This window comes from Sphingomonas sp. Leaf231 (genome assembly GCF_001421995.1).
Lineage (GTDB): Bacteria > Pseudomonadota > Alphaproteobacteria > Sphingomonadales > Sphingomonadaceae > Sphingomonas.
In genome coordinates, this window is sequence record NZ_LMLS01000003.1 from 1 (window position 1) to 115,343 (window position 115,343).

The window sequence follows — 115,343 nt, forward strand, 5'->3', positions numbered from 1 at the left end:
CCATCCATGGCAGGAATACCTCGGCGCGGGGTGGAGCAGCCCGGTAGCTCGTCAGGCTCATAACCTGAAGGTCACAGGTTCAAATCCTGTCCCCGCAACCAACAATATCACAAACGCCCCAGACCACACGCTCCGGGGCTTTCGTGCGTTCGGGGCGCATGCGAAGCTCCACCGACGATATCAGTTTGCTACACAGGTAAATCGAGAGCACTGCCCGCCGGCATCAGCACCACACGGCTTCATATGAGCACGAGAGTGTGCTCAAAGCCCTCAGCCCCTACTCTCGTGCTGCTTGCTCTGCCAACGGCGTGACGTGCTCCCCAGAGCTCTATCAGCCATAACTTTAATCCGGGGTTGCTATGAGGGTCCCACGGTTTCTCATCTAGGTCGGACGTGAGTTTCCGGCGTTCATTCGGCCGCGATCGCAGCATATTCGACCGGCGTCAGCCAACCTCCACCGCCATTTCAACGATGCTTCGCGTCGCTGGAACCTTGGGCGATTCCGCCAAGCGATATGTGAGCTCGCGCGTGAACGCATCGACTACGGTCCGCGTCCGCAACCGCCGTCCGTCGAACAGCGCGTCGGATACAAAGTCCATCGACCACATCTCGTTGGCCGCCGGAGCCGCAGGTTGCCAGTTGCGGTTGGCAGCGCTGACGTTGCGGCGGGGTTTCTCGAGCCGAAGGCCCAGTCCATCGTCCCGGTAGAGCCGGTACACGCGCCTGTGATTCACGAACGGTCCCTCTTTGCGCAGCAGGATGTAGATGCAAAAGAAGCCGTATCGCGTCCGCGTCGCCGCCAGATCACGGATCTGCAGCATCAGCGGCGCCTGGTCCGGTCGAAGCGACACGTAGCGCACCGACGACCGGCGCCGAGCAGCTGCGTCGGTCGCTGACACCGTGGGAAGCCTGAACGTGCGCGACGAGCTCGCGCCGTCTTCCAGGCGTTAAGGCTTTTTGGCCAGAACGTCCTGCAGGATGAGCCTGTACAGGCTCAGGTCCGCGACCAGCTGCTTGAGCTCGCAGTTCTCTTCCTCCAGCAACTTCACCCGCCGCAGTTCGCCTACGCCCACGCCACCGTACACCTTCGCCCAACGATGGAACGTCTGCTCCGATATCTTCATTCGTCGGATCACCTCCGCCGCCGATGTACCCGCTCCACCTGCTTCAGCGCGAACGCGATCTGCTCCTCGGTTTGCCTCGTCTTCTTCCTGTCCAAGCTCCTCGCCCGGAGACTTCAAAGGGCCAGGAAACCTTTACTTAGCTTGGGTGAAAAAACAGGGAGGGCGTCAGTGGGTCCCCACAGTCCCATGCTAGCATATCGTTAGTGAGCGCGTCATCGCGCCAGATTCGGGAAGTCGACGTTTTCGCCGGGATTCCTCCCTGTGCGATCGGGCCGCAGAGCGCCCGCGGCATACGGAACCCGACCCGCCAGTGGCGCCGTCGGTGAGACCTGCATCGGAAAGCGGATACCCCGTGATCGGTCTTTGAGCACTTGCCTCAACGCGATCGATGCTACAGGCGGAGCGCCATTCCAGCGCCCACCGTGACGGTGTCGAGGCTCATTCTTATAGTTACACCTTCATTTTCAATAGTTTGGGTCGGAGTAAAGAGCCTTTTCGCCTCGAAGGTCGCGAACCAGGTGTCATTGAGTTGATAGTCAAAGCCGGCCTTAATCTGTGGGGTCGGCGGGGTCGAAACCCTAAAATCATGAATATATCTATCGGCTGGTTTCTCGCCAAAATACCAACTGACGACGACTCCCGCGCCAACGAAAGGCTTGAACCGGCCTTTGGTCGGAAGATGGTACTGTGCGGCGAGCGATACAGGCAGGCTCCAGACGGAACCAACGTCGATATCGCCGTAGGCCGTGTCCCTTAGCGTGATGTCGGTCTTCACTAAGCCCGCCTGTCCGGTGACGGACCAGCGATCGGCTGCAAAAACGCTGATATCGACATCTGGAAGAACCATAGGCGGGACATCGATGCGACCACCGATCGCGTCGACGATCGACTTCTGATTGTAGGGCACGATCCTCGTCACCCGCGCCCGAATGGCCACGTCACCCGATGCAAAGCCGCGCCAGGAGCCGATATTGTGTGCGACGGCAGCGTGAGCGGCGAATGTGCCGAACAGGGTCAGGAGCGCACGAAGGACGAACGGAACATTCACCATCGCCGATCCGATACGGTGCGGCACCCATTTTCTGACAGCCAAAGCATCTCGCATCCCATAATGAAATCGTCTTAAACGATAATGGCATGATATTTATTAAGCGATGTAGTCCTATTTCCTACATATGGCTGCCATGGCAACAAAGTCGTTAACGTTTCACTTGCAGCTGCCGACGGACTTGAGATGTCAGTGATGGTAGATGTGACGACACTGCTCTTTGCAAGCAGCACCGCGAGAGCGGGATTTATCCTGATATTTCTGATCGCAAGCTTCAAAAGCGAGGCACGGGTAGCATTCGGATACTGGACCGTCAGCATCATCTCCTCGGCGGCCGCCTTACTCTTGATTTACAGTGATTCAAGTTATCCCTACTTCGCAGCCGGACGTGGCACGGTCATCTACGCGATTGTGGGCCTTAGCCTGTCCAGCATCTGGGCAGGCGGGCGCACCTTTTTCGGACTCGGGGTAGACAAGGTCCGCTTCGCGATCATGGGACTCTTTCCGGGGCTCGTTTATGGCGGCGTCCACCTTTTCGGGATGAAGCCGATCGCGGCGGTGCTGCTGACGATCGCGACGCTAAGTTTCTTGATGGCTGTCGCGGCGCGCCCGTTCCTTGCTCGAAACCGGCGGCGGTATCTGCCATCGCAATTGCTCGTGGGCACCGCGCTGGTAGCCTACTCGGTCGCGCTGGCGCTCTCCGTCGTCCTGATCATCGTCAGAGTTCGAGCTTTCGGTGCAATAACGCAACCGTCTATGACCGAAATTGCCTTGTCGTTGTTCATCGACCAGTTGATGGGCGTTCTGACCTATGTCGGCCTGATCGCGATGTCGCTGGAAGATGCGCAGGTGCGGCTAAAGGCGATCGCGTTGATGGACCCGCTGACCGGACTGGCGAATCGACGCGGGGTGCAGTCCCGGACAGCGGCCCTGATCATGGCATGTCGTTGTGCGAAAAGGCCAGTGGCCGTGTTGATCGTAGACCTCGATCATTTCAAATCGATAAACGACCGCTATGGCCACGTCAGCGGTGATATGGTGCTGAAGGAATTCGCCGATCGACTGTCCTCGCATTGCCGGCGCGAGCAGGATGTGACGGGCCGCTGGGGCGGCGAGGAGTTCTTGGCAGTCCTGCGCGACACGACGCTTGAGCAGGCCATCGATATCGCGGAGCAATTGTGCCGGCGTGTTTCGGAAACGCAGTTCGATATCGGGGGGCAGGCGATCGTGGTCACCGTCAGCATTGGGGTGGCCGCGATCGACGACCACATCTCCGCCTTGGAACACGCCGTGAAGAAGGCGGACGAGGCGCTGTACGACGCCAAACGCAACGGCCGTAACCGCGTCTGCAGTGCAATCCCGCAGCCGTTGCTTGCCATTGCCAGCTAGGCGAACACGTCGGCCTTCACGTGATGGCGCGTCCGACAGGTCTTTCGGCCGATCCGATCAAGAAGAAGCTCTGCATCGCGGTGTTGTCCGAGACGTTATGCGACCGGCTCATCGAGCGGGGAGCACCGTTGTGCGCCATCAGTCGCGGGAACTGCTCACTCTTATGCCGCGTACCCGGGCGGCGTCATCAGTCCCATCAAAGCGCTGAATGTTGCGGGGGCGATCGACGGAGGCGCAATGCTGATCAGCCAATCAGTCATCTGCCACAGCGTCTCGCCAGTCGATTCCAGCGCGCGGTAGCCGTGCGGCTCGTTCGGCAGGGCGACGTATCGGACGGTTGCGCCATTCTCCTTTAGCGCGGCGTACATGCGCTCGGACTGGATGATGCAAACTGGGGCACAGCGGCTTGGGAAGGCGCCGGCCAACGTCTATCAGACGTTGGGCACCCTGACGCAGAAGGGTGCGGTGCTGGTCAGCGACGATGCCAGCGAGAAGCGAACCTACAATCCGATCCCGCCGCGACAGCTGATGCATATCCTTCAGCAATCGTTCGAGCGCCGGACCCGCAACGCCATCCTGGCACTTGAGCAGGCGCACTGGGCTATCTCAGCCCCATGGACTTCGAGCGGCAAGCGCATGTAGCCTAACTAGGTGTCCATGGGACCGGCAGCAGCTCAACCGGCTGTTCACTGCCTCCAGGCGCGGTCGGTACTCGGCATCAGCCGGGAAGACGCGAACTCCATTGGCAGCGTTTCCCAGACATATCGGGGCACCACCGTGGCGGGGAGAATCCGTCAGAACGGCGCGGGTAGCGGACGATCAAGTCGCGCCCGGATCAGCAAGTCCGGCGAGAGCCACAAAGGTTAAGGAGTCGGCTGGCGGTGGTGTAGGCCGAGGCGATATGCGCCGATGTGGCCCTGCCCACCAACCCTAGAAGCGTGCCGCCATCCCCAGCGTCATGCGCCGCCCGGCACCACGATAATAAGCGAAGCTGCCCGATCCCGCCGCCTGATTGTTGGGACTTACATAACTCTCATTCAACAGGTTGTCCGCCGCGATGTAGAGTTCGACCGGGCCGATCGCGTAACGCGCGCTTGCGCTCGTCAGGGTTGTCGCGTCGGTGTCGACGAGGCCTGCGCCCGCCTGCGCCGGCGTGAAGAAAGACGATGCGCCATAGTGAGAGATCTGAACACCGAACCCCAATCGTTCGGTGGGGGTCCAGTCTGCGCGTGCCGTCACCCGCAGCGGCACGACGACATCGGTCGCGTAGTTGATGTAGCGACCTGTGCCTTCGTCGAACACCTTGCCGCGCTGTAAGGTGAACACCCCAGATAATTGCAGCCTTGGATCAAGCTTTACGGCGAGATCGGCCTCGATCCCGTGAAAACGTTGCGGCGAGCGCAGCGGGATGAGCGGGCAGATCGGCGTGATGCCCGCGCACACGGGATCAGCCTGCAACAGTGCGGCGCTATCAGACGTCGAGTAATATGCCGCCGCGTTGAAGCGCAGTGCGCCGTGCGTGGCGCGAATGCCGACTTCGTACTGATCGGATGTCGCGGGCTCCGGCGTCAGTGTCGCAGGATTCCGGATGCGCCGGGCCGCACGACCCAGCTGTGACAGTTCGGCACCCTGGCTGAACCCCGCATAGAGCTGGATCGCATCCGTCACCCGGTACACCGCCCCGACGTTGAGGAGCGTCAACTTCGATGTGCCGATCCTGCCCGGGACGCCCGCGTCGCCGAGAGTGGGGCTATAGGAACGATCGGTGATCTCGCCACGATACCATTCGTGACGCGCGCCCCCGGTCAGCGTCACGGAACCCAGCGTCAGTTCGCCCTGGGCGAAGGGAGCAAAGGTGCGCAGAACGATTTCGGGGGAAATCACACCGATCACCGCCTGGTTTGCGGCGGCATCGACGACGAAGCGGTAGAGAGCGTTGCGCGTGTAATCGAAACCATAGCTGATCTTCAACGACGCACCGTCGCCGAGCCGATAGTCGCGCACTGCTGCCGAGCGGAACCCGAACCGGTCGTTGCGGCGGTTCGAAGCGAAGAAGTCGTCCCCGCTGGCGGCGGCGAAGAAATTGTCTCGCTGGCGGATCACCTGGTTCTGGTAGAACGCGCTGACGCTCACCGCATGACCGAGCATGTCGGGATTCGTATAGCTCAGGGTTGCCGTGAGATTACGATCGAGCCCTTGATCAACTTGTGGATGCGCTGCCACCTCGACCACCCGTGCTATACGGGTTGCCGGGATGAGCGCGCCGGACGGATAGAACTGGCGCCCGACATTCTCGTTGTGAAAAGTGGTAACAAGCCGCAATTCAGATGCATCGGGCAACGTAAGGCCGAATGACCCGAGCACGTCGACGGCCTCGTACCCGCTCGACAGCAGCGGATCGCCGACTGCATCGCGCGCGCGACCACCATCGGTATGGCTTGCCGCAACATAGTAATCGGCGATGCCGCTTCTCTGGCCGGCACCGGCATAAAGGTCCGTCGTGCCAGTCGCGGTCTTGTGCTTGGTATTGAAACTGGTTTGCGCGGTGACATCGACGGAGAGCGCCTCGGTTCGCCCACGCCGGGTGATGACGTTGATGATCCCGCCGGGGGAACCGGCACCGTAAAGCGCGGTGCCGCCTCGCACGACCTCGATTTTCTCGAGTGCGAACGGATTGATCGTGAACGGTCCCGTGCACGAGCCCTGGCGCAAGTCTTCATTGACCGGAACGCCGTTCAATTGAAACGACACGCCGCGACCCCGAATTCGCGTAAGACATGCACCGCGATCCTCGCTATCCTGGATGTTAAGGCCGGGGACGACCGCTTCGAGTGCCGAAAGAATATTACGGTTCTGGCGGAGTTGCTGCCCGATCTGCTCTTCGCTCGCCGTCGACACAGACAACGGCAGTTCTTCCAGTGCGGAACCCGATCGACTAGCGGTCACCACGATGTCGGTACCCGCGGTCGCAACATCTGGAAACGATTGGGCGCCAGCTGACCCCGCGTATGAGATAATGGCGGCGAAAGCCAGTTTATACAAATACTTGCGCAACTACGCCCCCTAAGCTGAGCAAATCCCGTAGCATTTACATGCGTTCTTGCAAGTCATTATCATAATTTGGGGTGCCGGCGGCCGATGTGTGACCTGTCACTGGCAAGCTTGTTCAACAATTAGCGGATGATGATTGAAGCCGCCGACGCACTTCCGCGATGATCATTGGCGAAGCCGGACGGACACAATCGATCGCCGCAGGGTCGCGAGAGTCCGACCGTGCAGTCGGCCGATCGGCAAGGCATGACGATCAGCTGCAAGCCGGCGCGGGTTGTGGCCCCGAGGGCGTGAGGAACCGCGCCCATGACCACCTGAAAATGAAACCTTTGCCTCGACGGAAGAAACGGCGGCGCGTTTCACTTTGAAATCAAACGCCTATGTCGATCCGGTCAATAGTATCGCAGATGTTCCATCGGCTTTGCGTCTTTCAGGCGTGCGATAATTCCGATTATACTTCAGCCGTTTGACAGCCGAACAAACCCGCCACTTGACGATACAACATATCATTTGTACTTCGCCGTCAAAGCGGGGTATTCAACATGCATGCAATGACGTCACGCCGGGTTCGCTGGGCGCTTCTCCTGGGCACCTGCTCCATTCCGGTTCTGCCACTTCAGGCGCAGGGACCCGCGGCCGACCCGCCGGCGGAGGCGCGGACCGCAGGACCGAATGACGTCGTCGTCACCGGACGTAGTAGCGTGAAGCCTGACGCCGAATTGGTGGGGCTTCCGATCACCGTGCTGACGGGGGACGAACTCGCGCACCGCCGTCAGGGGGGATTGGGCGAAACCCTTGCTGGGTTGCCAGGCATCCACCTCGACAACTTCGGCGGTGGTGCGTCGCGACCGGTGATCCGTGGCCAGACGTTGCCACGGATCGAGATCCTGAGCGACGGCGCGAACGTGTTCGATGCATCATCGGTGTCGCCCGATCACGCGATCGGCACCGATCCGTTGCTGCTCGACACGATTGAAATCCAGCGTGGGCCGGCGGCGGTGCGTTACGGCGGCAGCGCGGTGAACGGCGCAATCAACCTGATCGACAGCAAGGTGCCCAAGTCGATCCCGGCGGGGGGTGTGACCGGCGGCACCGAGGTCCGCTTCGGCACCGGCGACCGGGAGAAGACCGTGGTCGGCAAGGTGACGGCTGGGCTCGGCGCCTTCGCGATCCATGCCGAAGGTTCGAGCCGGGCGAGCGACGACTATGCCGTTCCCCGCACCTATGGCAGCGACAGCTTGCGCCATTCCTTCGCGGCAAGCTCAAGCTACAGCGCAGGGGCGTCCTGGGTCACGTCCAAGGGATATCTCGGCGCGGCCTATACCCGCCAGACCGCCACCTACGGTCTGCCGGGCCACAGCCACGCCAACGCCGCATGTCACACGCACCGGGTGCGTCTGCACTGCGCGCTCCACGGCGGGATCGAAAATCCGTTCGCCGATATAGACGACAGTCTGCCCGCGACCATCGTTCTGCATAGCAGGCGGGTCGATATCCGCGGTGACTACGATCGGCTATTACCGGGAATGGATCATCTTCGATTGCGCATGTCCTATACAGACTATACGCAAAAGGAGTTTGACGGCGGGGTCAGTTTCAACAATTTCGGGAACAAGGTTTACGACGGGCGGGTGGAGGTAACTCATCAACCGTTATTAGGCTTCGTCGGCACGTTTGGGGCGCAACATACCGACGGTTTGTTCACCGGCCTCGACGAGATCTCTCCGGGTCCCAAGCCCTTTTATCGGCCCAATCCTTACAAGACCGAAGACACCGGCATCTTTTTGACGGAAAAGCGATCTTTTGGCAGAGCCACTATCGAGGTCGCAGCTCGCAAGGACTGGCGGCATCTTGGGATCGTAAAAGATTATTACGATCCATTCGGCTTTGCGAATAAAGAAGGAATGAAAGAACATATAAGATTGTGGGACATTTCCTACGCAAAATATTACCCTCCGTCGACTGTAAACCCCTTCTCCATATCGCTTGGCGCAAATCTGGATCTGGACGACGGCTATTCGATGGCCATGTCGCTGGCACGGTCGGAGCGAGCGCCCGGCGTGCGCGAGCTGTTTGCCAGAGGCAACAATCTGGCGACCAACACCTTTGAAGTCGGCTTGGCCAAGACAAACTATTATCCCGATGCGAAGCAGCCGCCACTTACGAATATTCTCGAGACGGCCAAGTCCCTTGATCTCACCCTGGTGAAGAAAGGCGGTAAGCTGGAGTTCGACATCGGATTCTTCTACAAGATCATCGACGACTACATCTTCGCTCGCAGGATCGGCGCGGAGCCCGGCCACCTGTTTTTGTTCTACACGCCGGCTGACGTGCGCTTCATGGGTCTCGACGGGCAGGTCAGCTATCGACTGGATGCCCGCTCGAAGATCACGCTGTTCGGCGATTATGTCGATACCAGGCTGAGGAACGAATTACCCAGGATTTCGCCGGGGCCGCGCGCCTCCCTTTCCAACGAACCGCCGCGGAAGGACAATCTGCCCCGGCTTCCACCGGGACGGCTGGGCGTACGCTATGCCTTCGCCGACGGACCGATGACGGCGGATGTCGAATACAGCCGCACCATGGCGCAGAACCGCCTCGCCTTGTACGAAACCCGCACCGCCGGCTACGGCAACCTGAACGCCACCGTCGCATATCGCCTCGGCATCGCGCCGGGGAAAAGCGTGGAGTTCTACGCCCGCGGCAGCAATCTGGGCGATGAGTTCGCGCTTGCGCATACATCGTTCGTCAAGAAACAGTCGCCGCTGCGCGGCCGCAACATCGTCTTCGGCATGCGCCACAGTTTCTGATCGCGGGCGGGGAAGGATCGGACGAGGCCGTGGCGGCAAGGGCGCCCTTGCCGCCACAATGAAGCGCCGACGACATGCGCAGCTACGTCGGCCGGACGCCGTAAGATGTCATGGCGCGTTACGGTCCGGCGGAGCGCTTCTCGCCGGCCTGAGCGCGTGACGACCACCCGATTCACCCCGCCGACCCGGTCGGCCAACCGATGCTTCTCGCGATGTACGCGCGGCGTCAGGGTCGACCGTGGATGTTCGACGCTTTCGAACGATCCAGGGCGGGGTGTTGATCGTGAGTGATCCGTTTCGCCCGTCGTCAGCCCGCGTCGCAGGCGGCAGCGCCGCGGACGCGATCCCTCAAGCCACCTGCCCGCTTTATCGCAGCCCGTTCGAGCGGCAGGCCGGACGCATCGCATGCAGCGGTACCGTAGTCCGAAACTCCTTGCCAAAAAACGCCGGCTCCGCCAATAAGATGATATAGTGTATCAATGAGGGCCCTATGGTCAGTCAATCCACGATCCCCGTCACGGTCCTCACCGGCTATCTCGGTGCGGGGAAGACCACGCTTCTCAACCGGATCCTCAGCGAAAACCACGGTCGCAAATACGCGGTGATCGTCAATGAATTCGGTGAGACAGGCATCGACAACGACCTGATCGTCGATGCAGATGAAGAAGTGTTCGAAATGAACAACGGCTGCATCTGCTGCACCGTACGTGGCGACCTTATCCGCATCATCGAAGGATTGATGAAACGAAAAGGCGCGTTCGACGCGATCATCATCGAAACGACAGGACTCGCCGATCCTGCACCGGTCGCGCAAACGTTCTTCGTCGACGACGATGTCCGCTCCCGCGCCAGCCTGGACGCGATCGTGACCGTGGTGGATGCGCGGCACGTCTCTGCACGACTGGACGACAGTCACGAAGCAGAGGAGCAGATCGCCTTCGCGGACGTGATCCTGCTGAACAAGACCGATCTCGTCACCGAGCAGGCGCTCGAAGAGGTCCGGCAGCGGGTACGGGCAATAAACGGCCACGCCCGGTTGCACGAAACGCAGAATTGCGTCGTCCCGCTTGAGGAGGTGCTGGAGCGCGGTGCCTTCGATCTCGAGCGCATCCTGGAGATCGAGCCGAACTTCCTTTCGGAAGACGATCACGAGCATGACGACGCGATCACCTCCGTATCGCTATTCTCCGACGCGCCGATCCGGCCCGAGTTGTTCATGCCCTGGTTGCGGAAGCTGACCGCCGAACAGGGGCAGGACATTCTAAGGCTGAAGGGTGTGCTGGCCTTTGCCGGCGAAGACCAGCGCTACGTTGTGCAGGGCGTCCACATGCTGCTCGACGGCGACCACCAGCGCGACTGGAAAGCCGGCGAGGAACGGGTCAGCCGCATGGTCTTCATCGGCCGGAATCTGGACAAGATGGCGCTGCGCGAAGGCTTCGACGCTTGTGCAGCGCGCCGCGCCGCCTGATGACGGTCATGGCACGAGACGAGCCGCTGGTCCTGCGTTTCGGCCGGCACATCCCGCTCGACGCCGAACCGACCGCCTTGCTGTGGGTCGGCGAGACAGCGGCTGTCGCGCTTGGCGACGGCAGCCTGCGCTGGATCGACGATGCCGGGCACGCGCGCGCGTGCCCGGTCCATGGCGGTGCGATCCTGGCGGCGTGCCGCCACCCCGATGGTGCGGCGATCGTCACCGGCGGGGACGACGGACGTGTCTGCCGCGTATCGTACGACGGCGAGGTCGACGAGATCGGTCGGTTCGAGCGGAAGTGGGTGGGGCATCTGGTGGCAAGTCCCGCCTCGCGACTGATCGTGGCGGGTGTCGGCAAGGAGGCGATCGTCTGGTCGGCCGGCTCCACCGCGCCGTCGCATCGCTACACCGTCGACGCGACGATCGGCGGTCTTGCGCTCGACGGCAAAGGCAAACGGCTGGGCATCGCCCATTATAATGGTGCGACGCTGGTGTACGGCACCAACCCGGACAGCGGGCGTGTCGCCCTGAACTGGATCGGATCGCATCTGGCCTGCACGATCAGCGCGGACGGACGCTACATGCTCACCGCCTTGCAGGAAACCGGCCTGCATGGCTGGCAACTGCCGGAACTGCCGGAACTGCCGGAACTGCCGGAACTGCCGGAACTGCCGGACATGCGGATGTCCGGCTACGCCGCCAAGACGCGCAGCTTTTCATGGGATCGACGCGGCAAATGGCTGGCCACGAGCGGCGACGCCCAGGCGATCCTGTGGCCCTTCGAGGGCAAGACCGGGCCGATGGGCAAGGCGCCGCTGATGCTTGCCCAACGCGAGGGCGCGCTGGTCACGCAGGTGGCATTTCACCCGAAGGATGATCTGCTCGCGGTCGGATATAGCGACGGGGTGGTCGCGCTGGCTCGCCTCGCGGACGATCACATGCTGTTGCTCGATGGCGCGTCGGACGACGGCCACGGCAGCTACATCACGGTGTTGGGCTGGAACGATGCCGGCACCCGCCTCGGCTGGGGCGGCGAGGCCGGGCGGATCGGCATCCTCCATATGGACGCGCGCGCATGAAGAGCCCGTGCGTCGACGTGTGTCGCTTCGACGGCCGTACCGGCTGGTGCGTCGCATGCGGGCGCACGCTGCCGGAATGCCGCGAGTGGAAGAAAGCGCCGCGTCCACGACTGCTGGCGATCAGCAAGGCGTTGCCGGGCCGGCTGACCAAGCTGGAAGCACGTGGGCCTAGAGTGGTCGAGGACGCATGATGGTCGAGATGTCCGCTCTTTGGCTCATGTTCGTGCTCGGCCTGCGCCACGCGCTCGATCCCGATCATGTCGCCGTCATCGACAATATCGTCTTTCGAACGGTGGATGCACAGCCACGTATGGCCGCATGGACGGGGACCTTCTTCGCACTGGGCCATAGCCTGTCGGTTGCGATCGTGGCGATCGGCGTGTCCCTTGCTGCCGATGCCGTCGCGGTGCCGACCTGGACCCGGGCGGTGGTGGACGTCGCCGTCATCGGCCTGCTGGTGATCGTCGGTACGCTGAACCTGCGCGCACTGCTCGGCGACGACGATTATACGCCGGTCGGCTGGCGTACGGGACTGGTGCCGCGACGGCTGCGGCGCAGCAATCATCCGATTGCCGTGGTGGCGATCGGTGCGATCTTCGGCCTGGTGTTCGACACCGCAACGCAGGCAGCCGCCTGGGGCGCAGCGGCGACCGCCAAGGGCGGCACGCTTGCCGCGGTCGCGATCGCCGCCACCTTTGCCGCCGGCATGCTGCTGGCAGACACGATCGACAGCCAGGTGGTCGCCCGCCTGTTGCGGGCGAAGACCCGACGGGCTGGTACCATCCGCCGCTATCGCCGCGCCGTCGGCTGGGTGGTGGTGACGCTGAGCTTCGGCACGGCCGGCTATGCACTGGCGGAGATGGCGGGGCTGGATGCCGTCGTATCCGATGCCGGCTTTACCGCCATCGGCGTCGGTACGGCCGCCGCGATCGTCTGCCTGCTGGCAACCGGGCGCTGGCGCGCGCGCCTGGCAGCGCGCGCCTGACGGACACCGCACGGGCTCACCTGCCGTCGTATGCGAATAGTATTCATGCCCGCCTGGATTCTTGAAGTCGATGTCGGCGGGCGGGCGTGATCGCTTACCAGATCAGATCTCGTTCGATACGCACCGTTTCCGGCAGCGGCGAGGTGGTCGACGCACTCGGTAGGCGTGAAGGTGTCGATGGCGGCACCGATGACGCGGAAGATGTCAGCAACGCTGGACGCAGCGGCCTTGCGCAGGAGCGCCTTCAGCTTGGCGAAGGCATTCTCGATCGGATCGAAGTCTGGCGAAGGGGAAGGAAGAGCAGCCGGCCAGCCCTTGCCTCGACCGAAACCCCGAGGATCACGACGTCATCGGGTTCGAGCGTCAAGGCGCCCGCCCGGGCGACCCAAGCCTCGAACCATGCCCTGGTCATCGGTCCGTCAATGCCGAGCGTTACGGTTATGGTCGTCACCAGCCTAGAGACAGCAGGGTCGCGCACCGCTTCCAACATCAGGTACCGGTTCGCCGTTTGCCGCGCGGGGCAATTCCAGACATTCCTGATCAGGGATATCGCGGTGTCTGCCCGGAACGCTGCCGATCTAATGAGCGGTTTCGTCGCAATCGTTGTCGATAACACGGGATTGGCGATCAGGGGCGATACTGGCAGCCGACTGTTCAGCAGATCTCCCTCATGCCTGCGTCTATTGACGGGCCGGCATGGTGCCCCTCATCGCCGGAACAGCGCAAGGAAGGGTGTGACAATCTCCCATTCCTCCGATGGTTTTGACCCTGGCCATGACGAACGACCCACATGACCCGCTTACTGTCGGGGCTGCGGAATATCGGAGTGCAGTCGCGCCTCCTGGCCATCGTGGAGCAGTTTTCGCCGTGCACGGGAACGAGAAGGGGGCATCAAGGCTGCATCGGGCCAGCGTTCCGGAATCTGGGTTGCGGCGCGCAGGTCGGCAGAGGCTTTCACCGCAATGACGGCACACCGATGTTGAACTCCGATACCCGCCTCATCCGAGGTCCAGTGGGTAGAAGGGTGATCGCACGGAAGTCGCGTGGTCGAGCCGGTGCGCCGCTCATGACGCAGCCCGACCTAATCGATTGACCATTCCCACAGGCCGGCATTCGCGGTTTCGACCGTCAGGCGCACGTAACGAGCGGTCGCCGGGTGGGGGAGCGTCACGGGCGACCCGGTGTGAGAAGCCGGTGCGACCAGAGACGACCAACGCTGGCCATCGCGCGACGCTTCGATCGTGTAACGATAGTTGCGGGTGGCGAATTCCGGCCGAAGCCGGCTGCCCTTGATCCGGCGAACGCTGCCCAGGTCGGCGGTGAGGGCTGCCTTGCCGGTCGCAGGTGCGCGCCAGAGCGTCGCGTAATTGTCGTCGCCGGCGCGACCCGCCGTGCTGTCGCCACCGACCGGCTTCCATCGCAGCCCCTTGTCGCGCGCGGGGGAGAAGCCCGCGACGGAACCACCATGTGTCGGGCGCACCTGCGCCAGCGTGCCGTCCCCGCGGATCACCAGCCGGTCGATGGCCACCTGGCGAAGTACCGCATCACCGCCCTGCGGCCATGGCAGCGCCTGACGATGATAGAGGATGTAGCTCCGTCCCCCCGATCGGAACACCGTGTGGTGCCCGGGGCTGACGATGTCGTTGCGCGAGTCGGTCTGCAGTATCGGGCTGTTTGCCGCCTCCCGGAAGGGTCCGAACGGCGTCGCGGCGATCGCATAGCGGACCTTGTAGCTGTCCTTGGTGGTGTTGCCGTCGCTATAGGTCAGCAGGTAACGCCCGTTCGCCTTCATCATGAATGGCGCTTCGAAGTAATTTGCCGGCGTCACGTCGCGCGGTTCGCCGTCGAAGGTCACCATGTCGGGCTTCAGTCTGACGACGAAGCAATGGCCGTTGACCCAGTGCAGCCCCGATCCCCAGTAAAGATAGGCCTGTCCGTCATCGTCGATGAACGCCTCGGCGTCGATCATGTGGTAGGCAGGAGCGAAATCCCTCGCGATCAACGGCTTGCCGTGATTCGCGTCGCGCCACGGGCCGGCAGGGGAGGGCGCCGTGCCGACCCACACTTCGCTGCCGACCGAGACGTACATGTACCAGCGGCCGTTCGCGGCCTTGACCACCGATGGTGCCCACACCTTGGCATCGCCGGAGGTCGGGCTGCTCGCGGCGGCCTTGGTCGGCCATTCCGGAGTCGCGAAGCGCCAGTCGCGTCCGTTTTCCGACGTCCACATCCCCAGCCGGTCGTCGCCCCACGGGTCGATCGTGGCGAAGATGTACCAGCGCCCGCGATCATTGACGATCGACGGGTCGGCAAAATAACCGGGGAGCAGCGGGTTCGCCGCGCCGGTCGCATCCCAGCGTGCGGGCTGATCGGCGGCGAGCACCCACGGTGCGGCGAGGAGCAGCAGCGCTCGCGCCCCGATGCGGGGAGACGGCCGTCGGGTCGGGCGGGGCATGTCAGGTCCTTTTCGGCGGATGGCGTGCGATAGCCTAACGAGCGTCTGACGCGCTGCAAAGCGGCCGCGCATTACCCCGCGGCGACGATGCTACCGCGGGGAGATCGACCGACAATCTCTCGGCCTAGAACCGGTAGTAGCGACCCTCGTCGTTTGGATCTTCCTCTTCGGGGGGCGGTCCGCGATCGTCGGGCAGGCGGCCCGGCGCGACGCGCTCCGGGTACCGCTGGCGCGGCTCCGGCGGCTGTGGCAATTCGATCCCCAGTTCGCGCAGGCGATCGACCGCCTCCTCGATGGTCGGTTGCGCGCCGTCGATCACGCGCCCGAACTGGTCGATCGCCTCACCTTCCATATTGTCGAGTGGCGCACCCATCTCGTCCTCGGCGGGCGCGACCACGACGGGGATGTTGAGCGCCGACATCATGAATTGCCGCCAGATTTGCGCAGGCATGCCGCCGCCATGCAGCCCGGGGTTCGGCGAACTGTCGTCCTTACCCACCCATACGCCGACGACCATGTTCCCCGCAAAACCGATGAACCAGCCATCACGCCCACCCTGGCTGGTGCCCGTCTTGCCGAATGCGTCGACGGGCAGATTGGCGTCGCGCCCGGTGCCGCGGATCGATGAGCCGAGCAAGGAGCGCATCTCGTCGCGGATCTTGCCCGGCATCTCCGTGTCCCGTCCGGCAATCGCCTCGTACCAGCTGGCGTTGCGGTTGCCGGTGACGCCGCGCGGGGTCACCGGGTAGCGGCCGTTCGCAACCGCGGCATAGGCGCCGGTCAATTGCAGCAGCGACACTTCCGCCGTGCCCAGCCCGATCGTCGCCTCGTTGGGAATGGGCGTGGTGATGCCGAGGTCGCGCGCCGCCTTGATGACGTTGCGCACGCCGACTTCCTGCGTCAGCCGTGCCGCCACGACGTTCGAGGACCGCGCAAAGGCGCGACGCAGCGTGATCGGGCCGAGGTAACGGCCGTCGTCGTTGCGCGGTTTCCATCCTGCGATCTCGACCGGCGAATCGTCGCGCACGTCATCCGGGGTCAGCCCCGCGCGCAACGCGGCGAGATAGACGAACAGCTTGAAGGTCGAACCCGGCTGCCGCCTGGCCTGCACCGCGCGGTTGAACGCGCTGGTACGATAGTCGCGCCCGCCGACCATCGCGACGACTTCGCCATCGGGACGCATCGCGACCACCGCAGCCTGCAAGCCGCGCAAGCTCGCCTGCCGCACGACCCGTTCGGCGGTCGCCTGCAGCCCGCGATCGAGCGTTGTCTTTACCCGGGCGTCGGTGCCGGCGTCCCCGGCCACCTCACGCGCGGTGGGCAGGACCCAGTCCGCGAAATAAGTGCCGGTCGGCAATGTGTTGGCGCGTGCGGGCAGCACGCGCTGCGGTTGAACGGCCGCCGACTCGCGAGGGGTGAGGAAGCCGGCGGCGACCATCGCGCGGACGACCACCGCCTGGCGGGCGCGCGCGCCCTTCAGGTTGCCGGTCGGGGCCAGCCGGGACGGTGCCTTGACGAGGCCAGCGAGCATCGCAGCTTGTCCGACATTCAGCTTCTGCGGCGTGCGGCCGAAATAGTGCTTCGCCGCCGCGGTCACGCCGTACACGTTGTCGCCGAAATACACGTTCGACAGGTACCGCGACAGGATCTCGTCCTTGCTGAGCCACGCTTCGAGCCAGAACGCGATCATCATTTCGCGGATCTTGCGCGCGGCGGTCCGGTCCGAGTCGAGGAAGGCATTCTTCGCCAGCTGCTGCGTGATCGTCGACCCGCCCTGCCGCACGCCGCCCGATCCGACGTTCGCCCAGGCGGCGCGCGCGATGCCGCGAGGGTCGATACCCCAATGCGAATAAAAGCGCCGGTCCTCAATCGCGAGGAACGCCTCACGCACATGCGGAGGGAGCGTTTTGGCGTCCACGGGCGCGCCGATGATCGCGCCGCGGCGCGCGATCGGCGTCCCGTCGGCTGCGGTCAACGTGATCGACGGCGGGGTCGGCGGCTTGAGCGACTGCGACAATGGCGCGGTGAACGCCAGCCAGATCACCGCGAGCACGAACAGCACGATCGAGGCGGCCAGCCCGCGCACGATCCATTTGCCCCATGCGATGCGACGTCGCGGCGGGCGTGGCGGCTCCCCGCCGTCATCGTAGCGCGGCGGATCGCGATCGTCGTCGTGCCATGCACCGAACGAAGGCAGGGGATCGGGCGTCGCGCCACCGGGCAGATCGCCGCGTGCGTGGTTGTAGCGGACACGGCCGGTATCGTAGGGATCGGGGCGCATGGCTGATGGTGTCCTACGCTGATAGAACAGTTGTCGCAAGCCTCGCCCGCGTACCGTAAAGGATAGCCAAATGCAGGATGTTGCGAAAGGCGCTGTTGCGCCGCTGGTGGTGGGGATCGGGGGCACGATCGGGGGCATATCCTCGACCGAACGCGCGTTGCGTATCGCGCTCGGCGAAGCGCAGGCGCAGGGATTTCGCACGCGGATGTTCGGTGGCGCGGATATGGCGCGGTTGCCGCTCTACGATCCACGCGCCGCGACACGCACTCCGGAGGAGCGCGCGTTCGTCGACGCGGTGCGACAGGCGTCGGCGGTTATCATTTCCAGCCCCGGCTATCACGGCAGCATTTCGGGGGTCGTGAAGAACGCGCTCGACCTGCTGGAGGAAACCGCGCGCGACCCGCGGCCTTATCTGGCGGACATGCCGGTCGGGCTGATCGCGACCGCTTACGGTTGGCAGGCGACCGGTTCGACCATCGCGGCGCTGCGATCGATCGTCCATGCGCTGCGCGGATGGCCGACGCCGTTCGCGGCCGCGATCAACACGCAGGCGACCCGCTTCGACGACGAGGGCGGGGCGAGCGATCCGGCGGTGGTCGAACAGTTGCGGCTGGTCGGGCGACAGGTGGCGCGCTTTGCGCCATTGAGCGCGTGATCGGCGTCCGCCCACGGCGCAGCGCGCTGTTCCTTCCTGCATCGAATGCACGTGCGATCGAGAAGGCGCGGACGCTGCCGTGCGATGTCGTGATCCTCGACCTGGAGGATGCGGTGGCGCCGGCGCAGAAGGCGGCGGCGCGCGACGCGGCAGTGGCGGCGGTGCAGGCGGGCGGGTTCGGCGCGCGTGAGCTGGTGGTGCGGGTGAATGCGCCCGACACGCCGTGGGGAGTGGACGATCTCGCCGCGCTTGCGGGAACGACGGCCGACGCGGTGCTGCTGCCGAAGGTCGATGTGCCAGCGAGGCTGGTGACGGCGCGGGCCACGCTCGGGCAGGGGCTGGCGCTGTGGGCGATGATCGAGACGTGCCGCGGCGTGCTGGCGCTGTCCGCGATCGTCGCGAGCGCAGCGGAGACGGGGCTGGCCGCCTTGGTGGCAGGCACCAACGATCTGGGGCGAGAACTGCGCTGCCGTGTAGGCCCGGACCGCGCGCCGTTGCTTCCGGCGCTGTCGCAGATCGTGCTGGCGGCGCGGGCGACGGGATTGATCGCGCTGGACGGCGTCATCAACACGCTGGACGATCAGGCGGCGATCGCGGCGGAGTGCCGGCAGGGCCGCGACTGGGGGTTCGACGGCAAGACATTGATCCATCCGGCGCAGATTGCGGCGGCCCATGCGGCGTTCGGGCCATCGCGGGAAGAGGTGGCCGCGGCACGGGCGGTATTGGCGGCGTTCGACGGGCGCGAGGATGAGGGCGCGATCCGCGTGGAGGGACGAATGGTCGAGCGACTGCATCTTGAAGAGGCGCAGCGCACGCTGGCGCTGGCGGGGATGATCGCGGGATCGGCCTGATCGGCGAGAGGCCTGCGCGGCGACGGCGGGCGGGTAGCATCATCCCGGATTAGGTCCGGCGTCCGGATGGAGTGCGCGATATCATCGAAGGGGCGATCCGGTCAGGCCTAGGTCCGGCAATATCCCTCACCGGGCTTGACGATCAGGCAGTCCTTCTTGCCCGCCAGCCATTTGAGTCCGGTCTGGTCACCGTTGCCGGGCACCGCGACCTCCGCGACGCCGTTCCGCATGAAACGCAGTCCTTCGGTGGTGATCGATCCGGTGAAGGTACCGCGATGATCGAGATCCCATTGCATCTCCAGCGCCGTCCCGCCGCCGGCCCGGCGGGCGACGTTCAGGAACATGCCTTCCACGCCGACCCAGCGGCCGAGGTAACGATCTTCGATCGCAGCCGTGGTCGCGGGATCGTCGCGCGGGGCGGCGGCCGCGCCGACGCGCTCGGTCGGGCTGGCGGTGGGCGAGGGATCGGGTGCGGGTTGCGCACAGGCGGCGAGCGCCAGTGGCGCCGCGATCAGGCACGAGGACACGGCGTCGAGCTTCCGGACGAGCTTCATCATGGCACATCAACCGGCAGCGGCGACAAAGCGTTCCGGGTAGCGTTCGCGCGCGGGGGTCGCTAGAGCGCCCCTGTCCTCAGAACACGGGAATCGATCCTTGCGTATCGCCATCGCCTGCGACCATGCCGCCGTCTCGCTGAAGGATGAACTGCGCGACTGGCTGACGAACGAGGGGTACGACGTGCTTGACCTCGGCACGCACGGCAGCGGCAGCGTCGATTATCCCGATTACGGTCGCCGGCTGGCCGATGCCCTGGCGTCGGGGGATGCCGATCGTGGCATCGCCTTGTGCGGGTCGGGGATCGGCATCATGATCGCGGCGAACCGCAACCCGGCGGTGCGCTGCGCGCTCGTCCACGAACCGTTGTCCGCCGGGCTGGCGCGCAGCCACAACGACGCGAACGCCATCGCGCTGGGTGCGCGGCTGATCGGCCCCGAGATGGCGCGTGCCTGCGTCGCCGCATTCCTTTCCACCGATTTCCTGGGTGGCCGCCACGCCGCCCGTGTCGACATGCTCAAGGAGCTTGCATGAGCACCAATCCGACTTCGCTTTCCGGTATCCAGCCGGACGGTTTCTTCACCCGCGGCCTGGCCGACGCCGATGCGGCGGTGTTCGCAGGCATCGAACATGAGCTGACCCGCGAGCAGACGCAGATCGAACTGATCGCGTCGGAGAATATCGTCAGCCGCGCGGTGCTGGAGGCGCAAGGGAGTGTCTTCACCAACAAATATGCGGAGGGTTATCCCGGCAAGCGCTATTATCAGGGCTGCCATCCGTCGGACGAGGTCGAGCAGCTGGCGATCGATCGTGCCAAACAGCTGTTCGGCTGCGGCTTCGTCAACGTGCAGCCGCATTCGGGCGCGCAGGCCAATGGCGCGGTGATGCTGGCGCTGGTCAAGCCGGGCGAGACGATCATGGGCCTGAGCCTCGACGCGGGCGGGCACCTGACACATGGTGCGCGCGCGGCGATGAGCGGCAAATGGTTCAACGCGGTGCAATATGGCGTCGCCGCCGACACGCACCTGATCGATTACGACGCGGTCGAACGGCAGGCGGTGGAGACGCAGCCCAAGCTGATCATCGCGGGCGGGTCCGCCTATCCGCGGCACATCGATTTCGCGCGCTTCCGGTCGATCGCGGACAAGGTCGGCGCGATCTTCATGGTCGACATGGCGCATTTCGCCGGGCTGGTCGCGGGTGGCGTGCATCCCACCCCGTTCGGCCATGCCCATGTCGTGACCACCACCACCCACAAGACGCTGCGCGGCCCACGCGGCGGCATGGTCATGACCGATGACGAGGCGATCGCCAAGAAAATCAACTCGGCGGTATTCCCCGGTCTGCAGGGCGGGCCGCTGATGCATGTCATCGCCGCCAAGGCGGTGGCGTTCGGCGAGGCGCTGCGTCCCGACTTCAAAAGCTACGCCGCCGCGGTGGTCGAAAATGCCAAGGTGCTGGCGGCGACGCTGAAGGAGCGCGGCGCGGACCTGGTGTCGGGCGGCACCGACACGCATCTGGCGCTGGTAGACCTGACCCCGCTGGGGATTACCGGGCGCGATGCGGACGAGGCGCTGGAGCGTGCCGGCATCACATGCAACAAGAACGGTATTCCCAACGATCCGCTGCCGCCGGTGAAGACCAGCGGCATCCGGGTCGGCTCGCCCGCCGGCACCACGCGCGGGTTCGGCACCGCCGAGTTCCGCGAGATCGGCAATATGGTCGCCGACGTGCTCGACGGACTGCGCGAAAAGGGCGAGGGCGGCGATGCCACGGTCGAGGCGCAGGTGCGGGAACGTGTTCGCGCGTTGTGCGCTCGGTTTCCGATCTATCAGTAAGGAGAACGATCGGTGGCCGAATTCGACAGGAAGATCGACGAAGTGCGCGGCACGGTGAAGAGCACGCCGGGGCTTGGCAAGAGCATGGCGAAGTGGAGCGCGCTGGGCGCGGTGGCGGCGATCCCGTTGCCGGTGGTCGGGCCGATCTTCGGTGCAATCGCCGGCGCGGCCTGGGCCTATCGCAAGGGCACCAAGAACAAGTGACCGCCTGAATGCGCTGCCCGTTTTGCGGCCATGACGCCAGCCAGGTGAAGGATAGCCGCCCCACCGACGATGGGGCGGCTATCCGGCGGCGGCGGCAATGCGAGGGGTGCGCGGCACGATTCACCACGTTCGAGCGCATCCAGTTGCGCGAATTGACGGTGGTGAAAAGCGAGCATCGGCGCGAGCCGTTCGATCGGGAAAAGCTGCTTCGTTCCATTTCGATCGCCGCGCGCAAGCGGCCGGTTGAATCGGTGCGACTGGAGAAGCTGGTCAGCGGTATCCAGCGGCAACTGGAAACCGGCGGCGAGCCGGAAGTCACCGCCAAACGCATCGGCGAGATGGTCATGGACGGGTTGAAGGGGCTGGATTCGGTCGCCTACATCCGCTTCGCCAGCGTCTATCGCGACTTCAGCGAAGCGCGCGATTTCGAGGAGTTCGCCGGCACCGTGGAGGAAGTCGGGCGGGGGTGATCGTCATCCTGCCGCCGCTGCCTTGGCCGGTATCCACCAGGCGAGGATGCATCCTGCAGGAACATCGCGAGCTTCGGCCCCGGTGCCCGGGCAACGTCGATCGTCGCGCGATGGGTCCTGGCGCTCTCGTCGATCCAGCGCCCATCGTCGGGATCGCCGACCCGTCAGGCACGACAGGCGCACGATCGACGTGGCAAAGCGCATTCGACCGCTTGGCTCGCCATCGCCGCATGCAGGTTAGAACCGAACGGAAGCTATGATCGAACCCACTTCTCCTCCCCCCGTGATCGTCCTCGTACGGCCTCAGCTTGGCGAGAACATCGGCAAGGCGGCGCGTGCGATGCTCAACTTCGGGCTTACCGAATTGCGGCTGGTTGCGCCGCGCGATGGCTGGCCGAATCCGCAGGCTGGCCCCGCCGCATCGGGCGCGGATCTGGTGCTGGAGGGTGCCGAGGTGTTCGAAAGCGTGGCCGACGCTGTGGCGGATTGCGCGCATGTCTATGCCACCACCGTGCGCAAGCGCGGGGTGACCAAGCCGGTCGTCACGCCCGAGCAGGCCGCGCAGGTGATCCATCGTGCTGCAGCCCGTTCGGCGATCCTGTTCGGGCCGGAGCGGTCGGGGCTGGAAACGGATGACGTCGCGGTCGCGCGCACGATCATCACAGTGCCGATCAATCCCGAGTTCGGCAGCCTGAATCTGGCGCAGGCGGTGATACTGGTCGCGTACGAATGGTCGAAGGGCCTGGCGCTGGCCAGTCCGCCCACCGTCGATATCGAGCCGCCGGCCGCGCAGATCGAGCTGGACGGGATGATCGCGCAACTCGACGCCCTGCTGGACGAGGGCGGATATTATTTTCCGCCGGATCGTACCCCGGCGACACGGCGGATGCTGCGGACGTTGCTGACCAAGCCGGGTTGGTCGGGGCCGGAGGTGCGCACCGTACGCGGCATTCTGTCTTCGCTGGTGCCCAAAAGGCCGCGCAGCGGCTAAGCCTTACTCGATCGTCGGTGTGGCCGGACGTCCGTCGCAGTACGAACGCTCGGACCGTGCAAGCGAGAGGCCTCTGGCGACGGCGCGCTTGATGATGAGGCGGATCGACCCGTGCCGCGCGCTTGAGGAACTGTCACATTCACGGAGCGAGCGGAGCCGGTCGGTTGCGACCAGCAAGCCGGTGGGCGTACGGACGTATAGACCGCCACGGCGCGTAAACGGCGCGATCCGGCGGCGTACGGTCGTATCGGGGAGCGCTAGCGCACGCGCTACCTGCGCGACGCGGACGGCGTGGTGCGGGCGTAGCGTGTCCGTCCGCGCCAGGGCGGTCGTCGGATCGCTGGCGTACAAGCGATGATTGCCGTGCAGCACCGCGGAGAAAATGGCCAGATCGATCGATTCTTCGCACAGAAAACGATTTGTATCCACGAGCGCAAGGATCAGGTCGGCGGCCGCGCACGCGCCATCGTCCAGCGACAGGCAGGGTTGGTCTCCACCAGCCTTTGCGGGGATGGCTCCGCAAGCGACGCCATCTGCGATCAGTCGCACGAAACAGTCGTGCGAGAACCGCAATCTCTGCCAGCTCTCCGGCTGCTCCCAATGGTGATAGGATAACATTACGCCTGCGGGCGTGCGTTCGCATATGCCTTGATTGACAAGTGTGCAGATATGTCGGCGAATAGTTTCGAAAGGCCGACCCAGCGACATGGCGGCCGAATGCACCGATATCGTACCCCGACGCTCACCATGCGAAAGGCTGGTTCGTAACAGCAGGCAAAAAACCATAAAGCGGTCCATGTTGCCTGCAAAGCAGCGAAGTCCGACCATGTTCATGCTGGTATGGAATTCCGCAAGAAGTCGTGCGAGCGGTGCTACCGGTTCTCTGAGTGAGCGTGTGCGCGCAGATCCGTCCTCGAAGATCGACCGTTGCAATGTCGCCGCATAATTCGGCACGTTACCGCTCCCATCCACCTAGATCTCGATCATGTTCCTGCGCCGAAAAGGCGAAGAACCGTCTTGCGATCACAATGGTGTGCCATGCGCCGGCTGTAACATTCAATGAATATCGAGCTTAACCCCGCGCTTCCTAGTGTCATCAATGGACAATCATCAGCCAGGTCACTGGAAAGGTGCAAAAAAGCCCATTAGTTTTGTTTTGTTGCCGGAAAAGTTGGTTTACCATGTTGGCAGTCAATATCAACCGGCAGAAGTATTTGAAAACGTTAGATCTTGCCGCAAGATACAATCTTGGTCACCAATAGCGGGTGCCACGAGCACCCGCCGCTTTCGACCACACTAGTCCTCAATCATCCACTTCGGGCAGTGTGGGCACGCGTTGCGAATGGCCGGATAATGCGGCGTCAAGGGCATGGCGGTCGAGCTTGCCCTCCCAGCGCGCGACGACGATCGCCGCAACCGCGTTGCCGACGAAATTGGTCAGGCTGCGACATTCGCTCATGAAGCGATCGACGCCCAGGATCAACGCCATGCCCGCCACCGGCACGGTCGGCACGATGGACAGCGTCGCGGCCAGCGTGATGAAGCCTGCTCCGGTCACGCCCGCAGCCCCCTTCGACGACAGCATTGCCACCCCGAGCAACAGCAATTGCTGTCCGATCGACAGATCGACGTTGCACGCCTGCGCGATGAACAGCGCCGCGAGGGTCATGTAGATGTTGGTGCCGTCGAGGTTGAAGGAATAGCCGGTGGGCACGACAAGCCCGACAACGCCGCGATCGCAACCTGCCGCTTCCAGCTTCGTCAGCAGTCCCGGCAACGCCGGTTCGGACGAGGAGGTGCCGAGCACCAGCAGCAGTTCCCCCTTGAGATAGCCGATCAGGCGCAGGATCGAGAAGCCGTGCAGCCGCGCGACGATCCCGAGGATACCGAACACGAATACCGCGGAGGTCAGATAGAAGGTGGCGACCAACCCACCGAGATTGACGAGGCTGCCGACGCCGTATTTGCCGACCGTGAAGGCGATCGCGCCGAACGCGCCGAGCGGGGCGACGCGCATCAGGATCGCGACGATGCGGAAGACGACGATGTTCAGCCGCTCAATCAGGTCGAGGACCGGGCGCGCCGGCTCGCCCACGAGGCTGAGCGCGACACCGAACAGGATCGCGACGAGCAGCACCTGCAGGATGTTGCCCTGTGTCAGCGCAGAGATCAGCGTGTCGGGGATGATATTGAGCAGGAAGCCGGTCAGCGTGGTGTCATGCGCCTTTTCGGCGTAATCGGCTATCGCGCCGCTATCGAGCGTGGCGGGATTGATGTTCATCCCCGCGCCGGGTTGCACGACATTGGCCACGATCATGCCGACGATCAGCGCCAGCGTTGAGAAGAAAAGGAAATAACCGAACGCCTTGCCGGCGACGCGTCCGACGGCGCTCAATTCGCGCAGCCCCGCGATGCCGCTGACCAGCGTGAGGAAGATGACCGGTGCGATCACCATCTTCACCAGCTTGATGAAGCCGTCGCCCAGCGGCTTCAAGGCCGCGCCCAGTTGTGGGTAGAAGTGTCCGAGGATCGCACCCGCGACGATCGCGATCAGGACCTGGACGTACAAATGATGGTGAAGCCGGCGTGGCCCCTCGGCCGCGGGCGGAATCGTGGTGGCGTGCATGACCTCTCCTGGCGTCCCCTGTTTGCGGACGTCTTCGTAGAGGCTAACCCGAATCGCGCCGAGCATCAAAAGTGTACGGCTCTTTACGCTAAGCTATTGTTTCCCCAAGAAAAGCTTTCAAGATCGATCGGCGGGGTCCGCGATGTCGTGCAGGAATCCGCCTGCACGGTTACTCGGCCGTGCTAGAATCCGCACGTCAGGGCCGGCCGGCGCGGTCCCAGGCGGCGATGTCCGCCACCGCCTGCGCCACCGTGATCCGCGGCCGGTATCCGGTCGCCACCATCCGGTCGATCGTATAGCGCACGGAGGTCCGGAAGCGCTCGACCTCGTCATGCGATGGCGTGCGCACGACAAAATGTTCGAGCGCAGCGGACGTTAGCCCGGCGCGCGCGCCGGCAGCATTCAAGGCCTTGGCCAGTTTGCGCGCGCCCAGCGTCAGCCGCCCCGGCAACGCGCCCGTCGCACGCGGTGCCTGAATCGCATCGCGCAGCGCCTCCAGATAGGCATCCCAGGTCGGGATATCCGGACCGTTGACGTTGAAGGTGCCGGCCAGCGGCGCGTCGTTGACGGCGAGATGCGTGATGAAACCGGCCAGATCGTCGACATGGACCAGATTGGCGTCGCCACGCCCCGCCGCGCCAAGCACGGGCCAATTACCATCTTGAAGCCGATCGAGATAAAGTGTCGTCCACGCCGCACTTCCGGGGCCGTAGATCAACGTCGGACGCAGGATCGCCACCGCCATGTCGTCGGCTGCCGCGCGGCACGTCGTTTCTGCCACGATCTTTGCCGCGCCATAGGCACCGTGCGGATGATCGGTGGCGGCATCCTCGTCGACGCGGCCGCGCGCTGCGCCATATACGGCGACCGAGCTGAGGTGAACGAAGCGCCGCACGCCGGCGGCGCGCGCGGCGGCGAGCGTTTCACGCGTGCCATCGACGATCACGCGCGTGTCGCGTGGGCCACCGACCGCGGTGTGGACGACAGTGTCCACGCCCGGCATCGCGGCGGCCAGTGCGGCGGGATCGAGTACGTCCAGCGCCAGGCCACCGGGCGGCGGGCGGCGGTGCCCGGCGGCGACGGGAACCCCCGCCGCCTGCAACGCGGCCACCACGCGACGCCCGACGAAGCCACCCGCGCCGGTCACCAGCACCTTGCCCGTCATGCGCAACGCTCCTTGAGATGGTCGGCCAGCCGCAACGCCAGCGCGATTGCGGTCAGCGTCGGGTTCGCCTGGCTCGACGTCGGCGTGACCGAGGCGCTCGCGATGTACAGCCCGGCGACCCCGTGTACGCGGCAGTCGCGATCGACCACGCCGTTGCGTGGATCGGCCGACATGCGGGTCGTTCCGCTGTGATGGCCGCCATAGGCGGCGGCGTCGAGCATGGCGGGTTCCAGCGCGTCCTCTTCATAGGCGAGCGTGCCTGTACCGGTGCGCGCCAGTTCGTCGCGGAACAAGCGGTACGTGGCTCGTGCCGAGTCGAAATCCGCCGCGGCGACGCGCCAGTCGACGTGGAGCCGCCGCATGCCCAGCGCATCGCGTTCGGTCGCCAGCTGGACCCGACTGTCCCAATTGGGTGATTGCTCGCTGACGAACTCCAACGGGTAGCGATTGTCGCGCGACGGCAGCGCGATCGAAGGAATCCTTCGCGATGCAAGGTACCGCTTCACGCCCCAGGTGCGGACGAAATGGGCAAGTTGCAGCGGGTGACGGGCGATGTTGCCGATGTGGCGGAGATACGGGCCGATCGATCGATCAGCCTCACGCGCGGCACGACTGTATTCGTATTTGACCGCGAACGCGGCCAGGAACATCAGCGACAGGACCGGGTCGCCGTGCGAAGGATCGTTGGCATCGCGGATGTGCAGGCGTGCGGTGCCATTCAGCAGGCGGTGGGCGCGTTGCGCGGCCGGCGTCGGGGCGAGGCGCCGACGGATATAGATACCCTCGGCATCGCGCTCGTAATCGAAGCCGATGCTGCGCGGCGCGCCGGTGAAATGCGCCATCCCGAACGTCGCCGCGAGGTGACACATATAGCCCCGGCCCAGCCATCCCCCGGCGTTGCCCGGTCCATCGGGCAGCACATCGTCCGAGGCCAGCAACAGCCGCGCCGTTTCCAGTCCACCTGCAGCCAGCACATAGTGGCGGGCGTGCACGGGCCACGTCGTGCCATCGGGCGCGCGGACATCGAGATGGTCGACGCTGTTTCCGTCGGCCGCAAGGCGCACGCCGGTGACCGGCGCGTTGGTGACCACCCGGACATTTCGCGCGGCGGTAAGCTGCTTCCCGTAACGCGTCCAGAAATTGGTCGGGCGGCTGAACCGCTCGATCGTGGTGTGCAGCCATTCGCCGTCGAGACCTGGGACGATCGGTGCGGAAGGCACGTGGTCGAACGCCCCGGCCTCCGCCGCTTCCATCGCCGCGGGATAGTAACGCGCCACCTCGTCATAGCCGATCGGCCAGCCGGAATGGGCGACCCAGGGACGTGGTTCGAAGTCGATCGGGTCGAACGGGATCGAGCGCCCGCCCCACAAGGCGGTCGTCCCACCCAGCGCGCGGATGCGGTAGGTGTCGAGCGGCCAGTGGACGCGCGGGTCGGCGACCGTGCCGGCATAGGCGTCCTGCACTGCCGGATTGGCATGTGCAGCTCCGGCCTCAAGCACCAGTACGTCGAGCCCGAGCGCGCCGCAGCGCGCCGCCAGCGTCAGTCCCGCGGCACCCGATCCGACGATGCAGACGTCTGCCGGGCCGGGTGGGGCGCTCAATTCGGTGGCATCAGCTCGCACGTCGTCTCCTGCGCAATGGTTGCCGAGGGGTAGCACGACGGCGCGTCGGAGCAAGCACGACGGCTCCGCCGCATCGGCGACGGAGCCGGATTATTCTTCGAAGGTCAGCCGATTACAGGATCGCGCGTGCGATTGCCGCCGCCTGCACGTCATAGGCCCAAGGCGATTCGTGCAGGCTGTCGGTGAAGGCACCGCTGGCCTGCGCGACGGCGCGTCCGCCCAGTAACGCTTCCTCGTCCACGAACAGGGCGTCGATCTCGAACGCCAGCGCGCGCAGCGCCGTGCGCCATTGCGCGCGCTCCGAATCGCCGCCGCCCGTAGGGCTGGTGCCGCCGACCGCCGGCCATGCCAGGATCACGCTGCCCGTTAGCCGCGCCTGCCGTGCGATGGTGCGGATGTTCGTCAGCCAGTTTGCCATCGGCTGTTTCTGCGCCAGATCATTGGTGCCGAGATTCACGATCGTCAAATGCGGCGCATAGGTGGCCAGCGCGGCGGCCGGCGACCACGGACCCGTCGTGTCGGCCTGAAAGGTCGAGGTGACGCCGAACACCCCGAAATTGACGATCTCGATCCCCGGACGCGCGCTGTCCCATGCGACCAGACCCACCAGTTGCAGATTGCCGGTGGTGCCGGTGCGTACCACCATGATCGGATTGGCGTCGCGGGCCTGGAAGGTGACCTCCAGCCGCGCGAACCCGCCGACCGGGCCGGACGGCGTCAGCGGGACGCTCTCGCCGCCCTTGCGCACGCTGAAAGCAGGGCGGTCGCTGCCGTTGCGGATGAACACCGAGCAGCGATCGACGGGGCCGGCGGGCTGGAATTGCGCCGGGTTGGAGTTGTTCGTGCTCATCGCCGCCCCACCCAGCGAGTTGCCGCCGCCGCCCCAACCGGAAAAGCCGCTTCGTCGCGGGTCGTAAATCAGCACGTCGGCGATGCTGGCCAGTCCAGCGCAACCGAAGAAGGCGTCGGCGCGGATCGGCAGCCCCCCCGCCGCGAGCAGTGCCGAGACACGTGCGGGCCGCGCACGCGCGAATGCGCCGGCCGTGCCGGGGCCGGGGCCGGTGCCGGCACCCGCGCCCATCGTCTTGCTGTCGCCGACGAAAGCGATCCGCGCTGCATCGGCCATGCCGCTGCGTAGGCGCCCGCGCGCCGCCGACCACGCCAACAAGGCGGCGGGCGATGCAGCCTCGACGGATGGCAGCGCCACGCCGATGCGCGCCAGCGCAGCAACGCTCACCGCGCCGCCGATCGATCCCGAAGTCCGCGTCATCTCAGGCCTCCGCGATCAGGTGGGTAGCGGTGGTGCCGGTCGCGCGGACGTACAGCGCGCGGACCGCGACGTAACTGGCGTCGGGCAGGTTGCGGTACGTGACGTCCTCCGATCCGCCCACGCCACGCAGCGTGATCGTGCCTCCGCCGCCGACGTAGATCCCCTTGGGAACGTTGGGCAGCGGCGTGACGTCATCGGGAACGATCGCGAATGGCGCGGTGGCGGGGGCCACCGGGCTGTCGTTGTTGTTCTGGAACCGGTCGGGCATCGTTCACGTCCTCCAATATCGGGAACGTTCCATTTATGTTCATAGGTTACTTGTAGGACAGCCCCTCGTACAGCGGTGGGCACCCAGGTGTTTTCGATTGGCGGCGAAGCGCTTAGGCTTTAGCGTCCTTGTGCCATCCCGCCATCAGGCGCGGTCGGCAAGCCGCCATGACCAGGAAGTGCGTTACACGATGGCCCGATCGCTGACCCTCGATGCCGGTGACCTTGCCCCGGCAGAGCCTGTCCGGCCACCGGCCCGGCCAGGTACGATCGGCGCGGATGTCTCGGCCACACCGCCGTCCTCCGACGACAAGGTCGTGCTGGCGTTGTTTGCGATCGGCGTGATCGGCAATGTCGTGCTGCAGAAATTCGCATGGCCGTTGAAGGCGGGCGGGTTCGTGCCGCTGGTGTTGCCGCTGTTCGTCGGCGCGATCGTCGCCGCGCCGATCCTGCTGCGGCCGCGTTTCGATCCGGTCCGGATCGGCGGGTTCTTCCTCGCCTTCCTCGTGGCGTCTTTCTCGACCTTCTTCCTGGCACCGCGTTACAGCGCGTCCAGCCTTATGCTGTTCGCTGCGCTCTATGCGCCGTTCATGATCCAGTATGAGACCAGCGCGGCCAATTACCGGCGCTGCATGAACCTGTTCGTCGCGGTGATGTTGGGCTTCGTCGGCGTCACGCTGGCCCAACATCTGATCCAGCTGGCCGCATCGTTCCGTGCCTGGCCGAACCTGAACCTGCTGGTCCCGGCTCCGTGGCTGGTGCCCGATTACAATTATATCCAGCCGATCATCTACGGCTCGCGTTTCATGAAGCCCAATGCGGTCGTCTTCCTCGAAGTGTCGCTGCTGTCGCAGTTCATCGCGCTGGCGCTCGCGGTCGAGCTGACGCTGTTCCGGCGACCGATCCGGCTGATCGTGCTGGCCAGCGGGCTGTTGATGACGATGGCGGGTACGGGCGCGTTGTTGATGGCGCTGACGCTGCCGGTGCTGCTGGGCCGGATGCGGTTGCGCAATGCCGTCGTGATGATCGCGATCCTGGTGCTGGTGTGCCTGGTCGCGTTCCGGCTCGGCTGGTTCGACATCGTCAGCTCGCGCATGGACGAATACAAGCAGAACGGCTCCAGCGCGAACATGCGCTTCATCCTGCCGCTGGAGCGGATGGTGGAGTTCCTCCACGATCCGCGCGGGCTGATCGCCGGGATCGGCGCGGGCCAGATCGAGAAGGGGCGCAACTTCATCTGGTGGCCCTTCACCAAGGTGGCGATCGAATATGGGTTGCTGAGCGCGATCCTGTTTTACGCGTGGGTGATCTACTGCCTGTTCCGGCGCGCGCCGGACCGTGCGCTCGCGTTCGTGCTGGTGGTGTGGTTCTCGTTCGAGGGTACGCTGCTGACCGCGCACAACGTGCTGTCGCTGGTGTTGTTCGGAACCCTGCTGCGCGTCGCGCCCGAACAGGGCCGGCGTCGGCGTTCGAAGGAGCCTGTGCCCGAGACAGCGGAGGCGGCACCGGTCCGTCGCCGACGGGTCGAGCCGATGCCGCCGGCGGCACCGGCCGGCGACGTCACAGGAGAGGCGTTGATCGCATTGCTTGGTACGCCCGATACCGGTGGGCGGCTGATCTACGCGATCGGCGACCTGCATGGCCGGGTCGACCTGTTCGACCGGTTGATCGGTCGCATTCGTGCCGACATCGCCGCGCATCCCGGCGGGTACAGTGACCGCCCGATGATCGTGCTGCTGGGCGATTACATCGATCGCGGTCCGGCCTCCGCACAGCTTATCGAGCGGATCCTAGCCCTGTCCACGGACGAGGCGATCGAATGGCGTTACGTACTCGGCAATCACGAGGACGCGATGGTCGCGTTCATCGACGAACGGAGCAGCGGGCAAAGCTGGGGCCGGCACGGCGGCGCGACGACGCTCGCCTCCTATGGGGTGAAGGCACCGGACGATGCGAGCGGCTGGATGACGGCGCGCGAGCAATTGCGCGCGGCGGTGCCCGCGTCGCATGATGCGTGGCTACGCGGGCTGGAGCATCATATCGTGCAGGGCGAACTGATCTTCGTCCATGCCGGGCTACGCGCAGGGGTGCCTTTGGCCAAGCAGCGGTTGAAGGACATCCTCTACATTCGCGAGGAGTTCCTCAGCACCCCTGTGGATGGCGGGATGCTGATCGTGCACGGCCATACGCCGCAAGACGAAGCTTATGGTGCGGCGGGGCGGATCTGCCTGGACAGCGGCGCCTATGCCACCGGCGTGCTGACTGCCGCGCGCTTCGATGGCGGGCCGGTCCGATTCTTGACGACGCGGTGACGGTGCAGGTGCGATAGCGCCGTCGCGCGGCGCTACGTCTCCGATGACGATCCTCAGCGTCGCCGCAACGGACGCATCGGCCGCAGCCGGACCGCGAGGCAGATCACCGTCGGCCAAAAGAGCGTGTTGATGATGTCGGGGATCGTGTCCCACCAACGCCAGCTGTGATAATGGAGGCGGTCGAGCACTTCGTTCGCCATTTCGGCCGCCACGACCACCGACAACGGGATGAGGGTGCCGAGCGAGCGCCGCGTCACGATGCGCGCGATCATCAGCACCGCCATCCCGGCGTGGATATGCAGGACGGTATCGGTCGTACCGGTACCGTCCCCGATCCACGTGATGAAGCGGGCGTACAGTCCCGGAAGGTCGATCACGCGCCTACTTCTGGCAGGCGACGATCGCGGTCACGACACTGATGGTTTCCTGCGGATCGCGCACGCGCACGCAATCGACCCCGGCTTCGTGCGCCGGATAATCGTTGCCGCCGGGGAAAATCGCGTCGCCGATGAACAGCATGTCGTCGAGATCAAAGCCACTTTCCGCGGCCAGCTTGCGCAGGCCGTAGCCCTTGTCAACGCCTTCGCGCGTGATGTCGATCGAGGTCGCGCCGCCCATGTTGATCGCAAGGCCGGGCAGCCGCTTGCGCAAGTCGGCCTGGATGACCTTGCGCTTCGCAAAGTCGGGATCCCAATGTTCCTTGGCTTCGAGCGGGGCTTCCTGGCCAAGTGCGGAGAAGGTGATCTGGCTGCCGCGATCCTCGATCCGCTCGCCCCAGGTCTGCTCGGGGACGAAGCCAGTCGCCTCCAGCGAGTCACCGAACGCGGTGATGATCTTCTGCTTTTCGGCGTTGTCGAACAGTTCGGCATAAACCGTCTGCCACGTGCCGTTCTCATAGGTGAACAGCTTGGTGCCCGTCGTCGGCATCAGCCACAGCCGCGAGCGATCGGCACGGGCAGGCAGGCGGCTGGCGACCTGCTTGTCGAATTGCGGCCAGTCTCCGCCGGAGATGACCGCTACGTCCGCAACCGTCAGCAATTCCGCCAGCGTCTCGCCCATATCGTCCTTCAACGGTTGCTTGCTGAGTGCCAGCGTTCCGTCCAGATCGAAGGCGACGAGCTTCTTCATTCGGTATCTCCGCGCGGCAGGATGATCGTGTCGATGGCGTGCGCTACGCCATCCGCGTCGTTCGCGCGAGTGGTCTCGTGCGCGGCGGCCTTCACCGCGTCGGGGGCATTGCCCATCGCGATCGACAGCCCGGCGCGCGCCAGCATCGGCAGATCGTTCGCCTGATCGCCGATTGCAACCGTATCGGCCAGATCGATGTCCAGCGCGTTCGCGAGCGCCGCGATCCCATCCCCCTTGTTGGCAGTGATTGCCGTCACGTCTAGGTAATAGGTTTGCGATTGCGCGACGGTCGCCCGCTCGCCGAATGCGGCATGGACGCGTTCGTAAAGCGCATGCAGCCTTTTTTCATCATCGCTGACGAACGTGACCTTGTCGGCGTGATCGAGCAGATTGTCGAACGATTCGACCACCACGGGCTCCTGCGCGCTGCTGTGCCGCTCGCTTTGCGTGTGCGCGCCGTCGCCGTCGCTGGCGTACCACCGGTCGTCGGCGAAGACCCAGATGTCGACACCATCGGCCATGTCGACGACGCCGCGCGCGACCGCAGGGGAGAGCGTGACATGGCTGACGATCGTGCCGTCGCGGCGGAACACAATCCCGCCGTTGAACGCGGCGACATCACCATCGAGGCCGAGTGGCTCCAGCAAGGGGCGAATGCCCGACATCGGCCGCGCGCTGATCACGGTGAAGCCGATTCCGGCCGCACGCAACCGGTCGACTGCGGCGATCGTGGCCGGGGTGAGGTGCTTGTCCCGGTCGACCAATGTGCCGTCCAGATCCGACACCAGCAGGCGGATCGGCATTATTGCGGCATCTCGACATGCCCGCCGAAGCCGAAGCGCATTGCCGACAACACCTTTTCACCGAACGTGTGCTCGACGCGGCTGCGGTAGCGCGCGAAGAGCGCGGTGGTCAGCACATGGGCGGGTACTGCTTCCTCCATCGCGGCCTCGATCGTCCAGCGACCTTCGCCCGAATCGGCGACGTTGCCGGAGAAGCGCTCCAGCATGCCGTCCTCGGACAAGGCGTCGGCAGTCAGGTCGAGCAACCACGAGGAGATAACGCTGCCGCGCCGCCAGACCTCGGCAATGTCGGCCAAGTTCAGGTCGTAGCGCTGATCCTCCGGCAGCTTGTCGGAAGCCTTGCCCTTCAGCACGTCGAATCCTTCGGCATAGGCCTGCATCAAACCATATTCGATGCCGTTGTGGATCATCTTGACGAAATGCCCGGCACCCGCGGGACCGGCGTGGATGTAGCCGTGTTCGGCACGTGTGTCGGCCGCATCGTCCGTGCGACCGCGCGTGCGCGGGATCGTGCCGGTGCCGGGCGCCAGCGCCGCGAAGATCGGGTCGAGATCGCGCACCACCTGGTCGGGTCCGCCGATCATCATGCAATAACCGCGCTCTAGCCCCCACACGCCGCCAGACGTGCCGACGTCGACATAGTGAACACCTTTTTCCGCCAAAGCCTTCGCCCGGCGAATGTCGTCCTTGTAGAAGCTGTTGCCGCCGTCGATGACGATGTCGCCCGCCGCGCTGCCCGCTGCGATCCGGTCGACCATCCCGTCGGTGATCTCGCCATGCGGCAGCATCACCCACCAGATCGCGGGGCTGCCGGCCTTCGCCCGCGCATCGTCGACCGACGTGGCCGCGATCGCCCCTTCGGCCGTGAGTTTCGCAACAGCGTCCGCGTCACGATCGTAGGCGACGATCTCATGCCCGGCCTTCATCAGGCGGCGTGCCATGTTGCCACCCATCCGGCCGAGGCCGATCATTACCACTCGCATTGCGTAACTCCTCGCTTGCCGCATAATCGTCCTGGCCGGCGCTTGGTTCCGACCGCGCAACAACCGTCTGGAGCTGCCGGCCCGTGCCACACCCCCGCTTGCTCGTGATCTTCGGCACCCGTCCCGAGGCGGTGAAGATGGCCCCCGTCGTCGCCGCCTTGCGCACGTATCCGGAGGTCACGACGCGGGTGCTGGTGACGGGGCAGCACCGCGAACTCCTTGATTCTGCACTCGCGGCGTTCGGGATCGTTCCGGATGTGGACCTGAACCTGATGCGCGACGGCCAGGCGCTCGATCAATCGCTGGCGGCGATGCTGGTCGCGATCGGCACGGCGATCGACCGCGAGCGCCCCGACCGGGTGGTGGTGCATGGCGACACACTTACCACGCTGGCGGCGACGCTGGCCGCGCACTTGCGGCGTGTGCCGGTCGCGCATGTCGAGGCGGGCCTGCGCAGCGGCGACCTGTCGGCACCTTGGCCGGAGGAGGGCAGCCGTCGCGTGACGGGGGTGATCGCGGACCTGCATTTCGCACCGACGACCGCAGCGGCGGCGGCGTTGCGTGGCGAGAACGTGCGTGCGGAAACCGTTCATATGACCGGCAATACCGTCGCCGACGCACTGCGAATGATGCAGGCGCGGATCGCCGGCGATCCCGCAATGGCGGCGGGGGCCGATGCGGTCCTGGCGCGCTTCGGGGGCAAGCGGATCGTCACCGTCACCGCGCACCGGCGAGAGAATCAGGGAGCGGCGCTGGGCCAGATCGCCGACGCATTACTCAGACTGGCTGGTCGCGGCGACCTGGGGATCGTCGTGCCGCTGCATCCCAACCCGGCCGTAGCGGCGATCTTGTCGGACAAGGCAGGTGCATGCGGCGCTATCGCGCTGGTGCCGGCGCTCGACTATCCTGCGTTCGTGCGGCTGATGGCGGCGAGCACGCTGGTCCTGACCGATTCCGGCGGGGTGCAGGAGGAAGCGCCGGCGCTCGGCGTGCCGGTGCTGGTGCTGCGCGACGTTACCGAGCGCCCCGAAGCGGTGGCGGCGGGCGGCGCGCGACTGGTCGGAACCGCGACGGCACGGATCGTGGCGGAGGCGTCGAAGCTACTCGACGATCCGGCAGCTTATGCAGCGATGGCGGTGGCGCGGCATTGCTATGGCGACGGTCATGCGGCGGAGCGGATCGCCGCGATCCTGGTGCGCGAGACCGCAAGGTGACCACGACCGCGCCTTCGCGACCCCAAGCTTTTCTGCGCTTGCCGGGCCGGCATCCGTCGACGCAGGACGGATCTATGAAGAGGGGCAGGCAATTGTGGACGCGCTGAGTACGCTGGCGGGGTTTCTGGTCGGCGCGATCGTCGGGCTGACCGGGGTGGGCGGCGGATCGCTGATGTCGCCGCTGCTGATCCTGATGTTCGGCGTCGCGCCCGCCACCGCCGTCGGCACCGACCTGTGGTTCGCGGCGATCACCAAGATGGTCGGCGGTACGATGCACCACCGCCAGAACAATGCCGATTGGGCGATCGTGCGGCGGCTGTGCTGGGGCAGCCTGCCCGCGGTGGCGATCACGCTATGGTGGCTGTGGGACCATGACCAGAAGGCCGAGAGCGGCGGGTTGATCGTGCGCGTGCTGGGCGCCACGCTGGTGATCTCCGCATTGCTGACGCCGTTCCGCACGATGCTGGCACGGCGCTTCGCCCGGGCGGAAGGCCCGCGCGCGACCGCATTCCTGCGTTGGCAACCGGCGCTGACCGTGGCGGCCGGGGCGTTGCTGGGGACGCTCATCACGCTGACGTCGGTGGGCGCGGGTGCGCTGGGCGCGACGTTGCTGCTGATGCTCTACCCGTTTCGGCTGAACGCCAAGCGGCTGGTGGGCACCGACATCCTGCACGCGGTGCCGGTCGCGCTGATCGGCGGGATCGGTCATGCGGTGATCGGCAACATCGACTTGCCGTTGCTGGGCAGCCTGTTGCTGGGATCGGTGCCGGGGGTGATCGTGGGCGCGAAGCTGACCGATCGCCTTCCCGAACGGGTGGTGAAGCCCGCGCTGGCGCTGGTGCTGCTGATCGTCGGGATACGGTTGTTGCTGTGATGGCTCAGCCGAGCGCGGCGCGCACGCGGCCCGACAGCCGGGCGACCGCCGCATCGTGGATACCTGGGGTGCTGACGAGCACGCCGTAAGCGCGCGGATCGGCCTTGTTGAACGCAAGCGGCGCGCCCAGCGCATCGCTGACCGATGCGCCCGCGGCGCTGGCGACCAGCACGGCGGCGGCAATGTCCCATTCGTTGCCCCAGCGCAGCGTGGCGACCAGATCGGCACGGTCGGCCGCGACCATCGCGACCCGCAACGCGATTGAATTGGGCTTTTCGACCGCAGTCAGATCCCGATCGGCCTTGGGCAAAGCGTCGACGGGCACGCGTGCGCCCGGCAGCACGTCGCGTCCGCCCACCGTCACCACCGCGCCGTTGCACGTCGCGTCGCCATCGGCGGTCGCGCGCCACACCTCGTCACGGGCCGGCGCATCGAGCACGCCGATCACCGGCCGACCATCCTCGATCAAGGCCACCGACACGCACCAGCCGGCACGGCCGCGGATATAGTCGCGCGTGCCGTCGATCGGATCGACCACCCACACCCGCCGCCGCGACAGGCGATCGGGATTGTCGGCGGTTTCTTCCGAAAGCCAGCCCGCGTCGGGAAGCAGCGCGCACAGTCGCGCGTGGAGCATGTGGTCGACATCCAGATCGACCTCGCACACCGGGCTGCCCGGTTCCTTTTCCCAGCGCGCGAAATCCGTGCGCCACCGCGACATCGCCATCTGCGCCGCCTCGCGCGCGATCGCGGCGACCGCGTCCGAGAGAGCCGCGAGATTAGCCACCGGCGATCGTCATGCCGTCGATCCGCAGCGTGGGGACGTTGACGCCCTGACGAAAGACCAGATCGTTGGCGGGGGTCAGCGCAAGGTACATGCCGAGCAGGTTGCCCGCGATCGTGAACCCGGCGACCGGCCCGGCGATCTGGCCGTCGCGGATCGCGAAGCCCGCCGCGCCGCGGCTGTAATCGCCGGTCACCGGATTGACGCCCTGACCGATCAGTTCGGTGACGTACACCCCCTCCGCGATATCGGCGATCAGCGTCGCGACCGGCACCTTGCCCGCCTCCATATACAGGTTGCTGGTCGAGACGCCCGGTGCGCCCGCGATACCGCGCGCGGCATGGCCGGTCGGTTCCAGCCCGAGCTGCCGCGCCGACGCGCTGTCGAGCAGCCACGTTTCCAGCATGCCCGCCTCGACGATCGCGACCGGCGACACCGGCAACCCCTCGCCATCGAAGGGGCGCGAACGCAGGCCGTGCGGGCGATGCGGATCGTCGCGGATCGTGACGCCGGGCGCGAAGACGGCGGTGCCCAGCGCGTCGAGCAGGAAGCTGGTGCGGCGGGTGATCGCCGTGCCCGAGATCGCGCCGCTCAGATGGCCGACCAGGCTGGCGCCGACGCGCGGGTCGAACACGACGGGCATCGTGCCGCTGCCCAGGTTGCCCGCGCCGAGCCGCGCCACCGCCCGCTCCCCCGCCAGGCGGCCGATCGCCTCCGGGGCGTCCAGATGCGCGCGGTGCCGGGCGGAATGGAAGGCGTAATCGCGCTGCATCGCGCCGCCTTCTCCGGCAATCACGCTGGCCGACACGCTGAAGCCGGTCGTGGCATAGCTGCCCGCAAAGCCGTGACTGGTGGCGAGCGCCCAGACGCTGGTCGACGCGCCCGCGCCCGCGCCCTCGCTGTTGCTGACGCCCTCCACGCTGCGCGCGGCATCCTCGGCGGCAAGCGCGGCGGCGCGCAGATCCTCGGGCGTGCAGGGGTGCGCGTCGGCAAGGTCGAGCAGCGGCGGCGCGCCGTGCAACAGCCGCTCCCGCGGGGCAAGCCCGGCCCAGCGATCCTCCGGTGCCTCGCGCGCCATCGCCACCGCACGCTCGACCAGCGCATCGAGCGCGGCGGTCGACAGGTCGGAGGTCGAGACGCTGGCCGAGCGTTGCCCGACGAAGACGCGCAGTCCGAGGTCCTCGCCTTCCGAGCGACCAACGTCCTCCAGCTTGCCGAGGCGCACCGACACCTCGGTCGATCCGTGGGCGGAAAACACCGCATCTGCGGTGTCGGCACCGGCGGTGGCGGCGCGGCGGACGAGGTCGTGCGCGCGTTCCTGCGCCTGATCGGGGGTCAACATCGTAGCGACTTTATAGGCGGAAGGAGGTGGTGGCCATATCCACGCTTCAACGCGCCGCGCCGCGGATTAGATGCGCGTGCCGACCGCGACGCACGCCAGGAACATCAGCAGCCCGGCCGTCCGGTTGCTGCGGAAGCGATCCAGCGCGCCCGTGCCGTCGCCATCCCGCAGCGTCGCGACCTGCCAGCCGAGATGGGCGGCGATCGGCACGAGCGCGGCGAGCACCAGCGGATCGGTGCGCATCTGCCAGAACGCCGCCGCCCACAGCGCCAGCGCCAGCGCGTAGCAGATCGTCACCCCGGCGCGAACGTGGCGGCCGAGCGCCAGCGCGGAGGAGCGGATGCCGACCAGCGCATCGTCCTCCCGGTCCTGCAAGGCGTAGATCGTGTCATAGCCGACCACCCAGAAGATCGTGCCGGCATAGAGCAGCAGGCCGGGCAGCGTCAGCGTGCCCCATGTCTCCGTCCAGCCGACCAGCGCCGCCCAGGAAAAGACCAGCCCCAGCCACGCCTGCGGCCACCAGGTGATGCGCTTCATGAAGGGATAGGCGGCGACCGGCGCGATCGCGGCGAGCGAGACGATCGCAGCCGAAAGGTGAAGCTGGAGCAGCACCAATAGTCCGACAAGGCACAATGCCAGCAGCCATATCCATGCCGATTTCGTCGATACCGCGCCGCTGGCGAGCGGGCGGTCGCGGGTGCGCGCGACGCTGGCGTCGAGGTCGCGATCGACGATGTCGTTGTAGACGCACCCTGCGCCGCGCATCGCGATGCTGCCCAGCAGCAGCCATATGATCAGTACCCAGCGTTCGACCGCGCCGCCGGCCAGCGCGACGCCCCATGCGCCCGGCCAGAACAGCAGCCACCAGCCGATCGGACGGTCGAACCGTGCGAGCGAGGCGAACATCCGCGGGCGCGGGGGCAGGAGCGAGAGCAGCCCGCGATGCTGGCTGTCGGGAACGATGTCGGTCACGTCGACCCGGATAGCGCCTGCGGCCACGATCGTCAGTGCCTTATCTTGGCCCTTTACGGTCCCTAGATGACGAAGATGATCGCGATCCTCGCCCTGCTCGCCGCCGCTGCCAGCGATCCGCTGGCCGGCACCTGGCGCAACGCCGCCGACAGCGTGCGCATCCGCGTCGCACCGTGCCGTGGCGAGCCGGGGATGTGCGGGACGGTGGTGTCGGCAAACGCGAAGGCGAAGGCGGATGCCGCCGCGGCGGGGACCGACCGGCTGGTCGGCACGCCGTTGTTCCGCGGCTTCGAGCGCGACGAGGACGGGACGTGGACGGGCAGCGTGTTCGTTCCCGATATCGGGAGCGAGGTCGACGGATCGCTGCGGCTGGAGGGACGCGGCACGCTGGTGGCCGAGGGGTGCCTGTTCGCGGGGTTCGGCTGCAAGGAGCAGCGCTGGACGCGCATCGCCGCGAAGTGATCCACCTGTCGGTCGCGATCGGCCGGTTTTTCGAGGCGCTGTTCTATGCCATCCTGCGCGTCGCCGGGGTGGTGACGGGCGCGGTGCTGGGCATCGCGCTGGCCGGTGCGCTGCTGTTCCTGCTGGCGCGGGTATTGATCGGATGGGGAAGGAAGAAATGATGGGGGCGGTGCCCGCCTGGCCGCCGCGCTCGACGCCGCGGCTGTTCGTCGAGACGCCGCTGGCCGCCGGGCCGTTGACGCTGTCGGGAGCGCAGGCACATTATCTGGTCGCAGTGATGCGCACGAAGCCGGGCGATCCGGTGAAGCTGTTCGACGATGCAAGCGGCGAATGGCTGGCGACCGCCGGCGTGGTGGGCAAGCGCGACCTGACGCTGGACGTGACCGAACGCCTGCGCGAGCGGGAGGCGGTGCCGGACCTGTGGCTGGTCGCCGCGCCGCTGAAGAAGGGGCGGGTCGACTGGATGGCGGAAAAGGCGTGCGAACTGGGCGTCGCGCGGCTGGTGCCGGTCGTCACGCGCCGCACCGTGGTGGACAAGCCGAACACCGACCGGCTGCGCGCCCATATGATCGAGGCGGCGGAGCAATGCGGGCGGACGGCGGTGCCCGAGGTTGCGGAAATGGTGAAGTTGCCGGCGCTGCTGCGCGACTGGCCCGGGGGCCGCGCGCTGTTCTTCGCCGACGAAACCGGGGGCGCGCCGGCAGCGGAGGCGATGCGCGCACGGCGTGGGCCGGCGGCGATCCTGATCGGGCCGGAAGGCGGGTTCGACGACGACGAACGCGCGGCGATCCGGGCGCATCCCGACGCGGTCGGCATCGGGCTGGGGCCGCGTATCCTGCGCGCGGATACCGCGGCGGCGGCGGCGGTTGCGGTGTGGATGACCGTGGCCGGGGACTGGTAGGCCGCGCGCGATCGGACGCCGATACTCGGGTGCAATGCGCGCTTTATCCACCGCAAGCCGATCCACCCTAGCGCGGCCGTTCGTCGCGGCGTAATGCGCGGCCCATGACGACCAAGACCGTTACGGACAGCCACGCAGCGGTCATCGAATCGCGCCACCAATTGATCGACCGGTTCGCCGGGGGCGAGAAGCCGGCCGAGCGCTGGCGGATCGGCACCGAGCACGAGAAGTTCGTCTATGCGACCAGCGATCATCATGCGCCGGCGTGGGACGAGCCGGGCGGCATCCGCGACCTGCTCCACGCGCTGGAGCCGCATGGCTGGCGCCCGGTCGAGGAGGGCGGCAAGATCATCGCGCTGACCGGTGCCGACGGTTCGGTCAGCCTGGAGCCGGCCGGGCAGTTCGAGCTGTCGGGCGCGCCGCTGGAGAATCTGCATCAGACGTGCGCCGAGACCGGTCGCCATCTGGCGCAGGTGAAGGAAGCGGGCGAGAAGCTGGGCATCGGGTTCCTCGGGCTGGGCATGTGGCCCGACAAGACGCGCGCCGAGCTGCCGATCATGCCCAAGGGCCGCTATGCGATCATGCTGCGCCACATGCCGCGCGTCGGCACGATGGGGCTGGACATGATGCTGCGCACCTGCACGATCCAGGTGAACCTGGATTATGCCAGCGAAGCCGATATGGTGAAGAAGTTTCGCGTCGGGCTGGCGCTGCAGCCGCTGGCGACCGCGCTGTTCGCCAATTCACCGTTCACCGAAGGCAAGCCGAGCGGCTTCCTCAGCTATCGCAGCCACATCTGGTCGGATACCGACCCGGCGCGTACCGGGATGCTGCCGTTCGTGTTCGAGGACGGCTTCGGGTACGAACGCTACGCCGACTACATGCTCGATGTGCCGATGTACTTCGCCTATCGCGAAGGACGCTATATCGATGCCGCCGGGCTGAGCTTCCGCGATTTCCTGCGCGGCGAATTGTCGGTGCTGCCAGGCGAGAAACCGACGATCGTCGATTGGGACGACCATCTGTCGACCGCCTTCCCCGAGGTGCGGCTGAAGACCTTCCTGGAAATGCGCGGCGCGGACGGCGGGCCGTGGAACCGGATCTGCGCGCTGCCGGCGTTCTGGGTCGGGTTGCTCTACGATCCGGTCGCGCTGGATGCGGCATGGGACGTCGTGAAGCACTGGACGCTGGAAGAGCGGCAGGCGCTGCGCGATGCGGTGCCGAAGCTGGGGCTGTCCGCGCCGATCGCGGGCGGCGGGCAGTTGCGCGACATCGCGGGCACGGTGCTGGACATCGCGCATGGCGGATTGAAGGCGCGCGCGCGGTTGAGCGGTGCGGGCGAGGACGAAACGGGCTTCCTGGAACCGCTGCGCGAGATCGTGCGTGCGGGCAAGGTTCCCGCCGAGCAGTTGCTCGACCGGTATCACGGCGTGTGGGGCGGGGACGTGTCGCGCGTCTACGGCGAGGCGAGCTTCTGATCCCCGGACCGCGCGGTGCCCGGTGCGGGCAGCGCGCGGTCATGTTTCACCGTGCCGCGGGCCAGCCGCCGGCATCCCAGACGAGCGGCTGGATCTGCAACGTCGGCGCGCCGTTCCGCTGCGTGTCATAGGCATGATAGACGATATGGTCGCCGCCGGGCTGTTGCAGGATCGCGACATGCCCGCGCCCGACATAGCGGCTGGTGGTCCCTTGCCCCGACGCGAGCACCGGCGTCCCGCCGCCGTCGAGCATCGCCTTGCCATCGCGGTCTACATACGGGCCGGTCGGCGCAGCGGCGCGTCCGACGACGGTGTTGTAGGTGCTGGCCGCGCCCCGACAGCAGCTGTCGAACGAGACGAACAGGTAATAGAAGCCGCCGTGGCGGATGACGAACGGCGCCTCGATCGCGCCGGGTGACGGGCGGGTGGCGATCGCCCGGAGCGTGTCGCCGCTGCGCCGCAGCCCGGTGGCAGGGTCCAGCTCGATCAGTTTGATGCCGCTCCAGAAACTGCCGAACGCCATCCATTGCCGGCCGTCGGCATCGGTGAAGACCGCCGGATCGATCGCGTTGTAATTGTCGCTGGTCGACGATTGCACCACCGGTCCCCGGTCGACCCAATTGGCGGCAGGGGCGGCGGGATCGATGCGGGTGGCGGTGGCGAGCCCGATCGCCGAGCGATTGGTTCCGAAGGTCGAAAGCGAGTAATACAGGCGGTATTCGTTGCCGACCTTGACGATATCGGGTGCCCACATGCCCGTCGCACCGGGGACCGCAGCCGCCGCCCAGGCGGGCAAGGCGGCGTAGGAACCGCCGCGCAGCGTCCAGTCGGTCAGGTCGGTCGACGTGCGCAGGCCCAGAAAGCCCTCCGCATCGCCGGCGTTGCCGGTGGTGAACAGATGATAGGTGCCGTTATCCAGAAGGATCGCGGGATCGTGGACCGGGCTGGTGTTGCCGGTCAGCGCGATCGAGCCGGTGTCGGCAGGAGTCGGCGTGGGCGTGAGTGTCGGGCTGGGCGTCGGCGTGGGAGTAGGGGTCGGCGCGACGACCACCGGAGCGACGCCGCTGCTGCTGGTACCGCCGCAACCGGCCAGTAAGGCAAGCGCCATCGTGGCGCCGAAACGCTTGTTCATCATCCTCTCCCGTCCCTTTTATGGGGCGGCCGTCGCCGGCCGCCCCGTCGTGCATCAGTCGAAGGTGTAGCGGACGCCGATCGCGAAGGTGCGCGGGATCAGCAACGTGCCCAGATTATATTGGGTCTGGTTGCCGGCATCGTCGAAGCGGTAATATTCCTGCTGCTTGGCCTTGGTCAGGTTGGTCGCATCGAAGGTGAGGCCGAGATCCTCGGTCAGCTTCGCGGTGAGTTGCAGGTCGAGGCTCTTGTCCGGGCGACGCCACACGCCGATCGGGTTGGCGAACAGCGCCGCTTCGTTGCGCTGGAAGAACTCCTTGCGCCAGACATAGGACAGGCGCGCGCCGACCGGGCCACGATCATAGGCGAGCGTCGCGTTGTACGAGAAATCCGACACGCCCGCGAAGGCGGAGCGAAGCTGACCGGTGACGGCACCCGCCTCGTTGAATTCCGGCACGTTCTGCGACGAATCGAGGAAGGTCGCGCTGCCCTGCACGCCCAGCCCGTCGAGGAACGACGGCAGGTAATGCGGGAAGTAGACCAGCCCGATCTCCGCGCCCTTCAGCACGCCGGCCGAGGCGTTTTCCGGCCGGTTCACGACAAAGCTGTTCGTGTTCAGGCCGGTGTTGAGCACGGTAACGCGCGAGCGGGCGCCGATCACCAGCCCATCGATCTCGCGCCGGAACAGCGTGGCGTACAGCGCGCTGTCGCGGTCGAAATACCATTCCAGGCCAAGGTCGTAACTGGTCGCCTCGGTCGGGCGCAGCGCGATGTTGCCGCTGCTGCCGGTGCCGTAGCCGACGTTGGTGAGATCGCCGGTCAGGTTGAAATTGGGGTTCAAATCCCCGAATTGCGGACGCCGCAACGTCTTGCCGAAGTTGAAGCGTGCACGCAGCGTCTCGGTCAGGTCGTAGCGGACCGTCGCCGACGGCAGCAGGCGGCTGGTCGCCTGCGATCCGCGCAGCCGCGCACCGGCGGCATACCGGTCGGTGAAGGTGAAATTGGTGTCGACGTCGACGTAGCGGACACCGGCCTGGATGTTGAGCGGACGGCCGAAGATCGTCAGCTGCGCGTCACCCTGGATATAGGCCGACATCGTCTTTTCATTGATGTCGAACACACGCGTCAGCGCCAGCCGGTCCGAGGTCAGGATGTTCGGGAACTTCGTCTGGTACAGGCCACGGATCTCGTCGGTATTGTCCAGCAGGTAATAGCCGTTGGTGTTGACCCACGAGGTCGGCACATCGGCCTGGCCGTCGAAGAACCCCTTGTTGGTGTATTGCAGCCCCTGTGGCAGCGTCGCGAAATTGGCGCCGAGCCCGCCGTTCGCGTCGGCGGCCTGCGAACGCACGTCGCTGGCGGCGTTGCGTGCGTCGTAGCGCAGCCCGGCCTTGATCTTGCGGAAGAAGCCGTAATCCCACGACTGGTCGGCATCGAGGGTGGCGGTGAACGCCGAGCCCTTGTCGCGATTGTCGTTGTCGTAGAATTCCGCGGCGGTCCAGCGCGCGGGATCGAGCAACTGGCTGTTGTCGGAGAAATTGTACGACGGGATGCCGTCGCCGGCGTTGAAATCGACATCGATCCGGCTGGCGACACGGTTGACGCGCATCGCGATGAACTCGGTGCGGTTCTTGCTGGTCTGATACGCGGCATCGGCGACGATCTTGCCATTGCCGACGTCCCACTTGCCGTTCAGCGCATAGACGAAGCTGTCGGTGCGCGCGCGCGTCGCATCGCCGCTGTTGAAGCCGAAGACGTCGCCGACCTGACGCGATTTGATGATGTTGCTGTCGGGATAGAGCGTGATCGTCGAGGCGGGATTGGGGCCGAGCTTGCCCCAGAAATCGACGAACGAGAACATCAGGCTGTTGTTGGTCGTCTGGCGAAAGCCGCTCCAGAAGAACTCGGCGGTGTAGGTCGAGGACGAATTGGGCGACCATTGCAGCGCGGCGTTGACCGACGGACGCTCGCGTTCACCCAGCAGGTCGCTGCTGAACACCGCGTCGCGCGAAAGGTAATATGGCGTGGCGATGCCGTTGACGAGCATGGTCGAACCGGGCGTATCGGCCAGCCCCTCACGCGTGCCGGGCAGCCATGCGCCGAGCCCCGGCGCGGGCGCGGCGAAACCGCTGGAGCTGGAGGCGAGCGGAAAGATGCGCTGAAGCGGCGACAGCCCGGTGCCCGCGGCGGGGTTCTCGGTCGCGAACGGCACCTGCGCGCCAGCGGCCACCGACATGGTGCGGAACTTGGTGCGCGACCAGCTGCCGTTGACCAGTACGCCGACGTCCCCGAGGCCGGTTTCCCAGCGATTGCTGATGAGGCCGGACACGTTCGGATTGAAGGTGTCGGCCTGCTCGTTGTAGATGCCGCGCGCGACGCCGGAAATCGCGAAACCGTCGAAATCGAACGGGCGGCGGGTGAAGACGTCGATCTGACCGGCCAGCCCGGTTTCGATCTGGTCGGCGGCCCGCGTCTTGTAGACGTCGACGCGTTTGACCAGATTGGCGGGAATGTCCTGCAATGCGAACGACTGGCCGGTGGTCGTGAAGATGATGCGGCCGTTCATCGTCGTCAGCGGATCGGTGAGGCCGCGGATCGACAATGCGCCCGCCTCTGCATTGCCGCGATCGGTGACCTGGACGCCGGTGACGCGCTGAAGCGCCTCCACCACGTTGTTGTCAGGCAATTTGCCGACGTCCTCGGCGACGATCGAGTCGACGATCTGGGTGGCGTTGCGCTTCACGTTCAGCGCCCCGACGATCGAGGCGCGCACGCCGGTGATGACGATGTCCTCGGCGCCGTCGGACGGCGTTCCGTCGGTAACGGGCTGTGACTGCTGGGCAGCGGTGCCGGGTGCCAGGCCGTCGGTCTGCGCCTGGGCGGCGTTCGCGATCAGCAGCGATGCGGCGGAAACGGAAAACAGGAATGTAGCGCGGTGTGCCATGTCACCCTCCCCTTGATTGCACTTTTTTGCTTATTACTCGGACATATATAATTTGTCCGTGCGTGCAATAGGAAAAATATAGCGAACGTTTTGGTGATGAAGCGGCGTTGGGAAGCGCGACGTTAGTCGTACACCAAGCTCCATTGCGCGGTCACAAAAAAGCGACCCGAAGCGTCATGCTCCGGGTCGCGTAACCAGCTACGAAAGCGGCAGTTCAGGTCAGGCGCGGGGCAGCGGCCCGTTGGCGAGCGGCGGATCGAATTGCGGCACGCCCGCAGCGTCGTAGCGGATCGGCTGCACGCGGGTATGGCGATTGGGATCGAACAGCGGATCGCCGACGATCTTCTCGTAATCGCGCGCGTGATAGACCAGCATGTCGCGCCCGCGTTCGTCGACGGTGAAGCTGTTGTGACCGGGGCCGAAGATCTTGCGTTCGCGCGACGTCTTCATCACCGGTTCCGGCGACTTCGCCCACACCGCCGGGTCCATGATGTCCGCGTCGTCACGCGCGGTGAGCATGCCCAGGCAGTAGCGCGCATCGGTGGCGCTGGCCGAATAGGTCATGAACAGCCGCCCATTGCGTGCCAGCAGCGCCGGTGCCTCGGCGACCTTGAACCCGCGAATCTCCCACGGCAGCGTCGGTACGGTCAGCCGCGCCGGCTTCGCTGCGAAGGTCAGCGGTGTCGTCAGCGGCGCGAGATAGAGGTTGGAGTTGGTGTCGAAACCCTCCTCACGCTGCGCCCATGCCATGTAGCGGGTGCCACGATGGACGAAGACGGTCGAATCGAGATTGAAGCTGTCCCACGGCGTCCGGAGCTGGCCCAGCACCGTCCAGGTGCCGGTCATCGGATCGGGCCCGTCGCAGACCACCGCATGGGTTCGGATGCGGAACACGTCCTCACCGCCGCCGCTCGGCCCGGCGGCGAAATACATGATCCACTTGCCGTCGATCAGATGCAGTTCGGGCGCCCAGAGGAACCCCGACAACGCGCCGGTCTTCTCGTGCCGCCACAGCACCTTTTCGGGGGCGGTGGTCAGGCCGGCGATCGTGCGCGCGCGGCGCAGCACGAGCCGGTCGTATTCGGGCACCGAACCGGTCAGGTAATACCAGCCGTCGGTGTGGCGGAACACCTGCGCGTCGGCGCGCTGGCGCACCAGCGGGTTGACGATCGTCGCCGCCGCCCCGCTGCGCCGCGCCAGCGCGGGGGCGGCGGCAAGCGCCGCGCCCCCGGCCACGAACAGGCGGCGCGACAGATGCATCGCGCTGCTCATCAGTTCAGGTCCAGCATGACGACCGACTTGGCCGGCAGCGTCACGGTCAACTGACCGCCGTTCAGCTGTGCGCCGTTGAAGGCGACCGGCACGACGGCGTTGGGCGCATCGAAGGTGTTGAGCGAATTGACCTTCGGCCCGGTCAGGACCTGCCCCGAAACGCGCGACGCGGTCAGCCCGGTGATCGTCGTCGTCACCGTGATGTCGCGGTTCGGATCGGCATTGGCGAGCGCGACGTGCGCCACCCCGGCCTTGTCGCGGACCGCCGAGGCGCTGACCGCCGGCATCACCCACTGATCCTTGTTGTACCACGGCGACTGGATGTCGATCGGCAGGACCGTGCCGTCCATGAACGGCTTGTACATCTTGAAGACGTGATAGGTCGGCGTCAGCACCATCTTGTTGCCATCGGTCAGGATCATCGCCTGCAGCACGTTCACCATCTGCGCGATGGCGGTCATGCGGACGCGATCGGCATGCTTGGCGAAGATGTTGAGGTTGATCGCGGCGACCAGCGCGTCACGCAAGCTGTTCTGTTGACGCAGGAAACCCGGATGCGTGCCCGGATCCTGACCGTACCACGTGCCCCATTCGTCGACCGCCAGGTACACGCGCTTGCCCGGATCGTACTTGTCCATGATGGCGCTGTGCTTGGTGACCAGCTCCTCCATCTTCCACGTCCCGGCGAGCGTTTCGGCCCAGCCCGTCTCGTCGAAGTCGATCGCCGACGCCCTGGGCGCCCAGCCGCCGGGGACGGTGTAATAATGGAGCGAGAGGCCATCGAGCTTGTCGCTCGCCTCGCGCATCATCACCTCGGTCCAGTTATAATCGTCGACGTTCGCGCCCGAGGCGATCTTCTCGATCTTCGTGCCGGCCGGTGCCTTGATGAAGGTGGCGTAACGGCGCGTGACGTCGGCGGCATATTCCGGCTTCATGTTGCCGCCGCAGCCCCACAATTCGTTGCCGATGCCGAAATACGGCAGCTTCCACGGTTGCTTGCGGCCGTTCTTCGCGCGCTCATCGGCGAGCGACCCCGCGGGCGAGGTCATGTATTCGACCCACTCGGCCATTTCCTGCGGCGTGCCGTTGCCGACGTTGCCGGAAATGTAGACCTCCGCGCCGATCTGCTCGGTCACGTCCATGAACTCGTGCGTGCCGACGGTGTTCGGCTCGGTCACGCCACCCCAGTGGGTGTTGATCTTGACCGGGCGCTTGTTCTTCGGGCCGATTCCCTCGCGCCAGTGATATTCGTCGGCGAAGCAGCCGCCCGGCCAGCGGATGACCGGGGTGCCGAGATCGCGCAGCGCGCCGACGACGTCATTGCGGAAACCGCGCGTATTCGGGATCTTGCGATCGTTGCCGACCCACAATCCGCCGTAGATGCCGTTGCCGAGATGCTCCGCGAACTGGGTGAAGATGCGCTTGTCGTAGGTCGGCCCGGCCCTGTCGGCGCGCAGCGCGATCGTCGCCGTATTCGGGGCCGTATTCGGGGAGGCCGCCGGGGCGGGGGCGGGAGCGTCCTGAGCGGTCGCAGCGCCCAGCGACGCGGTGCCCAGCGCAAGCGCGCCGGCATAAGCGAACAAACGTGCCTTCATCCTATCCTCCCGAATGAGGCGCCGGACGATTTTGTCCCGACGCTGTTTTTTCCTCATTACTCGGACATTAGATTCCGCTATCGCCGAATGCAACGTTCGTTTCGTGCCGAGATGCGGGTTGCCACACGTTGCGGAAACGGATCACAAAGGGGGGGTGATGGCGGATCGGGAGAGCGGCATGCCGCAAAAAGGCGGCGATGCACAGGCTGATGAAGCGGCTGCCCACGACGGCGTGCCCGCCGAGGGGGTGGCCGCGGACGCGGCGGTCGTCGATGGCGCCGTCGTCGATGGGGCGCGCGGATCGGTGCGCGGCACCGGGCGGCGGCTGCACGGCGCGATCGCGCATAAACTGGGCACCGCGATCGTTTCCGGCGAATATGCGCCGGGCGACACGCTGTCGGGCGAGATCGCCTTTTCCGAAGCGCTGGACGTATCGCGCAGCGCGTATCGCGAAGCGATGCAGGTGCTGGCCGCCAAGGGGCTGGTCGAGAGCCGCCCGAAGGCAGGCACGCGCGTGTTGCCGCGGGAACGCTGGAACCTGCTGGACCCGGACGTGCTGGCCTGGGCGTTCGCGGGCGCGCCCGACGTGCAGTTCGTGCGCGCGCTGTTCGAGTTGCGCGCGATCGTCGAGCCGGCGGCGGCGGGGCTGGCGGCGCAGCGCCGCGACAAGGCCGATTTGAAGGCGATGAAGGATGCGCTGGGCGGCATGCGTCGCCACACGCTGGCGACCGAGGCGGGGCGCGCCGCAGACAAGGATTTCCACAATGCGGTGCTGCGCGCGACGCGCAACGACGCGCTGATGGTGCTGAGCGCGAGCATCGGCGCGGCGATCCACTGGACCACGCAGTACAAGCAGCGCGCGCGCGCGTTGCCGCGCAACCCGATCCCCGACCATGTCCGCGTCCACGATGCGATCGTGGCACAGGACGTGGTGGCCGCCACCGCCGCGATGCGCACGCTGGTCGACCTGGCGCTGGAAGATACCAAATCGGCGATGGAGGAATGAGCGGCGAGCCGTTTCGTCCGCGCCAGGTCGTCTCGGCCGACGGGCGCTGACGGGAACGGTCAACGGCCGGCCTGGATGCGCCCGCCGACCACCAGCGCGTCGCGACCAAGGGAGCGGAAGACGCATCGCAGGTCCGGCTCGATGCTGAGCAACGATGCGACAGGCGCTCTCGACGATCAGCGCGCTTCGACGTGTTCGATGCAGCGGTAGCGCCGCCTAAGCCACGCCGCGCTGACGGCAGGACGATGCGGTGGTGCGGGTGGTGCGTGCCGACCCCGGTGCGGACCAGCGCGCCGCCGAGATGGTGCCCGGCGGCATCGAGGCGGCGGTCCCCCGCAGCGCAACCAGCCGCCCCGCGCCCCGGAGCCACGCCCGCGCCGATGACGTGGTGGGTGGCACGGGTCAGCGGATGTTCGAGCGGCCCGTAGCCGCCGCTGTCGCGGACCGCCACCTGGTGCGTGCGGCACGCCCTTGTATCCCGTTGGTGCCCCGCGCCGCGACGGCGCGTGACAGGCCAAGACGCTGGCGATGTACGCACGCTTATGTCACGGAGCGGGGATGATTCCGTTTGCGTTGTTCCTGCTTTCCGCGGCCCTGTCGAATGGCGGGCCGCAGGATGGCGACATCACCGTCCGCGCGCCGTTGCCCGCCACGCCGCAGACCCCGGCCACGATGGTGGTCGAACCGGCCGCGATGATGATCGCAGCGTGCGACCGGGACGGCGATGCGCTGGTCGAGCGATACGAACTGGAGGAATGTGTCGCGGCGTCGTTCGCCGCGATCGATACGGGCAGGACCGGACGGATGCGCTATATCGCGTTCGGCGACTGGGCGCTGCGGTTCCTGGGCGATCGTGCGGCGTTGCCAAGCCCGTACGAGGTCGATCGCGACAATGACGAGGCGGTGACGCTGGTGGAGTTGCAGGATCATTTCTCGCGGTTGTTCGCGCGGTACGATCGCGACGCCAGCCACGCGCTGAGCCGGGCCGAGCTGCTGACGTATCGCACGATGCCGGTCGACGCGCAGGGGCCGACCGCGGGGCGGCGGCCGGAAAAGAAGAAGACGTCCGCCGCATCGCGGCGCGGGGACCGGCGATGACGCGATTCGGCTTCGCGATCGCCGCCACCGATGGCGCGGCGCGCACCGGCACGATCGCGATGCAGCGCGGCACGATCCGCACGCCGGCGTTCATGCCGGTCGGCACCGCCGCGACCGTAAAGGCGATGAAGCCCGCCGACGTCGAGCGCGCCGGCGCGGACATCATCCTGGGCAACACCTATCACCTGATGTTGCGCCCCGGCGCGGAGCGGGTGGCGCGGCTGGGCGGGCTGCATCGCTTCATGGGATGGGACAAGCCGATCCTGACCGATTCGGGCGGCTATCAGGTGATGAGCCTGTCGGCGCTGACCAAACGATCCGAGGAGGGGGTGGCGTTCGCGTCGCATCTGGACGGGACGCGACACATGATCACGCCCGAACGCTCGATCGAGATCCAGCGGTTGCTGGGCAGCAACATCGTGATGGCGTTCGACGAGCTGGTGCCGACCACCTCGACGCGCGAGGTGCAGGCGGCTGCGATGGAACGATCGATGCGCTGGGCGCGGCGCAGTCGCGACGCCTTCGACGGCGGCGGCGACCATGCGGCGTCGAACGCGATCTTCGGGATCCAGCAGGGCGCGCTGGACGAAGGATTGCGGCGCGCGTCGGCCGATGCGTTGGTCGACATCGGGTTCGACGGCTATGCGATCGGCGGGCTTGCGGTGGGCGAGGGGCAGGAGGCGATGTTCGGATGCCTCGATTTCGCGCCGGGGCAATTGCCCGCCGACCGGCCCCGCTATCTGATGGGGGTCGGCAAGCCGACCGACATCGTCGGCGCGGTGGAACGCGGCGTCGACATGTTCGATTGCGTGATGCCGACGCGCTCGGGGCGAACGGGGCAGGCGTTCACGCGCGGCGGCCCGATCAACATCCGCAACGCGCGCTTCGCCGAGGATCAGGGGCCGCTGGACCCGGAATGCGGGTGTGCGGTGTGTTCGACGTGGAGCCGCGCCTATATCCACCATCTGGTGCGGGCGGGCGAGATGCTGGGCGCGATGTTGATGACCGAACACAATATTGCCTTCTACGAGGCGTTGATGGCGGATCTGCGCGACGCGATCGCCGAGGGGCGGCTGACGGCGTTCGCCAATGGTTTTCGCGCGCGCTATGACGCGCCAAAAGGAGAGTGACGTGAGCGACGACGAACCCAACGAGATCCTCGCGACCGCCGCGGCGGCCAAGGCGCACGAAGAGGCGGGTGCCTCCGGCGCGGCGGCGTTGCAGCGCAAGGGGCGCTGGCAGCCGGGCAAGACCTGGCTGGGCGTCGGGATCGGATCGGCGGCGGTGGCCGCGGCGGTGCTGTTCGCCAATTCGCGCCGGGACGACGGAAAGAAATAAGGTCGCGGCGGCGGGCGGCACGGCGCGGCCGGTCGCCCGTGGACCGTCGCGGGGCGGGGACAAGCGACGCTCGCCCTGGCGTGGGCGGCCGTGGGCGGCGATCCGTGCGGCCTCCGTGGCGGGACCGGATCGCTTCGCTGTGTTCGCCGTGGCGATGGTTATAGCGACCGCGCGCGCGAATTCGCGGCACATATCGCGCCGCGTAAGGTTCGGCCGCCGGCGTGGGGGGCACACCGGCGGCCCCGACTTTTACAGCCACGGGGCGACCCGAAGGGCTGTTCGGCCGGTAACAGCAGAGGGGACCGGGCGGCGACCATGCGGTGCTGCCCGGTCCCCTCCTAAATCATCAACGGCTTACTAGCCGATCGCTCCGTGCGTGACCAGATCAAAACGGTCCGCGTTCATCACCCTGGTCCAGGCGGTGATGAAGTCCGCGACGAACTTGTCCCGGCCGTCGTCGCAGGCATAGACCTCCGACAGCGCGCGCAGTTGCGAGTTGGAGCCAAACACGAGATCGGTGCGCGAGGCGGTCCACTTGCGTTCGTGCGTGGTGCGATCGGTGCCGACGAATTCCTGATCGCTTTCGTCGCTGACCTGCTTCCACGCGGTGTTCATGTCGAGCAGGTTGACGAAGAAGTCGTTGGTCAGCTGCCCCACGCGAGTGGTGAACACGCCATGTTCGGTGCCGAGCGCATTGGCGCCGAGGACGCGCAGACCACCGACCAGCACCGCCATCTCGGGCGCGGTGAGGCCGAGCAACTGTGCACGGTCGACCAGCAATTCCTCGGTCGGCACGTTGAACTGCACCTGAAGATAGTTGCGGAAGCCGTCGGCCTTCGGTTCGAGGACGTCGAAGCTTTCGGCGTCGGTCTGCTCCTCAAGTGCGTCGGTACGCCCCGGCACGAACGGGACCGCGACGTCATGCCCGGCGTCGCGTGCCGCCTTTTCCACCGCGGCGGTACCGCCGAGCACGATCAGATCGGCGATCGACACGCGCTTGCCGCCGGTCGCCGCACCGTCGAACTCGGCCTTCACCCGTTCCAGCACGCCGAGCACGCGGGTCAGGTTCTCCGGCTCGTTCACCTCCCAGTCGCGTTGCGGCGCGAAGCGGATGCGTGCGCCGTTGGCCCCGCCGCGCTTGTCCGACCCGCGATAGGTGGAGGCGGAGGCCCAGGCGGTCTTCACCAGATCCTGCACCGACAGCCCGCTGGCAAGCAGCGTCGCCTTCAGCGCGGACACATCGGCATCGTCGATCAGCGGATGATCGACCGCCGGAATCGGATCCTGCCAGATCAGATCTTCCTGCGGCACCTCGCTGCCGAGGTAACGCAGCTTCGGCCCCATGTCGCGATGGGTCAGCTTGAACCACGCGCGCGCCCAGGCGTCGGCGAAATAGGCAGGGTCGGCGCGGAACCGCTCCATCACCGCGCGGTATCGCGGATCGACCTTCAGCGCCATGTCGGCCGAGGTCATCATCGTCGGCACCTTCTTGCCCGGCGTGTGCGCGGCGGGGGCGAGCGTCTCGTCGGGGTTGCCGACCGGCTGGAATTGATGCGCGCCCGCCGGACTCTTCACCAATTCGTATTCATGGTCGAGCAGCATGTCGAAATAGGTCATGTCCCACGTCGTCGGCGTCGGCGTCCACGCCCCTTCGATCCCGGAGGTGATGGTGTGATCGCCCATGCCGCTTTCGTGCGTGGAGGCCCAGCCGAGGCCCTGCGCCGCGATGTCGGCACCCTCCGGCTCGCGGCCGACCAGCTTGGGATCGCCCGCGCCATGCGACTTGCCGAACGTGTGGCCACCGGCGGTGAGCGCGGCGGTCTCCTCGTCGTTCATGCCCATGCGCGCGAATGTCTCACGCATGTCGCGCGCCGACCCCATCGGGTTGGGGCAGCCGCCCGGCCCCTCCGGATTGACGTAGATGAGGCCATGCTGGATCGCGGCGAGCGGGCTTTCGAGTGCCAGCCCGGCCTCCTCGTCGATACGGGTCTGGCCGAGCCATTCCTCCTCCGTACCCCAATAGACGTCGCGTTCCGGCTCGAACACGTCCTTGCGCCCGCCGCCGAAGCCGAAGGTCGGGCCGCCCATCGATTCGATCGCGACGTTGCCGGTCAGGATGAACAGATCGGCCCAGCTGAGCGCGCGGCCGTATTTCTGCTTGATCGGCCACAACAGGCGGCGCGCCTTGTCGAGGTTGCCGTTGTCCGGCCACGAATTGAGCGGCGCGAATCGCTGCTGACCGGCCGACGAGCCGCCGCGACCGTCACCGGTGCGGTACGTCCCCGCGGAATGCCACGCCATGCGGATGAAGAACGGGCCGTAATGACCGTAATCGGCCGGCCACCACGGCTGGCTGTCGGTCATCAGCGCGGTGAGATCGGCCTTCACCGCCGCCAGATCGAGCTTCAGGAACTCGGCCGCATAGTCGAAGTCGTCGCCGAACGGGCTACCCGACTTGCCCTGTTGGTGGAGGATGTCGATCGACAGCGATTCGGGCCACCAGTCGCGCGCGGTGTGGCCGAGCAGCTTGCGCATCGCGGCGGGCTGCTTCTTCGGATCGTTGATCGGGCTACCTTCGGTGATGGCGTCCATGGGTCGTGCTCCTCTCGCGCCTGTGGGGCGATGTGCGGCAGCCGCCGGTCACGGAGCGCGCACCGCCGTTCCACGGCCTGTGACGACGGTGATAGCGGAGCAGGCGTGATCGGAAAAATGCGAAATCGTGGACGGTATGATCGAGTAAGGCGATCAGGGAGCCGCGGCTATCGTCCGCGCCGCATGGATCGCGCCGGCGGCGGGGAGCGCGACGCCGTGCGCGGGCACGTCGTGGCGGACCAGCGCGCCCGCCGCGATCGTCGCGTCATGGCCGACGGTGATCTCGCCGGTGACGACCGCGCCGGCGTAGATGACCGTGCCGTCGCCGACGACCGGATAGACCGCCTCGTTGGCGGCGCGACGGCCGAAGGTGACGTGTTGATAGACGGTGACGTCCGCGCCGATCACGGTGTCCGCACCGACGACGATTCCGACAGGATGCGGCAGGCGCAGTCCGGGGCCGATCTTCGCGGTGGGATCGAAATAGCAGCCGTAGTTGCGGACGATGCGCCGCCACACGAGCTTTTCGAGCAACCGCCCGAACGGGCCGCCCCGCAAATGCCCCCAGCGCATGATGCGGTAGAGCGTGACCACCGCGAAGCCGGGGTTCAGGAACCAGCCGATCGCCGCGCCCTTCAGCCCATGGCGCGCGGCGTTCGCGTAGAGATCACGCCGCCACGTCACCGCGCCGCCACCGCGGCGATCGCATCGGCATAGGCCGCGCGATTTTCGGTGACGATGCGATCCTCCGCGAACCAGCCCAGCGCCGCCGGATCGCGCAAGCCACCGGTTCGCCACGCCGATGCATCGGCCAGCGCGGTGTCCATCGCCGCGGCGAGCGCGTCGACGTCGGTGGGTTGATACGTGATCGAATGTGCTGCCAGATCGGCGATCTCCGGAATGCCACCCGCCTCCGCACAGATCGCCGACAGGCCGTAGGACAAGGCCTCGATCAGGGTGCGCGGCAACGGTTCGGGCCAGACCGAGGCGATCAGCACGGTATCGATCGCGCGGTAGAAGTCGCCGGCCTGCGCGAAGCCGATCCATTCGATGCGCGGATCGGGGTAGCGCGCCTTGAGGTCGGCGACATATTCGGCGACGCCGACACCCGCGATGCGCAGCCGCCAGTCGGCACGGGTGATGCGGGTGGTCGCCTCCAGCACGACGTCGATGCCCTTTTCGGCCTCGATCCGGCCGATGAAGCCGAAGACGAACGGCGCGCCGGGCGCAGGCGTGTCGCGCGGCTGTTCGTCGAGCGGCACGATGTTGAAGATCCGCCGCGCGGGCACGCCGGGAAAATACCCCTCCGCATGGTGGCGACGGATGACGTAATCGCTGTTCGAGACCAGTTGGTCGACCGATGCCGATTCGCGCTGCCCCGGTGCGGTGAGCACGCGGCATTCGAGACAGCGGGTGGTGCAGTTCGCGCCGTTCTTGAACAACGCCGAGCGGGTGCACATCACGCCGTAATCGCGCAGCGTCTGCACCAGCGGGATGCCGCGCCGCTTGATCTCACGCCAGATCGCCGGGCTGAACCCGGTGATGACGTTGCAATGAACGACATCGGGGCGGACCGTATCGAGCAGCGCGCCGATGCGGCGGGCGGCGGCACGGTTCCAGCGATTGCGCGCATGCCATTGCAGGCGCTTCAGCCTGGGTTGCGCGGGAGCGTCGGGATCATAGGGCCAATAGGCATTGTCCATCGGCAGGCGATGGACCGTGACGCCGTTCTTCCGTTCGACCGCCGGGGTGGCGATGTCGTCGAGCGTGGCGACGATCACCTCGTCACCGGCGCGGACCAGCGCCTCGGCGAGGAGCGAAACCGATTTTTCCGCGCCGCCGATCCGGTGCGGGGGATAGAGGACGTTGACGATCAGGACCTTCATCGCGCCGCAACCTTCGCACAGGCATCGGCGAGCACGCGCGCGGACCCGCGCCACGTGTAGCGCGCGACGCGTTCGTGACCCTTTACCAGCCGGTCGCGGCGCAGCGCGCCGTCGGCATCGTCGAGCAGCATCTGCATCAGCCGCGCGAGCGTGGCGTCGTCGTGCGGCTCGAAATAATCCGCCGCCGGGCCGCACACCTCGCGCACCGCGGGCGCGGTGCTGGCGAGGACGGGGCAGTCGTTGACGAACGCTTCCAGCGGAGGGATGCCGAACCCTTCGTAGATGCTGGGGAAGATCAGCGCGCGCGCGCCCTGCATCAGCCCGGCGACCTCCGCATCGTCGAGCCGGCCCGGCAGCAGCACGTCCGCGCCCGGTTCCGGCAGCCCCGCGGTCCCGAATACCGAACGGTCCATCCGGCCGACCGCCACCAGTTTCGCACTGCCCGGCGTCAACCGGGCGAGGGCGCGGAGCGCGACGGCAAGGTTCTTGTTGCGGGTGAGATTGCCGAGGGTGAGGAAATAGCCGCCCTTCGTCAGCCCGAGCCGTTCGACCACCCCGGCATCGGGGGCGATCGACAGATGTTCGGCCCCGTTGGTGGCGACGACGATGTCGCGTTCGGCGACCGGCAGCACCTCCGCCAGTTCGCGGCGCGAGAATTCGGATACGGTGGCGACCACCGCCCGGCGCGCGAGCAGCCGGTCGAGCAGCGTATGCGCCATGACGTAGGGCTTGCTGAAATGTTCGGGATGGCGCTGCACCGCGGCGTCATGGATCACCACCACCTGCCGCCGGAGCGCGACCGGGCCGGTCATCGCCAGGCACAGAGCGGTGCCGCCGCGCGCGGCGCGGGCGAAATCGACCTGATCCCAGAAATGGCCCGCGCGCTTGCCGCAGATGCGCGTCTCGATATTCGCGAGGTCGAGCGCGCGCGCGCCCGGCGGGGTCAGCAGGACATAGCGGGCGGGCAGCGCGCCTTCCCCGGCGAGCGCGTCCAGCGCGGTCACGATTTCCTGCGCGTAACGCTGCACCCCGCTGACCGGCTGGGTCAGGAAGCGACCGTTGATGTAGACGGTATCCATCAGCGCGGTCCGATCAGGCTGCGATACAGCCGCTCGGTTTCATCGATCATGCGCATTCCGTTCACCTCGTTGCTGCGCCGGGCGGCGGCGGCGGCCATCGCCTCGCGTGCGTCCGCATCGGTGCCGATCAGGATGGCGGTGTCGACCAGCCGGTCGACCACCGTGTCGTCGTTGGGGACGATCGCGCCGCAGCCGGTATCGCCGATCACGTCCTGAGCGCCCGCCACATCGGTGGTGACGATCGGGACATGCGCGGCGAGGCTTTCGAGCAGGACGTAGGACAGCCCTTCGTACCGGCTGGTCATCATCACCGCGTCGAAGGCGGGGAGCAGTTCCTGCGCGCGGGACTGGCGGTGCCAGACGAACCGGTCGGCCATGCCGGTGGCGGCGATATCGCGTTCGACCGCATCGGCGTGTTCGCCGTCGCCCAGAATCACCGGGCGCAGCCGCGGCACGCGCTCCATGGCGCGGCGCATCGCCTCTACGAAGCGTTCGGGCGCCTTTTGATAGGACAGCCGCCCGACGAAGCCGATCACGATATCGTCGGCGGACAGGCCGAGCCGCGCACGCGCCTGTTCGCGGGTGACGTCGGGCGTGTGGATCACGCCGTTGCGGATCAGGTGGCAGCGGCCGTCGGCGATGTGCAGCCGGCGCGCGAAATCCAGTTCCTCGCCCGACACGGCGATCAGCGCATCGGTGCGCAGGCCCAGCGCGATCTCCGCGCCGTTGAACAGCACACGTGCCGCCAGCGACGCACCGGGATCGAGCCCGCGAAACGCATGGGGGGTGTAGACGCGCTTCGCCGTGCCGATGTCGGCGAGCCGGACGAGCGCCCCCGCCTTGGAGCTGTGGCCGTGGACGATGTCGAACGGACCGGCGCGGCGCACCGCGACGCCCAGCGCGCGGGCCGAGGCGACATCGTGCAGGCCGAGCGAACGGTGCATCTCCAGCGGTTCGGCGACGACCGGCAGCGCCGCGATCTCGGCCAGGTGCCGCGCGTCGGCGCGGACCGGCGAATAGATGAGGTGGACGTGGTGGCCGCGTTGCTGGAAGGCGCCGGCCAGATCCATGACGTGACGGCTCGCCCCGCCGCCGCCGGCCTCGATCACCAGGCAGATCCGCAGCGCCGCCGCCGTGTCGCCACGGCGGTTCATGCGCGCGCTCCGCGCGATCCGGCCGACGCCGCTTGCTTGCCCGTAACCCGTGGCACCACCAACAAAGTCCCCTGCCGTATCATGAACACGGCCGCTCGCTCAGGCGGCACTATCGCACGCAAGCGCTTCTAGACGCGGGGTTCCGCCCGGCGCAAGCACCGAACGCCCCGCCGGTGGTTCAGCGCGGCGTGTCGACGGCGATCCGGGCGGTGGTGGCGGCGTCGACCCACATGCCGTCGCCGCGTGCGATATACGCGCCCTTGGCGGGCAATTGCGCCAGCCCGGCGGCGAGATCGGCGCGTTCGGCGAGCATCCGCACCCCGCCCGGTTTGCGGCCGAACGCGGTGCAGCGATTGTTCTTCACCGTCACGTCGGTGGCGTTGGAGATCGCGATGCAGCCCTGATCGACGCCGGTGATGCGGTTGTCGCGGATCAGCAGTCGCGCGTTGAGCGGCACGGATGCGAGCGGGGCGATGCCATTGCCGCCCGCCAGTTCGGCGAACACGGTGATCGCCGCCCAGACGCGCCCGGGGCGCGTGTCCTGCCCGGTCTCGGCGATGCGGTTGCCCGCGACGACGACGTTGAGCGCGCCGGTGCCTTCGTACCACATCGCGCTGGTGAGCAAGCGGATCGCATTGTAGCGCAGCCCGGTGAACTGATTGTCGCGGATCAGCCCGTTGGGCGTCTGCGCCAGCACGCCGTGGCCGACGCTGTCGGCGAACCGATTGCCGACGATCGCATAGCGTTGCGCCAGCAGATCCATGTTGCGGGCATAACGCACCGCGCCCGCCCCAACCGGCGTGGCGAAGGTGACGCGCACCCGGTTGTCCGCCCCGCGCGGTGCGCGTTGCGCGACCTGCGCGGTGCCGACCAATTGCAACGAGGCGTCGAACAAGGCCAGCCGCACGCCGGGGTACACCGGCGACACGTTGCCGCCGAGCGTGGCGGTGGCCCCGCCGGGATCGAGTGCGGCGTCGAGGATCGGGGCGGCGATGTTGATCGCATCGTCGCCGCTGCCGGTGAAGTCGCTGTTCTCGACCAGGATGTCGCCACCCGCGGCGGTGACGTGGAACGCGTCATAGGCGATCGCGCTGCCGGCGCCGCGGACGCCGATCTGCGCGCCGACGATCGCCAGCCCGCGTCCCATCAGGTCCGCGACCACGCCGCTGCCGGCCGAATCGCGGACGGTGACGCCGTCGAGCGTGATGTCGTGCGAGACGGGCACGTTGCCGGGATCGCCGATGCGGATCGTGCCGCCGCGATACCACGCCAGCTTTACCTGAACCGGCTGATCAGGCGCGAAACCCTCCAGCCCGCCGGGCACCGTGCCGTCCGCGCCGAGCGGCTTGCCCGCCTTGCCCAGCAGCACGCGTGCGCCGCCCGGCGGCGCCGCCGACACCTGATAGAGCGGCGTGCCGGGCGGCGGGGCGGCGCCGGCGAAGGCGAGCCGCCCGTCGCGCACCCGCGCCATGATCACCGGAGGGCGGGCATAGCCGAGCGACAGCCCGCGCAGTGCGATGCGCTCCGCACGGCTGATGAGGATGCCGTCGCCCCAATTGGCGAACACCAGCTTCGCGCCGGAGCCGTCGATCAGCACGTCGCTGAGCCGGTCGAGCGCCAGCCCCGGCGGCCCCCCCGCGATCGGCCACGTGCCGGGCGCGAGCCGCAACGTCCCGCCGCCTGCCGCGCGCAACCGCGCCAGCGCCGCGGCGATCGCGGGCGCATTGTCCCCGGCGACGGGACGCAGCGCGATCACCGGACGGCCCGCGATGCGCGGTGCGATCACCGCGACCGAGACCTGCCCCCCGTCCGCACCCGTCCATTGCCGGCGCAACCCGTCGCCTTGCGCGGGCGATTGCCGTGCCGCGGTGGCAAGCGTCACCCAGTCCGCACCCGCCGGAGTGGCGGAGGGCGACGGGGCGGGTTGCGACGGCGCGGGGGAGCAGCAGGTGGCGACCGCCAGCGCGAAGGTGGCGAACAGGCGGGGCGGGCGCATCATGAGGTCAATCCTGTCATCGGGGCGAAGGGCGGGGCAGCGCCGACCGGCGGTGCGGGCATATGGATCAACGAACCCTCCACGGCAGATCGACCGCCTCTTAGCGCGTCGCGGCGAGCGGTTCGAGAGCGGCCGCCCGATCGCGACCCCGTTCCGCCGCGTTTGCCGGCCGTCCGAATGGCACGATCCGTCATGCGGTTGCGTCGATGGTGCGGTGCACGCTATCAGCATGTCTCACCATCGATCACGACAAGGACCAGCATATGGGGACCACCATATGGCGCTCGTAGGCGCAGACCGGCTGCCGTCCGCACGGCGCACGCCCGGCGCGCGAGTCGCGTTCACTCCGTACGGCCAGCGCGCGCGGTCGTTCGGCGGCATGTTCGCGATCCATTTCCTGCTGGCGGCGCTGGCGGCGTTCGGCGCGGTCACCGCGCCGTCCGCGGCATGGGCCTATCTCGCGCTGGCGCTGTTCGGGTCGATGTGCTTCGGGTTGCTGCGCACCTCGCCGGCGACTTTCCTGCTGTTCGTACCGTTGCTGGCGCTGCGCATCACCGAGTTCATCTCGGGCGCGGCGATCGAGGGCGGCGCGTTCATGATCGAGACGAACATCACCGGACGGGCCACCGGAGCGTTCACGCGGCTGTTGCTGATCTATCTGCTGTTCTTCCTGACCGCGACCTTCGTGGTCGAGGCGGCGTGGCCGCGGCTGAAGCAATTGTTCCGCGACGCGCCGACCCGCTGGCAGCCGCAGGGCAAGGTGATCTGGATAGGATTGCTGGTCGTGCTGGGCGCGGCCACGGTGTATCTGGTGCGGCTGGGGATCAACAACGGCTTTCCGCTGATCTCCCACATCGACCGCTTCGTCTTCCTCCACAAGATCGATTCGCCGATCTATTCGGCGTGGCTGACCAACCGCCCGGTGCTGGTGCCGTTCATCGGCGCGCTGGCGTGCATTCCCGGTTATCGGCTGCGCGGCGTGTTGATATTGGTGTGGTTGCTGGCGTTGTCGGTGCTGTTCGGTGAGAAATTCACTTCTTTGCTGATGATCCTGAGCATCTTCTCGATCCCGGTCGGGCTGGTGCATATCGCCAACGACCGTTCAATCCCGACCGGCGCGATCGGCGGCATCTCGCTGGCGATCGTCGTGACGACGGTGCCGGCGGTGCTGATCGCGTACGGCGCGCTGACCAATTTCGATCATGCGGTGCAGCGCTACAGCGACCGCGTCGCGTTGCAGGGGCAGCTGTGGTACGTCGTCGACGACAAATACCTGGCGACATCGCGGCTCGACGATCGCGCGCTGGGCGCGGACATCGCGGCATGGATGAAGCCGGGCGAGCAGGATGCGACGACGGCGGGCACGCGGTTCGGCCTGTATTATGTGATGCAGCCGTTCACCGCCTCACGATTGCTCGGCTGGGCAATGGAGGGGGGCACGGGCTTCGTCTTCTCGCTCTACCCCTATCTGCTGATGACGATGGGGATCGTCGGGCTGCTGATCGTCTCGTCGATCATCGCCGCCTTCCATGCCTTCGTCATGAACATGCTGGCGCAGACGATCGCGCAGGGGAACTGGATCGCCTCGATCCTGCTCGGCCGGATGATGAGCTCGCTTTATGGCGGCTACACCACCGGGTTCCTGTGGAATTTCTTCGGGATCAAGAACCTGGTCACGCTGGCGATAGCGCTGTTCCTCGTCTGGGAAAGCGGGCAGCGCAACAGTCGGGTGCGGCGGATGACGGATGCGCTCGCGCGGCGACGGTGACGCGGGCTGACGCGTGATATTGACCCTTCGGCCCGCGTGGCCGAAGGCATTGGCCATGCGCTTCTTTTCCGACAATGCCGCCCCCGTCCACCCCGCCGTGCTGCGCGCGATCGCCGCGGCGGATACGCTCGACACCGCCTATGACGGCGATCGCTGGTCCAAGGCGCTGGACGAGCGCTTCTCCGCCTTGTTCGAGACGAGCGTGCGCGTGCTGTGGGTGCCGAGCGGCACCGCCGCCAATTGCCTTGCGCTGGCCGCGCTGTGTCCGCCGCACGGCGCGGTGCTGTGCCACCGCGAGGCGCATATCCAGAACGACGAATGCGGCGCGCCGGAATTCTTCACGCATGGCGCCAAGCTGTTGCTGGCCGAGGGCGAGGGCGCGAAGCTGACCCCCGCCACCGCCGCGGCGGTGCTGGACCGGCAACGCTACGACGTCCACCAGCAGCGGCCGCATGCGATGTCGATCACCAACGCCACCGAATATGGCCGCGTCTACACCCCCGCCGAGGTCGCGGCGCTGGGCGCGCTGGCCAGGGAGCGTAAACTTGGCTTCCATATCGACGGCGCGCGCTTCGCCAATGCGGTGGTGGCCACCAACGCGTCGCCCGCCGACCTGACGTGGCGCGGCGGGGCCGATGCGCTGAGCTTCGGCTTCGTCAAGAACGGCGGAATGAACGCCGAGGCGCTGGTGTTCTTCGACCACGAACTGGCCGAGGCGACGCTGTATCGCCGCAAGCGCGCGGGGCATTTGCTGTCGAAGGGGCGTTATCTGGCGGCGCAATTGCTGGCGATGATCGAGGACGATGTGTGGCTCGATTGCGCGCGCGGCGCGAATGCCGGCGCGGCGTTGCTGGCGGCAGCGGCGGGGGAGCGGCTGCTTCATCCGGTCGAGGCGAACGAGGTGTTCCTGCGCGTCACCGCGGCGGAGGCGACGACGTTGCGCGCGGCCGGATTCGATTTCTACGACTGGGGTGCGGGCGAGGCGCGGCTGGTGGTCAGCTGGAACCAGCGCGCCGAGGAGATCCGGCCGCTGGCCGACGCGATCGCGGCGTTGTGAACGCGCCAGCCGACCCGCCCAACAGCACGCGCGCGGCAGTGCTGGTGCCGTTCGCGCTGGTGGTGTTGATCTGGGGATCGACGTGGATCGTGATCCGCGACCAGTTGCACGGCGGCGGCGCGGTGGCGGTGCCGGCGAGCTGGTCGGTCAGTTACCGGTTCCTCGTCGCGGGCGTGACGCTGGCGGGCGTGGCGGCGTGGCAGCGTGCGCCGGGGACGCGCGCGCTGTTCGCGCAATCCGGCTTCTGGCGGTTCGCCGCGACGCTGGGCATGTTGCAGTTCGTGCTGAACTTCAACTTCGTCTACCGCGCGGAGGAGCATATCACCTCCGGACTGGTGGCGGTGATCTTTGCGCTGCTGCTGGTTCCCAACGCACTGTTCGCGCGCATCTTCCTGGGGCAGCGGCTGGGGCGGCAATTGCTGGTCGGCTCCGCGGTGGCGATGAGCGGGGTGGCGCTGCTGTTCGTGCAGGAAGCGCGCAGCGACCCCCGCGGGCCGACCGAATCGCTGGTCGGGATCGCGCTGACGCTGTGTGCGGTGCTGTCGGCGTCCAGTGCGAACGTGATGCAGGCGACGAAGACCGCGGCGCGCTATCCGATGATCCCGACGCTGGCGACCGCGATGCTGATCGGTGCGGCACTCGACGCGGGATGGGCATGGGCGACGACCGGCGCGCCGGTGTTCGACGCGCGGCCCGGCTATGTCGCGGGGGTGCTGTACCTGGGCATCATCGCCTCCGCGCTGGCCTTTACGCTGTATTTCCGGATCATCCGCACGATCGGGCCGGCGAAGGCGGCGTATAACGGCGTGATCGTGCCGGTGATCGCGATGCTGCTGTCGACGGTGTTCGAGGGCTATCGCTGGACGCTGCTGGCCGGTGCGGGGGCGGGGCTGGCCGCAGTCGGGCTGGTCATCGCGCTGAGGGCGCGCAGGCCGGCGCGGTAATCGGGGTAGCGCAGGCGCCACCCCAGCACGCGCTTCGCCTTGCCATTGGCGACGCGGCGGTTTTCGGCGTGGAAGCTGCGTGCGGCGGGCGACAGTGCCTCCAGCGGCACGATGGACGGCGCGGGCAGGCCGAGCAGCGCGGCGGCATAAGCGACGACATGGTCCTGCGCCGCTGGTTCGTCGTCGGCGAGATTATAGGCGCCCGGCGGCGCGTCGAACCCGGCCACGACCCCATCGGCGAGGTCGGCGACGTGCACGCGGCTGAATACCTGTCCGACGATGCCGGTGCGATGGGCCTGCCCCTCCGCGACGCGGACCAGCGGCGATCGTCCCGGACCATAGATGCCGGGCAGCCGGAACACGCGCGCGCCGGCCGCCAGCCACGCCGCATCGGCATCGTTGCGCAGGTGCCGGCGGCCACGATCGGCAGGCGCGCGTTCGTCCACCCATGCCCCGGCGGTGTCGCCGTACACGCCGGTCGAGGAAAGATAGCCCAGCCAGCGCCCGTCGAGAAGGCCGGCATGGCGGCGCAGCACCGGGTCGCCGTCCTCGTCGGGCGGAACGGAAGACAGCACGTGCGTGCTGGCCGCCACCCCGGCGCGGACCGCGTCGTCATCGTCGAAGCGGATCGTGCCGTCACGCCCGTCACGGGTGGTGGCGAGCAGCGGCGCGCCGGCCGCCGCCGCGATGGCGCGCGCGGCATAGCCCAAACCGAACACGAACAGCCGCATCGTCGCTTCTCCCTTCGAGACGCGAACCGGCGTAGAGATTGTCGGGAAACGCGTCGAGCCGCGTTTCCCGACGCGATCGTCAGGCGAAGCGGACCCGTGCCGCCACGCGCGGGCGGCGGCGCAGCGCGACGCCGGCCAACGCGAAGCCGGAGAGCATCATCGCCCAGGTGGCGGGTTCCGGTACCGGCGCGGCGGCCTGTGCGCGGATCGTGCTGATCGCCAGATCGGCATAGGTCGGCGCGCCGAACGTGCCGGTGACGGGGTCGCGGTTGGCGATCTTCACGAAGCCCTTGGCATTGTCGGCCAGGGTCAGGCCGGCGGCATCGACGTTGGTGAAATCGGCGCCGGCCAGCACGTCGCGCAACGTATCGAAGCCGAGGCTGAGCAGCGTGTTGTCGTTGGGGCGCAGCGCGAAGTCGGTATCCTCCACGAAATACTCGACCGCATCGGTGCCGCCGCGCCCGGCGGTGTCGTTGACCCGCGCGCGGCCGCTGTACGATCCGGCGAAGCGATAGCTGCCGCCGCCGATCGTCAGCACCGCGCTGACCGGCGAGGCCGGGCCGGTGCCGTACAGGTTGGCGGAGGTCGCCGTTTCGAACATCGAACTGCCCGACGCCGCATCGATCGTGAAGATCGCGCTGAACGGCTGCCCGATCAGGCTGGTGCCCGCCGCGCCGAATTGCCCCCCGACATCGACGCCACTCATCACCGTTCCGGTCACCGTCACCGTCGCCGGTGCGGCCATCGCCGGCGCGGCGACGGCCAGTGCGGCCACCGCGCCCATCATCTTCAACATCGTTACCATCCCTGTCATCTACGACGATGATGCAGGTATGGCATCCCGTGGACAAGTAATGATTGTTCTTAACAATGCCCGACTTCGGGACGGTTTCCGCCCAACCGCCGCCGTACCGGAACCATCGCGCGGGACGGCGGTTTTGCCGCCCCGCGCGACGGATCAGATAAAGCCGAACCCGCCGCCGGTGAACGACAGATGGTCGGCGGTGACGCCCGCCACCAGGATCGAGTTCCCGCCGCCCAGATCGATCAGCGCGCCGCCGTGGACGTCGTTGACCGTCGGTGCGCCGGCCGAGTGCCACGCATCCAGATCGATGCGGTCGCCGCGCCCGAAGTCGGCGATGACGTCCTTGCCCGAACCGCGCGCGAAGGCGAAGATATCCGCACCGCCGCCGCCGTAGAGCGTGTCGTCGCCCGCGCCGCCGGTGATGACGTTGTTCGCCGCATTGCCGCGGATCACATTGTCCAGCGCGTTGCCGGTCGCGGCGACCGCCGTGCCGGTCAGCGTGAGATCCTCGACATTGGCCGACAGCGCGTAGCTGACCGAGGCGAAGACGATGTCGCGTCCGCCCGCGGCCCCCGCCGCCTCGACCACCACATCGGCGACATGATCGACGATATAGGTGTCGTTGCCGCCATCGCCCTGCATCGTGTCGATGCCGGTGCCGCCGTCGAGCCGGTCGTCGCCCGCTCCGCCGAACAACCAGTCGTTGCCGGCATCGCCGAACAACTGGTCGTTCCCGGCGTTGCCACGCAGCCAGTCGTCACCGCCCAACCCCGACAGCGTGTCGTTGCCGGCCGTGCCGTTCAGCCCGTTGGCCAGGTTGTTGCCGGTGCCGACGCGCGCCTCGCCAGTGAGGTAGAGGTGCTCGACATTGGCGGCCAGCGTGTAGTCGATCGACGAATAGACGGTGTCGACGCCACCCTGCCCGTTGGTGACATATTCGATCACCTTGTCCCCGACATGGTCGACGACATAGGTGTCGTCGCCGATCCCGCCCTCCATGACGTCCGCACCGGTCCCGCCGTCGAGATAGTCGTTGCCCTCGTGCCCGTGCAGCGTATCGCGGCCCGCGCCGCCGAACAGCGCATCGTCGCCGGTGTAGCCACGCAGCCAGTCGTCGCCATCCATGCCCTTCAGCGTGTCGTTGCCGGCATTGCCGTAGATGTTGTTGTCGAGATCGTTGCCGGTGCCCTTGTTGGCACCGGTGACCATGTACAAATTCTCGACGTTGGCCCCCAGCGTGTAGTCGACCCTGGCATAGACGGTATCGGTACCCTCGCCGGCGCGCTCCACCACCTTGTCGCCCACGTTGTCGACGATGTAGGTGTCGTTGCCGATGCCGCCGACCAGCGTGTCGCGGCCCGCGCCGCCGTCGAGGCGATCGTTGCCTGCGCCGCCGTACATCTTGTCATTGCCGGCCGCGCCGAACAGTTCGTTGTCGCGCGTGTTGCCGGTGATGACGTTGTCGCCGGCATTGCCCGACCCGCGAATCGCATTGCCGGTCAGCGTCAGCGCTGCATCGTTCGCGCCGAGGGCGCGATCGACCGCCGAGGTGATGGTGATCCCGGCGGGCTTCGCCACCTGATCCAGCATCGACAGATAAGCGGCGGCAGCCTTCTTGTATTGGCCCTCGCTCAGCTCGCCCTTGAAGGCGGCGTTCGATTCCCAGTAATTCTGGTACACCATGTCGTGGTCGGCCATCCACTGCATCGCCATCTTGACGAATTCGGGAGAGTCGCTGTTGAGGCCCCATTCGCCGACCGCGGTCTGCTTGCCGTGCGCCGCGGCGAAATCCTGCTGCCATTGCAGGCCATAGGGCTGCTTGACGAACCAGTCGAACGCGAGCGCCGCATCCTTGTTATGCCACGCGGTGTTATAGTACATGTCGACACCGATGACGTCGACGTACTTGTCGCCGGGATAGGCGGCCTCGGGATTCATGTCCCACACGTCCAGTCCGGGGCACCATTCGAAAACGAACTTGTCGGAAACGGTGCGCGCGATGTCGACGAACTTGCGGAACGCCGCGACGTAATTCTCCGGCTCGCCGACCGCGGACGACGAATTCCAGTTGTTGCCGTTGAACTCCCAGCCCAGCCGGACGTAGATCTTGTCATCGCCGCGCGAATTGGCCGCCAGTTGCTCCGCCATTGCCAGGAACTTGGCGTCGTGCTTGCCCGCGCCGGCCTCGCCCAGCGTCGCGCCGTACGGGATCAGCGGGATCGACCACATGATGTCGATGTCCTGATTGGCGAACATGTCCGCCTGCCACTGCACCGACGACAGCCAGTCCTTCCAACCCGCCGTACCGCCGTGCAGCTGGATCGCGTCCAGACGGCCGCCGGCCCATTGCTGGTCATTCAAGTAATCGGCAACGCTGTAGGCGTTGTAGATCGACGTCAACATGTTGATTTACTTCCCACCCATGCTCGATATCTCCCCAGATACCGGGCACGCCCCACGATGGGGTTTATAGGTTGGGTTTATGGCGTGTTAACCTGTTGGCCGTGGTCTTGGCGTGCCGTCGCCTCGTCTTGGCGTGAATATGATGGTGGCGCTAACATCGGTCGACCGAACCCGGATGACGCGGCGTTCGACGATGCGTGCGCCCGAATCGCGGGCGGTGGAGTGGGATGCGGAGGTTCGCGGTACCGGGCGCTGCGACGCGGGCCGGCGTGGCCACCGGGCGGTCACATCCAGCGGTGAGGGCGAGCCGCAGATTCGAGGAGCGTTCGGCGGAAAAGTAAAAAGCCCCGGATGTCCGGAGACACCCGAGGCTTTTTTATGGTGGGCGTGGCAAGGATTGAACTTGCGACCCCTGCGATGTCAACACAGTGCTCTACCACTGAGCTACACGCCCTCCGTAGGGAGGCGCCTCTAACGGGTGGTCGGGGTGCACGCAAGCGGGATTTTACGTTTTCTCCCGCAGGGCCCCCGCGCGCCCGTCAGATCAGTTCGTTCGCGGTGCCGGTATCGAACAGGCGATCGACCTCCAGCACCAGATCGCGCAGGTGGAACGGCTTGGACAGGACGCGGGCCTGCGGCATCGCATTGCCGGCCTTCAGCGTGACCGCCGCAAAGCCGGTGATGAACATCACCCGCATGCCCGGGGCGAGTTCCTGCGCCTTCTGCGCCAGTTCGATTCCATCCATTTCCGGCATGACGATGTCGGTGAGCAACAGGTCGAACCGCTCACGCTCCAGCAGCGGCAAGGCGGCAGTGCCGCGATCGACCGAGGTGACGTGATAGCCCGAACGCTCCAGCGCACGCGCCAGATACTCGCGCATCACCGCATCGTCTTCGGCCAGCAGAATCCGTATCATCGCGATCATCAAACTCCCGTTCGCGGCTATATATGCGCGAAGGGCGTTGATTTTTCCACCAGCGGAGATGGTGAACGCGCCCGCAGCGACGACACGTTGCGGTGGCGCGCCAGCTTCCATAGGGTGGTCGGGAATGACGCTCTCTTTCCGCATGATCGGCGACAAGGTGCCCGAAAGCCCGGTGGTGCTGTCGGTGCCGCACGCGGGGCGCGAATATCCCGCCGCGCTGCGCATGGCCTTGCGCGCGCCGATGGCGAGCCTCGCCGCGCTGGAGGACCGGCACGTCGACGCGATCGCGCTGGCGGCGTGCGGGGGCGAGACCCTGTTGCTGCAGACTGCGCCGCGCGCGTGGATCGACCTGAACCGCGCCGAGGACGAGCGCGACCCGTTGCTGGACGACGGGGCGTGCCCCGCCGGGGCGGGATCGGCGAAGGTGCGTGCCGGTATCGGGCTGGTCCCGCGGCGGACCGCGGCGGCGGGCGAGCTGTGGCGGTGCCGGCTGACCGCGGCCGAGGTGGAGGCGCGGATCGCCGCCGACCATCGCCCCTACCACGATGCGCTGGCGCAGGTGCTGGCGGCGGCACGGGCGCGTTTCGGATGCGCGGTGCTGCTGGATATCCATTCCATGCCGCCGATCGCGGGCGGACGTGCGCGGCTGGTGATCGGCGACCGGTTCGGACGCGCGGCGGCGGGGCGGTTCGTGGCGCGGGTGGAGGAGGCGCTGGGGCGCTGCGGGCTGCATCACGCGCTGAACACGCCTTATGCGGGCGGGCACATCCTGGAGCGGCACGGCGCGCCACAGCACGGCGTGCATGCGATTCAGCTGGAGATCGACCGCGCGCTGTATCTCGACCGGCGGCTGGACCAGCCGGGCGCGGGCGCGGGGGCGACGGTGCGCGTGCTGCGCGCGATCATCGATGCGCTGGCCGAGCAGGCGCTGGCGGACGGGGCGGTCGCGCCGCCGCTCCCCCCGTTTTCCATCCCCGACGCCGCAGAATGAAAAAAACCACCGGGTGCGTGCACCCGGTGGCCTAGGTTCAGGGAGGAGACACGCCGAGGCGTGTCATACGGGCTCGCGAAAGGGGGGACACGAGCGCCGTACCTGCATAACTTAGGCGCTATGGTTTTGGTTGCAAGACCTGCGTTGCAAAACATTCGCAACTTGCGATGAGGCGAGCGTCGCGGCGTGGGAGTCGTGGGATAACAGGGGCTTGGCCGCGTCCTTCCAGTCGCCGAGCTGACGCGAAACGGCGATTTCGCCAACATGGGGAAGGTTCAGCGGGTACCGCGCGGCAATATGCGCAGCAGGAGCGAATCGCGCAGGATGAGGTGATGCCGCAGCGCCGCGGCGACGTGCAGCACGACGAGCGCGAGCATCACCCAGCCGAGCAACGCGTGCGCTTCGTGCCCCGCGCCCGCCGTCGTGCCGGACACGGGCAGGTAGGGCAGGTCGAACGCGCCAAACCACGTCAGCGGGCGGCGGCCCTCCGGCCCGGAGACCATCGCCCAGCCGGACAGCGGCATCAACAGCAGTAGCAGGTAGAGCGCCCAGTGCGTGGCATGCGCGACGCCGCGTTCCCAGCGGGGGGTGAAGGCGGGCAACGGCGGCGGACGATGCGCGAGCCGCCATGCGACGCGCAGCACCGTCAACGCCAGCACGGTGATGCCGATCGCCTTGTGCCCGGGCCTCCATGCGCGCAGCGCGGGCAGCGTGTCGTGCCCGATGCCGACGATCAGATTGACGATCACGAGCAGCGCGATCGTCCAGTGGAAAGCGATGGCCACCGCCGAGTAACGTTGCGTCACGGGCAGGCGGGTGGCCATCGCGTTTCCTTTGCGTCGCAGATCAGGCGTTCAGCTGCGGCTGCGGCATCCTGCCCAGCTTCACCTGCCGCGCGAACACGTCGCGCATCAGCGCCAGCGAGAAGAGGTGCGCGTACAGCAGCGGGAGCATGCCCGACTGCGAGATCTTGCGCAGCTGGTCGCCACGCAGGTCCGACAGTTTCTTCTCGTCGATCATCTGGAAGCCGCGGTAAATGAAGGGCTGGTCGATCCCGTCCTGCTGGATGGTGACTTCACCCTCCATCAGCAGGTCCAGTTCCTTGACCTCCTTCATGAACTGCGAGGTGCGGGCGGCGGCCTGCTCGAAGTTCTCGTTGAACTTCAGAATGTTCTGCGTCAGTTCCGACGGCTTCCCGTCGGTGAACAGTGCATCGCCCTCGTCAAAGGCGCCGATCGTCGGCGACGACGGGTCGAAGCACAGCGACAGCTCGTCCGCATCCGGGCGCAGCCGAGCCAGCATGTAGGGGTAGCGGCGGATATAGGCCGGGACGTAGGTGTTCTCGTCGAGCAGCCGCCCTTCGTCCGACATGAACACGTTCACGCCCTCGTTCAGGCCCATCAGCGCGATCGGAATCGCATCCTCGCCCGAGGAGAAGACGATCGGCATGTGCCGCTGGATCAGCGGAAACTCTTCGACGGTGACCGGGATCGCGTGCTGACCGACCAGGAAGGGCGCGGTGTCGGACGGCTTCACCTTGTAATTGGCGTGGACCTCGCTCGAAAGCGGCTCCAGGCCATTGTAGAAGAGCGGAAGTTGCGGCGCGCTGGCCATGGGAATCTCCAGAACGGACGGTTTTATGCGTGATGGCGCGCGGGGGCGTCGCGTCCTGCCGCCCCCCCGGACAGCGCCATGTGCTATTGCGTGGGCGCGTCCGGCGCAAGCGTCACCAGCTTGCCCGGGTTGAACAGCTGGTCCGGATCGAACGCGCGCTTGATCGCGCGCAACGCCGTCAGGCGTGCCGGTGGCCCCAGCCGTTCGAGTTCGTGGCGCTTCATCTGGCCGATGCCGTGCTCCGCCGAGATCGAGCCGCCCGCCGCGACGACCAGGTCGTGGACGAACGCGGAGACGACCGGCACCTGATCGGCATACCAATGCGCGGGATCGGTGCCGGGCGCGGCGCGAACGTGGAAGTGGACGTTGCCGTCGCCGAGATGGCCGAAGCCGGAGGCGCGGGTGCCGGGGAAGCGCGCATCGCACGCCGCCGCCGCCTCGACCATGAAGCGTGGCATCGCCGCCACGGGCACCGAGATGTCGTGCTGCGCCGCCGGACCGGTGGCGCGTTCCGCATCGGAGATCGAGTCGCGGATGCGCCAGAACGCTTCCGCCTGGGCTTCGCTGGCGGCGAGCGTGGCATCGGCGGCGAGGCCGTCCTCCAATGCGGTGGCGAGCACGCGCTCGACCAGCGCGGCGGGATCGGCGTCGGGCGTGTCGCCGGTGACCTCCAGCAAGACGTGCCATGGGTGCCCCCCCGCCAGCGGCGCACGGGTGCCGGGAATGTGCGCCAGGACCGCGCCCAGCGATTCGGCGGGCAGCAGCTCGAAACTCTCCAGCGCGGGGGTGGCGTGCTGGAAACGGCGCAGCAGCTTCATCGCGGCATCCGGCGAGGCAAGGCCGACCCATGCAACGCAGCGCGCAGCGACCGCGGGCACCAGCCGCAGCGTCGCGGCGGTGACCACACCCAGCGTTCCCTCCGCGCCGATCAGCAACTGATCGAGGTCGTAGCCGCGATTGTCCTTCTTCAGCGCGGCCAGCCCGTCGTGCAGAGACCCGTCGGGCAGCACCGCCTCCACCCCGGCGACCAGCGCGCGCATCGTCCCGAAACGCAGCACCTGCGTGCCGCCGGCGTTGGTCGAGACGAGCCCGCCGACCGTCGCCACGCCCTTGGCCCCCAGCGACAGCGGGAAGCGGCGGCGGACGCCCAGTGCGGCGTCGTGCAGGTCGGACAGGATCACCCCGGCCTCGGCGATCGCAAGCCCGCCCTCCGCATCAAGGTGGCGCAGCCGGTTCAGCCGGCGCAGCGACAGGATCGCGGCGCGACCGTCGGCGGGTGGGGTGGCACCGCCGACCATCGAGCTGTTCCCCCCCTGTGGCACCAGCGGCACGCCTTCGGCGCGGGCGGCGTGCACGATCGCCTGCACCTCCGCGACGGTGGCGGGGGCGAGCAGCAACGTCGCGGCCCCGTGGAAGCGCCGTCGCCAGTCGGTGAGCGAGGGGGCGATCAGGTCCGGATCGGTGACGATCGCGCGTGGCGACAGGTGGTCGGCCAGCCGGGTGACAAGGCGCGATATGGCGGATCGGGGATCGGAGGCGGTCATGCGGATTTCTCTTGGCTGGGCCGCGATGTGCGTCCAATTCATCGCGGGTTCAACCGTTCAGGGGCTAGGCCCGCTCTCGACATGACCTTGCGCGCCCTGCCTGTCCTGCTGCTCGCATCGGCGGCACCGCTGATACTGTCGGCCAGCCCGCCGCAGATGGACGGCGTGCAATATGCGCAACTGACGATCCACGAACGCCTGATCATCCGCGTGCCGCGCGTGTCGCCCGCCCCGATGCGCGGCCGCGCGGCCGCTGCGCCGAAAGTGCGCTGGGACGAAAAGAAGGGGCCGGCGTGCGTGGCCATGAACACGCTGACCGGCGCGGCGGTGGACCGTGAGGGCGAGGTCGATCTGGTCGTGGGTGGTGCGCGGCGCATCCGCGCCAAGCTGGACGACGATTGCCCGACGCTGGATTTCTATCGTGGTTTCTACCTGAAGCCGACCCCCGACGGGCAATTGTGCGCGCGGCGCGACGGCATCCGGTCGCGATCCGGCGCCTATTGCGCGGTGACGCGTTTCCGTGCGCTGGTGCCCCGCAAGACCGGGAAATAGCGCCGATCGCCCCCGTCGCGGCGCAAATTCCTTGACTTTGCGCGGCGGATCGGGAAGCGCGGAAGGCGATGGGAACCGCCACGCCGCGCCGCCCGACAGCCCGGACATCCGCATGAGCTTCGCCGACCTCGGCCTTTCCGACGAACTACTCCGCGCCGTTGGCGACACCGGCTATACCGAGCCGACGCCGATCCAGGCCAGCGCGATCCCCCCCGTGTTGATGATGCGCGACATCATCGGCGTGGCACAGACGGGCACGGGCAAGACCGCCAGCTTCGTGCTGCCGATGATCGACATCCTGGCGCAGGGCCGCAGCCGCGCGCGGATGCCGCGCAGCCTGATCCTGGAGCCGACGCGCGAACTGGCCGCGCAGGTCGCCGAGAATTTCGAGATCTACGGCAAGTACCACAAGCTATCGATGGCGCTGCTGATCGGCGGCGTGCAGATGGGCGATCAGGTGAAGGCGCTGGAAAAGGGCGTCGACGTGCTGATCGCGACGCCGGGCCGGCTGATGGACCTGTTCGGGCGCGGCAAGATCCTGCTGACCGGTTGCTCTATGCTGGTGATCGACGAGGCGGACCGGATGCTCGACATGGGGTTCATCCCCGATATCGAGGAAATCTGCACCAAGCTGCCCGCGCAGCGCCAGACGCTGCTGTTCTCCGCGACGATGCCCGCCCCGATCAAGAAGCTGGCCGACCGCTTCCTGACCAATCCCAAGACGATCGAGGTCGCACGCCCCGCCACCACCAACACCAACATCACGCAGTGGGTGGTGCCGGTGAAGGGGCCGTCGTTCGAGAAGCGCAAGATGCTGCGCACGCTGCTGGCTCGCGAGGACGTGCGCAACGCGATCGTGTTCTGCAATCGCAAGACCACCGTGCGCGAGCTGAACAAGAGCCTGAAGGAACACGGCATCTCCAGCGGCGAGATCCATGGCGACATGGACCAGCCGGCACGGGTGGCGGAACTGGAGAAATTCAAGCGTGGCGAGGTCGACATCCTGGTCGCCAGTGACGTCGCGGCGCGCGGGCTGGACGTGAAGGGCGTGAGCCACGTCTTCAACTATGACGCACCATGGCACCCCGACGATTACGTCCACCGCATCGGGCGTACCGGACGCGGCGGGGCGACCGGCATCGCCTATACGTTCGTCGGGCCGGATGATGTCGAGAACATCGAGAATATCGAGAAGCTGACCGGGCAGAAGATCCCGCGGATCGAGGCATTGCCCGAGGCGGCGGCGGTGGTTGCGGAGACGCCACGTGGCGAGCGGCCGCGACGCGAGAAGCGGCGTGAGCGGGTCGTGGACGAGCAACCGCCGGTGGCGGCGGAGCCTGAGCGGCGGACGCGGCGGGTGCCGTCGGCGCGCGCCGGGCATCCGGCCGAGCGCCCGGTCGAGGATGCGCCGCGGGCCGAGCGCCCGGTCGAGGATGCGCCGCGGGCCGAGCGTCCGGTGGAAGAAGCGCCGCGCCGTGAGCGGGGGCGGCGCGAGCGTGACGAGACGCGCGGGCGCGCCGATGATCGCGGGCGGAACGACGGGCGTGGCCGCGACGATGGACGTGGACGTCACGAAGAGCGGGGTCGCGATAGCGGTCGCGACCGTGCGCCGGCACCGACGATCACGGCGGTCGAGGACGGTGCCTGGAACGGCCCGATCCCCGAGTTCCTGCGGGTTGCGCTGACCAGCTGAGCGAGCGCCTGCCCGTGCACCGACCGGCTTGACCGGCGGCGGTGCTTCGTGGCAGGGCAGCCGGGATGCGGGTATAGTACAATGGTAGTACAGCAGCCTTCCAAGCTGAATACACGGGTTCGATTCCCGTTACCCGCTCCAAACCCTACTTTTTTCTGCGTGCCGGATCGTACGCACGTCATCTTGCAGGGTGACGTGACGGCGGTGACCGAGCCTGCGCCTTTCGCGAGCGTCCGGACCGGCATCGTCTTGTTCCCGGCCGCGCTTGCGCTTTCAAACCCGGGCAAGTGATCGGCCGCGGAGGTGCGGACCATATGCGTCGGACAAGCCCACCTCCGGGATTACCGCCGTTCAGGATTGTGATGATGGGCGCGGCACACGTGCCAGGGAACGGGCAGCGCCGCTTTGTCGGGAAAGGGGCGGCGTAGCGGATAATGCTTGACAGCGTGACGCTGTTTGCGTACAAAAGGTGAACATCGAGATGGTGTGAACGGGCCGGGCGGCTCGGGGCTGATGGCCCCGGTCGCACCGGCCCGATTGCGTTGGGCGGCAGCGGAGGGGCGGGATGCGCGAGGAGGAGAGCGTGGCGACGACCGGTGCGGTCGTTGTCGGAGCCGTGGTCGCGACGGAGGATGGCGCGCACTCGGTCCCGGCGGGCGTAGTGCCGGCGGGTGTGGTGAAGGCGGGGACGGGGGCGGGTGCGCGGCGACGTGGGCGCCCGGCGGCGGCGCGAAGCACGCGCGGCGCAGAGGACGAGGCCGAGTTGCATGCGTCGACGTGGACGAGCGCGCGCTGGTCGGCGTTCTTCGATCATTTCGCGATGACCGGTCAGGTCGCCAACGCCGCGGCGGCGGCGGGGATGACCGCGAAGGACGCCTATGCGATGCGCCGCCGCAGCACGCGCTTCGCGCTGATGTGGCGGCGCGCGCTGGACGTCGGGTATGACCGGCTGGAAGTCGCGGTGCTGCGACAGGTGCTGGGTCAGACCGAGACGAAGCTGGACGTCGGTGCTGCGATGCTGCTGCTGGAGCGGCATCGCGCGACCATCGCCGTCGAGCAAAGCCCGTCGCGTCGTCGCCGGCCCCCGGACGCTGCGGCGGCGCGGGCGAAGGCGGAACGCGAACTGCTGAAGCGGTTGCAGGCGTTCGCCAGGCGCGCGGGCAGCGCGGAGCCGGCATGACCGCCGGCGCGGGGCGGACGCTGCGCTGGCTGGCGACGCTGGAGCCGGGCGAGCGCGAACGATTGGTGGCGGGGTTGAGCGACGGGACGATCGGGGAGATCGAACAGGCATGGGACTGGTGGGCGCACGCCGGGCAATTGCCGCCGCCGGGCGACTGGCGTGTCTGGCTGTTGCAGGCCGGGCGCGGGTTCGGGAAGACGCGGGCGGGCGCGGAATGGGTGCGCGCGATGGCGCGTGCGGTGCCCGGCGCGCGCATCGCGCTGGTCGGCGCGACGATCGAGGATGCGCGCAAGGTGATGGTGGAGGGGCCGAGCGGGATTGTGGCGGTGTCGCGCGCCGCCGACGCGGCGGTGTGGCGGCCGACCAGCGGGGAGGTGCGGTTCGGCAACGGCGCGTGCGCGATCGTCTATTCGGCGGCGGCACCCGAGAAGTTGCGCGGGCCGGAGCATCATTTCGCCTGGGCCGACGAACTCGCGAAATGGCGCAACGCGGCGGCGTGGGACAATCTGACGATGGGGTTGCGGCTGGGCACGCTGCCACGGATGCTGGTGACGACGACCCCGCGCCCGACCGCGCTGTTGCGGCAGGTACGGGCCGCCCCTGGCACGGTGGTGACCCGCGGTGCGACGCGCGACAACGCCCATTTGCCCGCCGCCTTCGTGCAGGCGATGGCGACGACGTACGGCGGCACGCGGCTGGGACGGCAGGAACTGGACGGCGAGCTGATCGAGGATGTCGCGGGCGCGTTATGGCCCCGCGCGCTGATCGAGCGTCAACGCGCGGCGGCGGTGCCGGACCTGATCCGCGTGGTGGTGGGCGTCGACCCGCCGGCCGGAATAGGCGGCGATGCGTGCGGCATCGTCGCCGCGGGGGTGGGACGCGACGGCCACGGCTATGTCATCGAGGATGCCAGCGTGACGGGCGCGAGCCCCGAACGCTGGGCGAGCGCCGTCGCGGCCTGCGCGGCGCGGGTGTCGGCCGAACGGGTGGTGGCCGAGGCGAACCAGGGCGGCGCGATGGTGGAGCAGGTGCTGCGCGCGGCGCAGGCGACGCTGCCGATCCGGCTGGTTCATGCGACGCGCGGCAAGGCGGCGCGGGCGGAGCCGGTGGCGGCACTCTATGAGGGGGGGCGGGTGTGGCATGCCCGCGCGTTCCCGGCGCTGGAGGATGAATTGGCCGGGCTGGTCGCGGGCGGCGGATACGAGGGGCCGGGACGATCCCCGGACCGCGCCGACGCATGCGTCTGGGCGCTGACGGCGCTGATGCTGGACCGGCAGGGCGAGGTGCGGGTGCGTTCGATGTGAGGGCGCGCCTGCGCGGAAGCGCCGGCCGGGCGCAGACGTAGACGCGCAGCCGGCACGAACGGTTTCGGAATTTCCTTTCTGGAGTGATGGGCATGGCATGGTTCGGATGGAAATCCGGGCGCGGAGTCGCGCGTCCGGCGTTGGGGCGGGTCGGCGCGGTGGCGCGGCCGATCGGCGAGTGGCCGCAGGGGTATGAGGCGCAGGTGCGCGCCGGCTATTGCGGCAATGCGATCGCGCAACGTGCGGTAAAGCTGGTCGCCGAGGGCGTGGAGGGCGCGCCGCTGGATACCGACGACGAGCGATTGCGGACTCTGGTGGCGGAGCGGGGATTGCTGGAGGCGGTCAGCGCGCAATTGCTGCTGCACGGCAATGCGTTCGTGCAGGTGCTGCGCGATGGCGGAGGGCAGGTGGCGGAATTGTTCGCGCTGCGCCCCGAGCGGGTGAGCGTGGAGCTGGGCGCGGACGGGTGGCCGGGCGCGTATCTGTACCGCGTGGGGGTGCGCACGACGCGGCTCGACCCGGCGAGCGTGATCCATGTGCGGCGCTTCAACCCCGTCGACGACCATTACGGGCTGGGCTGCCTGGGCGCGGCATCGGCGGCGATCGCGATCCACAATGCGGCGGGCGCGTGGAGCAAGGCGTTGCTGGACAATGCCGCGCGACCTTCGGGTGCGCTGGTCTATGACGCGGGCGACGGATCGGTGTTGAGCCCCGACCAGTTCCGGCGGCTGCGCGAGGAAATGGAGCAGGGTTTCGCGGGTGCCGCCAATGCCGGGCGGCCGATGCTGCTGGAAGGTGGGCTGAAGTGGCAGGCGATGAGCCTGACGCCCGCCGACATGGATTTCGTCGGCACCAAGGCATCGGCCGCGCGTGAGATCGCGCTGGGGTTCGGCGTGCCGCCGATGCTGCTCGGGCTGCCGGGGGACAGCACGCACGCCAATTACAAGGAGGCGAACAAGGCGCTGTGGCGGCTGACGGTGCTGCCGCTGGCCGGCGCGATCCTGTCGGCGATCCGCGACGGCCTTGCCGAGACGTTTCCGGGCGCGCGCCTGCAGGTCGATCTCGACCGGGTGCCTGCGCTGGTGGAGGATCGCGAGCGATTGTGGCGGATGGTCGCGGCGGCCGACTTCATCTCGGTGGAGGAGAAGCGGCAGATGGTGGACTGGCAATGAGTGCCGGACGCACGGCCGCGGGGGGCGGCGTGCTGGCGCAATTGCTGGCGCAGGGGCGCGGCGAGGGCGCGGACATCACCACGCTGCGCGCGATCGCCGAGGAAGCGGGCGAGCTGGGCGCGGTGCGTGCGTTGACCCGGCTGGGGCTGGCCGACGAGGGGGCGGCGGGGGATGTGGCCGAGTTGCGCGAGTTGGTGCGGGCGTGGCGCGATGCGAAGCGATCGGCCTGGCGCGCGCTGGCGGCGTGGGTGGTGCGCGTGACGCTGGCGCTGCTGCTCGCCGGGATCGCGGTGCGGCTGGGGTTCGAGGACGTGCTGAACCACGGCGCGGCGAAGTGAGGATCGTCGGCTACGCCGCAGTGTTCGACCGCGTCGACCGGGCCGGCGACGTGATGCGGCGCGGTGCCTTCGCGGACGCCGGCATCGTGCCGCTGCTGATGCAGCATCGCGGGCGCGCGGTCGGCGAGTTGTTGTCGATCGGCGAGGATGCGCACGGGCTGCGCATCGAGGCGCGCGTCGACGATGCGGCGGTCGCGCGGCTGGTGCGCGTCCGCGCGCTGCCCGGGCTGTCGGTCGGTTACCGCCCGCTGGTGCTGGAGCAGGGCGCATGGCGCGCGATCCGCCGCGCCGCACTGGTCGAGGTGAGTTTGGTAGCGGTGCCGATGCAGCCCGCCGCGCGCGTCGAGGCGATGTTCGACGCCTGAGTTTTCGGGGTTCGTGGTGGACCCCCTTTTCGGCTGCCTCTGCGGGCGCGGCCTTTCATGGAGAAGAGTATGAGCGATACGGTGGTGGCGCGCCCGGTGCTGGACGGCGCGCGCGTGAATGGCGGTGGTGCGTTCGACGGCTTCGTGCGGTCGGGGGCGACGATCGAGTCGAAGGCGTTCACCGGGACGACCGGCGATCAGGGTGGCTTCGCGATCCCGCGCGAGATCGATGCGCAGATCGATGCGGTGTTGAAGAACGCCAGCCCGATCCGCAGCATCGCGAACGTCGTGCAGGTCGGAACGGCGGGGTATCGCAAGCTGGTGACGACCGGCGGCACGCCGTCGGGCTGGGCGGCGGAGACGGATGCACGGCCGGTGACGGCAACGCCGACCTTCGTCGAAATCGCGCCGCCGATGGGGGAGCTGTACGCCAACCCGTCCGCCAGCCAGGCGATGCTCGACGATGCGCTGTTCGACGTGGAGGCGTGGCTGGCGGGCGAGATCGCGGCGGAATTCGCCAAGGCGGAAGGCGCGGCGTTCGTGAGCGGCAACGGCACGAACCGGCCGCGCGGTTTCATGACGGCGCCGACCGCGGCGACCGGCGATGCGACGCGCGCGTTCGGCACGTTGCAATATGTGCCGACCGGCGCGGCGGGCGATTTCGGCGCGAACGGCGCGGAACGCCTGATCGATCTGGTCCAGACGCTGCGCGCGCCATACCGGCAGGGTGCGACGTTCGTGATGAACGCGACCACCGCGGCGCGCATCCGCAAGTTCAAGACCAGTGACGGCCAGTTCCTGTGGCAGCCGAGCATCGCGGCGGGGCAGCCGGCGATGTTGCTGGGATATCCCGTGGTCGAGGCCGAGGACATGCCCGATGTGGCGGCGAACAGCCATTCGGTCGCATTCGGTAACTTCCGCGTCGGTTATCTGATCGCGGAGCGGAGCGAGACCAACGTGCTGCGCGATCCGTACAGCAACAAGCCGTTCGTGACCTTCTATGCGACCAAGCGCGTCGGCGGGTGCGTGTCGAACAGCGAGGCGATCAAGCTGCTGCGCTTCGCCGCGGCCTAGCCCGCACGGGCGGGCGGCGGAGGCTGCGTCGTCCGCCCTCCGACGGGGGACCGGCCTGCGCCGGGGATGACCGAGGAAAGGACAGATATGACATTCGTGACGGGAGCGCCCGGCGCGGTGGTGCTGGGTGCGGGCGACCGCGTGCTGGCGCTGGCGGCGGTACGCGCGTAATTGCGCGCGGCGACGATCGACGACGACGCGCTGGCGATCGCCTTCGTCGAGGCGGCGCTGGGGCTGGCGGAGCAGTTCACGGGGCGCGTGTTGATCGTGCGCGAGGTGGTGGCGGATGTGGGCGGCGCGGCCGGGTGGCAGGTGCTGCCGGCCGCGCCGGTGCGGGCGATCGCCGCTGGCGGCTTCGCGATCGACATCGACGCGCAGGGCGCCGGCTGGGTGAAGAGTACGGGTGCGGTGCGGGTGACGTTCACCGCCGGGCTGGCGAGCGGCTGGGCCGCGTTGCCCATGCCGTTGCGGCAGGGGACGGCGATGCTGGCGGCGCATCTGTTCAGCGACCGCGCCGGGAGCGCGCCGGTGCCGGCGGCGGTGAGCGCACTGTGGCGGCCGTTCCGCACCATGGCGCTGGCGCAACCGGTGCACGCATGAAGCGCGCGGTGGAGCGCCTGCGCGCGCGCGTGGCGGCGCGGTTGCGCGACGTGATGCCCGACGCCGAGATCGAGGAGCGCGACGACGGCGTGGCGATCAGCGCGCGCGGGCTGAAGCGGCGCTGGGTCGACGATCCGTCGCTGGCGTGGTGGCGGCAATGACCGTGGTCGGAACCGGGGGAGGAACCGGCGCGGTGCGTGCGGCGGTGCTGGCGCGATTGCGCGCGCAGGTGGCGGTGACGCGCGTGTTCGAGGGCGCGGCGGCGAAAGGGACGGTGCCGTTCCTGACGCTGCGCGAATGGAGCGCGGGCGATTGGGGCACCAAGGATCGCGCGGGGCGCGAGCTGCGCATCGGGGTGGCGGTGCGCGACGAGGGCGAGAGCGGCGCGCGGGCGGTGGCGCTGGCGGCGGAGGCGGAGGCGGCGCTGCTGTCGCTGCCGTCCGTGTCGGGATGGCGCGTCGTGACGGCGGTGCCGGTGCGCAACGTCCTGCTGAACGAGGGACAAACCGGCAGGGGCACCGCGCGGTGGGTGGTGCTGGTCGATGTGCGGGTGCGGATCATGGAGGAGGCGTGAAATGGCGGCGGAAAAGGGCAGTGCGTTCCTGTTGAAGGTCGGCGATGGCGCGAGCCCGGTGGCGTACCGGACGGTGGCGGGGCTGCGCACGACGCAGCTGAGCGTCAACGGCGAGGCGGTGGCGGTGACCAGCAAGGATTCGGGCGGGTGGCGCGAATTGCTGTCCGGGGCCGGCGTACGATCGGTGAGCGTCGCGGCGGCGGGAGTGTTCACCGGATCGACGGCGGAGGTGCGCGTCAAGGCGAGCGCGCTGGCGGGAACGCTCGACGATTACCGGCTGACGTTCGAGAGCGGCGAGACGATGACGGGTCGATTCCTGGTGACCCGGCTGGATTACGCCGGGGATTACAACGGCGAGCGCAGCTATACGATCGCGCTGGAAAGCTCCGGCCAGGTGGTGAGCGCGTGATCCCGGTGGCCAATCCCGTGCGCGGCGAAGCGTCGTTGCGCGTCGCGGGCGAGGTGCTGGTGCTGCGCCCGACGTTCGCCGCGCTGGTCGCGGCCGAGCAGGAGCTGGGGTCGCTGTTCGCGTTGGTCGAACGTGCGGTGGGCGGACGATTGGCGCTGGCGGAGCTGGTGGCGCTGTTCTGGCATTGCCGCCACGGCGCGGCCGACGCGCTGACACGCGAGATGCTGGGCGAGGCGGTGGTGGAGGCGGGGCTGGGCGCGGCGACGCCCGCGCTGAAGGTGCTGTTGCGGCAGATACTGGCGGGACGATGACGACGTTCGCCGGCGCGGCGCGGCGGATGGCCGGGCTGGCCGGGGCGGTGTTCGGATGGCGGCCGGGCGAGTTCTGGCAAGCGACCCCGGACGAACTGGCCGCGCTGGTGAGCGCGTGCGCGCCAGAAGCTGCGACCCCGCCCGACGCACGGGAAATCGCGGCGATGCAGGAGGCTTTTCCGGATGGATGACGAAATCGAGCGGCTGGTGATCGGCGTGCGCGCCGACACCAGTGGGTTCACGCGTGACGTGGCGGCGATGCGCGCGACGCTGGAGGGACCGTTCGCCAGTGGCGCGGACCGCGCCGGACGCGCGGTGGAGACGGCGCTGGCGCGGGCGGTGCGCACCGGAAAGCTGGGGTTCGACGACCTGCGCGCAGTCGCCCTGAGCGCAATGGGCGACATTGCGGCGGCGGCGGTGAAGGGCGGGATCGGCAGCGTGCTGGGCAGCGGCGGCCTGGCGGGCGTGCTGACCGGGCTGCTCGGCCTGCCGGGGCGCGCGACCGGCGGCCCGGTCAGCCCGGGACGCGCCTATCTGGTCGGCGAACGCGGGCCGGAGGTGTTCGTGCCGACGACGAGCGGGCAGGTGGCGGTGCCGGGTGGTGGCGGCGCGCGCGACGTGCGGGTGGCGATCACGATCAACGCCGGCGGTGCAGGTGCCCCCGAGGCGATGGCGCGATCGGGCCGGCAGGTGGCGCGCGCGGTGCGCGCCGCGCTGACGGAGGGACAGTGATGGGGCATTGGCTGACGGCGGCACGATCCGCGCAGTCCGCAAGCGTCATGACGCGTTTCGATCCGATGTTCTGGACGGTGAACTTCCCGCGGCCGATGATGGCGGCGGTGACTACCATCGCGCCGGATGCGTTGCGGGTGGATGCGGTCTTCTACAACCGCGACGATCTGGCCGGATTGATCTGGGAGAGCGAGGACCGCCACGACCATCCGCTGCTGCGTTACGAGACCGGGCGCGATTACCGTGGGTGCCGGTTGTCGTTCCGCTGGCGGTCGGCGGGGGTGCTGGCGCTGGATGCGGTGAACGGCCCGGTGCTGACGATCGAGGGGCGCGATGCCGGTGGCGCGGCGCGATCGTGGTACGTGCGGCTGTGGAACTATGCCACCGGGACACCCGGCGATGCACGGGTATCGATCGACCTCGCGAGCGTGCGTGGCGGGTTCCTGCTGCCGGCCGAGGCCGACCCGGTATGGGCGGGCGACGTCGACCGGATGTTCGTGTCGCTGGTCGCGCCGGGTTACGATGCCGGCGGCGGGGCGCTGCCCACGCCGGTCGAGGCGTGGGTGGAAATGAGCGAAGTCGCGTGCGACGGCGCAGGCGCGGTGCTGAGGGTCGGCGACGTGGTGCTGCCCGAGCACGATCTGCGGATCGCGAGCGGTTATGACGACAGCTACCACCTGACCCCGGCACGGCTGCTGCGCAACGCGTTGAACATGGGGTATCGTGGCGCGATCGTCCACTACGTCGGCATGAGCCATTACTTCCGGCTGCGCGGCGGATCGGTGGAGGGGGCGTTGAACGTCGCATGTGCGGCGTGGCATCGCGATTTGGCGGGGCGGGCAAAGCTGCTCGGCTATGACCTGATCTGGTCGCTGTCCTACGAATTGTTCGACGCGCATTGCCCGGCGGGGTGGAAGCAGCGCGCGGCGGACGGGTCCCCCGCGCTGACCGGGTGGGTGCCGCCGTCGACCTTGCTGTCGCCGAGCAACGGCGCGGCGATGACGTATCTGCGCGGCGTCGCGCGGGCATTCGTCGCGATCGGCACCGCGGCGGGGCTGACGCCGCATTTCCAGATCGGCGAGCCGTGGTGGTGGGTGACGCCGGACGGTGCGCGGCCCTGTATTTACGACGACAGCGCCAAAGCGGCGTTCGCGCCGGTGGCGATCGCGAGCATGCGCGGGACCATGGACGCGGCGCAACGCGCGACGCTGGACCGGGCGGGGGCGGCGTTGGCGGCGTCGACCGCGGCGCTGGCGGCGGCGGTGAAGGCGGCGGCACCGGGCTGCACGACGTATCTGCTGGCGTATCTGCCCACGGTGCTGGACGCGCAGGCGCCCGAAGCGAAGCGGATGAACATGCCGGCGGGCTGGGCCGCGCCAGCGTTCGACGTGCTTCAGCTGGAGGATTACGACTGGGTGACCGATGGCGACACCGCGTCGAGCGCGCGGGGTGCTGCGGCGGCGGCGCTGCGGCTGGGTTATCCGGCGGAGCGGCAGGAATATCTATCGGGCTTCGTGTTGCGACCGGAGCAGCGCGCGCAGTGGCGCACGATCGTCGCGGCGGCGCGGGCTGCGCAGGGGCGCGGGGTGGCGCGCGTCTATCTGTGGGCGTTGCCGCAGATGCTGCGCGACGGGCTGGTTTACTGGCAGGAGGAGGGTGCGGTGGAAGCGTTCGACGACGTGATGTTCCCGCTGGCGCTGGGCCGCGAGGCGGAAGTGACACCGACCTTTTCGACCGGCGTGACGACCAGCGCGGGCGGTCGCGAGACGCGCCGGGTGGGCTGGGCGGAGGCGCGCACTCGTTACGATGTGGGGCCGGGCGTGCGCAGCGAGGCGGACGTGGCGACGTTGCTGGCGTTTTTCCGCGCGCGGATGGGGCCGGCGCGCGCGTTCCGGCTACGCGATCCATTCGACTGGCGGACCGGCGACGAGGTGATCGGAACGGGCGACGGCGCGACGCGGACCTTCGCGCTGGTGCGTCGTTACGGCGCGGCGACGCGGCGGATCACGCGCCCGGTGGCGGGCAGCGTGCGGGTGAAGGTGGCGGGCGCGGCGACGCAGGCGTTCACGATGGCGTCGGGCGGATCGGTGACGCTGGATGCTGCGCCGGGCAAGGGCGCGGTGGTGACCGCATCGTTCGACTTCGACGTGCCGGTGCGCTTCGCCGAGGATCAGCTGAGCGTGACGCGTGCGACGCACCTGGCCGGCAACGCGCCGTCGGTGCCGCTGGTCGAGGTGCGGGAAGCATGAGCGACCGGGTGGTGACCCAGGCATTGTGCTGGCGGATCGAGCGCGAAGACGGGGTAATGGTGGCGCTGACCGATCACGACCGCGACCTGATGGTCGGCGAGATCCTGCACCGCGCGGCACCGGGGATGACCCCGTCCGCGATCGTGCGCGGTGAGGGACTGGAGCCGGACACGATGGAGGTGACCGGCGCGCTGGGTGCTGCGGCGTTCCGGCGCGACGACCTGATCGCCGGGCGCTGGGACGGGGCGCGCGTGGTGATGAGCGCGGTCGACTGGAGCGATCCGGCGCAACCCCCGGTGCCGCTGGGCGAGGGGCGGATCGGCGAGGTGGAGCTGACGGCGGACGGCTTTACCGCCGAGCTGCGCGGGGTGCAGGCCCAGCTGGAGCGACCGGTGACCGAGGCGACCTCGCCGACGTGCCGGGCCACGCTGGGCGATGTGCGGTGCCGCGTGGCGATGGCACCGCGACGGCGGTTCGCGCGGGTGGTGGCGTGCGTGGAGGAACGCGTGACGCTCGACACCGACGAGCCGGTGGCGGATGCGTATGGCGAAGGCCTGCTACGGTGGTTCGGCGGCGGGAATGCCGGGCTGGGCAGCGCGATCGAGCGGTCGGCGGGCGCGGTGCTGACCTTGCGGGCGCCACCGGTGACGCCGGCCCTGCCCGGTACGCTGGTCGAGCTGGTCGAAGGATGCGACCGGCGGCTGGCGACCTGTGCCGCACGGTTCGCCAATGTCGCGAACTTTCGCGGAGAACCGTTCCTGCCCGGTATCGACCTGCTGACGCGCTACCCCGGCGGATGACGGCGGGCGAGCGGGTGCTCGCCGCGGCAAGGGCGTTGGTGGGGGTACGGTTCCGGCCGCACGGGCGCGACCCGGCGTTCGGGCTGGACTGCGTCGGACTGGTCTTGGTGGCGCTGGCGCATGCCGGAGCGAGGATCGCGGTGCCCCGCGGCCATGCCTTGGCGTGCGGCGTGCTGCCGCCGGGAGCGGTGCCGCCGGGCATGTGCGCGTGTGCGGGCGGCGCGGACGGCGATGTGCTGTTGCTGCGCGTGTCCGCTGCGCAGCTGCATCTGGCGATCCGCGCAGGCGACGGGATCGTCCACGCCGATGCGCTTGCACGGAGAGTGGTGGAGCGGCGCGGCGCCTTGCCGTGGCCGGTCGAGGCAGCGTGGTGCTGGACCCCATAGGGAGACGAACATGGCGACTTTGGTGCTGACCGCAGCCGGCGCGGCGATCGGCGGGCCGATCGGTGCGGCGGTCGGCGGCGTGCTGGGGCAGGCGATCGACCGCAACGTGCTGCTTGCGCCGCGGGCGAGGCAAGGCCCGCGGTTGAGCGACCTGAAAGTGCAGACATCCTCCTACGGCACGCAGATCCCCAAGGTGTTCGGGACGATGCGCGTGGCGGGGTGCGTGATCTGGGCGGCCGAATTGATCGAAACGCGCAGCACGACCCGCGGCGGGAAGGGGCGGGCGGGCGCGACCGGCTATGCCTATGCCGCCTCGTTCGCGGTGGCGCTGTCGGCCCGGCCGATCGCGGCGGTGGGGCGGATCTGGGCGGAGGGTAAGCTGTTGCGCGGCGCGGCGGGCGACTGGAAGACGCCGACCGGATTTCGCCTGTACCACGGCGGCGAGGAGCAGCGCGCCGACCCGTTGATCGCGTCGCTGAACCCCGACGCGCCCGCGTGTCGCGGTATCGCCTATGCGGTGTTCGAAAATCTGGCGCTGGCGGATTTCGGCAACCGCATCCCCTCGCTCAGTTTCGAGGTGATCGGCGATCCGGTGCCGCCGTCGATCGGGCGGGTCGCGCACGAACTGGGCGGCGGTGCGGTCGTCGGGGTGGGCCCGGGGGCGCTGGTAGCGGGCTATGCGGCGAGCGGGGAAAGCGTCGGCGTGGCGCTCGACGCGCTGGCGACGATCGCCGGGGCGTGGTGGGTGCCCGCCGGTCCCGCCCTGCGGCTGGCCGATGTCGTCGGCGTACCGGTGGCAATCGATGCGGATGCCGTGGTCACCGAGCTGCGCCGGCCGATCGAGACCGTGCCGGCGCGGGTGACCGTGTCCTGCTACGACCCGGCGCGCGATTACCAGATCGGGGTGCAACAGGCGCAGCGGCCGGGCCGCGGCTGGCGCGACATGGACAGCGACGTGCCCGCCGCGCTGGAAGCGGCGATGGCGCGCGGGCTGGCGCAGACGCTGCTGAAACGGGCGGAACGGGCGCGGGTGACCCGCCGGGTGACCCTGGACGCGACCGCGGTCGCCCTTGCGCCGGGTGACGCCTTGCATTTGCCGGATGGCGGGGCGCCATGGCGGGTGACGCGCGCCGAGGCGGGGTCACGCGGAGTGACGCTGGACCTTACCCCGACCGGTATCGCGGCGGTGGCGCTGCCGGCCGACCCCGGCCGGATGGTGCCGGCACCGGATCGCCGGGCGGCGGCGACGGTGCTGGTCGCCGCCGAGCTGCCGCCGCTCGACGATGTACGTGCCGAGACGATCAGGATCGCGGTGCTGGCGGGCGGCGACGCGCCGGGCTGGCGCGGGGCGGGGTTGATGATGAGCGGCGATGGCGGCGCGAGTTGGGAGGCGGCGGGTTACAGCGCGGCAGCCGCGGTACTCGGGCGCCTGGCAAGCCCGGTCGGTGGGGGGCAGGCGTGGCTGGTCGACCGGGCGACGACGATCGAGGTCGAACTGGCGCATGATGGCATGACGCTGGCTTCGGTGAGCGACGCGGCGCTGGACCGGGGCGAGAACGCGGCGCTGCTGGGCGAGGAAGTGTTCCAGTTCCGCGATGCCGTGCAGGTGGCGGCACGGCGGTGGCGATTGTCGACGCTGTTGCGCGGCCGGCGGGGCAGCCGGGCACGTGCGCAGATCGCGGGGGCGGCATTCGCGCTGATCGAGGACGCGTGCATCGCGACGATCGCCGTGCCACGCGCAAGGGTCGGCGACACGGTCCGCCTGTTGGCGAGTGGTGCCGGCGATGCACAGCCGGTGGCGGTGACGGTAAGCTTGAGCGGGGCGTCGGTCGCGCCGCCGTCCCCCGTGCGGCTGCGCATCGAGCCGCGTTCCGACGGCGGCGCTGCGATGCGGTGGGTACGACGCAGTCGGCTCGGCTGGCGGTGGGCTGAGGGCATGGACGTGCCGCTGGGCGAGGAGCGCGAGCGATATACGGTGACGCTGGGGACAGGGGCGGTCGCGCGGACGCTGGGAAGCGAGGTGCCGCTGCTGACGATGGCTGCCGGCGACGTGCGTGTCGGCGACACGGTCACGGTGCGTCAACTGGGAACGTTCGCGCCGTCCATGGCGGCGGAAAGCATGTTCGAGGGAGATGGATGATGACGCAAGAGGATAGCCCGCGACTGGCGCTGCCGATGCTGGCACCCGGCCAGGCTCAAAAGGAGATGTGGCATAACGAGGCGCTCGCGCTGCTCGACATCGCGGTGCAGGCGACGGTGGACGGGATGGACAGCGACGGGCCGCCGCCCGCTCCGCAAGCCGGGCGGTGCTGGATCGTCGGTAATGCACCGACCGGCGACTGGGCCGGTCATGCGGGTGCGATCGCCGGCTGGACCGCAGGGGGCTGGCGCTTCGTCGCGCCGCGCGCCGGCCTGCGCGCGTGGCATGCGCCCAGCGGGCAGGAGGCGGTGTACGATGGCACCGTCTGGCGACGTGGCGAGGTGAAGGCGGCGCGTGTGCTTATCGACGGGCGGCAGGTGATCGGTGCGCAGGCCGCCGCGATCATGGCTCCGATTGGTGGAGGGACGATCGATGCCGAACTTCGTACCTGTGTCGAAACGATCCTGAAAGCGATGCGAAGCCATGGGTTTATCGCGTCTTAACCGCTTCAAGGCCGGGTTTCCCGGTGTGGCGTTTGGGCCACAGGTGCGAGTATTTGTCTGCTTGTTCGGCAACCAACGTTTCGATAGTGAGTTTGCGCTGTCCGTAGTGACACTGAATGAAAGGGGATTATGATGCGTAAGCTTGCCATAGTTATGGCGCTTGCCTCCACCGCTCTCGCGACGCCGGCGCTTGCGCGCGACAAGGCGTGGTACGTGGGCGTTGAAGGCGGTGCGATGATCGTCGAGGACATCGATTGGGATGTCACCGGCACCGCCGCCAGCCGCAGCGGCACCGCAACCGTCGACAACGACTACGGTTGGGATGTCGATGGGATCGTCGGTTACGACTTCGGTGCGTTCCGCCTGGAGACCGAGGTCGGCTATCGCCGCGCTTCGATCGACAGCCTTCGCACCACCGCCGGGCTTCCGATCAGCGCTGCGGCGCAGGCCAACCCGGGTACGTTCGACGCAGTTGGCGGTCGCACGTCGGCACTGAGCTTCATGGTCAACGGCCTGCTCGACTTCGGTGAAGACGATGGCCTGCAGGGCTTCGTCGGCGGCGGTGCGGGCGTCGCCCGCGTCCAGGCGCGCATCGACTCGACCTCGGCTTACCGTCTGCTCGACGATTCCGACACCGTCTTCGCATGGCAGGCTCTCGCGGGTATCCGCGCGCCGCTGAGCGAGAACGTCGACGTTTCGCTGAAGTATCGCTTCTTCAACGCCGACAACGTCAACCTGTTCGACGCACGTGGCAGCGAATATGAAGGCCGGTTCCGTTCGCACAGCCTGCTGGGTGGCGTAACCTACAACTTCGGCGCACCGGAAGAGGCAGCACCGCCGCCTCCGCCGCCGCCGCCGCCGCCTCCTCCCCCCCCGCCCCCGCCGCCTCCGCCGCCGGAAGTGGTCTGCTCGCCGGGTCCGTTCATCGTGTTCTTCGAGTGGAACAAGTCGGACGTCACCCCGGAAGCAGGGTCGATTCTCGACAACGCGGTCACCCAGTACCAGAGCTGCAACAACGCGCAGGTCATGCTGGCGGGCTACACCGACACCTCGGGTGCGGCGAAGTACAACGTGGGGCTCTCGCAGCGTCGTGCCGACGCGGTGAAGGCATACATGGCGTCGAAGGGTATCCCGGACGGCGTGATGACGACCGAAGCGTTCGGCGAGACCCGCCTGCGCGTCGAAACCGCCGACGGTGTGCGCGAAGTGCAGAACCGTCGCGTGGAGATCACCTACGGTCCGGGTTCGGGCCAGTAAGGTCGATCACTTCGGTGATGAAAGAGGGAGGTCGGCGAAAGCCGGCCTCTTTTTTTATGCCGATCGGTCGAGATTCTCCCGCGGGACCGGTCGACACAGCGGCTGCGCCAAACGAACGGGCTTCGATCACCCGCGACAGCCACGATTTTTCGACGGAGATGATTGCAGCCCAGGCGCAATTCCGGTGTGAGGCATTGCGACCCGCGCATGCCGGGTTACAACGGAGTGTTCTGACCGGGAGCCGCGACCTTCGATTTCATTCGACCGGCGTTCACCGGTCGTTCGGCGCGTGTTTTCCATCCGTTAACCTCGCCCGCGGTCCCGGATGACTTGCCTTCGCTCTGCTGCACCGAGACGGCAAGTCCACGTCCTGCGAGGTTGGCGTACGATAAGCCGCCCCCGCCAGGCCGCCGGGCTAGGCGTTGCCCGCGATGGCAGCGGCGAGCCATGGCGGAACCTGCGCATCGCCCAGCGCATCGACCCGACGCAGCGTCACCATCAGGCCACGATCGGGATAGATCGTCCGACGGCGCGTGTCGCTTTCGTCGATTGGTGCAATCACCAGCCTGCGGCGCACCTTGTCGCGATGATGCATCCGGGCCGTATTTTCCTGCCCGACGTAGCAACCCTTCGTGAAGCTGACGCCGCCAAGTTCGCGCGCATTGGCTTCCAGCCACAATGTCTCGCCCGCTCCGAGTTCGCCGACGCCCTCCGGTACGCCTAGCGACAGACGATATTCATGCCAGCGGTCTGTCGCCGGACCCGGTGCGGCGAGCCAGCGTGCGCCCAGCGCGGCGAGGCGCGGATCGGCCGGCCGATCCGCGATTTCACTCGCCCAATGCACCGCAAGCGTAGCATCGGGGGCGATTACGATGGGACGGCGCAGCCGGTACATCGCCAGTCGGCGGCCGATCGCCTCGGCCTGCGTCCGCTCCACGTCGAGCAGCACGTCGCCGCCGTCGCCCCACACGATCATGTCGAACAAGGCCTTGCCCTGTGGTGTCAGCAATCCTGCCCACACGGGCAGCGCGCCCATCACGTCGTTGGTCAGCAATCCCTGCAGGAAGCCGCGCACATCGTCGCCGGAAAGGCGCAGCAACGCGCGATCGGCCAGCATCGTCGCCGGGGTGGTATCGTTCATGGTCACAAGGTAGGGAAGGCGGCGACCCCGCGAAAGAGCCAGAGAGGGCTGACCATGGCGACCTATGATCTTCTGCTCACCGGCGGCACCGTGCACACGCCTGGCGGCCCGGTGCTTGCCGATATCGGCGTTCGCGACGGGCGTATCGTCGCCATCGGCGCGCGGGGAGATGCGGGGCGGACGATCGATTGCACCGGGCTGGATATTCTGCCGGGCGTTATCGACACGCAGGTGCACTTCCGCGAACCAGGCCTGGTACACAAGGAGGATCTCGCCACCGGCAGCGAAGCAGCGGTGATGGGCGGCGTCGTAGCGGTGTTCGAGATGCCGAACACCAAGCCGAACACCGATTCCGCTGAGTCGATCGCCGACAAGCTGGCGCGCGCAGACGGCCGGATGTGGTGCGACCACGCCTTCTACGTCGGTGCGACCAACCACAACGCACGTGATCTTGCCGAGCTTGAGCGGCTGCCGGGTACGGCGGGAGTCAAGATCTTCATGGGGGCATCGACCGGTGACCTGCTGGTCAGCGAGGATGCGCGACTTGCCGAAGTGCTGGCGAGCGGACAGCGCCGCGTGGCGATCCATGCCGAGGACGAGGATCGTATGAATGCGCGCCTTTCCGAACGGGTGGCGGGCGACGCCTCCTCGCACCCGGTGTGGCGCGATGACGAAAGTGCGTTGCTGGCGACGACGCGTATCCTGCGGCTGGCGCGCGCCGCGCGGCGGCGGATCCACGTGCTGCACGTGACGACTCCGGCGGAGCTGGAATTGCTGGGACGCAACAAGGATGTCGCCACGTGTGAGGTGACGCCACAGCATCTGACGCTGGCGGGCGAGGAGGCTTATCCACGGCTGGGTACACTGGCCCAGATGAACCCCCCGATCCGATCGGGCGCGCACCGCGACGGGCTGTGGCATTGGCTTAACCAGGGTGTGCCGGACGTCATCGGTTCGGACCATGCACCCCACACGCTTGAGGAAAAGGCCACGCCGTATCCCGGCAGTCCCAGCGGGATGCCAGGGGTGCAGACGTTGCTGCCGCTGCTGCTCGATCATGTCGCGCAAGGGCGCCTGACTCTCCAGCGCCTGATCGAGCTGACCAGCGCAGGCGCACAGCGCATCTTCGGCTTGACGGGCAAGGGCCGGATCGTCGCCGGCTATGACGCGGATTTCACGATCGTTGACCTGAAGAAGCGTTGGACGATCGAGGAGCGCTGGCTGCGGTCGCGGGCGGGCTGGTCGCCGTTCACCGGTATGGAACTGACCGGCAAGCCGGTCGGTACGATCGTGCGCGGGCATGTTGCGATGTGGGAAGACACGCTCGGCGACGCGCCGCAGGGCGCGCCGCTGCGTTTCGAAGCGACCGGCTTCACCGGCGGCAGCTGAGCCGCCGGTTAATGCATCAGAACGGTGACCATTTCGAGGTTTCCGAAAACTTCATGTAGCCGACGTTGACGCCGGCCCGCCAACCGACGCCCAGCCGCACCGGGATCAGCACGACGTTGCCCTTGCGCAGATAGGTCGCCGCGAAGCCGCCGACGAAGTATAGGCGTCCTTCCGCACCGGGGAAGCGCGTGAAAAGCTCGTGTGAATCGTAGAGATTGTAGACCAGCACGAATACCTTGTTGGCGTCTCCGCCGACGTCGAAGCCGACGGACGGTCCGGTCCAGTAGACCGGGCGCTGTCCCTCTACCTTGTGGGTCATCACCCCGGAGCCATAGCGAACGCCGACGATGAACGCGCCAGACGCTTCGCGGCCGGCGATATAGGCGTTCGGTTCGCCCTGATCCTTCAGGATGTTCTCGATGATCTGCGCGAAGCCTTCCGCGCCCTTGCCGAACACGCCCTCACCGGCGGCGATCAGATCGTCACGCTTGTAGGTGGACGCCGCGTTGGTCGTTGCGTCGGCGCGGACCTCCGATCCGGCCACCGGCGGTGCGCTTTGCGGAGCGGGGGCGGGGTCCTGCACGGGAGCCGGTGCCCGCGCCGGCGCGCTGGGCGTTCGTACCGGCGGTGGATCGTTGGAGACGTCGCCGTCGATCGCGGCGTTGGGATCGATGGTGCGCACCTGCGCCGACGTGACCGCAGGCGACGCGATCATGAGCGCAGCCAGCATCGCCGACCACATGTTGCGCCGTGTCGTCCGCATCGTCCGTGCCCCCTTGATCATGTGCGATGCTATAGGCCGGCAGGTGCTGTCGCGGCAATGAACGCACGACGATCGGACTCGCACACGCGATATGCGGAAATCGTGCGCATGCCATTGATCGCTGCCGCGACCCTCGCTATAGCCGCGCCCTACGCCGGCCCGGAGACGTGGGTGAGTGGCTGAAACCAACGCTTTGCTAAAGCGTCGTACGGGAAACCGTACCGAGGGTTCGAATCCCTCCGTCTCCGCCATACACGCCGCCGTGCCTTGCGCCGGTCGTAGATGCTTCCGCGTCGTAGCCTTATGGCCGTGCTTCGAAAGTCGTTCGAGCGTAAGTCTTGGTTGTTCCACGCCATCGTGGCGACGAGCACAACCGCTTTGCGGCCCACGTCGGTGCCGACGAGTCATGTCCGTCGTCCGCGGGTTCGCCGCGTGACCGGATCGTCTGTCGCGCCGGTCGGTCTGTGCGGTCAAGAAGGTCTAGGAAATCCTGCTTCCGGAATCGGGCGGCGGTGTGGGTGCCGTGTCCGCGCGTGTCGGCGCTCTCCGGGATGAGGCGGAAGCCGGCATTCTTCATGCGGGCAACGGCGCGTCGCGGGAAGTCGTAACCGCGCGAGTTGATGAAGTTGTCGGTCGAGTTGATCCACGTCGTCGGAGCGGTGCTCGCTTCAAGCCGCTGCCAAGGATCATAGGTACGGACGAACGCGCAGCTGTGGCCCGATCCGAGTAGCATCCCAAAAGTGAAGCGGCGCCGCGCCAGCGACGAAGAGGAGACTGGCGGCTGTGCAAACGCCTCGTCTCGGCTGGATCCGGTACTCGCCGTTTGTGCAGGCGGGGTCGGCCCTGATCCCGGCGATGGCCAGTTGTCGCCACATACGATTCAGCCCTGCGATCACTACCGGTTCGCAGGCAAGCGGCATCAGTGCGCGCGCGAACGCCGGATGAGCCTCGCCCCACACCAGAGTGTGCATGCACCGCATCGTAGCGCCCATGATGAGGCACATGCGCCGGATTCCGGTTCCGTCATGCAGCGACCGACATTGCGCCTCCACCATGTCGTCATGATCGTATTTCGGAAACGCATGCGCAGCCCGTCGGACGGCTTGGAGGATTTCCCATGCCCGATATCGTCGGGAAAGATGATCCAGTAGCGCGCGATACCCAGCGGCTGTCCTGGACCATAGAGTCCATAGGCGAAGACCGGATTGATAAAGTGCCGCCCCGCGCCGCCGGCGACGTGCAAGATCATCACGGCGTCGTCGATTTGTCCGCGTGCGTCGCGGTGCGGCTGGCCGACAGTCGTGTAGCTTATCCGCACTTCGGAAAGTGTCTCGCCAGAGCGGAAGCGTACGTCACGCAGCACGAACCATGCGTCGCGTGCGGGCCATGGCGATGAAGCGACGGGCGATGTCGCCGCCGTCAGCGGAGGCGTCGGCGGCGCTTGCGCGACGGTCGCCTGACGAATTGCAGCAGCAACGTGGACCGCATCGCTCATGTTTGCGCCGACCGCCTCGCCACGCAAGGCCCCGATTTCGCAACGGTCTTCGTCGTTCCGCGCCGGTGGTCTCAGTCGACCCCCGGTTCGCCCCGGTGTTGCGCCTTCCATTGCATGCCCATCAGGATGCGCGTGCGACCGGAGGGGTGATCGAAAAAGACGGCTTCTTCGAGCGCTGACGGCTCCAGCTTCCGGTACTCGCCCAGCTTCAGCGATACGCGCGCCCAGCCATCCGGAGCCCGCGAGGCATTGATGCCGAAATAATCCGCCTGTTTCTCATGGAAGCGGATCAGGGAATTGGTGACAGGGGTCAGCAGCACGCCGCCGATCACCGCGACGATAAGGGCGGGCGCGAGAATAGCAGGATCGTCACGCCCGCCGATCCGCCAATCCGCCCCGTGACGGGCGACCAGCCACGGGGTAACGCGGTCCAGCGCGACCAGGAACAGGCCCGCGATAAGGGTGAAGCCGACCAGCAACGATGCAGTATGGCCCAGGACGTAATGGCCCAGTTCATGCCCCATCACCGCGCGCACTTCCGCCGGGGAGGTGCGTCGTAACAGGTTGTCGTTCAGCGCCACCCGCACCGTGGGTCCGATGCCCGCGACGTTGGCGGAGATGCGCTTCGTCTGCCGCGAAGCGTCGACCACCAGTATGTTTTCCGCTGGCACGCCATTGGCCTGCGCCATCTGCAGGATCTGGCTCCGCAACGGTGATGGAGGCATCGGCGTGTAGCGATTGAACAACGGGGCGAGGAACACCGGGGTCAGCATCATACCGAGCGTCAGGAAGGCTCCGCTCGCAAGCGTGCCCCACGCCCACCAGCTATGCGGCAGCTTGCGATAAAGGGTCAGCAGGCAGAGGAACGCGCCGGCCGCGATGACCATCCCGACCGCGGCGCCGGTCGCCCAGTCGCCGAACCAGCCCATGAAAGTCTGGTTCGACATACCATATTGGTGCTCGCGCCACCAATCGACGTAGAGCGTCCAGGGCCACGTCAGCAATTCGACCGATGCCGTGAAGAGGAGCGTGAAGAAAAAGGTGCGCATCGCCGTTCGTCCGCGCGCAAGCCGCCCGGCGCGGACGGAGAGTCGCGCGACCCATCCGTAGCGAAGTAGCGCCCAAAGGACGGCGGTGTCGATCAGGGCGCTCCAGAGGATCAGCCAATAGCCGCCTTCGAAATAGGCGTTCGATCGCGCCCTTGCCGCGACACCGACCGTCGCGAGATAGGCGTCGGTGGCGGCCGCCGGATCGAGGGTCTGCGCCGCAGCGACGCTGGCGGCGATGGTCGATGACGCGACGTGTATGAACAGCATCGTCTTGGGCCCCTCGCTGCCGCAGCGCGCAGCGTAGGGATAGCTGTCCGTTTACGCCAAGCCGCATGTGGCCCAATTCGGTGCCGGCCCCGGTATTTGCGGAACGCGCGTGTTACGGGGCGAGGCGACCATCGTCGACGGCCGCTGCTTCGAGCGAGAACAGCACGTCCGGCGTGGCGAGCGGAACGTCCGCCGCGATCGTCGCGGGCGCGATGGCATGGACGAGATAGCGGAGGATCGCGAGCCGTGCGGCTTTCTTGTGATCCGCGTGGACGCAATGCCACGGTGCCAGCGGCGTATGCGTGCGCATCAGCATCGTGTCGCGCGCGGCGGAGTAATCGGCCCAACGATCCTGCGCGACGGCATCCATGTCGGATACCTTGAGTTGTTTGAGCGGGTCGGTCTTGCGCGCCTTCAGGCGCCGTGCCTGTTCGTCCTTGCCGATATCCAGCCACAGCTTGATCAGCCGGATGCCGCTTTCGACCAGCATCCGCTCGAAATCGGGTGCGTCGCGCAGGAACTCCACCTGCTCGGCCAGGGTCGAAAACCCCATGACGACTTCGACGCCGGCGCGATTGTACCACGAACGGTTGAAAATCACGATTTCCCCGGCGGCGGGCAGGTGCGCGACGTAGCGCTGGAAATACCATTGCGTGCGTTCGCGGTCGGATGGCTTCGGTAAGGCGACGACGCGCGTCAGGCGCACCGACAGATGCTCGACGATCCGCTTGATCGCGCCGTCCTTGCCCGCGCTGTCGCGCCCTTCGAGCACGATGACGACGCGTTCGCCCGACGCCGCTGCGGCCACCTGCGCCTCGACCAGAGCCAGCTGCGCGCGCTCCAGATCGCGATCGTAACCGTCATGGGACATAAGACGCTCCTTCGCGATGAAGAAGAAGCGCCGCGCCGCTTTCGTTCCTTCGGGTGGCGAAGGGGCTGGCTGATCCCGGCAGCAGCAGATAGGCAGGCCGGCGTGAGGATCGCGATCATCGATACGAGCACCACGCGCGCCGCGATCATCTCGGAGGGATTGCGCGACGCCGGGCTGACCGATCTGGTCGTTATCGATCCCGAAGGACCGGTGGCGGCGCAGGTGGAGCGGTGCGCCCCGGAAGTCGTGCTGATCAACCTCGAAAATCCCAGCCGCGACGCGCTGGAGGATTTCTTCGCCATGTCGCGTGCGCTGTCCCGCCCGATCGCGATGTTCGTCGACCAGTCGGATGAGCAGACGACGATGGCGGCGGTCGATGCCGGCGTGTCGGCCTATGTCGTCGACGGGCTGGCGCGTCAGCGGATCAAGCCGGTGCTCGACCTGGCGATCCGGCGCTTCGCGGCATTTTCGCGGCTCCAGGCCGAACTGGCGGAGGCGAAATCGGCGCTGGCCGATCGCCAGGCCGTCGATCGCGCCAAGGCGATCCTGATGAAGCGTCGCGGACTGGATGAACCGGGTGCCTATGCGCTGCTGCGTGGTCATGCGATGAAATCGAACCGTCGCATCGCCGAGGTGGCGGAAGCGATCGTGACCAGCGAGGCGCTGATGGGAGACCTGCCGTGAGCGCCGAGACCTTCCGCATCGGCTTCGTTCCGCTGGTCGACGCCGCATTGCCGATCCTGGCGCACGAACTCGGCTTCGCCGCGGCGGCGGGTGTGCGGATCGAGTTGGTGCGCGACGTCACCTGGGCGACGGTGCGCGACCGGTTGCTGTATGGCCATACCGATGCGGCGCACATGGTCGCACCGCTGGCGATCGCCACCGCGCTGGGGCGCGATCGTCCGGCCGTGCCGGTGACCGTGCCGTTCGTGCTGGGCCTAAACGGCAATGCGATCACCTTTTCCACCGCGCTTGGCGACGCTTGCGGGCTGGGCGACACGCTTGGCGATCCCGTGGCGCTGGGCGCGGCGCTGAAGGAGGTGGCGGCAATTCGTCGCGCCGCAGGGCGGCCGCTGCGGTTCGGGGTCGTCCACCGCTACTCCAGCCACAACTACATGCTACGCTACTGGCTGGCGGGCGTGGGCATACGGCCTGACGAGGATGTGGCGATCACGGTCACCAGCCCGACCTTCGCCGCCGACGCGCTGGCCGCGGGCGAGGTGGACGGGATTTGCGTGGGCGAGCCATGGAACGCCATTGCGGTCGACCGCGGGGTCGGACGCATCGCGCTCGCCACCGCGCAGATATGGCGGCGCGGCGTGGAGAAGGTGCTGGCGCTGAAGGCCGATACCGCCGCCACGCGCCCTGACGCGCTCGCCGCGCTGCTTCGTGCGCTTCATGCCGCAGCGGTGCATTTCGTGCGCGCGGATACGGTCGCGGACAGCGCCGCCCTGCTGGCGCGGCCGGAATATCTGGACGCGCCGTTCGACACCATCATGCGCGCGATCACCGATCGCATCCGCGTCGTGCCCGGCGCCGAACCGATCCATTATCCCGACTTCATGTTCCAGCATCGCGAGGCGGCGAACTTCCCGTGGCGCAGCCAGGCGGCATGGCTCTACGCGCAGATGGTGCGCTGGGATGGGTCGGCCTACGCCCCGGACGACGCGGCGCGCGCGCAATCCGTGTTCCGCCCGGACATCTACCGCGCGGCGCTGGCGGGATCGAGCGCGCCGTTGCCCAATGCCAGCTCCAAGCTGGAAGGCGCGTTGCACACGCCGATCGGTGCCGGCTCGACACAGGGGCGGTTGATGCTGGGGCAAGACGGCTTCTTCGACGGTCGCGCCTTCGATCCCGACGACATCGCCGGGTATCTCGGCAGCCTTCCGTGAACTGATGATGCTGCACGTGCGAATGGGGCTTGTGTCGGCGGCGCGAATCAGGCAGCTTTGCAATCGTCGGGCAACGATGCCGGGCACGAGATAGCAGCGACACGCCTCTCCAGCGCCGGGGAGGTTTCGCTGGCGGAGCGGGGCACGATGCCCGCATCCGTACGGAGGCAACGACGCCGCCAGAACGCACCCGCAAGGGCCGCTGTTCTGGCGGCTTTTTTCTGTTTGGAGCACGGGCGATGGCGACGGCGTTCTGGGATCGCGACGGGAACGGTAAAAAGGGCGTGGCCGGGCAGGCGGGCGGCGGCTTCTGGGCCAGCGGCCACACGCCCACGTTGGTGGCGGCATTCCTCTACTTCGATCTGGCGTTCATGGTGTGGGTGCTGCTGGGGCCGCTGGCCCCGGACATCGCGCTGGCACTGGCGCTAAGCCCTGCGCAAAAGGGATTGATGGTTGCGGTCCCGACGCTGGCCGGTGCCGCGTTGCGCGTCGTCAACGGATTGCTAGTCGATCGGATCGGACCGAAAAGGTCCGGCGCGATCAGCCAGTTGATCGTGATCTTCGGCCTTCTCGCGGCATGGGCGCTGGGCGTGACAAGTTTCGCTGGCACGCTGGTGCTGGGCGTGATCCTCGGCTTCGCCGGTGCCAGTTTCGCGATCGCGCTGCCGCTCGCCAGCCGCTGGTATCCGCCCGAGCATCAGGGCAAGGCCATGGGGCTGGCCGGCATGGGCAATTCGGGCACCGTCTTCGCGGCGCTGTTCGCCCCGGCGCTTGCGGCGTTGTTCGGCTGGAACGCGGTGCTCGGGCTGGCGTGCATCCCGCTGACGATCGTCTTCGTGCTCTATATGGCGGTGGCCAAGGACGCGCCCGGCGCGCCGGCACCCAAGCGCCTCGGCGAGTATCTTTCGCCGCTCCGCCAGGGCGATGCGTGGTGGCTGATGGCCTTTTACGCGGTGACGTTCGGCGGGTTCGTCGGGCTGGCGGCCAGCCTGCCGATTTATTTTACCGACCGCTTCGCGCTGACCACGATTCACGCCGGTTACGCGACCGCCGCCTGCGTCTTCGCCGGATCGTTGGTGCGCCCGATGGGCGGCGCGCTGGCCGATGCGATTGGCGGGGTACGGACGCTGACCGTGGTCTTCGCGCTCGCCGCGCTTGCGCTGGTCGGGGTCGGAATGGCCGCGACGTTCCCGGCCGCGCTGGCGTGCTTCGTCATCGCGATGCTGGCGCTGGGCGTCGGCAACGGCGCGGTGTTCCAGCTGGTGCCGCAGCGCTTTGCCGCGGAGATCGGCGTGATGACGGGGCTGGTCGGCATGGCCGGCGGTGTAGGCGGCTTCTATCTCGCGTCCTCGCTGGGACTGGCCAAGCAATGGACGGGCAGCTTCGCCCCCGGCTTCCTGATCTTCGCCGCACTCGCACTGGCTGCGCTGGCCGGTCTGACGATCGTGAAGCGCGGCTGGCGCGCCCGCTGGGGCACCGCCGACGGCGTCCGGATCTGACCCCCGCACCGCCACTCGAACGAACGGGATCATCCATGAAACACGAACCCATCACCAGCGCGCAAGACGACGAACGGCCGCATCTGGTCGTGGTCGGCAACGGCATGGCCGGTTGCCGCGCGATCGAGGAACTGCTCGCCCGCGATCCGCTGCGCTACCGCGTGACGATCATCGGTGCCGAGCACCACGTGAACTACAATCGCATCATGCTCTCGCCGGTGCTGGCGGGGGAGAAGACCTTCGACGAGATCGTCATCAACGGGCGCGACTGGTATGATGACAACGGCGTCACGCTGCTGGCGGGCGACCCCGTCGCCGGGATCGACCGCGACATGCGCACCGTCACCACCCGCGGCGGGATCGTGGTGGCATATGACCGGCTGCTGATCGCCACGGGGTCCGACCCGTTCATCATTCCGGTGCCGGGCAAGGACCTGCCCGGCGTGATCGGCTTTCGCGACATGAACGACGTCGGCGCGATGCTCGCCGCGGCGGAGAAGGGCGGGCGCGCGGTCGTGATCGGTGGCGGGCTGCTCGGTCTGGAGGCGGCGCACGGCCTTGCGTTGCGCGGGATGAGCGTGACGGTGCTCCACCTGATGCCGACGTTGCTGGAGCGGCAGCTGGACGAGGCGGCATCGTGGCTGCTCCGCACCGCGCTGGAGGCGCGCGGGCAGACGATCGTGACCGGCGCGGACACCGCCGCGATCCTCGGCACCGATCACGTCGAGGCGGTCCGCCTGAAGGACGGGACCGAGATCGGCGCCGACCTGGTGGTGATGGCGGTCGGCATTCGCCCATCGGTGGCGCTGGCGCGTGACGCCGGGCTGGACGTCGGGCGCGGGATCAGGGTCGACGACCATATGGTCACCTCCGATCCGAACGTGCTGGCGGTCGGCGAATGCGTCGAGCATGACGGGCAGGTCTACGGCCTGGTCGCGCCGTTGTGGGACATGTGCCGCGCGCTCGCCGACGGCCTTGTCGAGACGCACAGCGGCTATCGCCCCGCGCCGACCTCGACCAAGCTCAAGGTCGCCGGGCTCGACGTCTTTTCCGCCGGCGACTTTTCGGGCGGCGACGGCGCGGAGGACATCGTCCTGCGTGATGCCAGCCGCGGCATCTACAAGCGGGTCGTGGTCCGTGACGACCGGATCGTCGGCGCGGTGCTGTACGGCGATACCGCGGACGGCAACTGGTATTTCGATCTTCTGAAGAAGGGCGAGGACATCGCGGACATCCGCGACGCGCTGATCTTCGGGCAAGCCTTCGCCTCCGGAGGGGGGCAAGCGGACCCTAGGGCGGCCGTTGCGGCGCTTTCCGACGATGCGGAAATCTGCGGCTGCAACGGCGTTTCCAAGGGCAAGGTGCTGGCCTGCATCGATGGTGGCGCGCACAGCCTCGACGCGGTGCGCGGCGGCTGCAAGGCATCGGCGAGTTGCGGTTCGTGCACCGGCATCGTCGAAAGCCTGCTCGCGCTGCGGCTGGGTGCGGAAGTGGAGTCCGGCCCGAAGACGATGTGCAAATGCACCAGCTTCGGCCACGACGACGTACGGCGCGAGATCGTGGCGCAGGGCATGCGCGCGATCCCCGAAGTCATGCAGAAACTGCACTGGACCACGCCGGACGGCTGTTCCTCGTGCCGGCCCGCGCTCAATTACTATCTGCTGTGTGCGCTGCCCGGCGACTATGTCGACGACCAGCAGAGCCGCTTCGTCAACGAACGGATGCACGCCAACATTCAGAAGGACGGCACCTATTCGGTCGTCCCGCGGATGTGGGGCGGCTTGACCAACCCGCGTGAACTGCGCGCGATCGCCGATGTCGTGGAGAGATACGATGCGCCGATGGTCAAGGTGACCGGCGGTCAGCGGCTCGACATCTTCGGGATCAAAAAGGAGGACCTGCCCGCAGTCTGGGCGGATCTGAACGCCGCCGGAATGGTCAGCGGCCATGCCTATGGCAAGTCGTTGCGGACGGTGAAGACCTGCGTGGGCAGCGAATGGTGCCGGTTCGGCACGCAGGATTCTACCGGGCTGGGGGTAAAGCTGGAACGCGCGACCTGGGGCAGCTGGATGCCGCACAAGTTCAAGATCGCGGTCAGCGGCTGCCCGCGCAATTGCGCCGAGGCGACCATCAAGGACTTCGGTATCATCTGCGTCGACAGCGGCTACGAACTGCACGTCGGCGGCAACGGCGGGATCAAGGTGCGGGTCACCGACCTGCTGTGCAAGGTCGAGACCGAGGTGGAGGCGATGGAGATGTGCGCCGCCTTCATCCAGTTGTACCGCGAGGAGGCGCGCTACCTTGAGCGCACCGCGCCGTGGATCGAGCGGGTCGGGCTGTCGTACCTCCAGTCGCGGCTGTTGCCCGATGCCGCGGCCCGCGCCGAACTTGCGGGGCGGTTCTTCTTCTCGCAGCAGTTCATGCAGGACGATCCCTGGGCGCAGCGCGTCGCGGGGGCGGAACGCGAGCATCATGCGCCGATGGCGCGCTTCCAGCCGCAAGGGGAATTGGCATGATCGGTGAGTGGCTGGATATCGGGCAGGTGGACGAGATCCCGCTGCGTGGCAGCCGCACGGTGCAGGTTGCCGGCGGCGACGACATCGCGGTGTTCCGCACTGGCGACGACCGCGTGTTCGCGCTGCGCGATCGCTGCCCGCACAAGCACGGCCGGCTCAGCCAGGGTATCGTGCATGGCGGTGCGGTCGCGTGTCCGCTGCACAATTGGCGCATCAGCCTGGCGACCGGCGAAGCGCTCGGCGAGGACCGCGGCTGTACGCCGGTCGTCCCGGTGAAGGTGACGGGCGGCCGCGTCCTGATCTGTCGCGCCAGCACGTTGAAGGCAGCAGCGTGAACCGCGCCGGTCTGCACGGGAAAGCCCGGGGGCGGGCGGACGGGTGCTGTACGGCCGCCGATGCGCCCGGCTGCTGTCGGGTGGAGGGGCGGCGATGATCCGCACCACCTGCGCCTATTGCGGCGTCGGCTGCGGCATCCGCGCCACGGTGACGGGTGAGCGGCAGGTGCGGATCGAAGGCGATCCGGACCATCCCGCCAACCATGGACGGCTGTGTTCCAAGGGCACGCATCTCGGCGAGACGGTCGGGCTGGAGGGGCGCCTGCTTCACCCGATGATCGGCGATCGCCGCGCCTCGTGGGACAAGGCGCTGGACCATGTCGCGCGGCGGCTGCGCGATACGATCGCGCGCCACGGTCCGGGCAGCGTCGCTTTCTACGTGTCGGGCCAGTTGCTGACCGAGGATTACTACGTCGCGAACAAGTTGATGAAAGGGTTCATCGGTACCGCCAATATTGACACCAATTCGCGGCTCTGCATGTCCAGCGCCGTGGCCGGGCAGGTCCGCGCGTTCGGTGAGGACGTGGTGCCCGCCTCCTATGACGATCTCGATGCCGCCGACCTGATCGTGCTGGTCGGATCGAACACCGCATGGTGCCATCCGGTCGTCTACCAGCGCATCCGCGCGCGGTGCGAGGTGGGCGCGAAGCTGGTGGTGATCGACCCAAGGCGTACCGAGACGGCGGAAGAGGCGGATCTTCATCTCGCGATCCGGGCAGGCAGCGACGTGGCGCTGATGAACGGCGCGCTCGCATGGTGCCGCGAGGCGGGGGTGCTGGACGATGCGTTTCTGGCCGATCACGTCGCGGTGCCGGACGGCTTCTGGGACGCGCTGACCGATGGGCATGATCTGTGGTCGGTCGCGCGCACCTGCGATGTGCCCGCCGCCGATCTGCGGCGCTTCTACGAACTGCTCGCCGCCACGCCGCGTACGGTCACGATGTTCAGCCAGGGCATCAACCAGTCGCTGGCCGGCACCGATCAGGTCAATGCGATCATCAACCTGCATCTCGCCACCGGGCGGATCGGCAAGCCCGGCGCAGCGCCCTTCTCGATCACCGGACAGCCCAATGCGATGGGCGGGCGCGAGGTGGGCGGGCTGGCGACGACGCTGGCGGCGCACATGGATTTCGCGCCCGAGAACCGCGCGCTGGTGCAGCGTTTCTGGGCGTCGCCGACCATCGCCGCGAAGCCGGGGCTGAAGGCGGTCGACCTGTTCCGCGCGGTGGGCGAGGGGCGGATCAAGGCGCTGTGGATCATGGCGACCAACCCGGCCGTGTCGATGCCGGACGCCGCGCGCGTGCGTGAGGCGATGGCCGCCTGCCCGCTGGTGATCGTCTCCGACGTGATGGCCGATACCGACACGGGCGCGTTCGCGCACGTCCGTCTGCCCGCCGCCGCGTGGGGCGAGAAGGATGGCACCGTCACCAATTCGGAGCGCACCGTCAGCCGCCAGCGTGCGCTGTTCCCTCTGCCCGGCCAGGCGAAGCCCGACTGGTGGATCATGGCGCAGGTCGCGCAGCGCATGGGCTGGAAATCCGCCTTCGCCTATGATCGCCCCGCCGATATCTGGCGCGAGCATGTGCGCCTGTCGCGCTACGGCAACGATGGGCAGCGCATGTTCGTGTTGCCGGGGCAGGGCGGCGGCGGCAACGCCGGTTACGACTACCTCGCGCCCTTTCGTTGGGGCGGCACGCCGTTTGCGGACGGCCGCTTCGCCACCCCGGACGGGCGGGGGCGGCTGGTCTTGGTGGCGCAGAAGCCGCTGTCGGCCGCACTGCCGAAATGGCCGCTGACGCTCAACACCGGGCGCTACCGCGATCACTGGCATACGATGACGCGGACCGGGCTGGCGCCGAAACTCGCCCGTCACCGTGCCGAGCCGCTGGTCGAACTGCATCCCGACGATGCGGTCCGGTGCGGGATCGTTGATGGCGGTCTGGCGCGTGTGGTCACGCCGCAGGGTGAGAGTGTCTACCGCGCGGCTGTCGTCACCACGCAGCGCGCCGGCGAATTGTTCGTGCCGATCCACTGGACCGACCAGACGTCGAGCGGCGGGCGTACCGGCCTGCTGCCGCGCCCGCTGGCCGATCCCCTGTCCGGCCAGCCCGGGTTCAAGGCGACGCCAGCGACGATCGCGGCGGTGGCGACGCAATGGCGCGGCTTCGCGTTGTTCGCGGGCGAGGCGACGAAGCGGCCCGACTGTCTGTGGGCGACCCGTGTCGCGGTGCCATCGGGTAGCTTGTGGGAACTGGCGGGCGATGGTGGCTGTCTTGCGATCGAGGCGATCCTGCCGCCGGGCGAGCGGATCGAAGCGGTCGACCATGCGCGCGGCACCCGCCGGATCGCCGTTCTTGCCGACGGACGCCTGATCGCCGCGCTGTTCCTGACCGAAAGCGGCGAACTGCCCGCGCGCGACTGGTTGATCGCGCAGCTGTCCGCACCGCAGGCCGGCGCGACCCTGCTGGCCGGTCGCGCGCCGGGTGCGGCGGTGGATCGTGGGGCGATCGTCTGCGCCTGCTTCGACATCGGGATGCGCACGATCGTTACCGCGATCCGCGACCACCGGTTGACCGATGTCGCAGCGATCGGTGCCGCGATCGGCGCCGGTACCAATTGCGGTTCCTGCCGCCCCGCGCTCGCGCGGCTGATCGCCGAGGAGAAGACCCATGCCGCATGACGACTTCCCGGCCGGTACCGTATGGCTGGTGGGTGCCGGCCCCGGCGATCCCGAACTGCTGACGCGCAAGGCCGCGCGCCTGATCGCGACGGCGGAGGTGATCTTCTACGACGCCCTGGTCGGGGCAGGCGTGCTCGACCTTGCGTCTTCGGCGGCCGAGTGCGTCGGGGTGGGAAAGCGATCGGGACGTCATTCGAAGGATCAGGCGACGATCGATGCGCTGATCGTCGCGGCCGCGCGCGACGGCCGCCGCGTGGTTCGGCTGAAGGGCGGCGATCCCGCGATCTTCGGCCGCACCGCGGAGGAGGTCGCGGCCTGCACCGCGGCGGGCGTGCCGGTCCGCATCTGCCCCGGCATCACCGCCGCCAGTGCGGCGGTGGCGTCGGCGGGTACGTCGTTGACGCTGCGCGGCGCGGCACGGCGACTGACCTTCGTGACCGCGCATGCCCGCGCCGGCGAACCGCTCGATCTCGACTGGCAGGCGCTTGCCGCACCGGATGCGATGCTCGCGGTATACATGGGGCGTTCCGCCGCCGCGTCGATCGCGCAGCAGCTGATGGCGGCGGGGCGCGCGGCCGACACACCGGTGATGGTCGTGGTCAACGCCTCCCTGCCCGGCGAGCGGATCATTCGCGGGCGATTGTCGTCGCTCGCGTTTCTGGTCGATACGATCAGCGACCACGATCCGACCTTGCTGTTCGTCGGGGAGGCGGTGCGTTCATCGACGGCGGCGGCGGTCCTGCCGCGGCTGCAAGGACACGCGATGGTGCGGCCATGAAGCGGGCCTTCGCGGCGCCGGCATGCGGCTGGCCACGGTTCCTGCTCTACGCGGGCCTGTGCTGCGCGGTGTGCGTGCTCAGCCGATAGGTGTCCGCATCATATTGCTGGCAAGATCGCAGGCACACGGCGATTTACGACTATCCGGGGCGACGAACCACGCGAACCGCGGCGATGACGGCCGAACGTGCCGCCATCGCCTGACGGCATCAGAACGAGAAGCGCACGCCCGCGTCGTAGCGGGGGCCGAAGTTCTGGTAGGACAGCAACTGATTATCGAACCGGCCGGTGGTGAAATACTTCGCGTTGAACAGGTTCGTACCCTCCACGAACACCTGCACCGCAGGCGTTAAGTTGACCGCGACGCTGCCGTCGAACTGGCCATAGTCGCGCACGAAGATCGGTTCGTTGCCCGATCCGCCCGCCAGTTGGCGCAGGAAGCGTTCGCGGCGATTGTAGGCCATCCGCGCCGAAATCCCGTATTTTTCGTAGAAGACGGTGCCGTTCTGCGAATTGCCGATCCCCTCCGCTGCGAACGACTGCCCGATCTGGTTGACGTCGAATTCGCGGTTGGTGCTGACGAAGGTGGCGTTCGCCTGCACGCCGAAGCCGCTCAGCACGCCGGGTAGCCAATCGAGCGTGTGCACCACGTTCAGTTCGAGCCCCTTGATCTCCAGCGACTGCGCGTTGCGCGGACGCCGCACGCTGAACTCGCCGAAGAACTGCCCGCCGGTCTGGGTGATGAGCCCGCCTACAGGCAGCCGCACGCCCTGCGCGTTGCCCGCGTTCAGGATCGGAAGTCGCTCGTCACCGAAGCTCTGGATGATGAAGTCGTCGACCTTCTTGTAGAAGACCGCCGCCGACAGCGTCGTCGTCGAGGTCGGATACCATTCCACCGACAGATCGGCGTTGTTGGCGCGGTACGGCTTCAACTCGGGATTGCCGCCGCTGGCGCTCAGCGTCGCCGGGCGCAGCGTGTCGGTGTTGAAGGTGGGTGCCAGATCGCCGATCGCGGGGCGGGTCAGCGTCTGGTAGGCCGCGACGCGCACCTGCAGCTTCGGCGTCAGGTTCAGCCGCACGTTCGCGGTCGGCAGGAAGTTGCCGTACGACGACTTGCGCGTGATCGATACGCCGGCCGGGCTGTTGAACACCCCGACATAGATCGTCGGATCGGTCGGCGGATTGCCGCCGGTCGGCGTCAGGTCGACCAGCTGGCGCTGCTGACCGAACGAACTGAGTTCGGTATATTCGTAGCGCGCGCCGACGTTGACGAACAACGGCATGCTGCCGATGGTAGATTCGAAATCCATGTCGGCATAGCTGGCATAGACCGTCTCCTTGACCCGCGCCGACGGCTGCGGCGTCGTCGCATAGCCGTTGACCGCGGCATAGCGCGCGGCGGTCGTCCCGGGCGCCAGCTTCTGCGCGCTGTCCAGCGCCGAGGTGGCGGCCGGGCTGGTCAGGAAATCGAGGTAGCGGCGCGGATCGAAGGTCAGGAAGGTCAGCGGCACCGAACCGCTCTTCGCCCCCAGCCCGTTCATCGTGAACGGCGTCAGCAGCGACGGATCGGCGAAGGTCGGATAGCCGCAATAGACGCAGCCGACGTCGTCGGCGGACGTGATCGGCACGTTGTTCTTGTCACGCGAGGTGCGTGCCAGCCCGAAGCGGAACGCCTTCAGGACGCCGTCGTCCGGCTTGAATTCGTTGTTCCAGCGATATTCCTGCACTTCTTCGGTGATGTCGTTGCCGTTCACGCCCGCGATGTGCGTCTTGCCCAGCGCCGGATCGCTCAGCACGCCGGGGCCATAGCCGGAGGTGGAGCCGATCCCGCCGTCCACGGCCTGATTGAAGGTATAGGGCGAGGCCGAGCCGATGACCGCGAAATAGGACTTGCCGCCGCCCGCGTTCTTGGCGCGCGACCACGTCGCATCCAGCACCATCTTGAACTGTTCGCTGGGGTTCCACTCGACGTTGCCGCCGGCTTCCCACGTCGTCGTCTCGCGGATCGCGCCCGACGAGATGAAGTCGGCGTTGCCGCTGGTGGTCAGCGAGGTGATCGTGCGGTTGTCGTCGATCGTCGCCGCCGTATATTGCGACGGCTCGAACCAGCTGCCCAGCGCGCGCGTCGTCGAATCGCTCTTGAACTTGTTGTACAGCCCGTCGACCGTGAAGGTCAGCGTATCGCTGGCCTCGTATTGCCCGACCAGCGTCGCGCCCAGCCGGGTACGAACGTCACGCGCGTTGCCGACGTCCTGGTTGCGCGGCGCATAGACGTTTTCGAACAGCCGCGCGCCTTCGCGACCGACCGCCGTCCGCGGCAGGTATCCGCCGTTGGTGACGGAATCGATCGACGCGATACGCTTCTGGTACGACAGCGACGCCAGCAACCCGAGCCGACCGTCGGCGAACGTGTCGCTCAGCAACCCGAACAGCTGCGGCGTGAATTTTTCGCTGTTCTTCTCGTACAGTGCCTTGGCGCTGACGATGCCCTTGAATTCCTTGAGCGCGAGCGGACGCGGCGTCTGGATGTTGATCGTCGCGCCGATGCCGCCGCCCTGCAGCGAAGCCTGCGCGCTCTTGTAGACCTGCGCACCGCTGATCAGTTCGGCCGGAATGAGGTCGAACGAGAAGGAGCGATTGAAATTGTCGCTGGCGAAGCTGCGGCCGTTGAACAGCACGGTGTTGAACTGCGGTCCCAGCCCGCGGACCGTGACCGACTGGCCCTCGCCGTTGCTGCGGTCGATCGCGACGCCCGGGATGCGCTGGAGCGACTCGGCGACATTGGCGTCGGGGAACTTGCCGAGATCTTCCGACGAGATCGCATCGAGGATGCCGGACGCGGTGCGCTTCTGTGCGGCGGATGATTCGATGCTGCCGCGAATGCCGGTGACCACGATGTCGCCCGATGTCCCGTCGCCGGAGGTTTGTCCGGGAACCGCAAGGCCGGTGCCGGCGGGCGACGTGCCATCCTGCGCGAGCGCGGGCGTCGCTACGATCAGGGCGCCGATGGCGCACCCCATGCCTGTCGTGGCGCGGTGCCACATACGTGCTTGCCGGATCGGTGACGTCATCGCTAGCTCTCCCTTATGTCGCCCCGTTCTGATGCCTGGGGTCTGACGCGAGCCTAGTAATATAATCAGACATGATCAATACATGGGTAAGCAACATCGCTCATGTTTTCAGGAGGAAGAGGATGACCCAGCCGCACGGCGAAACCGACCGCCCTGTCAAACGAGTGGTCGTGGTCGGCGGCGGCTCGGCCGGTTGGATTGCTGCCTGCCGCCTCGCGGCGGCGGTACGGCGCAGTGCCGGCGACGTCACGGTGACGCTGGTCGAATCCGCGCAGGTGCCGACGATCGGCGTCGGTGAAGGTACATGGCCGACGATGCGCAACACGCTGGCCAAGATCGGTATTTCCGAAACCGACTTCGTGCGGCGCTGCGATGCGGCGTTCAAGCAGGGCGCGCGCTTCGTCGGCTGGGCGGATGGCAGGCCCGGCGACGCCTATTATCATCCGCTGAATCCTCCGGCCGGTGCCACCGAGATCGACCTGGCCCCCCATTGGCAACCGCGTGGGGGCGCGGCGGAGTTCGCGTCCTGGGTCGATTATCAGGCTGCGCTGTGCGATGCCGGCCTCGCACCCAAGTCGATCACGACTCCGGAGTATCTCGGACAGGCGAACTACGCCTATCATCTCGATGCCGGCAAGTTTGCGGCGCTGCTCCATGAACATGCCACCGGCAGGCTGGGGGTCGAGCACGTCGTCGGCGACGTCGTTCGCGCCGAGATGGCCGACAATGGCGATGTCGCGGGAGTATCGCTGGTCGACGGGCGGACGATCGCGGGCGATCTGTTCGTCGACTGCTCCGGGTTCGCCGCGCTGTTGATCGGCGGCGTCTACGACATACCGTTCCGGTCGTGTCGGGATGTGATGTTCGCCGATCGCGCGATCGCGATGCAAGTGCCGTACGCCGACCCCGACGATCCGGTCACGTGCCACACCGTCGCCACCGCGCAGGACGCCGGCTGGATATGGGATATCGGCCTGTGGACGCGCCGCGGCATCGGCCATGTCTACAGCAGCGCGCACATCAGCGACGATCAGGCGGAGGCGGCGCTGCGCCGCTATGTCGGCCCGGCTGCCGAAGAACTGTCGGCGCGCACGCTGCGCATCGAGGCGGGGCACCGCGAACGTTTCTGGCAAAACAATTGCGTGGCCGTGGGGCTGTCGGCAGGGTTCGTCGAGCCGCTGGAGGCGTCCGCGCTGATGCTGATCGAGGCGTCGATGGACGCGATCGCCGATCGTCTGCCGCGCACTCGCGCCGCGATCGACACCGCCGCGCGCCAGTTCAATGCCGCCTTCACGCACCATTGGTCGCGAATCGTCGAGTTCCTGAAGCTGCATTATGCGATCACCCGGCGTACCGACTCCGCCTTCTGGCGCGACCACGCCGATCCCTCGACCTGGCCGGACGGACTGGCGGAACGACTGGCGCTGTGGCGGGATCATCCGCCCGCCGCCGCCGATTTCGATCACGCACGCGAGGTATTCGGCTGGCCCAGCTACCAATATGTCCTGCACGGCATGAAGTACCCGACCCGCTACCCCCGGCACGATGCCGCGCCCGACGCCGCGCTGGCGCGACGCTGGATCGCGCGTACCGACCGGACACGCGCGGACGCGATGCAGCGGCTGCCCCGGCACCGCGATCTGTTGCGTGCGGTGCGCGACCATGGGCTGCAGGCGGTATGACGCGGTTGCGCGCGCTCGATCCAATAAGGCACGGCGACCTGCGCATCGACCGCGCGCGCGGCGCTGCGACGCGGCGGCTGGTCCCGCTCGGCCGCAGCGAGATCGCGCTCGCCGGCGCAGACATGCCGATGTGCCTTGCCAAGGACGGTCAGACCGGCCGGTTCGAACTGATCGCGCTGTTGGGATTGGTCGAGCCGGTAAACCTGTTCACGTCGAGCGCGGGGTATCACGCGACCTATCAGCCGCGCGCAGCCGGCGTGGCGATGCTGCGCGCCGACGTGGGCGGAGCGGACGGACTGGCGATCGACGAGGACGACGCGGCGGTCGGGGGACTGGGTGAACCGCTGTTCGACAACGGCACGGCCAGCCGGTGGCGCGACGCGCTGGAGGCGACGATGGCTGACGTCGCGGCCGGACGCGCGCTTGCCGCAGGCTATGCCCACCGCAAGCTGCTTCGTCCGCTTTGGGTGACCCTCACGATGGCGAATGGCCACGAACATGTGCTCGACGGCCTGTACGCCATTGCGGAAGCCGAACTCGCCTTGCTCGACGACACGGCGGTGCTGGAGATGCACCGTGCCGACGAACTGGCCCCCGCGGCGGTCATCACCGCCTCGCTCGCGCAAACGGAGCGCTTGCGACAGCTCCATAACGCCCGCTTCGCCGATACGATCGCGGCCGTACGGCTGTCGCTCGATGAACAACGGTGACCGGGAGGCGATGTTCATCGAACCTTTCGCCTGCAGCGTCGGACGAACAGCCGGGTAGTGGTCGGAGGGCAAATCGCGACCGAGCGCGCCCGCTGCCGAAATAAACCGATCGCAGGTCGCGAACCCGACGATTTTACCGTGTTCGGCAGTCGCTTCGGACTGGCGAGGCCGTGTGCGTCAACCTGCGCCGCTGGCCGGGCGGCCGGATTTTTCGCGATAGCCCCGATGACGCG

General features: G+C 67.6%; 102 protein-coding genes, 4 tRNA genes and 2 pseudogenes. 64 read left to right on the plus strand and 44 right to left on the minus strand.

Going from position 1 to position 115,343, the window contains the following annotated elements; translation table 11 throughout:
• The first annotated feature begins 24 nt into the window (after positions 1-24).
• Positions 25-101: transfer RNA gene (locus tag ASE95_RS11320), tRNA-Met, on the plus strand.
• A gap of 420 nt (positions 102-521) precedes the next feature.
• Here the strand turns inward: ASE95_RS11320 and ASE95_RS17690 are convergent.
• Positions 522-1,219 (minus strand): annotated as a pseudogene (locus ASE95_RS17690) (transposase); the annotation flags it as partial.
• A gap of 296 nt (positions 1,220-1,515) precedes the next feature.
• Positions 1,516-2,199 carry an OmpW/AlkL family protein gene (locus ASE95_RS11335; RefSeq protein ID WP_162234681.1) on the minus strand — a complete coding sequence of 228 codons (684 nt, stop codon included), beginning with the start codon at positions 2,197-2,199 and terminating at the stop codon, positions 1,516-1,518.
• Between the two features lie 177 nt (positions 2,200-2,376).
• Between ASE95_RS11335 and ASE95_RS11340 the strand changes: the two genes are divergently transcribed.
• Complete coding sequence (locus ASE95_RS11340) at positions 2,377-3,561, plus strand: GGDEF domain-containing protein (RefSeq protein WP_162234682.1); 1,185 nt, start codon at positions 2,377-2,379, stop codon at positions 3,559-3,561.
• 161 nt (positions 3,562-3,722) lie between these two features.
• Here the strand turns inward: ASE95_RS11340 and ASE95_RS11345 are convergent, their stop codons facing one another.
• Complete coding sequence (locus tag ASE95_RS11345; RefSeq protein ID WP_056636286.1) at positions 3,723-3,929, minus strand: hypothetical protein; 207 nt, start codon at positions 3,927-3,929, stop codon at positions 3,723-3,725.
• Here ASE95_RS11345 and ASE95_RS11350 point away from each other — a divergent pair.
• On the plus strand, positions 3,928-4,203 hold the full coding sequence (locus ASE95_RS11350; protein WP_056636288.1) for a hypothetical protein: 276 nt from the start codon (positions 3,928-3,930) through the stop codon (positions 4,201-4,203). The two genes, ASE95_RS11345 and ASE95_RS11350, sit on opposite strands and share 2 nt — an antisense overlap.
• Before the next feature lie 288 nt (positions 4,204-4,491).
• On the opposite strand, the gene ASE95_RS11355 is transcribed toward ASE95_RS11350, so the two are convergent.
• Positions 4,492-6,615 carry a TonB-dependent receptor gene (locus ASE95_RS11355; protein WP_082450098.1) on the minus strand — a complete coding sequence of 708 codons (2,124 nt, stop codon included), beginning with the start codon at positions 6,613-6,615 and terminating at the stop codon, positions 4,492-4,494.
• 539 nt (positions 6,616-7,154) lie between these two features.
• On the opposite strand from ASE95_RS11355, the gene ASE95_RS11360 reads away from it, so the two are divergent.
• From ASE95_RS11360 to ASE95_RS18575, 6 genes are all read left to right on the plus strand, one after another.
• A complete protein-coding gene (locus ASE95_RS11360; RefSeq protein WP_156348009.1) occupies positions 7,155-9,422 on the plus strand; it encodes a TonB-dependent receptor domain-containing protein in 2,268 nt (755 codons plus the stop codon).
• A 490-nt stretch (positions 9,423-9,912) separates the two neighbouring features.
• Entirely contained in the window at positions 9,913-10,890 is a 978-nt protein-coding gene (locus tag ASE95_RS11365) for a CobW family GTP-binding protein (protein WP_056636294.1), read from the plus strand.
• An 8-nt stretch (positions 10,891-10,898) separates the two neighbouring features.
• Positions 10,899-11,972 (plus strand): WD40 repeat domain-containing protein, encoded by a 1,074-nt coding sequence (locus ASE95_RS11370; protein ID WP_235528288.1) that lies wholly within the window; start codon positions 10,899-10,901, stop codon positions 11,970-11,972.
• Positions 11,969-12,163 (plus strand): DUF1289 domain-containing protein, encoded by a 195-nt coding sequence (locus ASE95_RS11375; protein WP_056636296.1) that lies wholly within the window; start codon positions 11,969-11,971, stop codon positions 12,161-12,163. The genes ASE95_RS11370 and ASE95_RS11375 overlap by 4 nt, the downstream gene beginning before the upstream one ends.
• Positions 12,164-12,171: 8 nt before the next feature.
• Positions 12,172-12,957 carry a HoxN/HupN/NixA family nickel/cobalt transporter gene (locus tag ASE95_RS11380; protein ID WP_235528289.1) on the plus strand — a complete coding sequence of 262 codons (786 nt, stop codon included), beginning with the start codon at positions 12,172-12,174 and terminating at the stop codon, positions 12,955-12,957.
• An 86-nt stretch (positions 12,958-13,043) separates the two neighbouring features.
• Positions 13,044-13,751: a hypothetical protein gene (locus ASE95_RS18575; RefSeq protein WP_156348010.1), complete on the plus strand. Its 708-nt coding sequence runs from the start codon at positions 13,044-13,046 to the stop codon at positions 13,749-13,751.
• A 287-nt stretch (positions 13,752-14,038) separates the two neighbouring features.
• Here the strand turns inward: ASE95_RS18575 and ASE95_RS11390 are convergent, their stop codons facing one another.
• A complete protein-coding gene (locus tag ASE95_RS11390; protein WP_056636300.1) occupies positions 14,039-15,412 on the minus strand; it encodes a family 43 glycosylhydrolase in 1,374 nt (457 codons plus the stop codon).
• Positions 15,413-15,536: 124 nt separating this feature from the next.
• Entirely contained in the window at positions 15,537-17,693 is a 2,157-nt protein-coding gene (locus tag ASE95_RS11395; protein WP_056636303.1) for a transglycosylase domain-containing protein, read from the minus strand.
• Between the two features lie 70 nt (positions 17,694-17,763).
• Between ASE95_RS11395 and ASE95_RS11400 the strand changes: the two genes are divergently transcribed.
• Both ASE95_RS11400 and ASE95_RS11405 read left to right on the plus strand, forming a co-directional pair.
• The gene (locus ASE95_RS11400; protein ID WP_056636304.1) at positions 17,764-18,348 is read left to right on the plus strand and encodes an NADPH-dependent FMN reductase; all 585 of its coding nucleotides are present in this window, start codon (positions 17,764-17,766) and stop codon (positions 18,346-18,348) included.
• Positions 18,348-19,199, plus strand: a complete 852-nt coding sequence (locus tag ASE95_RS11405) for an HpcH/HpaI aldolase/citrate lyase family protein (RefSeq protein WP_056636821.1) — start codon at positions 18,348-18,350, stop codon at positions 19,197-19,199. Before ASE95_RS11400 ends, ASE95_RS11405 begins: the two co-directional genes overlap by 1 nt.
• A 107-nt stretch (positions 19,200-19,306) precedes the next feature.
• Here the strand turns inward: ASE95_RS11405 and ASE95_RS11410 are convergent, their stop codons facing one another.
• Positions 19,307-19,756: a hypothetical protein gene (locus ASE95_RS11410; RefSeq protein WP_056636306.1), complete on the minus strand. Its 450-nt coding sequence runs from the start codon at positions 19,754-19,756 to the stop codon at positions 19,307-19,309.
• A gap of 97 nt (positions 19,757-19,853) precedes the next feature.
• Here ASE95_RS11410 and rpiB point away from each other — a divergent pair, with 97 nt between their 5' ends.
• The 5 genes from rpiB to ASE95_RS11435 all read left to right on the plus strand — a co-directional run bounded on the left by rpiB (position 19,854) and on the right by ASE95_RS11435 (position 23,257).
• The gene (gene rpiB / locus ASE95_RS11415; RefSeq protein WP_056636307.1) at positions 19,854-20,288 is read left to right on the plus strand and encodes a ribose 5-phosphate isomerase B; all 435 of its coding nucleotides are present in this window, start codon (positions 19,854-19,856) and stop codon (positions 20,286-20,288) included.
• Entirely contained in the window at positions 20,285-21,592 is a 1,308-nt protein-coding gene (gene glyA / locus ASE95_RS11420) for a serine hydroxymethyltransferase (RefSeq protein ID WP_056636309.1), read from the plus strand. Before rpiB ends, glyA begins: the two co-directional genes overlap by 4 nt.
• 12 nt (positions 21,593-21,604) lie before the next feature.
• Entirely contained in the window at positions 21,605-21,796 is a 192-nt protein-coding gene (locus tag ASE95_RS11425) for a hypothetical protein (RefSeq protein ID WP_056636311.1), read from the plus strand.
• Between the two features lie 8 nt (positions 21,797-21,804).
• Entirely contained in the window at positions 21,805-22,266 is a 462-nt protein-coding gene (gene nrdR, locus ASE95_RS11430) for a transcriptional regulator NrdR (RefSeq protein WP_056636313.1), read from the plus strand.
• A 256-nt stretch (positions 22,267-22,522) separates the two neighbouring features.
• A complete protein-coding gene (locus ASE95_RS11435) occupies positions 22,523-23,257 on the plus strand; it encodes an RNA methyltransferase (RefSeq protein WP_056636315.1) in 735 nt (244 codons plus the stop codon).
• 3 nt (positions 23,258-23,260) lie between these two features.
• On the opposite strand, the gene ASE95_RS17700 is transcribed toward ASE95_RS11435, so the two are convergent.
• From ASE95_RS17700 to ASE95_RS11465, 6 genes are all read right to left on the minus strand, one after another.
• Positions 23,261-24,211 carry a hypothetical protein gene (locus ASE95_RS17700; protein ID WP_156348011.1) on the minus strand — a complete coding sequence of 317 codons (951 nt, stop codon included), beginning with the start codon at positions 24,209-24,211 and terminating at the stop codon, positions 23,261-23,263.
• 349 nt (positions 24,212-24,560) lie between these two features.
• The gene (locus ASE95_RS11445) at positions 24,561-25,883 is read right to left on the minus strand and encodes a dicarboxylate/amino acid:cation symporter (RefSeq protein WP_056636319.1); all 1,323 of its coding nucleotides are present in this window, start codon (positions 25,881-25,883) and stop codon (positions 24,561-24,563) included.
• Positions 25,884-26,079: 196 nt separating this feature from the next.
• Entirely contained in the window at positions 26,080-27,048 is a 969-nt protein-coding gene (locus ASE95_RS11450; RefSeq protein ID WP_056636321.1) for an NAD-dependent epimerase/dehydratase family protein, read from the minus strand.
• Entirely contained in the window at positions 27,045-28,670 is a 1,626-nt protein-coding gene (locus ASE95_RS11455; protein ID WP_056636323.1) for an FAD-dependent oxidoreductase, read from the minus strand. Before ASE95_RS11455 ends, ASE95_RS11450 begins: the two co-directional genes overlap by 4 nt.
• A gap of 112 nt (positions 28,671-28,782) precedes the next feature.
• Positions 28,783-29,940, minus strand: coding sequence for an SGNH/GDSL hydrolase family protein (locus tag ASE95_RS11460; protein WP_056636324.1), 1,158 nt, complete (start codon positions 29,938-29,940; stop codon positions 28,783-28,785).
• Between the two features lies 1 nt (position 29,941).
• Positions 29,942-30,208, minus strand: a complete 267-nt coding sequence (locus ASE95_RS11465) for a spike base protein, RCAP_Rcc01079 family (RefSeq protein ID WP_056636326.1) — start codon at positions 30,206-30,208, stop codon at positions 29,942-29,944.
• 190 nt (positions 30,209-30,398) lie between these two features.
• Here ASE95_RS11465 and ASE95_RS11470 point away from each other — a divergent pair, with 190 nt between their 5' ends.
• On the plus strand, positions 30,399-32,519 hold the full coding sequence (locus tag ASE95_RS11470) for a metallophosphoesterase (RefSeq protein ID WP_162234683.1): 2,121 nt from the start codon (positions 30,399-30,401) through the stop codon (positions 32,517-32,519).
• Positions 32,520-32,572: 53 nt separating this feature from the next.
• Here the strand turns inward: ASE95_RS11470 and ASE95_RS11475 are convergent, their stop codons facing one another.
• Genes ASE95_RS11475 through gnd form a run of 4 tightly spaced genes read right to left on the minus strand, consistent with a single transcriptional unit; the run spans position 32,573 to position 35,433 of the window.
• Positions 32,573-32,896 carry a hypothetical protein gene (locus ASE95_RS11475; RefSeq protein ID WP_235528290.1) on the minus strand — a complete coding sequence of 108 codons (324 nt, stop codon included), beginning with the start codon at positions 32,894-32,896 and terminating at the stop codon, positions 32,573-32,575.
• 4 nt (positions 32,897-32,900) lie between these two features.
• Entirely contained in the window at positions 32,901-33,647 is a 747-nt protein-coding gene (locus ASE95_RS11480; protein ID WP_056636330.1) for an HAD-IIB family hydrolase, read from the minus strand.
• Positions 33,644-34,450, minus strand: a complete 807-nt coding sequence (locus tag ASE95_RS11485) for a Cof-type HAD-IIB family hydrolase (RefSeq protein WP_056636332.1) — start codon at positions 34,448-34,450, stop codon at positions 33,644-33,646. Before ASE95_RS11485 ends, ASE95_RS11480 begins: the two co-directional genes overlap by 4 nt.
• Positions 34,450-35,433: a phosphogluconate dehydrogenase (NAD(+)-dependent, decarboxylating) gene (gnd, locus tag ASE95_RS11490; RefSeq protein WP_056636333.1), complete on the minus strand. Its 984-nt coding sequence runs from the start codon at positions 35,431-35,433 to the stop codon at positions 34,450-34,452. The genes ASE95_RS11485 and gnd overlap by 1 nt, the downstream gene beginning before the upstream one ends.
• Before the next feature lie 83 nt (positions 35,434-35,516).
• Between gnd and wecB the strand changes: the two genes are divergently transcribed.
• Both wecB and ASE95_RS11500 read left to right on the plus strand, forming a co-directional pair.
• Positions 35,517-36,647 carry a non-hydrolyzing UDP-N-acetylglucosamine 2-epimerase gene (gene wecB, locus ASE95_RS11495; RefSeq protein ID WP_156348013.1) on the plus strand — a complete coding sequence of 377 codons (1,131 nt, stop codon included), beginning with the start codon at positions 35,517-35,519 and terminating at the stop codon, positions 36,645-36,647.
• A gap of 94 nt (positions 36,648-36,741) precedes the next feature.
• Complete coding sequence (locus ASE95_RS11500) at positions 36,742-37,521, plus strand: sulfite exporter TauE/SafE family protein (protein ID WP_056636336.1); 780 nt, start codon at positions 36,742-36,744, stop codon at positions 37,519-37,521.
• Positions 37,522-37,525: 4 nt separating this feature from the next.
• Here ASE95_RS11500 and ASE95_RS11505 read toward each other — a convergent pair whose 3' ends face one another.
• From ASE95_RS11505 to ubiA, 3 genes are all read right to left on the minus strand, one after another.
• Complete coding sequence (locus tag ASE95_RS11505) at positions 37,526-38,308, minus strand: 3'(2'),5'-bisphosphate nucleotidase CysQ (protein WP_082450099.1); 783 nt, start codon at positions 38,306-38,308, stop codon at positions 37,526-37,528.
• Positions 38,301-39,647 (minus strand): TldD/PmbA family protein, encoded by a 1,347-nt coding sequence (locus ASE95_RS11510; RefSeq protein WP_056636338.1) that lies wholly within the window; start codon positions 39,645-39,647, stop codon positions 38,301-38,303. Before ASE95_RS11510 ends, ASE95_RS11505 begins: the two co-directional genes overlap by 8 nt.
• Positions 39,648-39,713: 66 nt before the next feature.
• Positions 39,714-40,646 carry a 4-hydroxybenzoate octaprenyltransferase gene (gene ubiA, locus ASE95_RS11515; protein WP_235528291.1) on the minus strand — a complete coding sequence of 311 codons (933 nt, stop codon included), beginning with the start codon at positions 40,644-40,646 and terminating at the stop codon, positions 39,714-39,716.
• Positions 40,647-40,685: 39 nt separating this feature from the next.
• Between ubiA and ASE95_RS11520 the strand changes: the two genes are divergently transcribed.
• From ASE95_RS11520 to ASE95_RS11535, 4 genes are all read left to right on the plus strand, one after another.
• Positions 40,686-41,081, plus strand: coding sequence for a DUF2147 domain-containing protein (locus ASE95_RS11520; RefSeq protein ID WP_056636344.1), 396 nt, complete (start codon positions 40,686-40,688; stop codon positions 41,079-41,081).
• Positions 41,078-41,242, plus strand: a complete 165-nt coding sequence (locus ASE95_RS18035; protein WP_200918811.1) for a hypothetical protein — start codon at positions 41,078-41,080, stop codon at positions 41,240-41,242. The genes ASE95_RS11520 and ASE95_RS18035 overlap by 4 nt, the downstream gene beginning before the upstream one ends.
• A complete protein-coding gene (locus tag ASE95_RS11530; RefSeq protein ID WP_056636347.1) occupies positions 41,242-41,982 on the plus strand; it encodes a 16S rRNA (uracil(1498)-N(3))-methyltransferase in 741 nt (246 codons plus the stop codon). The genes ASE95_RS18035 and ASE95_RS11530 overlap by 1 nt, the downstream gene beginning before the upstream one ends.
• Before the next feature lie 104 nt (positions 41,983-42,086).
• Positions 42,087-43,460, plus strand: coding sequence for a glutamate--cysteine ligase (locus tag ASE95_RS11535; RefSeq protein ID WP_056636350.1), 1,374 nt, complete (start codon positions 42,087-42,089; stop codon positions 43,458-43,460).
• Between the two features lie 46 nt (positions 43,461-43,506).
• Here ASE95_RS11535 and ASE95_RS11540 read toward each other — a convergent pair whose 3' ends face one another.
• The 4 genes and pseudogenes from ASE95_RS11540 to ASE95_RS11555 all read right to left on the minus strand — a co-directional run bounded on the left by ASE95_RS11540 (position 43,507) and on the right by ASE95_RS11555 (position 50,402).
• Complete coding sequence (locus ASE95_RS11540) at positions 43,507-44,592, minus strand: arabinan endo-1,5-alpha-L-arabinosidase (protein WP_235528292.1); 1,086 nt, start codon at positions 44,590-44,592, stop codon at positions 43,507-43,509.
• A 54-nt stretch (positions 44,593-44,646) separates the two neighbouring features.
• Positions 44,647-47,535, minus strand: a complete 2,889-nt coding sequence (locus ASE95_RS11545; protein WP_056636352.1) for a TonB-dependent receptor — start codon at positions 47,533-47,535, stop codon at positions 44,647-44,649.
• A gap of 228 nt (positions 47,536-47,763) precedes the next feature.
• A pseudogene (locus tag ASE95_RS11550) lies at positions 47,764-48,795 on the minus strand (glycoside hydrolase family 43 protein); the annotation flags it as partial.
• A gap of 11 nt (positions 48,796-48,806) precedes the next feature.
• A complete protein-coding gene (locus ASE95_RS11555; protein ID WP_082450100.1) occupies positions 48,807-50,402 on the minus strand; it encodes an alpha-N-arabinofuranosidase in 1,596 nt (531 codons plus the stop codon).
• Between the two features lie 157 nt (positions 50,403-50,559).
• Here ASE95_RS11555 and ASE95_RS11560 point away from each other — a divergent pair, with 157 nt between their 5' ends.
• The 4 genes from ASE95_RS11560 to ASE95_RS11575 all read left to right on the plus strand — a co-directional run bounded on the left by ASE95_RS11560 (position 50,560) and on the right by ASE95_RS11575 (position 53,844).
• Positions 50,560-51,408, plus strand: coding sequence for a FadR/GntR family transcriptional regulator (locus tag ASE95_RS11560; protein ID WP_235528293.1), 849 nt, complete (start codon positions 50,560-50,562; stop codon positions 51,406-51,408).
• Between the two features lie 558 nt (positions 51,409-51,966).
• A complete protein-coding gene (locus tag ASE95_RS11565) occupies positions 51,967-52,506 on the plus strand; it encodes an EF-hand domain-containing protein (protein WP_156348014.1) in 540 nt (179 codons plus the stop codon).
• Positions 52,503-53,636, plus strand: coding sequence for a tRNA guanosine(34) transglycosylase Tgt (tgt, locus tag ASE95_RS11570; protein WP_056636355.1), 1,134 nt, complete (start codon positions 52,503-52,505; stop codon positions 53,634-53,636). The genes ASE95_RS11565 and tgt overlap by 4 nt, the downstream gene beginning before the upstream one ends.
• Position 53,637: 1 nt before the next feature.
• Positions 53,638-53,844, plus strand: coding sequence for a hypothetical protein (locus ASE95_RS11575; RefSeq protein ID WP_235528294.1), 207 nt, complete (start codon positions 53,638-53,640; stop codon positions 53,842-53,844).
• Positions 53,845-54,201: 357 nt separating this feature from the next.
• Here the strand turns inward: ASE95_RS11575 and katG are convergent, their stop codons facing one another.
• The 6 genes from katG to ASE95_RS11605 all read right to left on the minus strand — a co-directional run bounded on the left by katG (position 54,202) and on the right by ASE95_RS11605 (position 62,554).
• On the minus strand, positions 54,202-56,436 hold the full coding sequence (gene katG / locus ASE95_RS11580; RefSeq protein ID WP_056636359.1) for a catalase/peroxidase HPI: 2,235 nt from the start codon (positions 56,434-56,436) through the stop codon (positions 54,202-54,204).
• Positions 56,437-56,589: 153 nt separating this feature from the next.
• On the minus strand, positions 56,590-57,120 hold the full coding sequence (locus tag ASE95_RS11585) for a serine O-acetyltransferase (protein ID WP_056636360.1): 531 nt from the start codon (positions 57,118-57,120) through the stop codon (positions 56,590-56,592).
• Positions 57,117-58,322 carry a glycosyltransferase family 4 protein gene (locus ASE95_RS11590; RefSeq protein ID WP_056636362.1) on the minus strand — a complete coding sequence of 402 codons (1,206 nt, stop codon included), beginning with the start codon at positions 58,320-58,322 and terminating at the stop codon, positions 57,117-57,119. The genes ASE95_RS11585 and ASE95_RS11590 overlap by 4 nt, the downstream gene beginning before the upstream one ends.
• Positions 58,319-59,401, minus strand: coding sequence for a glycosyltransferase family 4 protein (locus ASE95_RS11595; protein ID WP_056636365.1), 1,083 nt, complete (start codon positions 59,399-59,401; stop codon positions 58,319-58,321). Before ASE95_RS11595 ends, ASE95_RS11590 begins: the two co-directional genes overlap by 4 nt.
• A complete protein-coding gene (locus ASE95_RS11600) occupies positions 59,401-60,555 on the minus strand; it encodes a glycosyltransferase (protein WP_056636367.1) in 1,155 nt (384 codons plus the stop codon). The genes ASE95_RS11595 and ASE95_RS11600 overlap by 1 nt, the downstream gene beginning before the upstream one ends.
• A gap of 178 nt (positions 60,556-60,733) precedes the next feature.
• Positions 60,734-62,554 (minus strand): right-handed parallel beta-helix repeat-containing protein, encoded by a 1,821-nt coding sequence (locus ASE95_RS11605; protein ID WP_056636369.1) that lies wholly within the window; start codon positions 62,552-62,554, stop codon positions 60,734-60,736.
• Between the two features lie 274 nt (positions 62,555-62,828).
• Here ASE95_RS11605 and ASE95_RS11610 point away from each other — a divergent pair, with 274 nt between their 5' ends.
• Genes ASE95_RS11610 through ASE95_RS11620 form a run of 3 tightly spaced genes read left to right on the plus strand, consistent with a single transcriptional unit; the run spans position 62,829 to position 66,320 of the window.
• On the plus strand, positions 62,829-64,319 hold the full coding sequence (locus ASE95_RS11610) for a DUF6418 domain-containing protein (RefSeq protein WP_056636371.1): 1,491 nt from the start codon (positions 62,829-62,831) through the stop codon (positions 64,317-64,319).
• A gap of 55 nt (positions 64,320-64,374) precedes the next feature.
• A complete protein-coding gene (locus tag ASE95_RS11615; RefSeq protein ID WP_056636373.1) occupies positions 64,375-65,376 on the plus strand; it encodes a threonine aldolase family protein in 1,002 nt (333 codons plus the stop codon).
• The gene (locus ASE95_RS11620) at positions 65,373-66,320 is read left to right on the plus strand and encodes a DMT family transporter (RefSeq protein WP_056636375.1); all 948 of its coding nucleotides are present in this window, start codon (positions 65,373-65,375) and stop codon (positions 66,318-66,320) included. Before ASE95_RS11615 ends, ASE95_RS11620 begins: the two co-directional genes overlap by 4 nt.
• Here the strand turns inward: ASE95_RS11620 and ASE95_RS11625 are convergent.
• The 5 genes from ASE95_RS11625 to cpdR form a co-directional block, all read right to left on the minus strand.
• Positions 66,230-67,051, minus strand: a complete 822-nt coding sequence (locus ASE95_RS11625) for a hypothetical protein (RefSeq protein WP_056636377.1) — start codon at positions 67,049-67,051, stop codon at positions 66,230-66,232. The genes ASE95_RS11620 and ASE95_RS11625 overlap by 91 nt on opposite strands.
• A 79-nt stretch (positions 67,052-67,130) precedes the next feature.
• Entirely contained in the window at positions 67,131-67,847 is a 717-nt protein-coding gene (locus ASE95_RS11630) for a PEPxxWA-CTERM sorting domain-containing protein (RefSeq protein ID WP_235528295.1), read from the minus strand.
• Between the two features lie 162 nt (positions 67,848-68,009).
• Entirely contained in the window at positions 68,010-70,259 is a 2,250-nt protein-coding gene (locus ASE95_RS11635) for a glycosyl hydrolase (RefSeq protein ID WP_056636381.1), read from the minus strand.
• A 379-nt stretch (positions 70,260-70,638) separates the two neighbouring features.
• Positions 70,639-70,713, minus strand: a tRNA-Val gene (locus tag ASE95_RS11640).
• Between the two features lie 85 nt (positions 70,714-70,798).
• On the minus strand, positions 70,799-71,176 hold the full coding sequence (cpdR, locus tag ASE95_RS11645) for a cell cycle two-component system response regulator CpdR (RefSeq protein ID WP_056636838.1): 378 nt from the start codon (positions 71,174-71,176) through the stop codon (positions 70,799-70,801).
• Positions 71,177-71,309: 133 nt separating this feature from the next.
• Here cpdR and ASE95_RS11650 point away from each other — a divergent pair, with 133 nt between their 5' ends.
• Positions 71,310-72,176, plus strand: coding sequence for an N-formylglutamate amidohydrolase (locus ASE95_RS11650; RefSeq protein WP_056636383.1), 867 nt, complete (start codon positions 71,310-71,312; stop codon positions 72,174-72,176).
• 275 nt (positions 72,177-72,451) lie between these two features.
• On the opposite strand, the gene ASE95_RS11655 is transcribed toward ASE95_RS11650, so the two are convergent.
• The 3 genes from ASE95_RS11655 to ASE95_RS11665 all read right to left on the minus strand — a co-directional run bounded on the left by ASE95_RS11655 (position 72,452) and on the right by ASE95_RS11665 (position 75,334).
• Entirely contained in the window at positions 72,452-73,000 is a 549-nt protein-coding gene (locus tag ASE95_RS11655; protein ID WP_056636385.1) for a cytochrome b, read from the minus strand.
• Between the two features lie 22 nt (positions 73,001-73,022).
• Positions 73,023-73,790 (minus strand): SapC family protein, encoded by a 768-nt coding sequence (locus tag ASE95_RS11660; RefSeq protein ID WP_056636388.1) that lies wholly within the window; start codon positions 73,788-73,790, stop codon positions 73,023-73,025.
• Between the two features lie 83 nt (positions 73,791-73,873).
• Entirely contained in the window at positions 73,874-75,334 is a 1,461-nt protein-coding gene (locus ASE95_RS11665; RefSeq protein WP_056636390.1) for an FAD-binding oxidoreductase, read from the minus strand.
• 81 nt (positions 75,335-75,415) lie between these two features.
• Here ASE95_RS11665 and ASE95_RS11670 point away from each other — a divergent pair, with 81 nt between their 5' ends.
• The 22 genes from ASE95_RS11670 (at position 75,416) to ASE95_RS11770 (ending at position 92,973) form a co-directional block, all read left to right on the plus strand.
• Positions 75,416-75,886 (plus strand): hypothetical protein, encoded by a 471-nt coding sequence (locus tag ASE95_RS11670; protein ID WP_056636392.1) that lies wholly within the window; start codon positions 75,416-75,418, stop codon positions 75,884-75,886.
• A 112-nt stretch (positions 75,887-75,998) separates the two neighbouring features.
• The gene (locus tag ASE95_RS11675; RefSeq protein WP_056636839.1) at positions 75,999-77,579 is read left to right on the plus strand and encodes a DEAD/DEAH box helicase; all 1,581 of its coding nucleotides are present in this window, start codon (positions 75,999-76,001) and stop codon (positions 77,577-77,579) included.
• Positions 77,580-77,646: 67 nt separating this feature from the next.
• Positions 77,647-77,720 (plus strand) — tRNA-Gly (locus tag ASE95_RS11680).
• 424 nt (positions 77,721-78,144) lie between these two features.
• Complete coding sequence (locus tag ASE95_RS11685) at positions 78,145-78,759, plus strand: hypothetical protein (protein ID WP_056636394.1); 615 nt, start codon at positions 78,145-78,147, stop codon at positions 78,757-78,759.
• On the plus strand, positions 78,756-80,063 hold the full coding sequence (locus ASE95_RS11690; RefSeq protein WP_056636396.1) for a DNA-packaging protein: 1,308 nt from the start codon (positions 78,756-78,758) through the stop codon (positions 80,061-80,063). The genes ASE95_RS11685 and ASE95_RS11690 overlap by 4 nt, the downstream gene beginning before the upstream one ends.
• 92 nt (positions 80,064-80,155) lie before the next feature.
• Positions 80,156-81,235, plus strand: coding sequence for a phage portal protein (locus ASE95_RS11695; protein ID WP_056636841.1), 1,080 nt, complete (start codon positions 80,156-80,158; stop codon positions 81,233-81,235).
• Positions 81,232-81,573 (plus strand): DUF6127 family protein, encoded by a 342-nt coding sequence (locus ASE95_RS11700; RefSeq protein ID WP_056636399.1) that lies wholly within the window; start codon positions 81,232-81,234, stop codon positions 81,571-81,573. Before ASE95_RS11695 ends, ASE95_RS11700 begins: the two co-directional genes overlap by 4 nt.
• Positions 81,570-81,938, plus strand: coding sequence for an HK97 family phage prohead protease (locus ASE95_RS11705; protein WP_056636400.1), 369 nt, complete (start codon positions 81,570-81,572; stop codon positions 81,936-81,938). Before ASE95_RS11700 ends, ASE95_RS11705 begins: the two co-directional genes overlap by 4 nt.
• Before the next feature lie 69 nt (positions 81,939-82,007).
• Positions 82,008-83,012, plus strand: a complete 1,005-nt coding sequence (locus ASE95_RS11710; protein WP_235528296.1) for a phage major capsid protein — start codon at positions 82,008-82,010, stop codon at positions 83,010-83,012.
• Positions 83,013-83,183: 171 nt separating this feature from the next.
• A complete protein-coding gene (locus ASE95_RS11715; RefSeq protein WP_235528319.1) occupies positions 83,184-83,612 on the plus strand; it encodes a hypothetical protein in 429 nt (142 codons plus the stop codon).
• A complete protein-coding gene (locus ASE95_RS17705; protein WP_156348015.1) occupies positions 83,609-83,773 on the plus strand; it encodes a hypothetical protein in 165 nt (54 codons plus the stop codon). Before ASE95_RS11715 ends, ASE95_RS17705 begins: the two co-directional genes overlap by 4 nt.
• Positions 83,770-84,186 (plus strand): tail completion protein gp17, encoded by a 417-nt coding sequence (gene gp17 / locus ASE95_RS11720; protein ID WP_056636404.1) that lies wholly within the window; start codon positions 83,770-83,772, stop codon positions 84,184-84,186. The genes ASE95_RS17705 and gp17 overlap by 4 nt, the downstream gene beginning before the upstream one ends.
• Before the next feature lies 1 nt (position 84,187).
• Positions 84,188-84,595: a phage tail tube protein gene (locus tag ASE95_RS11725; protein WP_056636406.1), complete on the plus strand. Its 408-nt coding sequence runs from the start codon at positions 84,188-84,190 to the stop codon at positions 84,593-84,595.
• Positions 84,592-84,906, plus strand: a complete 315-nt coding sequence (locus tag ASE95_RS11730; RefSeq protein WP_156348016.1) for a gene transfer agent family protein — start codon at positions 84,592-84,594, stop codon at positions 84,904-84,906. Before ASE95_RS11725 ends, ASE95_RS11730 begins: the two co-directional genes overlap by 4 nt.
• Positions 84,903-85,097, plus strand: a complete 195-nt coding sequence (locus ASE95_RS11735) for a phage tail assembly chaperone (protein WP_056636408.1) — start codon at positions 84,903-84,905, stop codon at positions 85,095-85,097. Before ASE95_RS11730 ends, ASE95_RS11735 begins: the two co-directional genes overlap by 4 nt.
• A complete protein-coding gene (locus ASE95_RS11740; protein WP_056636411.1) occupies positions 85,090-85,638 on the plus strand; it encodes a hypothetical protein in 549 nt (182 codons plus the stop codon). Before ASE95_RS11735 ends, ASE95_RS11740 begins: the two co-directional genes overlap by 8 nt.
• Entirely contained in the window at positions 85,638-87,887 is a 2,250-nt protein-coding gene (locus ASE95_RS11745) for a DUF2460 domain-containing protein (RefSeq protein WP_056636413.1), read from the plus strand. Before ASE95_RS11740 ends, ASE95_RS11745 begins: the two co-directional genes overlap by 1 nt.
• A complete protein-coding gene (locus ASE95_RS11750) occupies positions 87,884-88,687 on the plus strand; it encodes a DUF2163 domain-containing protein (protein ID WP_056636414.1) in 804 nt (267 codons plus the stop codon). The genes ASE95_RS11745 and ASE95_RS11750 overlap by 4 nt, the downstream gene beginning before the upstream one ends.
• Positions 88,684-89,073 (plus strand): hypothetical protein, encoded by a 390-nt coding sequence (locus ASE95_RS11755; protein WP_056636416.1) that lies wholly within the window; start codon positions 88,684-88,686, stop codon positions 89,071-89,073. Before ASE95_RS11750 ends, ASE95_RS11755 begins: the two co-directional genes overlap by 4 nt.
• A 10-nt stretch (positions 89,074-89,083) precedes the next feature.
• Positions 89,084-91,213: a phage tail protein gene (locus tag ASE95_RS11760; RefSeq protein ID WP_056636419.1), complete on the plus strand. Its 2,130-nt coding sequence runs from the start codon at positions 89,084-89,086 to the stop codon at positions 91,211-91,213.
• Entirely contained in the window at positions 91,213-91,716 is a 504-nt protein-coding gene (locus ASE95_RS11765) for a DUF2793 domain-containing protein (RefSeq protein WP_056636843.1), read from the plus strand. The genes ASE95_RS11760 and ASE95_RS11765 overlap by 1 nt, the downstream gene beginning before the upstream one ends.
• 132 nt (positions 91,717-91,848) lie before the next feature.
• Complete coding sequence (locus tag ASE95_RS11770) at positions 91,849-92,973, plus strand: OmpA family protein (protein WP_056636844.1); 1,125 nt, start codon at positions 91,849-91,851, stop codon at positions 92,971-92,973.
• A gap of 415 nt (positions 92,974-93,388) precedes the next feature.
• Here the strand turns inward: ASE95_RS11770 and ygfZ are convergent, their stop codons facing one another.
• Positions 93,389-94,114 carry a CAF17-like 4Fe-4S cluster assembly/insertion protein YgfZ gene (gene ygfZ / locus ASE95_RS11775; RefSeq protein WP_056636421.1) on the minus strand — a complete coding sequence of 242 codons (726 nt, stop codon included), beginning with the start codon at positions 94,112-94,114 and terminating at the stop codon, positions 93,389-93,391.
• Positions 94,115-94,168: 54 nt separating this feature from the next.
• On the opposite strand from ygfZ, the gene ASE95_RS11780 reads away from it, so the two are divergent.
• Entirely contained in the window at positions 94,169-95,503 is a 1,335-nt protein-coding gene (locus ASE95_RS11780) for a dihydroorotase (protein WP_056636423.1), read from the plus strand.
• A 16-nt stretch (positions 95,504-95,519) separates the two neighbouring features.
• Here the strand turns inward: ASE95_RS11780 and ASE95_RS11785 are convergent, their stop codons facing one another.
• The gene (locus ASE95_RS11785; protein ID WP_056636845.1) at positions 95,520-96,266 is read right to left on the minus strand and encodes a DUF1134 domain-containing protein; all 747 of its coding nucleotides are present in this window, start codon (positions 96,264-96,266) and stop codon (positions 95,520-95,522) included.
• 161 nt (positions 96,267-96,427) lie between these two features.
• On the opposite strand from ASE95_RS11785, the gene ASE95_RS11790 reads away from it, so the two are divergent.
• Positions 96,428-96,517 (plus strand) — tRNA-Ser (locus tag ASE95_RS11790).
• Positions 96,518-97,185: 668 nt separating this feature from the next.
• Here the strand turns inward: ASE95_RS11790 and ASE95_RS18510 are convergent.
• The 3 genes from ASE95_RS18510 to ppk2 form a co-directional block, all read right to left on the minus strand.
• Positions 97,186-97,761, minus strand: a complete 576-nt coding sequence (locus ASE95_RS18510; RefSeq protein ID WP_327196716.1) for a hypothetical protein — start codon at positions 97,759-97,761, stop codon at positions 97,186-97,188.
• Between the two features lie 71 nt (positions 97,762-97,832).
• Entirely contained in the window at positions 97,833-99,077 is a 1,245-nt protein-coding gene (locus ASE95_RS11800; RefSeq protein ID WP_082450102.1) for a M48 family metallopeptidase, read from the minus strand.
• Between the two features lie 112 nt (positions 99,078-99,189).
• Positions 99,190-99,948 (minus strand): polyphosphate kinase 2, encoded by a 759-nt coding sequence (gene ppk2, locus ASE95_RS11805; protein WP_056636425.1) that lies wholly within the window; start codon positions 99,946-99,948, stop codon positions 99,190-99,192.
• A gap of 102 nt (positions 99,949-100,050) precedes the next feature.
• Here ppk2 and ASE95_RS11810 point away from each other — a divergent pair, with 102 nt between their 5' ends.
• The 7 genes from ASE95_RS11810 (at position 100,051) to cobA (ending at position 109,648) form a co-directional block, all read left to right on the plus strand.
• Complete coding sequence (locus ASE95_RS11810; RefSeq protein ID WP_056636848.1) at positions 100,051-100,632, plus strand: ANTAR domain-containing response regulator; 582 nt, start codon at positions 100,051-100,053, stop codon at positions 100,630-100,632.
• Entirely contained in the window at positions 100,629-101,840 is a 1,212-nt protein-coding gene (locus ASE95_RS11815; RefSeq protein ID WP_056636427.1) for an ABC transporter substrate-binding protein, read from the plus strand. Before ASE95_RS11810 ends, ASE95_RS11815 begins: the two co-directional genes overlap by 4 nt.
• 239 nt (positions 101,841-102,079) lie before the next feature.
• Positions 102,080-103,339: a nitrate/nitrite transporter gene (locus ASE95_RS11820; protein WP_056636429.1), complete on the plus strand. Its 1,260-nt coding sequence runs from the start codon at positions 102,080-102,082 to the stop codon at positions 103,337-103,339.
• 35 nt (positions 103,340-103,374) lie between these two features.
• Positions 103,375-105,855 (plus strand): nitrite reductase large subunit NirB, encoded by a 2,481-nt coding sequence (gene nirB, locus ASE95_RS11825; RefSeq protein ID WP_056636431.1) that lies wholly within the window; start codon positions 103,375-103,377, stop codon positions 105,853-105,855.
• A complete protein-coding gene (gene nirD / locus ASE95_RS11830) occupies positions 105,852-106,190 on the plus strand; it encodes a nitrite reductase small subunit NirD (protein ID WP_200918813.1) in 339 nt (112 codons plus the stop codon). Before nirB ends, nirD begins: the two co-directional genes overlap by 4 nt.
• Positions 106,191-106,284: 94 nt before the next feature.
• Complete coding sequence (locus ASE95_RS11835) at positions 106,285-108,870, plus strand: nitrate reductase (protein WP_056636433.1); 2,586 nt, start codon at positions 106,285-106,287, stop codon at positions 108,868-108,870.
• Positions 108,860-109,648 (plus strand): uroporphyrinogen-III C-methyltransferase, encoded by a 789-nt coding sequence (gene cobA, locus ASE95_RS11840; protein WP_056636435.1) that lies wholly within the window; start codon positions 108,860-108,862, stop codon positions 109,646-109,648. Before ASE95_RS11835 ends, cobA begins: the two co-directional genes overlap by 11 nt.
• Positions 109,649-109,856: 208 nt before the next feature.
• On the opposite strand, the gene ASE95_RS11845 is transcribed toward cobA, so the two are convergent.
• Positions 109,857-112,718 carry a TonB-dependent receptor gene (locus ASE95_RS11845; protein WP_082450103.1) on the minus strand — a complete coding sequence of 954 codons (2,862 nt, stop codon included), beginning with the start codon at positions 112,716-112,718 and terminating at the stop codon, positions 109,857-109,859.
• A 122-nt stretch (positions 112,719-112,840) separates the two neighbouring features.
• On the opposite strand from ASE95_RS11845, the gene ASE95_RS11850 reads away from it, so the two are divergent.
• Positions 112,841-114,400, plus strand: coding sequence for a tryptophan halogenase family protein (locus ASE95_RS11850; RefSeq protein ID WP_056636438.1), 1,560 nt, complete (start codon positions 112,841-112,843; stop codon positions 114,398-114,400).
• Positions 114,397-115,110: a SapC family protein gene (locus tag ASE95_RS11855; protein ID WP_056636440.1), complete on the plus strand. Its 714-nt coding sequence runs from the start codon at positions 114,397-114,399 to the stop codon at positions 115,108-115,110. The genes ASE95_RS11850 and ASE95_RS11855 overlap by 4 nt, the downstream gene beginning before the upstream one ends.
• Positions 115,111-115,343: the final 233 nt, after the last annotated feature.

Bases quoted from the DNA above. Each gene is read 5' to 3' on its own strand.
- ASE95_RS11350 (WP_056636288.1), top strand. From the start codon at position 3,928: ATGCGCTCGGACTGGATGATGCAAACTGGGGCACAGCGGCTTGGGAAG.
- ASE95_RS11345 (WP_056636286.1), bottom strand. From the start codon at position 3,929: ATGTACGCCGCGCTAAAGGAGAATGGCGCAACCGTCCGATACGTCGCC.
- ASE95_RS11360 (WP_156348009.1), top strand. From the start codon at position 7,155: ATGCATGCAATGACGTCACGCCGGGTTCGCTGGGCGCTTCTCCTGGGC.
- ASE95_RS11365 (WP_056636294.1), top strand. From the start codon at position 9,913: ATGGTCAGTCAATCCACGATCCCCGTCACGGTCCTCACCGGCTATCTC.
- ASE95_RS11370 (WP_235528288.1), top strand. From the start codon at position 10,899: ATGGCACGAGACGAGCCGCTGGTCCTGCGTTTCGGCCGGCACATCCCG.
- ASE95_RS11375 (WP_056636296.1), top strand. From the start codon at position 11,969: ATGAAGAGCCCGTGCGTCGACGTGTGTCGCTTCGACGGCCGTACCGGC.
- ASE95_RS11380 (WP_235528289.1), top strand. From the start codon at position 12,172: ATGTCCGCTCTTTGGCTCATGTTCGTGCTCGGCCTGCGCCACGCGCTC.
- ASE95_RS11390 (WP_056636300.1), bottom strand. From the start codon at position 15,412: ATGCCCCGCCCGACCCGACGGCCGTCTCCCCGCATCGGGGCGCGAGCG.
- ASE95_RS11395 (WP_056636303.1), bottom strand. From the start codon at position 17,693: ATGCGCCCCGATCCCTACGATACCGGCCGTGTCCGCTACAACCACGCA.
- ASE95_RS11400 (WP_056636304.1), top strand. From the start codon at position 17,764: ATGCAGGATGTTGCGAAAGGCGCTGTTGCGCCGCTGGTGGTGGGGATC.
- ASE95_RS11410 (WP_056636306.1), bottom strand. From the start codon at position 19,756: ATGATGAAGCTCGTCCGGAAGCTCGACGCCGTGTCCTCGTGCCTGATC.
- glyA (WP_056636309.1), top strand. From the start codon at position 20,285: ATGAGCACCAATCCGACTTCGCTTTCCGGTATCCAGCCGGACGGTTTC.
- nrdR (WP_056636313.1), top strand. From the start codon at position 21,805: ATGCGCTGCCCGTTTTGCGGCCATGACGCCAGCCAGGTGAAGGATAGC.
- ASE95_RS11435 (WP_056636315.1), top strand. From the start codon at position 22,523: ATGATCGAACCCACTTCTCCTCCCCCCGTGATCGTCCTCGTACGGCCT.
- ASE95_RS11445 (WP_056636319.1), bottom strand. From the start codon at position 25,883: ATGCACGCCACCACGATTCCGCCCGCGGCCGAGGGGCCACGCCGGCTT.
- ASE95_RS11450 (WP_056636321.1), bottom strand. From the start codon at position 27,048: ATGACGGGCAAGGTGCTGGTGACCGGCGCGGGTGGCTTCGTCGGGCGT.
- ASE95_RS11460 (WP_056636324.1), bottom strand. From the start codon at position 29,940: ATGACGCGGACTTCGGGATCGATCGGCGGCGCGGTGAGCGTTGCTGCG.
- ASE95_RS11465 (WP_056636326.1), bottom strand. From the start codon at position 30,208: ATGCCCGACCGGTTCCAGAACAACAACGACAGCCCGGTGGCCCCCGCC.
- ASE95_RS11470 (WP_162234683.1), top strand. From the start codon at position 30,399: ATGGCCCGATCGCTGACCCTCGATGCCGGTGACCTTGCCCCGGCAGAG.
- ASE95_RS11480 (WP_056636330.1), bottom strand. From the start codon at position 33,647: ATGAAGAAGCTCGTCGCCTTCGATCTGGACGGAACGCTGGCACTCAGC.
- ASE95_RS11485 (WP_056636332.1), bottom strand. From the start codon at position 34,450: ATGCCGATCCGCCTGCTGGTGTCGGATCTGGACGGCACATTGGTCGAC.
- gnd (WP_056636333.1), bottom strand. From the start codon at position 35,433: ATGCGAGTGGTAATGATCGGCCTCGGCCGGATGGGTGGCAACATGGCA.
- ASE95_RS11510 (WP_056636338.1), bottom strand. From the start codon at position 39,647: ATGTTGACCCCCGATCAGGCGCAGGAACGCGCGCACGACCTCGTCCGC.
- ASE95_RS11520 (WP_056636344.1), top strand. From the start codon at position 40,686: ATGACGAAGATGATCGCGATCCTCGCCCTGCTCGCCGCCGCTGCCAGC.
- ASE95_RS11530 (WP_056636347.1), top strand. From the start codon at position 41,242: ATGGGGGCGGTGCCCGCCTGGCCGCCGCGCTCGACGCCGCGGCTGTTC.
- ASE95_RS11535 (WP_056636350.1), top strand. From the start codon at position 42,087: ATGACGACCAAGACCGTTACGGACAGCCACGCAGCGGTCATCGAATCG.
- ASE95_RS11540 (WP_235528292.1), bottom strand. From the start codon at position 44,592: ATGAACAAGCGTTTCGGCGCCACGATGGCGCTTGCCTTACTGGCCGGT.
- ASE95_RS11545 (WP_056636352.1), bottom strand. From the start codon at position 47,535: ATGGCACACCGCGCTACATTCCTGTTTTCCGTTTCCGCCGCATCGCTG.
- ASE95_RS11555 (WP_082450100.1), bottom strand. From the start codon at position 50,402: ATGAAGGCACGTTTGTTCGCTTATGCCGGCGCGCTTGCGCTGGGCACC.
- ASE95_RS11560 (WP_235528293.1), top strand. From the start codon at position 50,560: ATGGCGGATCGGGAGAGCGGCATGCCGCAAAAAGGCGGCGATGCACAG.
- ASE95_RS11565 (WP_156348014.1), top strand. From the start codon at position 51,967: ATGATTCCGTTTGCGTTGTTCCTGCTTTCCGCGGCCCTGTCGAATGGC.
- tgt (WP_056636355.1), top strand. From the start codon at position 52,503: ATGACGCGATTCGGCTTCGCGATCGCCGCCACCGATGGCGCGGCGCGC.
- katG (WP_056636359.1), bottom strand. From the start codon at position 56,436: ATGGACGCCATCACCGAAGGTAGCCCGATCAACGATCCGAAGAAGCAG.
- ASE95_RS11590 (WP_056636362.1), bottom strand. From the start codon at position 58,322: ATGAAGGTCCTGATCGTCAACGTCCTCTATCCCCCGCACCGGATCGGC.
- ASE95_RS11595 (WP_056636365.1), bottom strand. From the start codon at position 59,401: ATGGATACCGTCTACATCAACGGTCGCTTCCTGACCCAGCCGGTCAGC.
- ASE95_RS11600 (WP_056636367.1), bottom strand. From the start codon at position 60,555: ATGAACCGCCGTGGCGACACGGCGGCGGCGCTGCGGATCTGCCTGGTG.
- ASE95_RS11605 (WP_056636369.1), bottom strand. From the start codon at position 62,554: ATGATGCGCCCGCCCCGCCTGTTCGCCACCTTCGCGCTGGCGGTCGCC.
- ASE95_RS11610 (WP_056636371.1), top strand. From the start codon at position 62,829: ATGGCGCTCGTAGGCGCAGACCGGCTGCCGTCCGCACGGCGCACGCCC.
- ASE95_RS11615 (WP_056636373.1), top strand. From the start codon at position 64,375: ATGCGCTTCTTTTCCGACAATGCCGCCCCCGTCCACCCCGCCGTGCTG.
- ASE95_RS11625 (WP_056636377.1), bottom strand. From the start codon at position 67,051: ATGCGGCTGTTCGTGTTCGGTTTGGGCTATGCCGCGCGCGCCATCGCG.
- ASE95_RS11630 (WP_235528295.1), bottom strand. From the start codon at position 67,847: ATGTTGAAGATGATGGGCGCGGTGGCCGCACTGGCCGTCGCCGCGCCG.
- ASE95_RS11635 (WP_056636381.1), bottom strand. From the start codon at position 70,259: ATGTTGACGTCGATCTACAACGCCTACAGCGTTGCCGATTACTTGAAT.
- cpdR (WP_056636838.1), bottom strand. From the start codon at position 71,176: ATGATACGGATTCTGCTGGCCGAAGACGATGCGGTGATGCGCGAGTAT.
- ASE95_RS11650 (WP_056636383.1), top strand. From the start codon at position 71,310: ATGACGCTCTCTTTCCGCATGATCGGCGACAAGGTGCCCGAAAGCCCG.
- ASE95_RS11655 (WP_056636385.1), bottom strand. From the start codon at position 73,000: ATGGCCACCCGCCTGCCCGTGACGCAACGTTACTCGGCGGTGGCCATC.
- ASE95_RS11660 (WP_056636388.1), bottom strand. From the start codon at position 73,790: ATGGCCAGCGCGCCGCAACTTCCGCTCTTCTACAATGGCCTGGAGCCG.
- ASE95_RS11665 (WP_056636390.1), bottom strand. From the start codon at position 75,334: ATGACCGCCTCCGATCCCCGATCCGCCATATCGCGCCTTGTCACCCGG.
- ASE95_RS11670 (WP_056636392.1), top strand. From the start codon at position 75,416: ATGACCTTGCGCGCCCTGCCTGTCCTGCTGCTCGCATCGGCGGCACCG.
- ASE95_RS11675 (WP_056636839.1), top strand. From the start codon at position 75,999: ATGAGCTTCGCCGACCTCGGCCTTTCCGACGAACTACTCCGCGCCGTT.
- ASE95_RS11685 (WP_056636394.1), top strand. From the start codon at position 78,145: ATGCGCGAGGAGGAGAGCGTGGCGACGACCGGTGCGGTCGTTGTCGGA.
- ASE95_RS11690 (WP_056636396.1), top strand. From the start codon at position 78,756: ATGACCGCCGGCGCGGGGCGGACGCTGCGCTGGCTGGCGACGCTGGAG.
- ASE95_RS11695 (WP_056636841.1), top strand. From the start codon at position 80,156: ATGGCATGGTTCGGATGGAAATCCGGGCGCGGAGTCGCGCGTCCGGCG.
- ASE95_RS11700 (WP_056636399.1), top strand. From the start codon at position 81,232: ATGAGTGCCGGACGCACGGCCGCGGGGGGCGGCGTGCTGGCGCAATTG.
- ASE95_RS11710 (WP_235528296.1), top strand. From the start codon at position 82,008: ATGAGCGATACGGTGGTGGCGCGCCCGGTGCTGGACGGCGCGCGCGTG.
- ASE95_RS17705 (WP_156348015.1), top strand. From the start codon at position 83,609: ATGAAGCGCGCGGTGGAGCGCCTGCGCGCGCGCGTGGCGGCGCGGTTG.
- gp17 (WP_056636404.1), top strand. From the start codon at position 83,770: ATGACCGTGGTCGGAACCGGGGGAGGAACCGGCGCGGTGCGTGCGGCG.
- ASE95_RS11725 (WP_056636406.1), top strand. From the start codon at position 84,188: ATGGCGGCGGAAAAGGGCAGTGCGTTCCTGTTGAAGGTCGGCGATGGC.
- ASE95_RS11735 (WP_056636408.1), top strand. From the start codon at position 84,903: ATGACGACGTTCGCCGGCGCGGCGCGGCGGATGGCCGGGCTGGCCGGG.
- ASE95_RS11740 (WP_056636411.1), top strand. From the start codon at position 85,090: ATGGATGACGAAATCGAGCGGCTGGTGATCGGCGTGCGCGCCGACACC.
- ASE95_RS11745 (WP_056636413.1), top strand. From the start codon at position 85,638: ATGGGGCATTGGCTGACGGCGGCACGATCCGCGCAGTCCGCAAGCGTC.
- ASE95_RS11750 (WP_056636414.1), top strand. From the start codon at position 87,884: ATGAGCGACCGGGTGGTGACCCAGGCATTGTGCTGGCGGATCGAGCGC.
- ASE95_RS11755 (WP_056636416.1), top strand. From the start codon at position 88,684: ATGACGGCGGGCGAGCGGGTGCTCGCCGCGGCAAGGGCGTTGGTGGGG.
- ASE95_RS11760 (WP_056636419.1), top strand. From the start codon at position 89,084: ATGGCGACTTTGGTGCTGACCGCAGCCGGCGCGGCGATCGGCGGGCCG.
- ASE95_RS11765 (WP_056636843.1), top strand. From the start codon at position 91,213: ATGACGCAAGAGGATAGCCCGCGACTGGCGCTGCCGATGCTGGCACCC.
- ASE95_RS11770 (WP_056636844.1), top strand. From the start codon at position 91,849: ATGCGTAAGCTTGCCATAGTTATGGCGCTTGCCTCCACCGCTCTCGCG.
- ygfZ (WP_056636421.1), bottom strand. From the start codon at position 94,114: ATGAACGATACCACCCCGGCGACGATGCTGGCCGATCGCGCGTTGCTG.
- ASE95_RS11780 (WP_056636423.1), top strand. From the start codon at position 94,169: ATGGCGACCTATGATCTTCTGCTCACCGGCGGCACCGTGCACACGCCT.
- ASE95_RS11785 (WP_056636845.1), bottom strand. From the start codon at position 96,266: ATGCGGACGACACGGCGCAACATGTGGTCGGCGATGCTGGCTGCGCTC.
- ASE95_RS18510 (WP_327196716.1), bottom strand. From the start codon at position 97,761: ATGAGCGATGCGGTCCACGTTGCTGCTGCAATTCGTCAGGCGACCGTC.
- ASE95_RS11800 (WP_082450102.1), bottom strand. From the start codon at position 99,077: ATGCTGTTCATACACGTCGCGTCATCGACCATCGCCGCCAGCGTCGCT.
- ppk2 (WP_056636425.1), bottom strand. From the start codon at position 99,948: ATGTCCCATGACGGTTACGATCGCGATCTGGAGCGCGCGCAGCTGGCT.
- ASE95_RS11820 (WP_056636429.1), top strand. From the start codon at position 102,080: ATGGCGACGGCGTTCTGGGATCGCGACGGGAACGGTAAAAAGGGCGTG.
- nirB (WP_056636431.1), top strand. From the start codon at position 103,375: ATGAAACACGAACCCATCACCAGCGCGCAAGACGACGAACGGCCGCAT.
- nirD (WP_200918813.1), top strand. From the start codon at position 105,852: ATGATCGGTGAGTGGCTGGATATCGGGCAGGTGGACGAGATCCCGCTG.
- ASE95_RS11835 (WP_056636433.1), top strand. From the start codon at position 106,285: ATGATCCGCACCACCTGCGCCTATTGCGGCGTCGGCTGCGGCATCCGC.
- cobA (WP_056636435.1), top strand. From the start codon at position 108,860: ATGCCGCATGACGACTTCCCGGCCGGTACCGTATGGCTGGTGGGTGCC.
- ASE95_RS11845 (WP_082450103.1), bottom strand. From the start codon at position 112,718: ATGACGTCACCGATCCGGCAAGCACGTATGTGGCACCGCGCCACGACA.
- ASE95_RS11850 (WP_056636438.1), top strand. From the start codon at position 112,841: ATGACCCAGCCGCACGGCGAAACCGACCGCCCTGTCAAACGAGTGGTC.
- ASE95_RS11855 (WP_056636440.1), top strand. From the start codon at position 114,397: ATGACGCGGTTGCGCGCGCTCGATCCAATAAGGCACGGCGACCTGCGC.